This is a genomic window from Algoriphagus namhaensis, assembly GCF_042649705.1.
In the GTDB taxonomy this organism is placed as follows: Bacteria; Bacteroidota; Bacteroidia; order Cytophagales; family Cyclobacteriaceae; genus Algoriphagus; species Algoriphagus namhaensis.
On sequence record NZ_JBHRZS010000006.1, the window covers coordinates 403057 to 518399 of the forward strand.

Here is a 115343-nt window from a genome sequence, read left to right on the forward strand (position 1 = left end):
AGTCAGTTCTATTCCCATGATGGGAAAAAAATCCATGTCTTTCCAATTCATGCCCGAAGATTACAAAAAAAGCTACCAAGCCCTAAACCAAGAGACAAATTTTGAAAGCTTAGTGTCTTTCTATCCATACAAAAATCTGTACATTTCGGAATGGAAGAATCACATTTCCCTACCCTGAACGACATTCGATTTGCCGCCGTGCGAATCAAAACATTCACTCACCACACGCCAATTTTGACCTGCTCTGCGATTAATGAAATGGCAGGTTGCGAAATTTTCTTTAAGTGTGAAAATTTCCAGAAAGTAGGTGCTTTCAAAGCCCGTGGTGCTGCCAATGCAGTGATGAAATTGACAGACGAACAAAAGTCGAAGGGAGTGGCCACACATTCCAGTGGAAATCATGCTGCAGCTCTAGCTCGTGCCGCTACAGTGGCCGGAATCCCGTCGTACATCGTGATGCCCTCCAATGCCCCAGAAATCAAAAAGAAAGCCGTCAAGGGCTATGGAGGAGAGATCATCGAATGCGAGCCAAATCTCCAGGCGAGAGAAACTACCTTGGAAGCCGTGGTCAAAAGAACTGGCGCTACCTTTATTCCTCCTTATGATTTTATGGACGTGATCGAAGGTCAGGCCACCTGTGCCTTGGAATTTCATGAGGAGCAAGATGATTTGGAAATCATTATGGCTCCGGTGGGTGGAGGCGGATTATTAGGGGGAACGGCCTTGCTGACCCATTATTGGGATCCCGAGATAGAAGTGATTGGGGCTGAGCCTACAGGAGCGGATGATGCCTATCGTTCTTTTAAAGCAGGCCGACTTATTCCACAGACCAAACCCAATACCATCGCAGACGGACTATTAACTTCTCTTGGAGTTTTGAATTTTGAGATTATTCAAAAATACGTTTCTGACATCCTACTGGCTACAGACTCTCAGATCATTGATGCCATGCGTCTGATCTATGAACGGATGAAAATCATTATCGAGCCCTCTTGTGCTGTACCCTTAGCAGCCTTATTGGCAAAAAAAGAGCGGTTTAAAGGGAAGCGAGTTGGGATAATCCTATCTGGAGGAAATGTGGATTTGGGAAAATTGCCTTTCTAGAAAAACCCAAGCTTTTCGACTTGGATTTTTCAAAGTTCTCACTTTAGCTTTCAGACTTTAAAGCCTTATTTCTTGCTTTCCTCCACCGCACGATGCGCAGCTCGCGCTGCAAAGGCCATATAGGTCAAGGAGGGATTCTGGGTAGAGGTCGAAGTCATCGAAGCGCCATCAGTCACATATACATTAGGCACCGCATGCAGTTGATGATGCTTATTTAGCAGGGAGGTTCTCGGATCTTTGCCCATTCGCACGCCACCCATTTCATGGATATCCAAGCCGGGCGCCTGCTTGCTATCGCTGGAGCGGATATTGGTGAAACCAGCCTTTTCAAACATTTCAGACATCTGCTCGATGTAATCCTGTGTCATCTTCTCATCGTTTTCGTCATAATCCACAGAAACTTTGAGCTGAGGCATCCCAAATGGATCAGTAAGTTCCGGATCCAGAGCTACATAATTGCTTTCCTTGGGGATCGTCTCACCCATCATATGAGAGCCCACATACCACGGCCCATATTGATCGGGATTGAGTAGATTATTTTTCAGCTCCAGCCCTATTGCATCTGTATCGGGCCTTGCCCCTCTTCCCGAAGAAAATCCAGCTGCATAGCCACGAAGGAAGTCCGTCTCCTGCTTAAAGACATTTCTGAATCGAGGGAAATAGCCTGCTACAGGTCTCCCTCCTGCCGTAGTATATTCGGAAAGGCCTTCATATTCAGCATTCACTCGTGCGCGATAATTATGAAAGGCAATGTACTTGCCCAATAAGCCATTGTCATTACCCAACCCTTCCGGGAATCGAGAAGATTTGGAATTGAGCAAAATCAAGTTGGTATTCAATGCAGCCGCATTTAAGAAGATAACAGGAGCATAAAACTCCTCCATTTCTTTAGTCTCCGCATCGATGATCCGCACACCCGTGGCTTTTCCTTTTTCTTCATCATAAATCACCGAATGCACCACAGCATTTGGCCTCATGGTCAAGTTTCCAGTGCGCATGGCCCAAGGAATGGTTGAGGAATTACTGCTGAAATATCCCCCAAAAGGACATCCACGCTGGCAGAGGTTTCTGCTTTGGCAGAGCGCTCTTCCTTGATCGGTAAATTTCTCCGGACTGCCATTGATATGAGCCATCCTAGCAGCAATCATATGTCGATCATTACCGTAATTCTTTTTTAGACTTTCCTGAAAGTGCTTTTCCACCACATTCAGTCCGAAAGCTGGTAAAAACTCTCCATCAGGAAGATGTGGCAATCCGTCCTTGTTGCCGGATACCCCCGCAAATTTCTCTACATGGCTGTACCATGGCGCAATATCCTGATAGGAAATCGGCCACTCTACTGCGTATCCATCACGAGCCGGACCATCAAAGTCATACTGAGACCAGCGCTGAACATGTCGCGCCCAAAGCAGGGATTTGCCTCCGACCTGATATCCACGAATCCAATCAAAGGGCTTTTCTTGTACATAAGGGTGCTCTTTATCCTTCACAAAAAAGTGCATGGCATCCTCACGAAACGCGTAGCATTTACTGATCACTGGATTTTCTTTGACGATATCCTCGGTGAGCTGATTACGATGTGGGAACTCGTAAGGAAGCATATTGGTCGTGGGATAATCTTTGATATGCTCCACGTTTCTCCCTCGCTCGATCATCAGGGTTTTTACGCCCAAGTCACAAAGCTCTTTTGCCGCCCAGGCGCCGGAAATCCCAGATCCCACCACGATGGCTTCGTAGGTGCGTTCTTGTTTGTTCTTAATGTTCAGATTAGCCATTAATTCTTGGTTTTTGAATATCAGAAATCAATACTGCTCCATCATATGTTCCGGGAATCAGCGAGTATGGTATGACTTCTGTTTGAATGTATTCAGAGGCCATATAGCCCTGAATGGTCAGTCGCTTTGCTGTATTTAAAAAGAATTTGGTTGCGTCATTTTCTACTTCCTCTGCCTTCAGCCCTTCTTTTATAATTTCCTCACGTCCATTATCGCTGAGTTTTGAGAAGGCACTGCCAGTTTGAGTTTTTACGTACTGTGGAAAAGCTCTCAATCCAGTAAGAAATTTTTGCTGCTGCTCAGCGTTCATACAATCATTTACCATAACGAGGATAAAGTCCGGAACTTCAATGTCCAGAGCTCCTTTGATCTCCCCTGCGGGAATAATGGTGTTGGAGATACTTCCGAGTAAATCTTTCTCCGATACGGTGATTTGGAGCTTTTCGTAAGCCGAAATGATATCATTTGAGCTAAAATCGCAGGAAGGAATCAGGGCCATTCCTCCAGTGACCAGTGCCAAATGCTTAAGGGCGATTCGTCTATTCATGTGTTAAGGTTGTTTGGGTAATTTGGAGGAATAATGTAAGCAAAAGAGCCAGTAAATGCCACTTTATTTTGCCCTTCGGGCCAAAATTTCCGCCAACCAATCTGCATGAAGCCTTCGGAGCTCTTCCAAAATTTCAGGATGTTCATTTGCCAGATTTTTCGATTCAGTTTCGTCCATCTCCAAGTTCACGAGATACAAAGAGTCAGATTCTGAGAAACTTAGCTCCTTCGTGGGATCTCTGGGATTTCCCAAAAGTTTCCAATCACCCTTTCGTACCGCCCAAGAATTTGTGGTGACTTCCGGATTTCCAGTGGCCCAAAACATCGTCTCATGAGGAGAGGAAGAATTTTCGAAAATTACCTTTCGCAGACTAAATCCATCCAAATCACTCGCCTGAGCCAAATCCACCTGAGCCAAATCAGCCAGGGTAGGAAGCCAATCCACCGCACCTGCCCATTGCTCACGAACTTCGCCCTGAGGAATTCCTCCCTGAGGCCATGAAATGATCGCTGGCACACGGATTCCTCCCTCTAGCATGCTAAACTTTGCGCCAGCATAGGGCCCTGCATTTCCCCCACCGAAATAGGCTCGCTCTTCTGCGCTATGCCCATGATCGGATTGGAACACGATGATGGTATTGTCCAATTGTCCAGATTGCTCCAAATGATCCAGCACATTTCCTACCAACTCATCCATGGTGGAAATAAAGGCTGCATATTCTCTTCTTGGACTTTCCAATTCTGCATAATGTTCAAGCCAGCTCGCCCGACCTTGATAGGGATAGTGGGGCATATTGATTGCCCAATACACAAAAAACGGGTTTTCCCCAGCCTGGGTAAATTGCGTCAATTCCTCCACCATCAAATCTCCAAAAAACTCACCCTCTCGATAGATTTCCTGTTCATTCTGGTACAGATCGTGAAGATTGGGCCCATTCCAAAAAAAGAAGTGAGAGTAATTATCAATGCAACCTCTTTGATGCCCAAAGAAATAATCGAAACCCTGACCATTGGGGAGCTTCTCCGGAGTGTGGCCCAAATGCCATTTCCCAATCAATGCAGTCCGATAGCCTGCGGGTTTGAATAGCTCCGCCATGGTCACTTGCTCGGTTGGCATGCCTGATTTCCCTTCTGGATCATTGTTTGGAGTATCCACATTGCCATAGAGCCCCGCATTGTAATTGTACTTGCCAGTCAAAAGGCCCGCACGAGAGGGCGAGCAAACTGGGGCCACGGAATAAAACTGAGTAAAACGAACCCCGGCAGCGGCCAACCGATCCAGATTTGGCGTGGCCAGATCTGTACTCCCATAGCTATTCAGGTCCAAGGTTCCTTGATCATCCGTCAAAATGACCAAAATATTTGGAGGTACGGATTCTGGGGCTTTTTCGGAAGGTGCTTCGCAAGCGATTAATCCTGCCAGGAAACTGGCGATGAGATAGTTGACTTGTTTCATTGCTTTTCTTCAAGTGTGTAAAAATCTGGATTTTCTGCCCCAAGCTGTTGATGGCTTTCGACATGAGTGAGCAATTCCAGCACGATTTCGGGATGATCTTTGGCCAGATTGTATTTTTCCGAAGGATCCGTATCCAAGTCAAAAAGCAAAGGAAGGGGGTCCTCAAAGTGCTTGTTGCCTGTTTGGCTATGGGTTCGAATATGAAGCTTCCATTTGCCCTTTCTCACTGCAAAAACAGTATTGTCAAAGCCATAATAGAAAAAAGTACGTTCCGAGTCTTGGGTCATTTCTTCTGACGAAAACAAATCTATTCCATCCACCACTCGATCCACAGGAATCTCAGCTCCCACCAATTTGGCTACCGTGGTATAAACATCTTTGGTCGAGGCTATGGACATATTCACTCTGCCCGGATCTACCTCCCCAGGCCACCAGAGAAAGGATGGCTCCCGTTGACCACCTTCCCAAGTGCTTCCCTTTCCATCGCGAAATAATCCCGACGAACCGCCCAGTTCATCTTTTATAATCCAGGGGCCATTGTCTGAAGTAAACCAAACGAGCGTATTTTCCGCCATACCGTTTTCCCGAAGGTAATCCAAAATCTGTCCTACTGACCAGTCTATTTCCTCTATCACATCACCATATTGACCTCTCTTGGATTTGCCCTGGAAAGCCTCTCCCGGATACAGCGGCACATGAGGCATGGCATAGGGCAGGTAAATGAAAAATGGCTCATCCTCACACTTTCGGATAAAATCCAGTGCCTTTTCTGTGTAAAGTGCCGTCAATTTGGTCTGATCGGGATTCAGTTCCAGCGTGTCATTCCCGCTGAGCAAAGGAATATCCGGCCATTTGGGGGGAATCATATCATTGCTATAGGGCAAACCCAGATATTCATCGAAACCATTTTGCAAAGGCAAAAACTCCTGATTGGTCGTTCCCAGATGCCATTTGCCATACATGGCAGTACGATAACCTTGAGCTTTCAAGAGCTCAGCAAGGGTTTCTTCCTTGGGATGAATTCCTCGTGGAGAATCAGGATTCAGCACCCAGCCAAACCCTGATCGCTCAGGATATCTGCCCGTGAGCAAGCCATACCTGCTCGCGGTGCAGGCTGGTGAGGTGGAGTAAAAATTGGTCCAGCGCATGCCCTCCATCGCCATGCGATCCAGATGTGGAGTTCGGATGGTCGGGTGTCCATTGATTCCCACATCTCCATAGCCCATATCATCGGCGAAGAGGATGATGACGTTTGGTTTTTGTTGAGCTGGCGCAAAGCTCATACTCAAGAGCATAAGCAGTAAAGCCGAAAGAGTTTTTTTCATCATTCTTTTGTTAAAACACCTATTTCCGCCGCAGTGGATGCATTTCCATCCGTGGTTTGCTGGGAGATCAATCGGATATAGCGGGCAGGTTTGGCTTCAAATCTTACTTCCTGCAGGATGGGATTATTCGCAATATTTGAGAATTCACCTTTGGCCACAGCTTGCCAGTTTTCCCCATCTGCACTAACCTCGAATTCATATTTCTGTATAAATCCACTGGGATAGCGAGCCTGCATGGGAAGGTAGGTAAAGCCGCTGAGGGGATAAGATTCTCCTAAGTCGATCTGGAAAATATTGGGATCTGCCGTGGCATAGCTTCCCGGGTTTTCATCGATGGCTTGCTGCAGGTTTTCGCTACTCCAATTTTCTTTGGAAATATCTAGTTGCTCCCGAAGTTCCTCGCTCGATTTGCCAGTCTTTGGATTCTTGCTTAGGGCGCGAAGAGTAAGTGCAGAATTTACCGGAATTGGGTTTTCGTACAAAATACTAGGCTCCGAACCATCCAAAGAATAATACACCTGCAAATCCCGATCGGCGGGAACCAGTCGAACCAAACCCGACTTTTCCCGAGTGAATTTGGGAGGCAAAAGCATGGGTGTTGCGTGGTATAATCCCACTTCCGAAATTACCGGAATGTCCTTCCCATCCAGAAATCGAATCCTTACTTTCCTGGCCTTTTGATCCGAAAACTGAAGAATTCGCTTGTAGCCTATCGTAGTTCCCTCCGCAATTTTTTGCCAGCCCTCCTCGCTTTCTTTTTCTAGGACAAAGCTTTTCACTCGCTGCCCAAGTGGAGTAAACTCCTGCACGAGAAGGCGATTAAAGGTGGTCTCTATCCCAAAGTCAAAAGTCAAAGAGGCTTTGTGCTCCCCATCGGGTACGGTCCAATAGCTTTCGTACTCCTCATCGAGTACATTTTGGGCAGTGAAGCTTCGGCCTCTTTCGCCGGAGGCGCTCACCTCGGACTCTCCCAAGAGGTTAAACTCAAAATCTTGTTCTATTTTCTTTCCCAGAGCCAAAATAGCCTCCTCATCCTTTTCATGGATCAATCCTCGCCGGTCCACAGGAAAATTTATCAAAAGGGAGCTATTTCGACCAATACTCTTATAGTAGATTTCCACAAGCTGATCCAGCGTTTTGACCTTGTGATCTTCGTATGCATGGTAGTACCAGCCCGGGCGAATGCTCACATCAGACTCAGCGGGCACCCAGTGCGATCCATTTTCCTGACCGGTAGCCCACTTTTCAGAATACTCGGGCATGCCTGCATAGACAGAGTCGCGATACAGATTCGACCAGGTGGTTTCGTAGGCAAAGCCATGTTCATTTCCTACCCAGCGAACGTCGGGTCCTGCATCGCTGAACAGCATGGCGTTGGGCTGAAGATCTCTGACCAACTGATGTGTGGTGTGCCAGTCGTAGTAGCTAAACTTATCTACTTTTCGGGTTTCATTAGCTCCGCCATACCAGCCGTCGCCGCCATTCGCGCCATCGAACCAAACCTCAAAAATATCTCCGTAATTGGTGAGGAGCTCGCTGAGTTGATTTCGCATATAAGTGATGTATTCCGGCTTGCCATAATCCGGATGATTTCTATCCCAAGGGGAATAATAAATCCCCACTTTCAGCCCATACTCACGACAAGCCTCCACAAACTCTTGGATCAAATCGCCTTTTCCGTCGCGCCAAGGGCTATTATTTACAGAGTGCTCGGTGTAGGCCGAAGGCCAAAGTACAAATCCGTCGTGATGCTTTGCAGTGATGATCAATCCTTTCATTCCCGCTTCGGACGCGATTCTTGCCCACTGACGAGCATCTAAGTCAGTAGGATTAAACTGCTCGGGAGATTCGTCTCCAAAGCCCCACTCTCGATCTGAGAAGGTGTTCATATTGAAATGGACAAATCCATAATATTCTAGACGCTGCCATTCGATTTGCCTTTCGGAGGGGATTGGCAAAACAGGCTCGGGGGGACTTATATCCGGTTTGCATGCAAGGAGGACAAAAACAAGTAGCCAAAGGTGTCGATTCATAGCTTAGGAATTGAATAGGATATTAAGGATTTTGAAGGGGAATAGAAAGTTTAATTTTGATTCCTTATCCCTTTACTTGACCATTGGTATGGAAGGAAATTATGGATTCTAAAAAAGAAAGTAAATTCACGCATGAAGAAAATCTTTACGCTTGTTTTCCTTTGCTTAAGTTGGGCAGCCAATGCACAAATACAACTAGTTTTTGTTGATTCTCAAACACAAATCCCCCTGAGTGGTGTCTTGGTTGTAGGCCCAGATGGGAAAGAGCAAGTCTCAAACGAAAGTGGAGTGGCTAGCTTCCCAGATACTGAAGTACTCTTGTTCACTTTTAGCCTAGAAAATTACGCGAGCATATTACGGAAACTCGGACCTGGCAATCATCAAATTGCCTTAACCAGAGCAGCTACTAACCTCTCCGAGATCACCGTTACCGCTTTTGAAACCGAAAGAACACTTCTGGAGCAATCCGCGGCCATTGCTCTGGTAAGTGAGCAAGATTTTAATCGATTCAACGAGACCTCCATCGTCAATGCGTTCAATACCAAAGCAGGCGTTCGGATAGAAGAGCGTGCCCCTGCCAGTTATCGAGTTTCCATTCGCGGAAGCTCGCTGCGGGCTCCTTTTGGTGTACGAAATGTCAAGATTTACTGGAATGACGTGCCTTTCACAGCCCCAGATGGCACCACGCCCCTGAATCTCCTAGACCTCGCCAATATTCGTACAGCCTCTGTAATCAAAGGCCCGTCTGGAAGTATCTACGGAGCAGGAAATGGAGGAGTAATCAATCTAAACAGCCCTGCAGAAGTGGCAGGAGGCAGAGTTTCCTCCGAGTTTATGGCTGGTGATTTTGGATTGAGTAGATTCAGGTTGGGATTAGCCCAGCAAGTTGGCTCTGGGGGATTTGAGGCTTCATTTGTGAGCCAAAAATCAGACGGCTACCGAGATCACTCCGCCATGGATCGAAAGGTATTCCAACTTTCCGGAGTATTTAATCCCTCAGAAAAGCAGCAAATTCGCACTCAATTGCTGATTTCCGATCTGAATTATCAAATCCCGGGAGGTTTGAATGCAGACCAATTGGCAGAAGACCCCACTCAAGCCCGACCAGGCTCGGCTGCGCAAAATAGCTCAATAGATCAGCAAACGATTTTTGGTTCGCTCGGACAGGAGTACCAATTCACAGAAAATACGAGCAATACCACCACACTCTATCTTAGCACCACCGACTTTGAAAACCCATTTATCTTGGATTACAAAAAGGAACTAGGCTTCAGTTACGGTGGTCGAACCAAATTTGAGTTTAATGACCAGTTGCTAAAAAAGCCCATCCGCATAGTGCTGGGTGCAGAAGCACAGGGAGGAATCACCGACGCGCAAAATTTTGGCAATCGAGCAGGAGTGGCAGACACCATCCGATTCTCGGATAAGCTGCGAGCAAGTCAGTTTTTCCTTTTTGCGCAAGCGGAGTGGAACCTGACGGATGAGCTACTCTTCACTTTGGGCCTTAGCCAAAACTACTCCAGCTTTGAAATCGACCGACAAGTGGATGCTTCCGGCGGACCTTTGGGTGTGCAGAAAAGAACGTTTGATCCTATCCTCATTCCCCGTGTTGCTTTAAATTATAGACTGGGCGAATATTCATCCGTCTATGCCAGCCTGAGCAATGGCTTTTCTCCGCCGACCATCGATGAGGTCCGCACAAACGAGGGAAGTCTGAATCTGGATTTGGAGGCAGAAAAGGGCGTGAATTATGAAATTGGATTTCGCAGAGGCAAAGGGAATTTCAACGTTGATCTCACCGCTTATTATTTCAAATTGGAAGAGACCATCACCACCTTTACTAATGAGCAGGGTGTAGTTCTCTTCCAAAATGCCGGAGCTACCGATCAAAAAGGGATAGAAGCAGCGATCGACTATGGAATTATCAAAAGCAATTCGGGCTTTGTGCGTGATCTGACTATCGGGACGGCCTATACCGGGCAGTTTTTTGAGTTTGTGGATTATCAAAAGCGAGAAAACGACTTCTCGGGAAATGACCTGACAGGGGTACCTCAAACCACCTTGGTCACTCGATTAGATCTCCGCACGTCGATGGGAATTTATGCGAATATCACCCATCAGTACGTCTCTGAAATCCCGCTAAACGATGCGAACACGGTTTACCAGGATCCCTTCGATCTGGTCAATGTTCGCTTAGGCTGGGCCAAAAGGCTAGGGGCTCAATGGGATTTGGAGGCATTTGTGGGGGTGGATAATTTGCTTGATGAAGTCTATTCGCTCGGCAATGACCTCAACCCATTTGGAGGAAGATTTTATCAGCCCGCTCCTGCCGAAAATTGGTATGGAGGGATTAAATTGGCATTTAACTACTAAGCAAATTTTATGAAACGGAGACTTTTGATTTTTACGCTAGTCATTTATTCTTTCAGCTCTGCGATAGCTCAAGAAGAAAAACCCAAATGGGAACCTAGAGAACCAAAGACCTTTAAAACCTCTCATAGTGGAACGTTTGGAGGGAAATCGATGACCTACGATGCGGTAGTTTCAGAGACATTTATTAAGAACTCCGAAGGTGAAGTGACAGGGGCGATGTGGTCGACGGCCTATCTTCGCACTGGCACCAATGTCAATTCGGCCAATAGACCAGTAATGTTTATTTTCAATGGAGGCCCGGGATCAGCTTCCATTTGGCTGCATGTGGGCTTTTTTGGTCCAAAGGTGGTCAAAGTCGATAGCGAAGCCAAAGTGGACGATGGAGCTGCTCCTTTTGAGTTTGTGGAAAATACCCAAGCACTTTTGGACTTGACAGATTTGGTCTTTATCGATCCGATTGGAACAGGATTCAGTGAACTAGAGGGTACAGGCAAAGGAGAAGACTTTTGGGGATTGAATGCAGATGCAAGTTCAATCGCCCAGTTTATGCGAACTTGGGTGAGTAAGCATAAGCGCTGGCAGGCACCGAAGTTTTTGGCGGGAGAAAGCTTTGGTACTACCCGAGCAGCGAAAACCGCCGAAGTGCTTCAGGGCGGAGGTCAAACGATGGCACTCAATGGCATCATTCTTATTTCACAGGCCTTGGACTATGCAGGCTCGACTTCCGTTCCGGATAATTTGACTTCCTTCTTCACCTATTTACCCTCTCAGGCGGTGACAGCCTGGTATCATGGGAAAGCCGGTCAGGGGAAAACGATTGAGGAATTTGCCCAAGAGGCCAGAGACTTTGCTTATGGCGAATATTTGGAAAGCTTGTTTCTCTCCCAAAAGCAAAGCCCTGCACAAAAAGAGGTTATTGCTGAAAAGCTAGCCTACTTTACCGGGCTGGATAAAGGATATATTCTTCGGTCTGATAATCAGATTTTGATGGGAAGATTTAAGAAGGAACTGCTTCGAGAGGAGGGGAAAGTCATAGGGACACTGGACGGAAGATTTTTGGCGAAAGAAACCGATCCCGTAGCTGAAAGCCCCGTTTTGGGTGATCCAAGTAGTTATATGACAGATGCGGCCTATACGGCTGTTTTCAATGACTACCTGCAGCGAGACCTAAAAGTGGAAATGGACCGACCATACTACACTTCTGCGGTAAATATGAGCGGCTGGGACTGGAAGCCTACCTCCGGTGGCTATTGGGAGCCCTCTTACGTCAGCACCGCCCGCTCCTTGAGTGAGGCGATGCATCAGAATACCCAGATGCAGGTACTTGTGGCCAATGGATATTACGACCTGATTACCCCATTTTTTGACTCGGAGTATACCTTTGCTCGCCATGAATTTCCTCAGGAGAGAATCAAGATGACCTATTATGAAGCCGGTCATATGATGTACAATCGCCAAGAGGATTTTGATACTTTGGCTAGGGATATTCGGGAATTTTTAGAAAGTATTCTAAATTAATCGATCTGAGGAACCAATTCACGAACGTTTGATTTATCAAAAGAAAAAAGAATGCAAAGACCTGATTTTAATCCAGAAGAAGTAACCAAAATCATCCGTGGACGAAGATCCATGTTCGTGGCTCAATTCAAGGAAAATGACCCGATCGATGACTCCATCATCGAAGAAATGCTCGAAAATGCACGATGGGCACCTACACACAAGCTCACCCAACCCTGGAGATTTATTGTCTACACGGGTGAGGGCCTGAAGAAATTTGGGCAGTATCAGGCGGATATGTACAAGATGCGAGCAGAAAAGAACGGTACGCCTTTCATCGAGGCTACCTATGAAAAGTTCCTCAACAATCCGCAGAAAGCATCTCATGTGATCGCGATTTTGATGAAGCGGTCTGAAGGGATTCCCTTAATGGAAGAAATCGCTGCCACAGCTATGGCTGTACAGAATATGTATCTCACAGCATCAGCTCATGGTTTGGCTGGGTATTGGGGTACAGGCGGTCCCACTTTTTGGCCTGAGGCAAGAGAAGATTTTGGGCTTGAAGGAGAAGATATGTTAATGGGTTTTTTCTATGTGGCCAAGCCAGCGTCTGATCAGTGGCCGGCTGGAAAGAGAGACTCATTGGACGAAAAAGTAGCGTGGATTAGAGAGTAATATCTCCAATTAACTCATAAAAAAAGCGGTGGAACTTGAAGTTCCACCGCTTTTTTGATTTTCAACTCATTTTAGAATCCTACAAATGCAGGAGGAGTCACACCATTTGATCGAAGATAAGCGATAGCGGCTCCTCTATGATGAGTAGAATGATCATCCATCATGGCAATCACTTGACGTCTTGTAAGGTCATTTCCGAAGGCATTGATTACTTCGGCTCTATCTGCCTCACTGAGTCCAACCACAGCCGATTTGCCATACTCGTATGCTTTGGCAACATACTCTGCAAGCTCAGCTTTAGAAGCGGTGGCTACATCTATCTTTAGTGCTGAAGCATCACTTCCTTTCAATAGTCCTTGGCTTATTCCCACGATCGCAGAAGCAATGTGGTGGATTTGCTCCTTGAAAGACATGGCTTCTGGGTCTGTCTTGTAATCCATTCCCGAGTCGGGCATTGCATTCAAAACGTCAATGGTAAACTGTTTGCCATGATCCCATTTTGTCGCAAATTCAGCCATAGTGGTCTGAGCTTGAAGAGATCCGGAAAGCATAATTGCTGTAAGCAAAAGTGCTCCTGAAAAATATTTAAAAACCTGTTTCATAGTAATGTGGTGTTTGTTTATACGTTAAAGTTGTACTATTTCCACACTAAATCCAATCGAAAGAGTAATTTTAAGCCATGAGAAAATTAGGCCTTTTTCTTTCCTTATCACTCCTGCTAGTAGCATGTTCGGAGAGCTATTTGCCCAAACCTCCAGGATATAATCGCATCGATTTGCCTGAGCGCAGCTTCGAAAGACTTGAGGGTAGCCTGCCCTATTCATTGGATTTTTCGAGCCACAGCCGAGTGGAAAAGGACTCATTCAATCTAGCAGAAGAAAATTGGATTAATCTCCACTATGTTGATTTCGGGGCCAAAATTCATATGACGTACAAGGAAATCGACGGGAAAAACGTCGACTTTAAAACTCTTTCTTCAGATGCTTTCAAGCTAACTGCAAAGCATCAAATCAAAGCTTATGGCATCGAAGAGGCTGTCATGCTCACGCCTGAAGGATATACGGGGGTCGTTGCCGAATTGGAAGGTGAGGTTCCTACTCAATTTCAGTTTTTTGTGACAGATTCCACTAAGCACTTTTTGCGGGGAGCGCTCTACTTCAACACTGCCACTAAGAATGACTCCTTAGCACCTGTCATCGAATACATCAAGATGGACATGGCCCATCTGATGAATTCGGTCAAGTTTGAGAACTAATTAAGCTTTTTCCAGGATTTCAGGACTATTCCTCCACCGGTCAAAGCAATGATGGCACCAATAGTTCCGCCTAGCGTATTTCCATAGATGAAGAAACCAGTAGAGAAAAGAGCGGCATACACCATCACTGAGCCCACAACCATCAGTCCAATTTCCTTCGGAAGCTGACCTATTTCCTGCTTTTCATTGGGGTATCGGTCTAATACTTTCTTCCAACCAAAAGCCGCTGGAGTAACTTTTCGATAGAAACTTAGCAAAACCTCGTCTTTCTCTGGCTGAGTAAGGAAAGTCACCAAGAGCCATCCAATAGTAGTAATGGAAACACTATACACAAGTTTTAAATAAGCTTGGTTTTCAGGAATCATAATCCACTCTACTTTTGGATTGATCACTTCAAAAAAGATCGCGACCACAAATGAGATCGCCATTGCTGAAATCTCTGTGTATGCATTGATTCTCCACCAAAACCAACGAAGAATAAAAATCAAACCGGTACCAGCGCCAATTTGAAGTAGGATATTAAACGCATCCAAAGCACTTGAAAGAGCCAAGGCTAAAACTGCCGAAAGTGCCATCAGGCCAACGGTAGAAATCCGACCCACAGCTACTAATTGCTTATCGGTTGCCTCTGGCTTGACAAATCGAAGGTAAAAGTCATTCACGATGTACGAAGAACCCCAATTCAAGTGCGTTGACAGTGTAGACATTACTGCCGCAATCAAGGAAGCCAGAACAATCCCAATTAGACCCGTTGGGAGAAAAGTAAGCATGGCTGAATAAGCTAAGTCATCTCCCAATTTATCCTCAGGAATATTTGGGAAAGCGGCGGACAGGTCAGAAATGTTCGGGAACACAATGAGGGAACCCAAAGCAATCAAAATCCATGGCCACGGACGAAGCGCATAGTGTGCAATATTGAAAAACAAGGTTGCACCAATCGCATTCTTCTCATCCTTTGCAGAAAGCATACGCTGAGCAATATAACCTCCACCTCCAGGCTCTGCACCTGGGTACCAAGTGGCCCACCATTGAATCGCAATAGGCATCAAAAACAATGGAATGTAAGCGTTAGGATCAGAAAAATCTGGAAGGAAGTCCAGTTTCCCAGCTACATTTTCATGTGTCAAAAGATTGTCCAGAGTGCCAATTTGAGGTAAGTCAATGATGTAATAAGCCGCACCAAAGGCGCCTATCATTGCAATAAAAAACTGAAAGAAATCTGTCAACAAAACCCCTTTCAAACCACCCAAAGAGCTATAAATCACTGTGACAACAGAAGCAATTAGCAAAGTCTCTACGGGACTCAATCCTAGCATTACTCCACCAATTTTAATGGCAGCCAAGGATACGGTGGCCATGATGACAACATTAAAAAATACTCCTAAATATAAAGCTCGGAAAGCACGCAGAAATGCCGCTCCTTTGCCTGCATAGCGTAATTCATAAAATTCCAAATCGGTAGTGACTTCTGATCTACGCCATAATTTGGCGTAGACAAAGACGGTCAGCATACCCGTCAAGAGAAATGCCCACCAGGCCCAATTGCCTGCTACTCCATTCTTTCTTACCAAGTCAGTAACGAGGTTTGGTGTATCAGCTGAGAAGGTGGTTGCCACCATGGATACCCCAAGAAGCCACCAAGGCATATTTCTTCCAGAAAGGAAAAACTCTTTAGCCGAAGAGCCTGCCTTTTTGGAAGTGAAAACCCCAATGAGCAGAGAGACAACAAAAAAGGCAGCGATGATGCCCCAATCTATAGCAGTAACATTCATGGATGGTGGGTGGTTAGGTGATGGGATTATTATTTTTTTTATAAAAGACTAGAGACTTTTTTAATAATTTTCACTAATGTATCAAATTTTAGGGAATTGAAAAATCTTTGCTTTTTGATTTACTCTATTTCAATTGCTTAGCTAAAGTAAGTAACAGTAAAAATTGCAGAGGTCAAATACCGCAAGGGTATTTCAAATGGTTAATTTAGATTTGGATAATGGAAAAAAACAAACTCGTTTCATTGCTTTCCCACTACAATCTTCCTGATTCTCTTGTGAAGTGGAGTGTCTTTGGGAAAGGATTAATTCATCAAACCTACTTGATAGACCTTGGAGAAAAGAAATATATCCTTCAAGGCTTTAATCAAAACGTCTTCAAATTCCCAGAACGAATTGAGCAAAACCTAAATCTATTCGGAAAGGATCAAGGTTTAACTCAAGGACTTCCATTTCAATTGCCTCTACCCATCCCTACAAAAACGGGGAGCCTTACGACCTCATTTGATGGGAAGTTATTCAGACTTTTTGAGTTCGTTGATGGAGTCACCTTGCAGCAAATTCAAAATTCCCGGCAAGCCTTTCTAGCTGCGGAGGCCTATGCCTCTTTTTCTCGCTGGGCAGAGCAGTTTCCTATCGACTCCTTTGCTGAAACTATCCCTAATTTCCATAGACTAGACTTGAGATATTCGCGCCTTCGAGACGTGGCTAAAAACCAAGCCCCATCTAGTCCTGAAGAGAGTGAGGTTCTAGATTTTTATTTGGGACAAGAAAAACTAATCGCTGAATACTTACAAACCATAGGTCAGGTTCCCTCGAGACTCACACACAACGATACCAAAATCAATAATCTGATTTTTTCCAAAGATCTGAGCAAGGTGGAGGCAGTCATCGACCTAGATACCATCATGCCCGGATACCTTCTTTATGATCTTGGTGACTTGGTGAGGACGGTTGCCAATACAGAGGAGGAAACTAGCCTCAACTGGGCGAATCAGCGAATCATTCTCCCTATTTACGAACAACTGCTAGCTGGTTATCTGTCAGGAGCCTCCCATTGGATAAATGAAGCAGAAAAGAACTCTTTGCTCCTGGGTGGTGAAGTAATGACCTGCCTGATGGGCACCAGATTTCTCACCGATCACCTCGAAGGTAATGTGTATTATCACGTGGATTATCCCGAGCAAAATTTCCATCGTGCCAAAAACCAAATGCATTTACTTCAAAGTCTTCAGTCCTCCCGGCCCGAAGTGCAAAAGATCCTAGATTCGCTTACCCAAAACGACAAAAACTGACAATCCAATTGGCAATTGACTTTACAGCCCTTAATTTGGTTTTTCCTTTAATCGATCCAGATTTTGCCGGGTATTTTTGACACTAAAATTGAATTTCTGAAGGGCGTTGGGCCTCAACGCGCCGCGCTGATCAATAAGGAGCTGAATATCTTCACCTATGGTGAATTGATCCAACATTATCCCTTTCGATATGAGGACAGGAGTACATTTTTTAAAATCAACCAGCTGAAACCAGACCTAGAAAACGCCCAAGTAATCGCCAAAGTGCGCAGAGTGGAAATCATTGGAATGGGTGGAAAAAGAAGGCTAGTAGCGGAAGTTGCTGATGAAACTGGAGTCATGGAAATGACTTGGTTTAAAGGCATTCAATGGGTCCAAAAAAAATTACCCGTTGGAGCGGTTTATGTGTTTTTTGGAAAACCGGCACAGTTTGGACGGAAATGGAGTATTGCGCATCCTGAGATGGAGCCACTGAGCCAATCGAGGGAGCAACACAATAGTTTTCAGCCGGTATATTCTACTACGGAGAAGCTACGCGCTCGATTTTTGGATTCGCGAGGTATCTCTAAAATTCAGGAGCAACTCCTGCAGGTTTGCTATCCACACATCCGAGAGACCCTTTCTGCATCCATTCTCACTCGATTTAATTTGATCGGCAAAGCTGAGGCCCTTCGCCAAATCCATTTTCCTACCGATCCCAAACTTCTCAACGCGGCCCAAAAAAGGCTGAAATTTGAAGAATTCTTCTTTTTGCAGCTTCGCTTGCTCAAAATGAAAGTGAATCGAACAGCTAAATCCCCAGGACAGGTTTTGCCTAATACTGATTTATTGAATGACTTCTACGCAAATCATATTCCTTTCGAACTAACCAATGCCCAAAAGCGCGTGATCCGTGAAGCATACCGAGATATGAAGTCGGGAAAACAGATGAATCGTCTGATTCAAGGCGATGTGGGAAGTGGCAAAACTATGGTAGCATTTATCTGCATGCTCATAGCCATTAGTTCGGGAGCCCAAGCTTGCTTGATGGCGCCAACGGAAATCTTGGCAATCCAGCATTACGAGGGATTGAAGGAATATGCAGATTTGATGGGTTTGAAAATTGACCTGCTCACGGGATCTAGTAAAACCAAGGCACGGCGAGAGATTCATGAAACCTTGCTCTCGGGAGAATTAAAAATTCTTATCGGCACGCATGCACTTCTCGAAGATGTGGTCCAATTCAAAAACTTAGGCTTGGCTATAGTGGATGAGCAACACCGATTTGGAGTAGCCCAGAGGGCAAAGCTATGGGCAAAGAACAAGGAATATATTCCCCATGTACTAGTCATGACAGCCACACCGATTCCTCGAACTTTGGCCATGACTCTTTATGGAGATTTGGACGTGTCTGTGATCGATGAGCTTCCCGCGGGAAGAAAACCAATTCAAACGGTTCATCGATACGACAAGGATCGTCTTTTGGTCTTCAGTTTTATCAAAAAAGAAGTCCTCAAGGGGCGGCAAGTTTACATAGTCTATCCACTGATCGATGAATCCGAAACCTTGGATCTCAAAAACCTGATGGATGGATTTGAGAGTATTTCTCGAGCATTCCCAGAATTCCCTATTAGCATTGTTTATGGAAGCATGAAGCCCGAGGCAAAGGATTTTGAAATGCAGCGCTTTGTCAAGGGTGAAACCAAAATTATGGTCGCCACTACGGTGATAGAAGTTGGGGTAAATGTGCCCAATGCATCTGTCATGATCATAGAAAATGCCGAACGCTTTGGATTGTCCCAACTCCATCAATTGCGTGGGCGTGTAGGTCGAGGAGCCGAGCAAAGCTATTGTGTCCTGATGAGTAAGTACGAGCTTTCGAAAGATTCTCGAGTTCGCCTCGACACCATGGTACGCACCAACGATGGATTTGAAATCGCAGATGTAGATTTAAAGCTACGTGGTCCAGGAGATATGATGGGAACCCAGCAAAGTGGAATCACAGATTTGCTAATTGCAGATCTGAGTAAAGATGCTCCACTATTGACCTTGGCTAGAGATGCAGCCGAACTCACGTTAAGTGAAGATCCTGGGCTTGAAAAACCCGAAAACCAACCCATCTTGATTCAGATCAAGAATCAAAAAAAACATGCTGTCAATTGGAGTAGGATTTCTTAAGTGTCTTTCTTTTTGAATAGAGAGGCCATCCGTCGGAGGAAAGCTTTCTCTTTTTCCCAAAAAAAAGAAAACTGCCCAAAAATAAACCCATAGATCAGGAGGAAAACCTGATACAATGGCAAGACTAAAAGTAGATAAAGGAAGGTATTGAGAAAGCCTCCCTTTTCTACCCCAAAGAAATCTAAAATTGGATTTTTGATAAATAAAATGGTAAAGCCCGTGCAGGCGAACACAATCAAAACCATGACTACTTGCAGAAGACTATCCAGTTTCCACTTGGTTTGTAGCCTCTTCAGCCAGCCATCTTTATTTTCCTTTTCTGCCATTTTACCGGTTTAATTCCAGACGAAGACCCCTTCGTTCAGTTGACTTAATGCCTGCTTTTTCACTTTAGAGTCCACCAATACAGATACATTGTGTCTGCTACCTCCGTAGGACAACATGCGGACCGGAATCCCTTTTAGCGCATCCAATACAGACTTGAGAGTTCCTTCGTCTTCAGCGATTTTATTACCGACGATACAGATGATGGCTTGGTCTGAATCCACCTCGACCATTCCAAAGGCTTCGAGTTCTTTGATGATTTTGGAAAGGTTGCCTACCTCATCGATCGTCACCGAAACAGCCACCTCAGAGGTAGTGATCATATCGATTGGAGTCTTATACTTTTCAAAGATCTCAAACACCTTTCTCAAGAAACCATAGGCGAGAAGCATCCGGCTAGATTTGATTTTGATCGCTGTGATCCCATCCTTAGCTGCAATCGCTTTTACTCCTACACTCGGAACCTCAGCTTTGATCAAGGTACCGTGAGCCTGAGGCTCCATTGTGTTTAGCAGGCGAACTGGAATGTTGAACTGCTGAGCTGGCCAGATCGATGCAGGGTGCAAAATTTTCGCTCCAAAATAGGCAAGCTCTGCCGCTTCATCGAAGGATAGCTCGGCGATGGGACGAGTACGATCCACAATTCTTGGATCATTGTTGTGCATCCCGTCGATATCCGTCCAAATCTCACATACGCTTGCATTGATAGCCGCAGCAACGAGGGAAGCTGTATAATCCGATCCTCCTCGCTTAAGATTATCTACTTCGTTTCTGTGGTTTTTACAGATATATCCCTGAGTGACAAAAAGCGTCTGATCCGCATCATATTCAGCCAAAATCGCTTTTAAGCGTTCGCTAATTTTATCCAGCTCCGGCTCGCCATTAATGTCAATACTCATAAAGTCCAAGGCAGACAAAAAGTTGGCTTTGATGCCATGCTCCTCGAGTAAGGTGAAAAATAGCTTAGTAGAAAGCAATTCTCCTTGAGCAAGAATATCCAGATTTAAAGCTTCATTGAATGAAATTTTCAAGAGGATATTTAAAAACTCAAAATGCTCTTGAACGATTTCTTTAGCCTTTTGAATTCCTGCTTCGCTTGACAAAAGTTTTGGATAAAAATCCAAATAATGCGCATGAAGCTCATCAATTCGCTTTTTGGCGAGAGCCTTATCTCCTGAAGACAGCGCCTCACCAATACTAGTCAGCGCGTTTGTAGTACCGGAAAGTGCCGAAAGCACTACAATCGTAGGCTCTTCGCTACTGGTGACCAAGTCTTTGACTTGATGCATACGCTCGGGACGACCTACAGAAGTCCCTCCAAACTTCATGATTTTCATCAAAAATCGATTTAATAGGTTAATTTTTAGAGACTAGAATCCTAGCATCTTGATGGCTGTGATAGCTGCTTCGTCTCCTTTATTGCCATGCTTTCCTCCTGCCCGATCCAGAGCCTGCTGCTGCGTATTAGGTGTGAGAACACCAAAAATCACTGGCTTGTTATACTTCAAGCTTACATTTGTGATGCCGTGAGCCACCGCATCACAGATGAAATCAAAGTGCTTGGTTTCGCCCTGAATCACACATCCTAGACAAATCACCGCATCGATCCCCTCTTCTTGAGCCATCCACTGAGATGCTAAAGAGAGCTCGAATGAACCAGGTACATTTTTTCTAAAAATGTTCTCCTTCTTCACTCCGTGATCCAAAAGTGTCTGATATGCTCCGGAAAATAGAGATTCGGTCACCTCTTCATTCCATTCAGATACAATGATCCCAAAGGTTCGATCACTAACATTTCTGATATTTTTCGAAGAATGATCGCTTAAGCTTTTTAATGAAGTTGCCATGGTTTTTTAATTTCTGTAACAAAAAAAAAGTAAGACCTGCGTCTTACTTTTTATTAATGTGATTTTAAATATGCATTAATTAGAAGCAAGACCTTCCAGTCTAGCCTTATGTTTTCGGGCAGCAGCGAACTCGAAAGACTCAAAGTACTCATCTTCGATAGTTTGGTACGCTTCGATCGCTTCTTCGATCTGGCCTGCCTTTTCATACGCAATCGCCAACTTGGAAAGATACTTTGGAGTGAAGTACTTGTTTTCGTTGTAGTTAGCCGCTTTTCTATAGCTAGAGATTGCCTCAGCAGTATTACCAAGCTCAAGATTTGCATCTCCAATAAGCGAATAAGCTTTTGCCTGCACTAGAAAATCATCTGAAGAAAACTGCTCCAAATGAGTCAAAGCATCACTGAAATTACGCTCAGAAAGATAGATAGAACCAATGTAAAAATGAGCCAGATTGGCTGCATCCGTTCTTGGATAATCCTCTACAATAGATAGGAAACCTGGATTGATTCCATCCCCATTGAGTGCATAGTCTACGCTGTCCTGCTCATAAAAATACACGGCTTGGAACATCTCCTCCTGTGCATTTTCGTTTTGGTTTTGATTGTTGATTTGGAAGAAAAGAATTCCACCAATCAAGATAATTGCAGCGGCAAGAACGCCACCCAATATTTTGCTATTTTGTTTTAGAAAAGCTTCACCTCGTCCTAGTCTCTCAGCGATTTCTGCTGGATTTTCTAGAAGATCGTTTTCGTGTTGTGCTTGCTTTTTGCTTCTTTTAGTTGCCATGCTACTCAAATTTCAGCCGCAAATATACGGTTTTTATATTTCTCTCAAAGCCAAATAAAAAAGCCATGAACCTAATCCAAGATTCATGGCTTTTCGGGGATATTTTTTGATTTATTCCATTACAAAAGGATAGTCTTCCTGGACATATACATCTTTAAATGCATCCTGTCCATCAGGCCATGGAGACTCTTCTGCAAATTTCACTGCGTCAGCTACTTGTTTTTTCACTTTAGCAATGACTGCATTAATCTCATCCTCAGTCATGATTTTATTCTCTTTGATCGTGGACAAAACCTGCTCGATTGGATCGCGCTGCTTGTATTCCTCTACCTCCTCTTTTGTTCTATATTTCTGAGGATCAGACATGGAGTGTCCCTTATATCGGTAAGTTCTGAATTCCAACAAAGTTGGTCCATCTCCTCTTCTAGCTCGCTCAGCAGCTTCTGCCACAGCTTCATGAACCGCTTCCACATTCATTCCGTCTACCGCGAATGAAGGCATGTCATAGGACTCCCCGATTGTGGACAGGTCATCCACATTGGATGATCTGCTTACCGAAGTTCCCATGGCATAGCCATTATTCTCGATTACAAAAATCACTGGAGTCTTGTAAAGCATAGCCAAGTTGAATGCCTCGTGAACAGCACCTTGACGTACAGCTCCATCACCCATGTGACAGATGCAGAGATTTTTGGTTCCCTTATATTTCTCAGCGAAACCAATACCCAGACCCATAGGCACCTGAGCACCTACGATCCCATGGCCTCCCATGAAGTTTCTTTCTTTATCAAAAATGTGCATTGATCCACCCTTACCTTTGGTAGTTCCGGTGGCTTTGCCATAAAGCTCTGCCATGACGGCACCTGGATCAGTACCTAAGCCAAGCGGATGCGCATGGTCTCTATAAGCAGTAATCCACTTGTCATCCTTCGTCAAAGCAGTAATTGCGCCAGCAGCGCAGGCTTCCTGTCCTATGTACAAGTGACAAAATCCTCTGATTTTTTGCTGACCGTAAAGCTGTCCGGCTTTCTCCTCAAACCTCCTCATTAAGAGCATGCTTTCGTACCAGAATGCATAGGTCTCTTTCGAATATTTTGCTTTAGCCTTTGTTGCAGTGCTTCTTTTTGCCATATCTAACTGATCAAAATGTGCTATTTTAGGCCTCAAATATAAGCAACGCTCCCTAAAAATAAGGCTGCCGCCCAAATAATTACCCAATCTCATGTACCTCAAGTCGCTAGAACTTATTCAATTCAAAAATCATGAGAAAACAAAACTGGAATTCTGTCCTGAAATAAACTGCTTCGTGGGGCTCAATGGCAGCGGAAAAACCAATATCCTCGACGCCATCCACTATTTGTCACTCACCAAAAGCGCCGTACAGTCAAGCGATACCCTCAATGTACAGCATGAAAAACCCTTTTTCACCATAAAAGGGGCCTATGAACTCTCTGACCGAAGCCTCAATGTACGCTGCACCATGGAGCTGGGTAAAAAGAAAATGATCTATACCGACGAAAATCCTGTAGGAAAAAACAGTGAGCATGTGGGTGCCATTCCGCTTGTATTGATCGCTCCAGACGATACCGAACTCATCAAAGGAGGCAGTGAAGGTCGAAGAAAATTTTTTGATGGGATGATTTCTCAACTCGATCGTAACTATCTGAATTTATTGATCCGATACCATAATTTTCTAAAGCAGCGAAATGCCCTTTTGAAGCAATTTGCAGAATCAGGAAGAAGGGATTTGACCTTGCTTGAAAGCTACGATGAACAGCTGATTCATCTCAGTATCGCCTTGGCTAAGCGCCGAAATGAGCTTTTGGAGGAACTTGCCCCTTTGCTCCAGCGGGACTATGAGGAGATTTCCCAAGGACAAGAAAAAGTAACCATTACCTACGAAACCGAGGCCCTTCGGGAGGATTTTGGGGACTATTTTAGGTCGCTTCGCAAAAGAGATTTTATCCTTAAAAATTCTGGTGCTGGCATTCACAAGGATGACTTCAATTTCCAAATTGAAGGTCATCCCATTCGTAAAATTGGGAGCCAGGGTCAGCAAAAGTCATTTATTATCGCCTTGAAACTGGGACAATTTCAAATCTTTGAAAAAGCGAAGGGTGAGAAACCTCTGTTACTATTGGATGATATTTTTGATAAGCTAGATGATCAACGCATTGCGCAGATGATGCAGTTGATCTCCAGACATACGTTTGGGCAGATTTTTCTGACCGATGCTCGTCCTGAACGATCACAGAAAATCCTCAGTGAATTGGATTCGGAAGTTTACTTTTTCGGGGTAGAGCAAGGAAGGGTTAATGCCTTACCATAAAAAAAGAGGCAGAAGCCTCTTTCAATTTTTTACCACAATTTCTCCGGATATTCTCCAGATTCATGAAGGTTCTTGAGCGCATTAATCACCACCGGCTTATCTTCTGTATAGGTCACACCAAACCAGGTTTTGCCCCCTGGCAAAATCTCAAAAGTAGCTTTGTCTTCCTTAATCAAATTATTGGCTACTGTAGGGATGTAAAATTCAGATTTAAGATTGTGAAGATTGGCTGGAAGAAATTCCTCCCACATCCGTTGTATATCTGCAAAGACATCCGCGTGGAATCCCCAGAAATTCATACTCACCGGAGTGCCCTCTGCAATTTCCAAAACTTCATCTTCCCCCCTACTTAGGATCTTATCTCCTTCTCTGGCTATGGATGTTCGCTCGGTCATTCCAATGAGCTGGCCCTTCTCATTCGTCTCACAGACTCCGCGGCTTACGGTTCCATTTTCGGAAAGTACGTTTTGGATGGCGTACCCCACCATGGCGTGAAGATTTGATTTGACTTCGGTTGAAAGAAATTTTCCGAGAACTTCGAAGGCTTCTTTGCCATAAAAATCATCCGCATTGATCACAGCAAAAGGTTCTTGGATCGCATCCTTCGCACAAAGTACCGCATGAGCTGTTCCAAATGGCTTCACTCGATCTGCTTGTCTCAACTCAGCCGGCACAAAGCTATCGAGCGACTGAATCACCCAATCCACTTCGATTTTGCCTTCAAGCTTCGGCATAAACTTTTCTTTGGCGATTTGAAGAATCTCTTCCCGAACGATAAACACCACCTTGCCAAATCCAGCTCGGATCGCGTCAAAAATAGAATACTCTAAAATGGTCTCCCCATTGGGGCCAAAGCCATCAATTTGCTTATTCCCGCCATAGCGGCTCCCCATTCCTGCAGCTAATACTAAAAGTGTTGGTTTCTGATTCATTGCCTCTGTTGAATTTTTAAAGGCACAAAATTAAGTCAATATTTTAGCTGCCCAAGGTTTGGGCGAGTTTAAAAGTTGAAATAGAAGAGGATAAAAAAAATCCCCAATCCTAAGATTGGGGATGTGGCTTACATTGCAGGTTGAAAATACCGATTGAGAATCGCTCCATGGAGTTTCTCAAAGGTACTGTAGCACCAGTGTCTAAATTCTTCAGCTTCATGTGGACTAATGAGTCGTAAGCCCTTTCTAAGTTCTCTCTCAAATAAATACCTACTGAAGCTGACCTTTTGAAGAATGGTCTTTACATAATCGATCATACTTTAAAGAGTTTAGAAGTTATTAACTGATTTTAAGTAGTCTTACGAGGCCAAATCACGAGATGTTACGTTATTTTGCCAGACATTGTACAAGATTAATCCCTATTTTCGCAGACATGAGTAAAACGTATTTTCTTACAGCTTTCGTATTGCTGCTCTCGTTTTTTTCGGGAGTGGTTTTGGCTCAGGAAGTTACGATCGAACTTGGCCCAAAAGAGATTGGGCTTAATGAAACATTTACCATCAAAGTGACGATGGCGAATGAAAAAATAAAATCCTACGATCAGTTTCCGGATATCCCCGGTTTTGAAAAGCAGGGCATCTCCCAGTCCTCTTCCATGAACCTGATCAATGGACAGATGAGTAGTTCGAACAGTATCATACAATACTATAAGCCTACTCGAATAGGAACTAGCCAACTTCCAGCTTTCGATATTGTCATCAATGGAAATACCTTTTCGTCCGTAGGACAAAGCATCAAAGTCACCGAGGCTAAAGCCAATCAGGGCTTAAGAACCAATCCAAGTGATCCTTTCGCAGATTTTTTTGGTCGATCGGTGCCTTCAGAACCTGAATACGTTGAGCTTGACGACGATGCCTTTTTCTCCCTTTCTGTGGACAAGCCAGAGATCTATGCGGGGGAGGGTTTCACCTTAAATATGGCATTTTACATGTCTGAGGACAATCGAGCGCCTTTTCAATTCTATGAGCCAGGCCGACAGCTAGACAAAATTCTTAAGGAGGTCAAGCCCACCAATGCATGGGAGGAAAACTACAACATCACTAACATCGAACCCGAAAAAGTGATGATCAATGGAAAAGAATGGGTGAGATACAAAGTGTATGAGGCTACTTTTTTCCCTTTTGCCGAAGGCGAAATCAAAATCCCTACCATCGCATGGGAAATGATCAAGTATAGGGTGGCCAAGAACCCCACCTTCTTTGGAGCCAATAGGCAGGAAGACTTTAAGACTTTTTATTCCGCCGCCAAAACCATTAAGGTGAAGCCACTTCCTCCACATCCGCTCCGGAACGAAGTCAGCGTGGGCGAGTTTCAGCTTCGCGAAAACATTCAGGATGTGCAGGTAGAAACCGGTCAAGGCTTTGACTACAGTTTCGGAATTAGTGGAGTGGGCAATATCAATTCTGTTTCTAAGCCAGAATCTCTTTCTGTCCCGAATCTTACCACCTACGATCCAAACGTGAGACAACAAATCAACCGGGGCTATGGTCGGGTTTCAGGAATTAAGGAGTTTAACTATTACATCACGATCAATGAGGCCGGAGACTATAGGCTCGCGGATCAGTTTCAATGGATCTATTTTGACCCGAAAAGAGAAGTCTATGATACCTTGAGATCGAACGCGACCATCAAAGTGGTGGGAGAGAGCAAAGTCAACGAATCCATCTCCAATCTCCGACTGGGAGGTATTTACGACCGAATTGCGATCGAAGACAATCGGTTTTCAAACGAGGAATATAAGTACTATTTTGCCGCTGCGATCAATGGCCTGCTCCTATTGGTGCTGATTATCCTGGCCATTTTGATCATAAGAAGAAAATAATGGGAAATTCATTTGGTAAGCTTTTCAAGATTACGACTTTCGGCGAGTCGCATGGCAAGGCTTTAGGCGTCACCATCGAGGGTTGTCCTGCAGGGCTGCCTATAGATGAAGAGAAAATTCGACTTGAAATGCAGCGTAGGAAGCCCGGCCAATCCAAGATCACCACGCAGCGAAAAGAAGAAGACGAAATCGAGATTTTATCTGGAGTTTTTGAGGGAAAAAGCACAGGTACACCGATCGGAATCGTGATTCGAAACGCAGACCAAAAATCCAAGGACTACTCCCATATCTCAGACAAATTCCGACCATCTCATGCGGATTTCACCTATTTCGAAAAGTACGGAATCAGAGATTACAGAGGAGGTGGAAGAAGTAGCGCGAGAGAAACTGCCGCTCGAGTGGCTGCAGGAGCTATTGCCAAACAACTTCTAGAAACTAAAGGAATTTCTGTCCAAGCATTTGTTACTCAAGTCGGTAATCTGAAGCTGGAAAAAGCTTATCAGGAAATGGACCTCGCCGAAGCCGAAAATAATATTGTGCGCTGTCCAGATCCAGAAACTGCCGAAAAGATGATACAATTGATCGATTCGGTTCGGCTAGAAAGAGATACAATTGGTGGGGTCATCAGTTGCGTAATCAAAAACACACCCGTTGGACTTGGAGAGCCAGTTTTTGACCGTCTTCATGCAGAGCTGGGCAAGGCTATGCTTAGCATCAATGCCGTCAAAGGCTTTGAGTATGGAAGTGGTTTTGAAGGCGTAAAAATGAGAGGATCTCAGCATAACGATGCCTTCGTGAAAGAAGGAGATCATATTAAAACAACAACCAATCACTCCGGAGGAATTCAAGGAGGCATTTCCAACGGACAGGACATTTACTTCAATGTGGCTTTCAAACCCGTTGCTACGATCATGCAAGACCAAAGCTCCATTAATGAAGCCGGTGAATCTGTGACCGTGTCTGGAAAAGGTCGTCATGATCCCTGTGTGGTGCCTCGTGCTGTGCCGATCGTGGAAGCCATGGCGGCATTGGTCATAGCGGATTATCTTTTGTTATCAAAAAGCAATAAACTATAAGCCTGAAATATCTCCACATGCTGAAAAAGATACCCTTACACACAAAAATCATAATTGGTCTCGTCTTGGGATTGGTTTTTGGATTGGTTGTTATCAAAACTTCCATTCCTAATTCGTTTACCTTAGACTATATCAAACCTATCGGGACCATTTTCATCAATGCTCTGAAAATGATAGCAGTTCCATTGGTTCTGGCTTCCTTGGTAGTGGGGGTGTCAAATCTTGGAGATATTTCGAAGCTAAGTAGAATCGGAGGCAAGACTATCATCATCTATCTTTGTACGACCGTTTTAGCGATTTCTATTGGACTTGTTTTGGTAAATATATTTCAACCTGGTACAAGCCTTCCTGAGGATACTCGCGAAAATTTACTACAACTCTATGAGGGAGATGCTGGATCGAGGTTAGGACAAGCCGCACAATTAAAAGAACAGAGCCCACTTCAGCCCTTGGTGGATATCGTTCCGCAAAATTTCTTTCAAGCTACGACCGATAATAGCGCGATGCTGCAAGTAGTATTTTTTGCAATAATAGTTGGAATCTCTTTGCTTCAGATTCCAAAGAAAAAAGGTGAACCTGTCATTGCTTTTTTTGACGGGTTCAATGATGTGATCATACAGATTGTAAATTATATTATGCTGATCGCACCTTACGGAGTTTTTGCTCTGATGGCATCCCTCATTGTGGAAATTGCCGGAGACAATCCTGAATCAGCTGTTCAACTTCTCTTAGCCCTTTTGAAGTATAGTTTAATCGTGGTCGGAGGCTTACTTACGATGGTTTTTGTGGTTTATCCTTTGTTGCTTCGGTCATTTACCAAAGTGGGATACTTAGATTTTTTTAAGGCGATTCGACCCGCTCAACTTTTGGCCTTCTCAACAAGTTCCAGCTCAGCCACACTTCCTGTAACCATGAAACAAGTCGAGGAGGAAATTGGAATTTCTGAGGAGGTATCGAGTTTTGTACTTCCGCTAGGAGCTACTATTAATATGGATGGAACAAGTCTCTATCAGGGGGTCGCAGCGGTATTTATTGCTCAGGCCTTGGGGATGGACTTAAGTATTTCTCAACAATTAATGATCGTTTTGACGGCTACTTTGGCATCTATTGGATCTGCAGGAGTACCAGGAGCAGGATTGATTATGTTGATTATTGTGCTTGAATCTATTTCTGTGCCTGCAGCTGGCATTGCCCTAATTATTGCTCCAGATAGAATTCTCGACATGTTTAGAACCGTTGTGAATGTCACAGGAGATGCCACAGTCTGTACAATAGTGGCGAGTACCGAAGGCGAAATGCCAGAAGGTTTGCTTAGAAAGTCAAATCCATTCACTGCTAATGAAAGTGTACAAGAAGATTCTTGATCAAACTATTGGATCAAAAAAAAGGGAGCTTTGATGATCAAAGCTCCCTTTTTGTTTTGTAGGATTTATTTTAATCCACCAGTCATTTCTTCAGGTTTTACCCATTCGTCAAACTGTTCAGAAGTCAGCAAGTTTAGCGCAATCGCGGCCTCTCGGAGACTTGTGCCTTCCTTGTGTGCTTTTTTGGCGATAGCCGCAGCATTTTCATAACCAATGTGTGGATTCAATGCGGTCACAAGCATTAGAGAATTCTCCAAATGTCGCTTGATCATTGGTGCATTTGGCTCAATACCCACAGCACAATTATCATTAAAGGAAACACAGGCATCGCCAATCAATCGTGCAGACTGAAGGAAATTGGCTGCAATCATTGGTTTGAAGACGTTCAACTCAAAATGTCCGCTTGCTCCACCAACTGAAATTGCCACATCATTACCCATCACCTGGGCGGCCACCATGGTCATAGCCTCCACCTGAGTTGGGTTTACTTTTCCAGGCATGATTGAGGATCCTGGTTCATTTTCTGGAATCAAGATTTCTCCTATACCCGATCGTGGTCCAGATGAAAGCATCCGAATGTCATTCGCAATTTTCATCAATGAAACTGCCAATTGCTTCAAGGCTCCATGTGCCTCAACCATGGCATCATGGGCGGCTAGAGCCTCAAATTTATTGGGGGCCGTAACAAATGGCTGTCCTGAAAACTCAGCAATCTTTTCTGCCACTAATTCAGAGTAACCTTGAGGGGTATTAAGTCCAGTTCCAACAGCCGTACCTCCTAATGCCAACTCTGACAAATGATCCAAAGTATTTCTCAAAGCCTTTAAGCCATGGTTCAATTGAGCCACGTAACCAGAGAATTCCTGCCCTAAAGTGAGTGGCGTAGCATCCATAAAGTGCGTACGCCCGATTTTCACCACATCCTTGAAAGCATCTGCCTTGGTATGAAGCGTGTTTCTCAATTTTTCTACCCCAGGAATGGTTGTTTCCACTACCATTTTATATGCAGCGATGTGCATGGCTGTTGGGAAAGTGTCATTGGATGACTGTGATTTGTTGACATCATCATTTGGATGAATTTTTTTCTTTTCATCCTCCAAAGACCCACCGAGTAAAACATGACCACGATAGGCAATCACCTCATTTGAGTTCATATTGGATTGAGTCCCTGAACCAGTCTGCCATACCACCAGAGGAAATTGATCATCTAGCTTTCCATCCAAAATTTCATCACAAACTTGAGAAATGATATCGGCTTTCTCTTGGGCTAGCACACCCAGCTGGGCATTGGTTTGGGCCGCTGCCTTTTTCAAAATGGCAAAAGCACGGATGATTTCGATGGGCATTTGATTTTTCACACCCCCGATTTTAAAGTTATTAATAGACCGCTGGGTCTGTGCGCCCCAATACTTGTCTGCAGGCACTTCTACAGGCCCCATGGTATCTTTTTCTATTCGAATGCTCATATGATTGGTTTTTTTGGATCGCTAAATTAAGGTCTAAAGCAGTTTATGCCTAAACTTTGGAAGGATTAATCCTTCATTTGGAAACTGATCAAATTGATGAAAATCTTTCGAGAGAGCTTGACCTGCCTTTGGAAAAAGAAATTGGAAATGAAATAGTTTAGTATGGCCAAAGCCAGACAAATCCCGGAATAGACGTAATCCGCTTTTCCCCAAATGAAAAAAGCCGAAAAGCCTATTAATACCAAAGACCAAAAGGCCAAAAAGAAAATCGCTCCAGGAAAAAATTTATACTTCAAGAAAATAATGCTGCCCCTTGGAGTGTCCTCTATTTTGCCCAATATCAAGGGCAAAAATGTATCCCCTCGATCGATCACTTTTGAAATCCGAAATCCTGAGTCACCCACCAGGCCGTTGAATAAAACATTTTTCCGTGACCGGGTGCGCTGATCTAGATAGTTGACCTCGCTGGTTACTTTTTTCAAAGAGTTAATCACTTCTTTTTTTGAAAAAGAACTAACCAACGTCTCCGAATGAAAAGGTAACCAGTGAATCATAACTATTTTACGGCGATACAAGAAATCTCCACCCGTACATCTTTGGGGAGTCTACTTACCTCAACTGTTTCCCGGGCCGGAGGGTTTGATTTAAAATATTGACCGTAAGCCTCGTTGATGGTGCCGAACTCACCCATGTCCTTAATAAAGATGGTACACTTGACCACATCAGCGAAAGAATAGCCTGCAGCACGGAGAATCGCCTCCATATTTTTCATTACCGCATGGGTTTCTTCAGTGATATTTTCATTGATTAATTGTCCCGTATCTGGATCCAAAGCAATATTCCCAGATACGTACAAGGTATTTCCAGCAAGTACCGCTTGAGAATAAGGGCCGATTGGAGCAGGAGCTTCTTTTGTAAAGATGATTTGATTTGACATCGTGCTATTTATGGTTTTCTAATTTTCTATGGATTCTTAATCTATGCGGCTACTTTCCTTTGGCTTCGTTCCAATACACGTCCATTTCGTTCAGGGTCATATCGCCGAGGCTTTTCCCTTGTTCTCTGGCTGCATTTTCAAGGTATTGGAAGCGCTTGATAAATTTCAGGTTGGTTCTTTCCAAGGCTTCTTCGGGATTGATATCTATGAAGCGAGCATAATTAATTAGCGAAAAAAGCAAGTCCCCAAATTCAGCAGCGGCCTTTTCACGGTCAATTTCCTTCTCATCATCTGCATTAAACTCCTCCTTAAACTCCTGCATTTCCTCCTCTACTTTCTCCCAAACCTGACTTTTTTCCTCCCAGTCAAACCCAACTCCACGAGCTTTTTCTTGGATTCGCATAGCCTTGATCAACGCTGGCAAAGACTTCGGTACTCCGCCTAAAACGGATTTATTGCCTTTTTCTTGTAATTTGATCTTTTCCCAGTTTTGCTTTACTGCCTCTTCATCTTTGGCCTCCGTATCTCCATAAATGTGCGGATGCCGGCGGATCAGTTTTTCGCAGAGTGCATTGGTCAAGCTTGCCATATCAAAGTTCCCTTCCTCAGATCCAATTTTGGCATAAAACACCAAGTGCAACAGCAAATCCCCTAGCTCCTTTTTGATCTCTTCTGGGTTTCCTTCGAGTATGGCATCTGAAAGCTCAAAAGTTTCCTCGATCGTAAGGTGTCTTAAGCTTTCTGTGGTTTGCTTCATATCCCAAGGGCATTGCGCGCGAAGCTCATCCATTATGGTCAAAAGTCTGTCAAAAGCCGCCAATTGATCGGCCCGGGTACTCAAATTAGTCATGACTGAGGAAACTATGATGAAAGTGTGGTCGTTCTCAAAGTAAAGCTTTAAATTTGCGCAATATTATTCGTTATGGCAACAGTATATCTTACCCTCGGTTTTGTAGCACTTTTCTTCATTTTGATGTCTGTACGTCTACTTTTCATTAAAGGTGGAGAATTCAAAGGAACCTGTGCTTCGCAAAACCCTTATCTCAATAAAGACGGCGGTACCTGCAGCTATTGTGGGAAAACTGTCGATTCGGATAGCGCTTGTGGCAATCCGGACAATGAAGTGGACAAGGTACTGGCCAAATTCAAATAATCACCCTGCTTTTCAAAGGCAGTTTTTTTTCGAAAATCTTCACATAAATTATTTTAAGTGGCATTAATTAAGTCAATCTCTGGAATCAGAGGTACCATCGGGGGCAAAGTAGGCGAGGGCCTTTCTCCTGTGGATGTTGTCAAATTCGCTGCAGCGTATGGCTCTTGGGTCATTCAGACAACTCAAAACCCTAAAGTAGTCATTGGTCGGGATGCCCGTATTTCGGGAGAAATGGTCTCACAACTAGTTGCTGCCACTCTTCAAGGATTGGGAATAGAAGTGATAGATTTAGGCCTGAGCACCACTCCTACGGTCGAGTTGGCTGTTCCTTTGGAGAATGCTGGAGGAGGAATCATTCTCACTGCCAGTCACAATCCAATTCAGTGGAACGCATTAAAATTACTCAATACCAAAGGGGAATTTATTTCGGCAGAAGAGGGTCAAGGTATTTTAGCCCGAGCTGAAAATGAAGATTTCACCTTTGCAGAAGTTCGGAAACTGGGGGCTTATCAAAAGATAGATGACTACATGGATCGCCACATCCAGCATGTGCTCGATTTGGAGCTTGTAGACGTGGAAGCTATTAAAGCACGTGGATTCAAAATCGTGGTGGACGCTGTGAATTCAACTGGAGGAATAGCGGTACCAAAGCTTTTGAGAGCATTGGGAGTGGAGGTCATTGAAGAAATGTTCTGTACCCCAAACGGTGATTTTCCGCATAATCCAGAACCACTTCCTGAGCACCTTCGGGACATTTCTAAAAAGCTTTCCAAGGGCAATTTTGATTTGGGAATCGTCGTAGACCCTGATGTGGATCGCTTGGCCTTTGTAAATGAGGATGGCTCTCCTTTCGGAGAAGAATATACCTTGGTGGCTGTAGCTGACTATGTATTGTCAAAAACCCCAGGAAATACCGTGTCAAACCTAAGCTCAACTCGTGCCTTAAAGGATGTCACCCTAAAAAGGGGCGGTCAGTATACTGCCGCTGCAGTAGGCGAGGTGAATGTGGTCAATCAGATGAAAGCTGTAAATGCGGTGATCGGTGGTGAAGGAAATGGCGGGATCATTTACCCAACTTCCCATTACGGCAGAGACGCTTTAGTGGGCATTGGTTTGTTTTTAACGCACTTAGCAAACTTTGGTCATTCCATTTCAAGGTTGCGCGCGAGCTATCCGAGTTATTACATTTCTAAAAATAAGATTGAGTTAACCCCCGAAATCAACGTAGACAAGATTTTGGTGGAGATCAAAAAGAAATACAATAAGCAGGAGATCAACGATATAGACGGCGTCAAAATCGAATTTGATAAAGAATGGGTACATTTGCGGAAGTCAAATACGGAACCTATCATTCGGATTTACTCCGAATCCGAATCTGAGGCCACAGCTGAACATCTTGCGAAAAAAATAATTCAAGACATCAAAGAAGTGGTAAACGCTTCCATGACTTAAAAAATTATTAGACTCGAGCAATCTTTTAAAACCCAGCCTAATGAAAGTATACCTTGATAATGCCGCCACCACAGCTATGGACGACCGTGTCATTGAGGCCATGTTGCCATTTATGAAAAATCATTTTGGCAATCCATCCTCTGTGCATAGCCATGGAAGAGAAGTACGGAATGCGATCGAAAAGGCGAGAAAAAAGGTAGCTGAGTTGCTTAATACAAGCCCATCTGAAATTTTCTTTACTTCAGGAGGAACCGAAGCTGATAATACGGCCCTAATCTGTGGTATAGAATCTCATGGACTTACCCACGCCATTACATCTCCTCTAGAGCATCATGCCGTACTGCACACCCTTGAGGTTTGTGAAGCCAAAGGGCATATCAAATTGAGCATTTTAGATGTAAATGAAAAAGGAGAGATTGATTTCGGCCAACTGGAAGAGTTGTTGAAAGCTCATCCAAAAAGCATTGTCTCACTCATGCAAGCCAATAATGAAATCGGAAACCTCAACGATTTAACCAAAATCGGAAATCTCACTCAAGAATATGGAGCTTTCTTTCATTCCGACACAGTGCAAACTATGGGGCATTACGTGCATGATCTTGCCACCCTGCCTGTAGATTCGTTAGTAGCTGGAGGCCACAAATTTCATGGCCCAAAAGGTTCTGGCTTTTTGTACGTGAACAAAAAGAAAAAAATCCATCCATTCATACATGGAGGCGCTCAGGAACGGAATATGCGTGGAGGAACCGAGAACGTGATTGGGATCGTAGGAATAGCCAAAGCGCTCGAGATCGCTTATGAAGATATGGCTGGACACCAAAAGCACATTGAGGGCCTCAAGTCTTTATTTATTGAGGAGCTGAAAGCAGCAATTCCAGATGTACAATTTAATGGGCTTTCAGAAGACTTAGAAAAAAGTCTTTACACAGTCCTTAATGTAAGCATGCCGCCTTCAGAGGCCAATCGTGGGATGTTACTTTTTAATTTGGACCTGGATGGTATCTCTGCTTCAGGAGGCTCTGCCTGCAGCTCAGGGGCTACGGTGGGATCACATGTCCTTCGTGCTCTAAATCATTCGGCAGAGCGGGATGCTGTACGATTCTCCTTTAGTCGATTTAATTCGAAAGAGGACGTTTTCTACACCGTCCAAAAGCTGAGAGAGCTTTACGCAGTCGAGGCCTAATTTTAGGATTTAAATTTCTCCAAAAATCGCAGCTGGTATCAAGATCAAGGCATTGTATGTCCCATGGAAAAGCATTGCTGCTCTAATCCCATGATTGATCCGAACATAACTTAATACTAACCCCAGCACGAATTGGGCTCCCACGAGTAAGGGAACATAATAGAACTTACCCACCCAATCAAATCCGGTGTAATTTCCTAAATGAACTAAGCCAAAAAACCCTGCTGACATAAAAACAATCAGTTTCAGTTTAGGAGGTTGATCATCCTTTATTTTCATTAATAGGAAAAACAAATAGCCGAGAAAGGCCAGAGAAATAAACCAAAACTCTGAAATCACTAGGATTGATAATCCCATTCCCCAATAAATAGAAGACTTTTTATAGTCCAAGTGAAGTCTAAAAATAGGTTCCTCGATTAGCGGAGCCAACACAATCACTCCAGCCACAACAAACCATTTATAGTTTTCTAAGAGTTCCTCGAGGGCATTGTCAAATTGCCCAACATCCAGCTTTTCAAGTAAGAAGGCGTAGGGAATAATCACAACCAAAACCAAGCCTAGCAGAGTAAAAAAATCTTTGGCCGAAATGGGCTGATAGCTCTCTGGACGCTCAGGGTTTTTTATAAAATCTATAACTTTTTTAAGCATGTGAGATTATTTATCAGCAGGATTATAAGCAATGGAGTAAGGCGACCAAATTTCATAAATAGGGTCACCTTTGGAACTCAAGCCCGAGTGATGCCACTCGCCATCAATAACCTCAAAGTCGAAGCTCAATGAGGCACCTACACGAGTGTCATCTCGGGAGAAAAAGGTTATATTTTCTACGTATTTGCCGTTTTCGGCTGTGTAAGTTCCTCCTCCGGATCCCATAAATTCTTTAGTTTCCGAATTAAAGGCGATCCATTGAAATCTTCCACCACTCAGGATTTTAACGGTTCTTCTAGCTTCGGGAGTTGATCGACTGATTTCATCATTTCTTTTTCTACCAGTGATCACCCAGTTTCTGGTGAGTTGATCAGGATTCCCATCAATTCTTTCCCATATTTCTACCAACATCCCATTGTCGGTGTCTGCTGAGATCACCATTTTGCCATCCACCATATCGAGTTTAAATGAAGTGGATGTACCTACCTGAAGGGGATTCAGTGTAAAAAAGTCTAAGGTTTCCGTATACTTCCCATTACCAACTTCGACAGGACCACCTCCAGCAGCAACGAAATGATTGTTTTCAAGCATTTTAGCACCAAATGCGAAATATCCATCTTGGATAATCTTCACATATTCAGTATCCGTGACCATTTGACCATTTTGATGTGTCAATTTCCAGGCGCCTTCCACATCTTGAGCAGAAGCAATACCAATAATAAATAGAATGGGAAGTAGAAGAAGATTTTTCATGGTGAGTTCGATTAGCTTATTCATTTCCAAATAATTAAATAAAAAAGTGGATTTAAAAAACAATTCGCAAAATTTGGTCATTATCTCTTGCAGAAGGCAAAATGAAAAAGTTTACTCTGGGCAAATCCCGAGACCACCTGTTTGAACTTGTACCTGAGGGTCGGATCAAAAAAATGAAAATTGGAACAAAAACACTTGGGCTGGTCCGGCGTGGCTCGGAGTGCTTTGTATTTGACGCATTCTGCCCACATAGGGGAGCCCTGCTCACCGAAGGTCAGGTAAATGATAGAAACGAAATCTCATGTCCGCTCCACCAATATAGATTTGAGCTAAAAACCGGTAAGGTTAAGGTTGGCTACTGCGGTGATTTGGAAACTTATCCGGCTATCCTTACCGAAGCGGGCCTGGAAATTACAATGCCTTAACTCAATAAAGTCTAGCACCGTTTGGTACTTTGCGCTCCACTGTGCTGATCACCACTCCACCCTGCTCAGAATCAAAACCTGTAATCAATATTTCAGACATGAAATCCGCGATTTGTCTAGGCGCAAAATTGCAAACACAAACCACTTGTTTCCCCATCAAATCCTCAGGAGAATAGAGATTGGTCAATTGAGCAGAAGATTTTTTGATGCCTATTTCTTTACCTAAGTCTACCCAGATCTTATAGGATGGTTTGTGAGCTTTTTCAAAAACTTTTACATCGATGATTGTTCCCACCCGAAATTCAATCCTTTGAAAATCTTTATAATCAATCGTTTGCATAGACATATTTTTTACTAATTTTATGAACAATTTCTACATCGAAATCGTTATCAGGAAGCAAGTCAGAAATATTATGTTTACAAAAACGATTAATACTTCTTTAAATTCCAAATTCCTCACACTTTTTGTGATGTCGTTTGGCTTTTTTGCCATTGAGAGTTTTGCACAGTCCGAACAAGAACCAGTTCGTATGGAAATACCTGCTGAAACTCCTGCAGTGGATGATTTAGACTTGACGAGGGGAAATATCTCCAAGGAAATTCAGAAAAAACCCGCTTCTCAATCTTTTATCAAAGCGGTAAGCCCTCAAGCTAAAAATAATAAATCAGCGACCGAACCAATCGCTGAAAATAAGGACGCAAAGAAAGAGGAATCTGCCTCGACATTATCTTTCAACTTATTTCTCTACATCGTAGATAAGTTTAGAGCCGATTAAGGGTTCTCTCCCAGAAATTTTTCAATATCATTCAAGGAAATTTTTCCTTCAAAAAATGCGCGTCCAAAAAGTACGGATTGCACGCCTAACTCCCTGAGAATCTTAAAATCATCTACACCTCGGATTCCTCCACTCGCTCTAAGATTAATAGAAGGGAATTTAGTAAGTACATCTTGATACAAAGTAAGATTCGGGCCTTCCATTACACCATCACGGGAGGTGTCAGAAACTTTCACATATTTAAGTCCACGTTCGTGGAAAAACTCAATATGATCAAAAAGGTCGATCTTGGTCTTTTTTAACCATCCGCGGATTTTAATTTTATTGTCAACTGGGTTGGTATCTGCAGCAAGAATTATTTTCTCACGTCCGTAGGAAAGAATAAATTGAGCAAACCTTTCGGGATGATTAGCCGCAGCTGTAGAGATGGTCACTGTTTTTGCACCATTTTCAAAAGACTTGATGACATCCCCATCCGTCAAAACACCCCCTGTAAAATCCACCATTAGATTTGTGTAACCTGCAATGGCTTCAAGGATGTGATAATTTTTAGGCTCACCACGTCTAGCACCATCTAAATCCACCAAGTGGATTCTTTTGATACCTACTGATTCGAAATCTTGGGCAATACCAAGAGGATTGGTCGAAATCACTTCCTCGGTAGCAAAATCACCACGTTGAAGACGGACACATTTTCCATTGATTAGCCAGATAGATGGTATTATTTCGAATTTGCTCACAGTAAAATTTAAGTAGGTTCGGTCAATTGATTTAAAGATAATACGGGATATTAAAATCTTAATGATCCAGCGGAATAATTTATAATTTTTTAATCAAAATCAAACTTCCAATAAGAATTAGAAAAAACCTAAGGAATGATTACTGAAAGTTCAATTTGCCAATTCTACCTCCAGCACCTGAAGCCCACACCGATCGACCTTTTGAATCAGATTTCACTGCATGGAAGGATTCCCCCGAAAAAGATGTCCAAGTATCTCCTTGATCTAGAGAAATATCCCCCCCATTGGGGCCTACGGCAATCACCCATTTCTTTCCCTTCAAATAAGTGACTCCAGAACGGTACCCATTTGGACTAGCATCTGAGGTTTGCCAGCTTTTTTGTCCGAGCTGAAACATTCCTGAAGTCCCTCCCTTTTCCTCAGGTTTCAAATAATCACCTCCAACAGCTACGATTCGTTGATTCTCAACCAAACAAATTGCGAAGATGCCCTGGGAAGGCTTACCCTGAAGGAGAGGGCTGGTATAGCTCTCCCAAGTATTCCCTCGATCCAAGGATTGCCAAATCTTTGACTCTTTGCCACCACTTCCTATCCAAATAGAATTTTTAAGGGCAACCATCGACGAACCACTAGCGGCGAAGCCCGCTTCACCTTCAGTCACATTTGGAGCCTGATCTATCCTTTTCCAATTATCCCCACCGTCCTCTGTGACTAAAAACATCCACTTACCATCCACTGGGTCTCCAAATACATAGCCGCGCTTCTTATCCACAAAGTGAATTCCATCGAGAAAGGCTGGTGGTGACTGGGTAGATTTCAACTCCCAAGTTACTCCTCCATCCGTAGTCTTATAAATCACAGCCGGCTCTCCTGCAGAAACAGCTACAGCTACTTTCTCATTAAATGCATGAATGGAGCGAAAATCGACAGAGTCTAGCCCCGCGATAATTCCGTGGTTCCAGCTTTCACCTCCATCAATCGTCTGAAGCCAAGTCCCTCTGGATCCGCTGGCCCACACGACCTCATCTGAACAAACGGAAAGACCTCGAAGTGATGCTTTAACTGGCGTCTCTTTTAATTCCCACCTCGCATTAATTTGCTGGGCAACTAGTTCAGAAGTACCAAAAACCATCAAGAATATGACGCAAAGAGATATTTTCATCAAGCTTTTACGTCTACATTTCGGTAAGCCTCAATCAATTTCTCCTCACCTGATTTACCTGGCTCAGCATTTCCATGCTCCATCCCACAGATTCCTTCAAAGCCTTTTTCATGGATCCATTTGAAAACATTGGCGTAGTTAATTTCTCCTGTTCCAGGTTCTTTTCTGCCCGGGTTATCCCCGATTTGTATGTAGGCTATTTCATCCCAACATCTCTCCATACTAGCAATGAGATTTCCTTCATTTCGCTGCATGTGGTAGATATCATACAGGATTTTGCAGCTTGGACTTCCCACAGCTTTACAGATCATGTGCGTTTGATCCGAATGTCTTAAAAACAATTCTGGCGTATCACTAAGTGGCTCCATGACCATAGTGAGGCCATGTGGCTCAAAGATTTCAGCACCTCTCTTCATCGCCTCGATCACGTTTCCTGTCTGTATTCCTAAAGGCATATTTCGATCGTAAAACCCAGGCACTACAGTCATCCATTTGGCATTGACTCGCTTGGCTGCTTCTACCGAGTCCCTACAGGTTTTCAGGAAAACATCCATAAATTCCTGCTTTCCTGTCGTGAGCGAAGTTTGCCAATTTTGGCCTCCATCGACGACAAAGACTCCCATTCTCATCTCAAGTCTAGCTATTGTCTCTCCAATTTTGGACTGATCTGCTACACTACGTTGGAGGAGACCATTATCCTCCAAAGATCGGAACCCTTGATCAGCCATAAATTCAAGCTGCTCCACGAGACCATCGCCCGCAGAATTTTTAAACATGCCAAAATGAGGCGCAAAATCCAGTGTAAAAGTCGGTTCCGCAGCCTTGGCTACCAAGCTCTCAGCAAATGAAGCTCCTCCTATAAAACTAGAAAGTGTTGCTGTAGCGCTAAGATTTTTGATGAATTTCCGTCGTTCCATGATTACACAACTTTGGTTTTGCCTGGAATTGCATGTGGATAATATCCGTCTTCCTTAGGAAGAATTTTCGGCATCGCATCCCAAGACAATGTTTCTGGAAAGAGGTCAACCTGACCATTGATTGCCTCATCCCAGGTAATCACCTTACCCGAATAGGTTGCATACCTTCCCATGATGGAAGTCATGGTACTTTTAGCGGCATTTTCAGCATCGGCAAATTTATATTCTCCCTTCACCAAAGCATCCCAAAGCTCATTATGCTCTTGCTGGTAAGGGTTGACATTATTTTCTCGATCATGCTCATACAGTACATTTCCTTTCCAATCAGACAGTACTCCATAATTTCCTGCACTTAAATACGCCTTACCATTAGTTCCTTGAAATGACTCATCCACGCGATTGGCTGCTCCAGGAAAATGTCTGCACTCGCTATGGATTACTGCACCATCTTCGTAAGTAAAACTCACCACATGATGGTCGAAAATCTCACCATGATCCTTACCTGTCCGAACAAGTCGACCTCCAGTACCTTCTGCCTTGACAGGGTAGCCCTTTTTGACCCAGTTGGCCACATCGATATTATGGACATGCTGCTCGGTAATATGGTCTCCACAAAGCCAATTGAAATAATACCAGTTTCTCATCTGATATTCCATTTCAGTCTGCCCCGGCTGACGCTCACGCACCCAAACTCCACCATCGTTCCAATAAACCTGACCTCCAGTGATATCTCCGATTTCACCGTTATGAATTCGGGCGATGGTCTTTCTATAATTATCTTGGTAGTGGCGCTGCAGCCCGACTACCACATTGAGTTTTTTTGCTTTTGCTTCTTCAGCCGCTGCCAAAACTCTACGAATACCGGCAGCATCTGTAGCCACTGGCTTTTCCATAAAAATTTGCTTTCCTTGCTTCACCGCTTCTTCAAAATGCATAGGCCTAAATCCAGGAGGAGTAGCCAAAATCACCACATCAGCAAGTGCGATCGCTTCTTTATACCCATCAAACCCGACGAATTTTCGATCCTCAGGTACGTCGACTTTTTCTGCACCGTACTTAGCCATTATAGGCTCATAGCTCTTATCCAGCCGATCTCGAAATGCATCCGCCATGGCCACTAATTTGATTGGATGGCCTGTTTCAAAAGCTTGAAACACTGCCCCTGTTCCTCTTCCTCCGCATCCAATCACTGCAAGTTTCAAATGATTATCTGGGGCCGCATAGGCGCCCGAGAGCGTAAAAGGATTTACCATCAGTCCTCCCGAAACTAAAGCAGAGGTCTTGATAAAATCTCTTCTGGTTTTCATGTCTTTCATAGGTTTATTGTTTGGATTAATAATCAGGTATCGGTTCTCTTGAATAATATGCTTCGATTTCGTCCTCAGATGGAGGGCTCAAAGGTCTAACTACCCTTAGGCCAATAAATGGAGCTTCTGGAAACCACCATTGGCTTTTTGGTATTTGCGGATCTAGTTGCTTCCACTTTGGGGAGCTCACATATCTTCTTTTGGTTCCGATTTCTTCGCTTGGAGTAGCATAGCTCCCTCCTCTCACCACTCTGGGATAAAGCTTTAAAGCCGGATTCACAGGGTTTTTGTCGGGAGATTTTGAGTAAAACTCTAAATCATATTGATCAGAAGTCCACTCGAGTACATTCCCATAGATATCGTATAAACCCCATGGATTTGGCTTTTTAGATCCTACAAGCTGGGTGGTTCCTTTTGAGTTTTCTTTAGTCCATGCGTATTCTTGTAGCATTTTTGAGTCAGTCCCGAAGAAATAATCCTCCTCGCTTCCTGCTGCGGCCGCATACTCCCATTCAGCTTCAGTAGGTAAACGATAGAAAATACCAGTTTTCAAGTAAAGCCAGCGGCAATATTGAATGGCTCCATATTGAGTCATCCCCACGGCGGGCTTTCCCTCTTTCCCCATTCCAAAGGTCATATCTAAATAAGGCAAACTAGGTCGAGTCAAGCCATCGACTTGCTCACTCAGTGGAGTTTCGGAAATCGCTAATTCATAGTTTTTATCCAAAAAAAGCTCAAAGGCATCCCAGGTCACCTCATGTGTTCCCATCCAGAATGCATCCAGCTCAACCTCATGTTTGGGACTTTGATCAGATCGTTCCGGATCATCACTCCCCATCCAAAAAGATCCAGCGGGAATCGGAGTCATACCAAAATCAACTGGGGTACCCGGAATAGTTTGAATATATGATCGAAACTCCTCCTGCCTATTCGGGGAGGAGGAACCAACATGATCCAAAACCAAAAAATACAGTGTAAGAAAAAGCAAGGCTTTTGGGAAGAGCATATCCAAATTCAATAAGAAAACCCTTCAAAATAGCAGAATTAAAAAGAAAAAGAAAGAATAATCCTTGTCGGCCTTACATTCTTTTTACCACCTCGCTTTTAGGGATTTTCAGCGACCACATCCCCCGAAGATCACCGATACGATGACCCGTTGCCTTATCTTCAGGATATAAAGCGTTGATTTTTTCGAGGGTTTTCGGGCTGATTTCACTAGTGGGATCCCCATGGCAACTTAGACAAAACGCCCCCGGAATTACAATAGCTTTGGTGTAAAGATAGGTCTCGCCTCCCTCTATTTTCTGAATATTGGGATCCGAAGCAATGTTGTTTTCAGCATTATATTCATAGGCCTCAAGAATGGGCTTCTCTTGCTCCGTGGGCTTATCGGATGGCTTTCTAAATCGATTTGAAGCTCGGCGGATTTCAATTCCATTCGCTTCACCAACTTCCCCTAGAATAGGTAATGCCTTTACATTACAGAATTCAATAGCCCCTTCTGGACCACCATCTGCTATTGCTTTAGTAAGTGCTGATACAAGTTGCCCCTGCGCTTGAGTACTGATAGAATCTCCCCAAATCATGGCCTTTTGAAGGATTTCAGCTTCAGTCAGTCTTTTTACTTCCATGTTTTTATTCACTTCATCAAAGACTTCTTTGGAAACGCGCTCACCACTTCCACAGGAAAAAAGGATCATGCAAAAAACTACAACTAGGTATTTCATAATTCTATATTTATCTATTCCCTAAGTTAAGGATTTTCACTTTTTTACTTCAAATTCATCAGATTAACCCGTAGAAATTCGAGTTGATTGAAAATTAAATTAATTAATATTTAAAGAGTGTTATTTTTGATTGATGCGTAAATCCCTATTTCTGCTTTTTCTGATTTTTATTACCACTTTGGGTTCAAAAGCCCAGACTTGGACGAGAATGCAAAGCTGGGGATTGGACTTAGAAACCCTTTCCTGGATCAATGATTCGGTGGGCTATGCCGCTGGCGAAGATCTCCTCATCAGCTCTCAAGATCGTGGAGTTACATGGAAGGAAATCGATTTTCTTCCAAATGCGCGAGTTTTGGACCTTTCATTCTTAAATGAAACCATAGGCTTAGGGGTGGGAGAGAATGGAATGATCATCCGGACTTCGGATGGCGGTAATACCTGGTCTGAGATCAATAGCCCTACAGGAAATAGCTTGAAAACCATTGCCTTTTTTGATGAAGCCCTTGTTTTAGTACTTGGTGAAGGAAATCTTATTTTGGCTAGTCAAGATCTAGGTTTGACTTGGACCGAACAAAATTCTTTTCCTAGCATCGGAATCAATGATCTAACTTTTACAAGTAGCGATTCCATATTTATCGTCGGTGAGTCAGGCCAAATTCAACTTTCCGTTGATCAGGGGGAAACTTGGACCCCGAAAAGCACATCTACCTCTGAAGCTTTGAATAAGCTCACCTTCTCCAGTCAGGGAGTTGGATTTGCCGTGGGCCAAAACGGAACCATCATTCGATCATTGGATGGAGGAGAAAACTGGCTTTCACTTAACTCCACAGTAAGTATAAATCTAAAAGATGTGGACGTGAGTCCCACCAATGCCAATTTTATTATCGTGGTGGGTGAAGAAGCCACAGCATTGCGGTCTACCAATGGAGGAAATTCCTTTGGCAAAGCGAATCTTGGAGCAGGAAATATCCGAAACCTGAGCCAGATCAAATTTTCGCCTACTCAAAATACAGCCTTTGCACTTGGTAAGGATGGGTATTTAATTTCTTCCACGAATGGAGGAGGAAGCTGGACCACACGGCTCGCAGGTATAAGAAATGATTTTACAGATACCGATTTTAAAACTGATCGATTTGGTTTTTTTGCTGGGGCAAATGGTGCTTTTTATTTAACTGGTAATGGCGGATTATCCATCATTTCCCGCCCCCTTCCTGAGGATTTGGACATCATTAGTCTGGACTTTTGGAATACAGGATTTGGATATGTCTCCGGTGCAGATGGTCGCATGTTTAGGACGGGCAATGGTGGCACTTCATGGGTAAATGTGAGCGCCCCCACTTCAGAAAACATTAACGGTTTTTATCTTTTCGCCCCTTCTGTCTTATATATCGCCGGGAACTCAGGGTATATCGCTAGATCTTTTGAGTCGGGGGGAAATTGGAATGCCGAGGTCGAAGCCAATACCACAGAAAACCTGAAAGACATTACGTTCTTTGATTTCCAGGTAGGTTTTGCCATGGGTGAAAATGGACAAATCAGCTGGTCCAATGGGGGGAACGTGTGGGAAAACATACCCAAGCTCACGGATGAAAATCTGAATGCCTTGGCCAAAGTGGATAGTTCCACCGCCATCATTGTAGGACAAAATGGTGTGATCTTAAAATCCGAAGACAAAGCCAGAACTTGGAGAAGGATTAATGTACCATTTACTGAAAACATCAAGGATGTAGACTTTTGGGACGACAAACTAGGTCTAGCAGCGGGAGACAATGGCTTTACCATACAAACCAAAGATGGTGGTGAAACCTGGACTAGAATCCCGAGTGGCACCCGATCCAACCTTACTGCCGTGAGTATAGGGAATCCCTTGGTTGCCTTTGCCGTAGGCGAAGATGGCACCCTACTCAATTACACCTGTTTTCCTCCTGGGCCACTCAGCGAAATAACCGGCAACGCGACTAGTTGCCTAGGAAGGCAGACATACCGCATCGATGAACCTCAGGTCGAAGGAGCTTTCATCGAGTGGCGAGTAGACGGAGGCACAATTCTACGAGGACAAGGTACAAGTAGCATTGAAGTGGAATGGGAAATCCCAGGAAGAAATGCCGTTTTGGTAACCAATGAAAACTTCTGCGGAAATGGCGATACCTCAGCATTAGAGGTGACTGTTTCAGATATTCCACCAAGCAATCTTCAGATTCAAGGTACTGGAGCTGTATGTACAGAGCTACAAAACAAATACGCGGTGACTTCTTTACCTGGCGTGGACTATCAGTGGCAGGTAACAGGCGGAAATATTATTTCTGGTCAAGGAAATTCAGAAATCATCGTTGTTTGGGAGGAGAAAGGTCTCCAAGAGGTGCAGCTAATTTTGGAAAACACCTGCGGTAAATCCAATCAAATAATTCTACCAGTACAAGTAAGCTCTCCTCCAGAGCAGCCTTCAGAAATCGTAGGTGAAGCTCTCGTGGGCTTAGGGGAGGCCGTTTATGAAATTGAAGCTGTAAGCGGGGTGAATTATACATGGGAAATTCCCAATTCGGCTGGAAGAATCACTTCTGGCCAAGGAAGTCCTAGAGTCACCATTCAATGGGGAAATGAAGGCGAGTTTACCATTACAGTGACGCCTAGAAATGAGTGTGATGAGGGAGCCGCACAAAGTCTCTTGGTGGAGGTGAACATCATCACATCCCTAAAGCCAGAGATCGATCAAGATTTGAAAATCTATCCCAATCCGAGTCAAGGTAGGCTATGGATAGAAGCCCGTGATCTTAGCCAATGGTCAAATGCGGAAGTCATCTCTTCCAATGGCATGCTGATTCGCTCGATCGAGATCAACCCTGGAGCTCACAGAATAGAATTCGATCAGCTTCCCAGAGGATTGTTCCTAGTCCGACTAATTGGACAAAAAGATGTGATTGTACGTAAGGTGCTAGTGCAATAATTTATTCAGACTCACCGCGAACGGTGACGTACTGAAATATATCACCGATTCCGCCATTCTTGATGAATGCTTTTTTAAGGATCGCTTCGGGGATATATCCCGCTTTTTCGAGCACACTCATGGAAGGCCCATTGAAATCATAGACTTGAGCGAAAACACGTTGAATATCAAATTTTTCGAAAACGTATTTGGTAAAAAGTGTTACGGCCTCGGTTGCAATACCTTTCCCTGCAAAAGGCTCTCCAACCCAAAATCCTATTTCCATATTCGTACGGAGCTCTGCTTTTCCGAGTTCAGCCCCGATGGATCCTGCCAATCTGCCTTCAAATTCTATTGCGAAATTCTGTGGGGGATTAAATTTTTGATTGTGCTCAATCCAATGCCGAGCATCGTGAATTGTGTAGGGCTGGGGGAAGCTATCCTTGAGATTCATGGCAATCTTTGGATTATTTGCTAGAGGGTAAAGCTGATGGAAATGCGCTTCATTCCAAGTCACTAAGTTTATTCCTCTTTGTCCAGATATTACCATAAAATCGTCTGCTATCCCTAAAAATTTTTATTTATCAAATCTATCAATATTACCAAATAAATAACAATCGGTAATCATTCATCCATCCCTCCTGCTTTCATTTTCTCAAAATTTTCCGCCAAACGCAAAGCACTGATGAATTCTTCAATATTTCCATCCATTATTTCGGGCAGATTGTAAACTGTCTTATTGATACGATGATCAGTAACCCGGGATTGAGAGTAATTGTAAGTACGGATTTTATCAGCTCGGTCACCACTTCCCACCATAGACTTCCGCTGAGCACCCACTTCCTCATTGTGCTTAGCTAATTCTATCTCATAAAGCCTAGATCGGAGTACTTTAAGGGCTTTCTCAAAGTTCTTTATTTGAGATTTTTCATCTTGGCAAGTTACCACTAAGCCCGTGGGATTATGGGTCAAACGAACTGCAGAATAAGTGGTATTCACCGACTGACCTCCAGGGCCCGAGGAGCAATAGGTGTCCTTCCGAACATCATTCATATCAATATTTACCTCCACCTCGTCCATTTCAGGCAATACAGCCACGGAGGCAGCGGAAGTGTGAACACGGCCTTGAGATTCAGTGGCTGGGACTCGCTGCACGCGATGTACGCCAGATTCAAACTTCATCATGCCATAGACATCAGCTCCCGTCAACGTGGCGATGATTTCTTTATATCCACCTGCTGTACCAAAAGTCAAATCCAACACTGTCAATTTCCAGCCTTGCTTCTCGCAAAAGCGCTCATACATTCTAAACAAGTCTCCTGCGAAAATGGCCGCTTCATCTCCACCACTTCCTGCCCGAATTTCCAGAATAGCATCCTTAGAATCATTTGGATCTTTTGGAATCAATAATTGTTTTATTTCTTCCTCTAGGACTTCTCTTCTATCCTTCAATTCGTCGAGCTCGGCCTTTGCCATTTCTCGAAAATCTGGGTCTTTTTCCTTATCTAAAATTTCTTTGGTGCTATCAATATTTTGTAAAACCAAGGTGTATTCATCACCGACCCGAACAATTTTCTCTAAGTCCTTGTACTCCTTGGAAAGCTTGGTGTACTTTGCCATATCGGTCATGCTTTCCGGCAAAATAATCAGCTGGCCTACTTCCTCAAATCTGTCCTTTAGGGTTTGTAATTTATCTAGCATGCTTTTTTAATCAACAGGCAAAAGTAGTGAATTTTATTCGTGAGATGTAAAAACCAGAATTCAGAAAACATCGTTGAACCCCTCATATATATCCTAATCAATAATCCTAAATGCGAAAGACTCCCATTCTTTTATTCCTTGTCTTGGCTTTGGCCTCTTTCCAATGTGAAGACGACATCATCAACCCTGATTGCATCGATCCGGATCGGATCAGGACCAACGCTGTTTGCACCATGGATTGGAATCCCGTCTGTGGATGCGACGGTGTGACCTATTCAAACTCTTGTCATGCCAGCAATTCTGGGGTGTTGAGAACCACTCCGGGGGAGTGCGGTAGCTAAGGAAACTAATAAATAAACAGCCTCTAAAAATGAATTTAGAGGCTGTTTCTTTTAGTATGCAATAATGGATTATTCCACGGTTACTGATTTAGCTAGATTTCTAGGTTGATCCACATTACACCCTCTCATCACCGCAATGTGATAAGACAATAGCTGCAAAGGAACTACAGCCACCAGTGGGGTAAACGCTTCATGCGTGTAAGGAATCTCAATTACATGATCAGCCATTTCTCTAACGCTGGTATCGCCTTCGGTCACCACAGCAATCACCTTCCCCTTTCTGGCTTTCACCTCCTGAATATTACTAACTACTTTCTCATAAGAGCTGTCCTTAGTGGCAATGAAAATTACAGGCATCTCCTCATCGATAAGGGCAATAGGTCCATGCTTCATTTCCGCAGCTGGATAGCCTTCAGCATGAATATATGAGATCTCTTTAAGCTTCAAGGCACCCTCTAAAGCTACAGGGAAATTATATCCACGTCCTAGATACAAGGCATTCGACACATCTTTATATTCTTCAGATATGTACTTAATAGCATCATTGGCTTGCAAAGCTTTTTCAACTTTGCTCGGAATTGCTGCTAGCTCATGGAGCAATTCAATGTATTTCCCCTCAGGCAAAGTTCCTCGTTGATAACCCAGCTTGAGAGCCATCATCGCAAGAACGGAAATCTGAGCCGTAAAGGCTTTCGTTGAAGCCACCCCGATCTCAGGTCCCGCGTGGGTATAGCTTCCTGCATGCGTAGCTCTTGGAATGGACGATCCCACCACATTACACACTCCAAAGATTGTTGCTCCTTTTGATTTTGCCAGCTCAATCGCTGCAAGAGTATCAGCAGTTTCTCCAGATTGTGAAATTGCAATGATAAAGTCTTTTTCACTTACCACTGGGTTTCTGTATCTGAATTCTGAAGCATATTCTACCTCCACCGGGATTCTCGCAAACTCTTCAAAAAGATATTCCGCAACCAGACCAGCATGCCAAGAAGTACCACAAGCAGTGATAATAATTCGCTCAGCATTCTGGAATTTATTCATGTAGTCTCGAAGTCCGCCTAAAACCAGACGTCCGGATTTGGCATCTAACCTTCCTCTCAAGCAATCCTCAATAGATTTTGGCTGCTCATAAATCTCCTTCAGCATAAAGTGCTCATAACCACCCTTTTCAATAGCCTCCAATTCCATTTCAAGCTTATTGATATACGGATTGGTTTCTACGTTTTCAATGGTTTTTACCTGAAGTCTATTATCGCGAATTACCGCAATTTCATAATCGTCAAGATATACGACCTTATTCGTGTATTCTATGATAGGAGTAGCATCCGAAGCCAAAAAGTATTCATCCTCTCCCACACCAATAACCAGCGGAGAACCTTTACGGGCTGCGATTAGTGTGTTGGGCTCCTCTTTATTCATCAACACAATGGCATAAGCACCAACTACCTTGTGTAAAGCCAAGCGAAGGGCCTCCTCAAGACTGATGGGATTATTTACATAGATATCTTCAATGAATTTGACGAAGACCTCTGTATCCGTGTCAGATTCGAAAGTGTAACCTTTAGAAATAAGATCCTTTTTGAGTACCTCATAATTTTCAATGATACCATTATGAATAATAGCAAGCTTCTCCGTGGAAGAATAATGTGGGTGGGCATTGGTATCGTTCGGTTCTCCATGGGTAGCCCATCGAGTGTGGCCTATACCCACCTTAGAAAATACTTCACCGCGCTCCTTCAAATGCGCTTCTAGTTCGCTGACCTTCCCCTTCTTTTTATAGACACTTAAGCCATGCTGGTCCATCAATGCCACCCCGGCACTATCGTATCCTCGATACTCGAGTCGCTTAAGTCCTTTGATGATAATAGGTAGAGCTTCTTGCTGACCTACATACGCTACAATTCCACACATGATGAAAAAAAGATTAGGTAAAAATTTGGATGAACAAAGAAACAGCTTTCATGCCAAAAAAAATAATCCACTTCATTAAAAAAAAGAAGTGGATTAGGTATACTTTTTCGAAATCGATTGTTTAATTCCGCTTCGAGTAAATCACTCGAACTTTAATTTTATTATTATCCATCACAAACTGCCTTAAGGATCTTTTAAAGGCATCCCCTCCTAATGGAGAGTTGCCATACAGAAGCCAATCTTTTCGCATAATCTGGTCGCGGTAAATTGCGTTAGTATAGGAGGTTATTTGCACCTTATATTTCTCCTCATTCTCATCATATTCCAAAATAGCCGGAGCAATTGTAGACGGCTCTTCATTCCCATCTGGGTCAAGTGCAAGCTGCGGCTGGCCGTCTCTCTGAACGGTTAGAGGCTGACCATCGCGTGATCGAGTCAAAATATTATTTGTATCATCCGTAAAATTCATCACTAGGGAGGCAATGGGATTCTGACCTTCTGGCACTTCGTCTATTTCTCCCAACTCAAGGTTAATCTGATTGAAAGTTATTCCTCGTAGGGTATCCAAAAACTCATCAAATGGACTAGTATCTACCTTTATTACCATCCCTAAATTGGCCTTCATCCCTATTTTTGAGCCAGTTTTATAGGCAACTTGAGGGATTTGCACCACATCTGTAGGTGTTCCAGTTCGATCACTTCTTACACCATTGAAGCTTCTGGAAGAAGCTGAAGTAATTGAGTATTCAACAGAAACCGTATCGCCTGGAGCACTATAATAAACTTGAATTCCAGTCTGAAACCCCAGATTAATTCCGGCGGTGGTATTAGCACCTTCTTCGATCTCCACGGCTACGCCCGGAAGATAATCTCTAAATTGGAATAAATCCTCAAATTCGATCCCCCTTCTCATCTTGTCAAACAACTCATCCGCGAACTCCTCAGTGACTGGAAGTCTAAGCGTTGTGTCCTTGCTCTCCAAGAAAGTGACTTGATATGAGGCGATCGGAGTTTGTTCAAACATCAACTCGTCAAAATTGTAATAGAGCGTATCCAAAATTGGCTCTGAGAGACGATGTACAGAAAATAACTTAGGCTCATCTAGATCAGTACCGTTAACGCTTACCACGTCAAGGGTAAAGAACGCTGAATCTAGCTTAGAATCAACACCTGGCCTCGGCTCAAAAACATCCAGAAATAATCTAGTATAGCCAGTACCTCTTGTTTTCCCAAAATAGGGATCAACTTCGTCCCCCACCACCAAGATACTTTGGTTGGTGGTATTGAAAGAATCTAGTAGTACTACCTCTGCATCTAGTTCAAACTCCACAAAAAACACTCCAATCTGGTTGTTTTCAGGCGCGAGCTGCAAGCCCACCGTAGAGGGATCACTGCATGAACTGATGATAAGGAGGGACAAGATGAGCCCTAGAGCCGATTTAACCGGCGAGCTCGTTGTATTTTTCAAAAAGCTCGTCATGAGCCTGCGCTTCTTCTTCAATGCTGATTTCAAACTTCTTGTCTTTAGAGAAATCCTCTATTAGTTGGTTCAATTCTTTGGATACTTCATGGCCCTTCACTACCAAGTCTGCGTATTCCATACCCATCCTGATAAAGCCTTCAAAATCCTTGGTTTGCAAAGGTGCTAAAATTGCGTCATCAATATCGACCATCTTAACCTTGTTTAACAAATCGTCGCCAAAGGTATGAGAAAAGCCATTATTATAAATAGCAAAGACAGATTTTGTGTCCTTAAATAAAGGTTCGTTTTTGTATGTCGTTTTGAGATACATTGGAATCAAACTTGTCATCCAATCATTGCAATGAACAATATCTGGAGCCCAGCCGAGCTTCTTCACTGTCTCAATTACGCCTTTACAAAAGAAGATGGCACGCTCGTCGTTATCCTCATAAAACTTCTGCTGCTTATCATGAAATACATGCTTCCGCTGGAAGTAATCTTCATTATCTATGAAATAAACCTGAAGCTTTGCATTTGGGATAGAAGCAACTTTAATCACAAGCGGCTTTTCTTCTTCACCAACTGCGATATTAATCCCCGAAAGACGGACCACTTCATGCAATCTGTTTTTTCTTTCGTTGATAAGACCAAATCTTGGTACTAAGATCCTGATTTCCATACCCCTTTCCTGCATTGCTTGAGGAAGAGATCTGAGGAAGTTAGCTACTTCTGATGTTTGTAAGAATGGGTTGATTTCACTGGCAACGTAGAGAATACGTAGTTTCGACATGCTTATTGGATTTAAGTTGAAGGTGAAAAAATAACTGGGCAAAGATAAGAAAAAAAGGCCACATCGCCTTGTATTTCTAAATAATAATCTAGATTTGCCTCCATTTACCCTTCCCTAAATACGCGTTTTGAAAATCATCAAAATCCCTGAAGACTGGGATCAACTTTGGGCAAAAACCCTCCTCAATAATCAAAAAATAGGCTTTGTGCCTACTATGGGAGCCTTGCATGAAGGACACCTAGAGCTCGTCCGATATGCGATAAATGAGTGTGATTTTATTGTAGTCTCTATTTTTGTCAATCCCACCCAATTTAATAACCCATCTGATTTTGAAAGCTACCCCAAAACAATAGAGGCAGATTTAAGCCTACTTGAAAAAGAGGGAATCGATGCCGTTTTTATCCCAGAAACGCACACCATGTATCCGCGAGAGGTCGAATTGAGCCTGGATTTTGGGTCAATCGAAAAAGTTTTAGAAGGGAAATTTAGACCGGGTCACTTTAGCGGAGTGGGAATTGTGGTTAGCAAACTATTTAATCTAATACGCCCTCACAAGGCATTTTTTGGACAAAAAGACCTCCAGCAAGTGGCGGTAATTAAGCGGCTTGTAAATGACTTGTCCTTTCCGGTCAAGTTACGAATCATCCCCACCAAACGCGAAAAAGATGGGCTTGCGCTATCTTCTCGTAATGTAAGGCTGAGTCCTTCACAGCGGAAAGAAGCTTTAATCCTTATTCAAAGTCTGGCCAAAGCTCGGACTGAACTTTTAGCGGGACAATCATGGTTACAGGTGTCGCAGGAAATTCGAGAGGATTTCTCCAAGCAGCCTGAGCCTAGATTAGAATATTTTGAGTTGGTTCATCCCGACACGTTTGAGGTGTTTCAAACCTTTGACCCAAATCAAAAAAACTTCCTTTGCGTCGCAGCCTACCTTGGAGATGTCAGATTGATCGACAATCTGCAGGTTAATGACTAATTTCGCGGCAAATTTAGAGGAATGAACATTCAGATATTAAAATCTAAAATCCACAGAGTAAAAATCACCCAAGCAGAGCTTCATTATGTGGGCTCCATTACCATTGACGAGGACTTGATGGATGCGGCCAATCTCATCGAGAATGAGAAAGTTCATATCGTCAACATCAACAATGGCGAACGCCTAGAAACTTACGTGATCAAAGGTCGAAGAGGAACTGGTGAAATCTGTCTAAACGGTCCCGCAGCACGCAAAGCCCAAGTGGGTGATATCATCATTATTATTTCTTACGCCGGAATGGACTTTGAAGAAGCCAAAACCTTCAAACCAACCGTAATCTTTCCTGACGAACAAAATCGAGTAATTTGAAACTCCCCCCTAAACTCAAAAAAGCCTTACAGCTCATCTTATCTCTAGGTGTAGCCCTATGGATTTTTTGGTTTTTGTATAAGGATATAGAGCTCGATTCATTTCTGGCCCAAATTAAATCAAGCAAATGGCACTGGATTTTGGGTTCCTTGGCAGTATCTCTGATCGGATTTTGGATAAGAGGATGGAGATGGACCTTATTGATTTCAAAAGATGAGGGCAAGGCCGTGACTGCAAGTCGGGCCTACCATGCGGTGATGGTAGGGTATCTCGTGAATTTGCTCGTTCCACGTGCTGGAGAAGTAGCTCGATGTGGCGTACTTCAACGTACAAACAAAGTCCCAATGGGTCACTTGATTGGTACGGTCATCCTAGAGCGAACCATTGATTTTGTTTTCCTGTTAGCTACCATATTTCTAGCTTTTTCGGTAGAAAATCAGCTTTTCATTGAATTGGCTGGAGAATTCATTGACCTTGACAACCTCAGAGAAAAAGCCTTTTCCAACCTTCCGGTTGTCTTTGGTGGCTTTGTGGTTTTCGTCCTTACGCTCTATTGGATAGGAAGGAGATTTCGAGACCATGGACTAGTCCAAAAAATTCAACATTTCTTTCGAGAGGTATTGGGAGGGGTCAAACAAATCAAAAACCTGCAAAATCCACTCGGTTTTTGGTTAAGTTCTATAGTAATTTGGGTGATCTATTTCATGACCATGTACATGGTTTCCATGGCGATCCAAAGCACTGCCATTTTGTCCATGGGAGAAGTGTTGCTCGTCATGGTGATGGGTAGTATTGGCATGATTGCACCTGTACAAGGCGGGATAGGGACCTTTCATGCACTCGTGGCTCTGATTTTGATACAATTTGGAATAGCCGAAGCCGACGGAAAAATATTTGCAGCTATCATTCATGGCTCGCAAATGATCCTTATGGTTTTGGCTGGATTACTAAGTTGGTTTTGGATGCTCAGACTTCCTGTCGAAAGTCAACCAGAACAAGCTTAAATACGTTTAGCAAATTTGAAAATCGAAAAAATATGGGAATTCTTATCATAGTCGCTGTCTTCGCAATACTAGGTTTTGTGGTGAGCAGCAAGCTGAAAAGCAAATTTAAAAAGTACTCACAAACTGCATTGAAAGCGAACCTCTCTGGAGAGGAGATCGCGAAGCTCATGCTCGCAGATCATCAGATCCATGATGTGAAAGTACAATGCGTAGAAGGGCAACTTACCGACCACTATAACCCAATGAATCGTACGGTAAACCTAAGCCCTGAAGTATTCTATGGCAGAAATGCTGCAGCTACCGCAGTGGCCGCTCACGAGTGCGGACACGCAGTACAGCATGCAACACAGTACACTTGGTTAACCATGAGATCCAAACTAGTTCCAATTCAAAACATCTCTGGAAAAATCCTTAATGTAGTTTTAATTGCCTCCCTTTTTGGTGGATTTGCTCTCGGACTCCCAGTGCCATTTATCGGATACATTGTTGTTGGATCCTATGGAGTAATGACTCTTTTTACTCTAGTCACCCTCCCTGTAGAATTTGACGCTAGTAATCGAGCCTTAGCGTGGGTGAAAACACGTAATATTGTAACTCCAGAAGAATACTCAATGTCAAAGGACGCACTTACTTGGGCAGCGATGACCTATGTGGTAGCAGCTTTGGCTTCTTTGGCCACATTGGCTTATTACATCTTTATTTTCTTTGGAAATAGAGATTGATCCAGATCAAAAAAAAGAAGAGAAAGGGGGCTGAATTGTCCCCTTTCTTTTTTTTGATCTATTTTCATGCTTGGAAAATTTAAACCCAAAGAAATAATGAATTTTGAGTTATCTGAAGAGCATTTAGCTGTACGTGATGCAGCAAGAGAATTTGCTCAGACTGAGCTTTTACCAGGAGTAATTGAGCGAGATTCTGAAGCAAAATTCCCACACGAGCAAATCAAACAAATGGGCGAACTCGGCTTCATGGGAATGATGGTGAAAGAGGAGTACAACGGAGGTGGTATGGATACCCTGTCCTATGTACTAGCGATGGAAGAATTATCCAAAATCGATGCCTCAGCCTCAGTCTCCATGTCTGTAAACAATTCCTTGGTATGCTGGGGATTGGAGAAATACGGCACTGAAGCCCAAAAAGAAAAATATCTCAAAAAACTCGCGACTGGAGAAATTCTCGGCGCTTTCTGCCTTTCGGAACCAGAAGCGGGGTCGGATGCCACTTCTCAAAGAACGGAGGCTGTTCGAGACGGTGATCATTATATTTTAAATGGAACTAAAAACTGGATCACCAACGGCAATACAGCCAGTGTCTATCTGGTAATTGCCCAGACAGATGCCAGTAAGGGCCACAAGGGAATCTCAGTTTTCATCGTGGAAAAAGGATGGGACGGTTTTGTTGTTGGTAAAAAAGAAGACAAACTAGGCATAAGAGGATCCGACACACATTCCTTGATGTTTACGGATGTCAAAGTTCCAGCCGAAAACAGAATTGGTGAAGAGGGCTTTGGATTCACCTTTGCCATGGAAACACTTAATGGAGGTAGAATTGGAATTGCAGCTCAGGCCTTAGGTATTGCAGCTGGAGCTTATGAGTTCGCCTTGGCCTATTCGAAAGAAAGAAAAGCCTTCGGTAAGCCAATCAGTCAACATCAAGCAATTCAATTTAAGCTTGCTGACATGGCTACCACCATTGAAGCAGCAAGACTGCTCGTTTATAAAGCCGCTGTGCTGAAAGATCAAGGCCATGACTACGCACATGCCTCAGCAATGGCCAAGCTTTACGCCTCCCAAGTTGCCATGGACGTCACAGTGGAAGCGGTGCAAGTGCATGGAGGATATGGATACGTAAAGGAATATCACGTGGAGCGCCTAATGCGGGATGCCAAAATCACGCAGATTTACGAGGGAACATCAGAAATTCAAAAAATCGTAATTTCAAGAGGAATTCTTAAATAGAGCCAATTCAAAGGGTGCAAAATCAAAATTTGCACCCTTTTTTGCCTTTTTTTTATTTTTTTTTTCGCCAAATAGACTTTTACACTCCTGAAAGTGCTAATTTTAGGCTTCATCCTTCAAGTTTTTCATGGATTATTACAATAAAGTAATTGAATCTGTTAAGGTTCGATTTATTAAAGGCACGAATTATCGAGTGGAAAAGCCTCTTTCCATTCAGGACTTCTCAGACAAAGAAAACACCTTAATCCTTCTGCATCAGGGGACAATGAAATTTGGTGAAAACCAAGAATTGGTCAACGAAGGTGAAGTATTGTTTATCCCTGGAGGACATAAAACAAGCCTAACGCTCGGGGGTGGATCCAAAAGAAATCAGATCAAAATGGACAAATTCAGAGATGTCAAAAAGAAACATCTTCAGAGTTTGAGCTTTTTTGATATTCGAAACACTGAGGATGATTGCATCTCCATGATGAACTTTGAATCCAAGGTATTTGATGTAGTCAATTTCTTTAATTCCCTCTCTATTCCTGCATTTACGATTCGGTTCAATGATCGGATTGGTACCATCATCGAGGATTTGATGAAAGAGCAGGAGCAAAATAGCGTGGGTAAAGAGCGTTCGCTAAGCTGCCAATCTGAAGTATTGGTAATTGAAATTCTTCGTCACATTCTGAAAAATCAGCTTTTTGTCGAGGAGCTGTCCACAAACTCAACATACTTCAAGGATCCTAGGCTCATCGATCTTTTCAACTACATCAAAACTGAACTCGGCGGAGATCTTTCCAATAAGGTATTGGCACGTGTGGCTAATGTATCAGAAGATTATGTGGGGCAATATTTCAAAATGCTCACAGGAATCAATCCTCAAGACTACATCGAATACCAACGGATGGAAGCTGCCGTAGATTTACTCCGTACGACCAAAAAATCTATTCGAGACATAGGCAAAGAGGTGGGCTACAAAGACACAGCCTATTTTTGCCGAAGATTTAAAATGATGTATGGCGTGCCCGCCGGCAAAATGCGACGTCGCGAATCCTTAATTAACGTGTGAGGAAAAATTCCTCAACTCCTTATATTTCAAGACCTCAACCAAAAAGTTGGGGTCTTTTTCTATAGCATTACCGATCACTACAAGATCCGCCCCAGCTGCATAGGCAGATTTGAGTTTATCCAAACTGTCAATGCCTCCTCCAACGATGATCGGATTTTTGACTTTTTCTTTTATGGCTCCCACCACTCGTGCAGAAACAGTGGAATCCAGTCCACTCCCAGCATCGAGATACGTAAGCTTCATCCCCATAAATTTTCCCGCAAGGGCAGTATCCACACACTTTTGGATGTCTGAATTGGGTATAGGAAAAGTACCACTGGCATGATGAACGCTACCAATGTGGCCGTCATTCACCAAGATGTATGCGGTGGGAATCACCTCTAAGTCAAAACCATCCACCCTTCGCGCCGCCTGCACCTGCTCTTCCACCAAAAATCTAGGATTTCTCCCTGAGAGCAAACTCAGGAATAAAATAGCTTCCGCATCTTCGGAAAGTTGTGCATTAGAACCAGGGAAAATAATAAGCGGAATGTTTTGAGCTGCCTCTTTGATTAATCTCAAGGAATCTTGAAAAACGTCAGCATCCATCTGACTACCTCCCACCAGAATAAAATCTAGCGCAGATAAGCCATTATTTTTTGTTTTCAGGATGGAAAGAATGGAAGGATCAAACTTATCAGGATCGATTAGCCAGCCTAGCCCTTTTTGTCCCGTGGTACTCCAATCCAGAATTTGATCATAGATCGGCCCCTTGGTCCTCGCCATTTCCTGATGGATTAAGTAGTTCGGGGAGTATTTTTTCTTTTGCGAAAGCCAAACCAAGAATCAGAAGTCGTTGAGAGAGAGTTGGCCAAAAAGAAGATTTTGCAGGCTTGGTAAGTCGCTCTTCAATCTCCTCACTCAGCAGTCCCTCTTTCTCCAAAAGAGCCATAGCCTTTTCGATTTTTTGTTCCTTTTTTCTGCTTTTGCGATGAATAATCGCATAAGTGAGCAAGCCTCCTGCCAAGGCAATCCCGGCAAATTTCAAATAATCCTTCGAATCGTTTTGAAGTAAAGAAAGCTGCTGACTTAGAGTCTGCTCCAGCTCCTCACTTTTCTTTGCTAAATCATCCTTCTTGCTCATCATCAGAATCTTTTCTGTTTCTCAATATAAAGTTCCTTAGCGCCAGTTGAATTTTACTTTGTACCCTCTTGGAATATCTAGTATAAAATAGCCCAAAGAGAATCAACATGTAAAATAAGCTGACTAGGAGAAATCCCATAAATGGCTGACCAGTAACCGAACTCAAATAAAATGCAGTGGAAAGGCTAAGGAAAAGCAAAACCAAAAGAGTAATCGATCCAATCATCACCAACAAAATGAGTCGCGCCAAAACGCCGAGAAACTCATCTTGAATTTCGTATTTGACAAGGTCAATTCTAGTTTCCACTATTCCTTTGACCGTCTGAATGATTTCTCCGACTTTAAGCATAAAGATTTGAATCGTCTATTTTGGACTTTTTTTTATAGTCACAATATACTTTAATCCTATAGAGCAAAAAAATATCCTTTAATCTAGCACTTCTTGACTGGCGTAAAAAATCTCCCTCAATACACGATCCAATGCGATTCGGATCGCCTGATTTATCGGCATTTCAGTGGATAAATACGAATCGAGATCTGCGATTTTGGCATAGTAATCCGTAGCCAAAGGCAATTGTAATTCTCCTGAATTGATTCTCCGAGTGGCAGTTTGAAGCTGTTCTGCTCTTTCTTCTTTGAGCGGCTTGCAAATGATTATTTCCCGCGTTCCGGTTTTAGTTTTTCGAGCAGCTGTCCCAAAAACCCTACAAATCAAACCACGAGTAGAATAAGTACCGCAGAATCCTTTTGCATTATCCCCAGGCTTGGGCACAAAATTCATGCAGTGGTCGAGATCCGGATTTTCCTCCAAGAAGGCAAGCGCCTGTTCGGCCAGACCTTTGTCCACCAAATCATAGGCAAAGGGTAAAAACTCGATCGGGTAGGCCGATATTTTTGGTCGGCTGCAGCAAAAACCACATCCACTAAGGCAACCTAGACCCCCGTTTTCCCGATAATCTTGGGTGTCTTTATCTAGTTGCACAAACAAAGCCTTTACGGCTTCAGCTTTTTCCTTTAGATTCATAGAACAAAAACATTCTCAAATCAACTGTATAGAAAACTCCAACTATTCAACACCAGCGATCAGTAAGCAAAGCTGAGAAGAATTCGGGGATTAAAAAAAACCAAAATGGCAAACACTGAAAAAAAAAATGAAGAGGATAGAATCCGCAGGGCCTTCGCAGAAAAGAACTGGAACGAAATCAAAAGTTCCGACTCCTGGGCCATTTTTAAAATCATGTCCGAATTTGTAGAAGGGTTTGAAAAACTAGCGAAAATAGGCCCCTGTGTGTCGGTTTTTGGCTCAGCTCGAACTCCCCGAAATCACAAATACTATACCATGGCCGAAGAAATATCTGCCAAACTAGTGCGCCACGGATACGGTGTCATTACAGGAGGCGGTCCAGGTATTATGGAAGCCGCCAACAAGGGTGCTCATTCTGAAAATGGTAAATCGGTGGGGCTGAATATTGTCCTTCCCTTCGAGCAATTTGACAATATCTACATTGATCGGGATAAGCTTATGACTTTTGATTATTTCTTCGTGCGCAAGGTCATGTTTATCAAATATGCACAAGGCTTCGTGGTACTTCCAGGAGGTTTTGGCACTTTGGATGAGTTATTTGAATCTCTTACCTTGATCCAAACCAATAAAATCGGTCGGTTTCCGATAGTTTTGGTCGGTAAAGCATATTGGTCAGGCTTAATCGATTGGATCAAGGCCACGCTGCTGGAGGGACACAGCTACATTAATGAGGAAGATTTAGATTTATTTTCTCTGGTGGATGATGCCACAGAAGCCGTTAAGGTAATTGACGATTTCTATTCTCAATATTTACTTTGTCCAAATTTCTAATGAAAAAAAACCACGTCTACATTCTTTATTCCCTGCTCATCCTTTGCTGGATGTTGTTGATTTTTTTATTGATCAAACACAATTCTGCTCAGGATCAACCCACGCTAGCTATGAATTCTTCGGCAGCATCGGCCGGAACTAGCAGCGGACCAGCAGCACTTTTTGCACTACCGGACTCACTTACTTTTGCAGGAGAGCCTGTTCCGCTAGAAATCGCAGACGTGAGTGAAAGGCTAGACAGGGAGATTTATGTGAATGCCTATTGGCAATCGAATATGATCCTGCTGATGAAGCGCTCGAGGAAATTCTTACCAACGATCGAGCGAATTCTTGCTGAGAATGGAATCCCGGATGATTTCAAATATTTGGCAATGGCCGAATCTGCATTAATGAATGTAGCATCCCCGGCAGGAGCTCGTGGATTTTGGCAATTTATGAAAGATACGGGAAGAGAATTTGGACTAGAAATCACCAATGATGTGGATGAACGCTACCACTTAGAAAAATCAACCCTCAGCGCCACAAAGTACCTCAAGCAAGCTCATAAGAAATTTGGTGACTGGACCTCGGTGGCAGCAAGCTACAATATGGGACAGACCGGCTTTTCAAAAAGACAAGAAAGACAGCTTAGCCAAAATTATTACGACTTGTATCTCAACGAGGAAACCAGCCGATACATGTTCCGTATTTTGGCATTTAAGGTGATTTTTGAAAACCCAGCAAAGTACGGGTTCAATTTAAGCGAAGAAGATTTCTATCAGATGCCTCCCTTGCGCAGTATTCAAGTAAATGACGACATCAAAGACCTAGCCTTGTGGGCAAAGCAGCATAACTCAAATTACAAAAACGTCAAACTCTACAATCCTTGGCTCAGGGATGATAACCTCAAAGTGAGATCTGGAAAATCATACACTATCACAATACCCTAGCCTTTTACATGCGGTACAATTAAATTGCTTGTTCATTTATCGGTTGTCAGCAGCTCAAAGGAAGTTTTACCTTGCCCACATGAATCTCACACATGATCAGATGTACAAAGCCCTAGTCGAAAAAGATAGCCGATTTGAAGGGGTTTTTATTACTGGTGTAAAGACCACAGGAATTTTCTGTAAACCCACTTGTACCGCTAGGAAGCCAAAAAAAGAAAACGTAGAATTTTTCTCAAACACCAAAACCGCAATCTTAAAAGGCTATCGCGCTTGTAAAATTTGTAAACCACTGGAGGACACAAAGAAAACTCCAGATTATATCAAATCTCTGCTCGAGGAAGTTCGAGAAAACCCCGCTCAGAAACTCAAAGACTATGATCTTGTCCAGCGAGGAATCGAACCCGCAAAAATCCGTCGTTGGTTTCTAAAAAACCATGGGATCACTTTTCATGCCTATCAGCGAATGCATCGAATCAATACTGCATTTAAAAAGATATCCGAAGGCCAAAAAATCACCGAGGTTGCTTTTGATAGCGGCTTTGATTCCCTAAGTGGGTTCTCCGATTCTTTCAAATCCGTATTTGGAGTATCACCATCGAAGAGTAAATCGGCTGGAATAATCGATCTAAAACGGATCGAAACACCCTTAGGTACCATGATCGCCTGCGGGATTCAAGACGGGATTTGCCTACTGGAATTTTCCGATCGGAAAATGCTCGAGACCGAACTCAAGGACCTCGCAAAAAGGCTAAATTCAACGATCGTCTATGGTGAAAACCCACATTTCCCTCTCCTAGAAGAGGAACTGAAAAAATACTTTGATCGTGAACTTCAGGAGTTTAGTGTGACTCTGATTTCACCAGGAACAGATTTTCAAAATCAGGTATGGAAAGCCCTGAAAGAAATTCCTTTTGGTAAAACGCGATCTTACAAAGAGCAAGCTATGGCACTCGGAGATGAAAAAGCAGTCCGAGCCGTGGCAAGAGCCAATGGTATGAACCGAATAGCCATTTTGATCCCATGTCACCGAGTGATCGGAGCCGATGGCCAATTGACAGGCTATGCGGGTGGACTCTGGAGAAAACAACGTCTTCTGGAATTAGAATCAGGCCAGTTGAGTTTTTAAGGATTTATTCTCGGATTAATGCATGGCAGAGTTAGGGAGTTTTTTTTAACTTCCTGACTAACTGTAACATGAACTCATGCAAAAAACCCCGGCCATTCTTGCACTCTTGATCCTTAGCCTCGCTATTCTGGCAAGCTCTTGTGATTCACCATCGTCTGACAAAAGCCCTATTCCTCCTGTCATTGCACCTTTCGATGGCATAGATACCATTGCGACTAATGATTGGTGGAATCGCGCGCCCAACCCCATCATAGACGTCAAGGTCCCACGGGAGGAGGTCATCGCTTTTGGCATTTATACGCTTAGCGAGGACGTTTTGAAACTGTCCGCACAGCTCTTTCCCCTTTACCCAGATGAAACTAGAAGGGTACGATTGGAAATCAAAAAAGGTGAGGATTGGGAGGAAATTCAAATCCAAGAAGTGAATGATTTGGGTTGGTCTACAGTTTTCCGCGTAAGTAATTGGGATGGCACTCAGGATATTCCATATCGCTTACGACATGGAGAATCGGCCGTTTTTGAAGGATTGATCCGAAAGGATCCCAAGGGACAAAATGAGATCACAATCGCCGCACTTTCCTGCAATAGCAATAAAGATCGAGGAGATCGGGAAAACTACGTCCGGAACATCAATCACCAGAATCCGGACCTTATTTTCTTTGCAGGGGATCAGTCCTATGATCATCAAGAACATACAGCGGCTTGGCTGAAATTTGGAATGCAATTCCGAGAAACTTTCAGAAATCGCCCTGCGGTAACTATCCCAGATGACCACGATATTGGCCAGGGGAATCTCTGGGGAGAAAATGGCAAAAAAGCTCCGATCGTGGATGGAGCAGACGGAGGATATTTTTACCACCCTGAGTATGTGAAAATGGTGGAAAGAGCTCAAACAGCCCATTTACCTGACGCCTTTGATCCCACCCCTATCGAACAAGGCATCGGGGTCTATTATACAAACCTAGTGCTGGGTGGAGTGGACTTTGCAATCCTCGAAGATCGAAAATTCAAGTCAGGCCCTCGTCACAAAGTTCCTGAAAGAGGCCCTCGCCCAGATCACATCACTGATCCTGATTATGATCCAGCCTCCATCGATCTGCCAGAGCTAACTCTTTTGGGAGATCGCCAGTTGACATTTTTGGACACTTGGGGAAAAACCCACCCTGACAAAATGAAAGCCGTACTGTCACAAACAGGATTTTGCGGAGGGGCACATTTGCATGGAAGCCAAGAAAACAGACTTCATGGGGACCTAGACAGCAATGGTTGGCCACAAACCGGAAGAAATAAAGCTCTTGAAAAAATCCGGGAGGCAGGGGCTGTTCACATAGCAGGCGATCAGCATCTAGCCACAGTCATCAAACATGGAATAGATGAATTCGATGATGGGCCTTGGGCTTTTGTAGTCCCAGCGATTGTAAATAACTACTACAGCCGATGGTGGTGGCCTGAAGATGAAAAACCGGGAAAAAATTCCAATGATCTTCTTCCCTGGACAGGTCAATATTACGACGGTTTTAAAAATAAGATCACCATGCACGCTTACGCTAATCCAGACTCAGAATCCAATGGTGCAGGCTATGGGTTAATTCGTTTTCAACTGGATCAAAATACCGTGACCTTCGAATGCTGGCCTCGATATGTGGATGTGACTCAAGCAGAGGCCACTCAGTTTACTGGATGGCCCGTGACTGTAGCTTTGGATTGAAATTTTCAAACTTATTTCGTTTTCTTTTGGCAAAACTTATTGCCAAAGAAGTCGGTTACTCTCTTTGAATTCCAATCGGCCTTCCCTTTTAAATTTTGTAACTTCGCCGATTAATAATGCGCAGAATCCCTATGTCCCAAGCCTCTTCGACTCAGGAAGAATTTATTGAAATTTTTGGTGCTCGAGAGCACAATTTGAAAAATCTCGATCTACGAATCCCAAGAAATAAACTGGTTGTAGTGACCGGACTTAGCGGAAGTGGTAAGAGTTCTTTGGCCTTTGATACAATCTATGCAGAAGGACAAAGGAGGTATATGGAATCTTTCTCGGCCTACGCCCGCTCCTTTCTCGGAGGATTAGAAAGACCTGAAGTGGATAAGATCAACGGACTTTCTCCCGTAATCGCGATTGAACAAAAAACCACCTCAAAAAATCCTCGATCCACAGTGGGCACGGTTACCGAAATCTACGACTTCATGCGACTGCTTTTTGCCAGAGCGGGGGTTGCCTATTCGTACAAGACCGGTAAAAAAATGATCCGGCAAACGGAAGATCAGATTATAGAATTGCTCTTCACGAATTTTGCTGGAAAAAAACTCTATGTTTTGGCACCTGTGGTGAAGGGTAGAAAGGGACATTACCGGGAGCTTTTCGAGCAAGTGCGGAAAATGGGCTTTTCTAAGGTTCGAATAGATGGGGTGGTCATGGATCTGGTTCCAAAAATGCAAGTGGACCGATACAAGATTCACGACATTGAGATAGTGATTGATCGAATTGTAGCTGACGAATCGGATCGATTCCGGATTAGCCAATCGCTCAAATCGGCCCTTCAACATGGCAAAGGTGTAATGATGATCCGTGAAGAATCCGGTGAGATTCATCATTTTTCCAAATACTTGATGGATCCGGAAACTGGACTTTCCTACGACGAGCCAGCTCCTAATTCATTTTCCTTCAACAGTCCATACGGTGCTTGTCCAAAGTGCAATGGTCTCGGCGTGATCGAAGAAATCAGACGCGAAAACATCATACCTAATCCAAAGCTGAGTATCTCACGAGGTGGAATTGCTCCACTCGGAGAATACAGAGACATTTGGATTTTCAAGAAAATCGATGCCATTCTGAAGCATCACAAATGCTCCATTTCAACTCCAATCGAAAAACTTCCCGAGAATGTTATTGATATTTTGCTCAATGGCGACAAAGTAGAAGTGGCCGTGGAGTCCACCAAATACCCAGGAACGAAATGGCATACCACTTTTGAAGGAATTCTAAATTTCCTTCAGAAATATCAAGAAGGTAGCTCAGACAAGATTCGGGATTGGGTTCAGGAATTCACATCCAAAGAAACTTGTCCAGAATGCGAGGGCTACCGATTGAAAAAAGAGTCCCTGTTTATCAAAATAGATGAGACTCACATTGGGCAGTTGGCTCAGATGGATATCCGGACCTTAAATGAATGGTTTGATGGGCTTGAAGATCGCCTAGACGAAAAACAGCAAATCATCGGAGCCGAAGTCTTGAAAGAAATCAGAAAGCGAATCGGCTTTTTGCTTGACATAGGACTCGATTATTTGACGTTGAATCGCCCTTTGAAGACTCTTTCCGGTGGTGAGGCCCAAAGGATACGACTCGCAACTCAGATCGGAACACAGCTGGTGGGAGTGCTATACATTCTGGATGAGCCTTCGATTGGACTTCATCAACGAGACAATGAAAAATTGATTCTTGCTCTCCAAAGACTGCGAGATTTAGGTAACTCAGTTTTGGTTGTCGAGCACGATAAAGACATGATGCTAGCTTCTGATTATGTGCTGGACATGGGACCAGGAGCTGGAAGGCATGGCGGCCATATCGTGGCATCTGGAACTCCAACTGAAATTTTGGAACAAGGAGGAATTACAGCAGACTACCTCAAGGGAAAGCTTGGAATGGTGGTGCCTGAAGTTCGGAGAAAAGGCAAAGGAAAATCCATAAAACTCACAGGTGCCAGCGGTAACAATCTCAAAAATGTGACCCTAGAAATTCCGCTAGGAACCTTGGTTTGTGTGACGGGAGTATCAGGAAGTGGAAAAAGTACACTCATTCATGAGACTTTATATCCAATCCTGAATCAGCAATTTTATCGCTCCAAAAAAGAGCCGATGCCCTACGAGAAAATCACGGGACTGGAAGATCTGGATAAGGTGATAGAAGTAGATCAATCCCCCATCGGACGAACGCCAAGATCAAATCCGGCCACTTACACAGGAGTATTTTCAGATATAAGAACACTCTTTACCGAACTTCCAGAAGCAAAAATCAGAGGGTACAAACCGGGGAGATTTTCCTTTAATGTAAAGGGAGGGAGATGTGAAGACTGTGAAGGAGGAGGAATGAAACTCATCGAGATGGACTTCTTACCCGATGTACATATTCCTTGCGAAACCTGTAAAGGAAAACGCTACAATCGAGAAACCTTGGAAGTACGATTTAAAGGCAAATCGATCTCTGATGTATTGGATATGACTGTAGAACAAGCGGTGGAGTTTTTTGACAAGCAGCCAAAAATCCTACGTAAAATCAAGACGCTCAACGATGTGGGTCTGGGATACATCACCCTTGGACAGCATGCCACCACGCTTTCTGGTGGGGAAGCACAACGTGTTAAACTTGCCACTGAACTTTCCAAAAAGGACACTGGCAAGACCTTTTATATCCTAGACGAGCCAACCACAGGTCTGCACTTCCAGGACATCGAATTACTCATGCTTGTGGTGAAGCGATTGGTCGATAAAGGAAATACGGTTTTGATTATTGAACACAACCTCGACATCATCAAAATGGCAGATCATGTCGTGGACTTAGGCCTTGAAGGTGGAAATAAAGGAGGCAATATCGTGGTGCAAGGTACTCCAGAAAAGGTAGCTGGCTATGCCAAAAGTCACACGGGTAGATTTCTGAAAATGGAGCTTCAGGGCAGCTGAGCAGCCAATCCATGCTGAATTCCACTTATCAAATTATCAGTACGTGATGAGGTCAGTTTTTTATCTTTGTTACGAATGAATAGGGTTAAGCTGTATTGGATTCTGCAAATTTTCGGTTGGGGAGCTTTTGCGTTCATCAACATCTTTTTTGCATACCTCTCGGAAGGAACGGCTCCGGTCCAACCATGGGCCTTTGTGGTCTGGGCAGCATTCTATTTGATTTCCACTCATTTTTTGAGATTTATAGTAAAGTACTATGAGTGGTTTAAGCTTCCTCTTCCCAAACTAGTCGCACTCGCTATTCTCGCTACTTTAGGAATGAGTTTCGTGAATATGGTCGCCCAGATTCTTATCAATGTGGCTTTCAACACGCTCAATCCCGAGGAAGACTTTAAAATTTTGGTTATCCTAGCCAACCTATTTGTCAGTTTTATTTTCTACGCACTTTGGGTACTAGTCTACTTCCTTTTCCAATTTTTGGATAATTACAACACCTCTCTGAAATACGAGGCAAGAATCAATGAAATCCGACTCAATCACCTCAAGAGTCAACTGAACCCACATTTTATTTTCAATGCTCTCAATAGCGTCAGAGCCCTGGTAGACGAAGATCCTGCGAAAGCCAAAACAGCGATCACTCGAATCTCAAACATGCTTCGGTTTTCGCTTATGATGGACAAAAACCAAACGATCAATTTTGAAGATGAACTCAATACGGTTAAGGATTATTTATCTTTAGAATCTATCCGGTTTGAGGAGCGACTCAAGGTAGTCTATCAAATAGAAGATGAAGCTTACACCTATCAAGTCCCTCCAATGATGCTCCAAACCATTGTGGAAAATGGAGTTAAACATGGCATTTCCAATCTTGTAAAGGGTGGAATTATTGAAATCAAGTGTAAAGAAGGACTCAATGAGGAACTTTACATGCAAGTGAAAAACACCGGGCGGCTTTACGAAGCGCCTAATCTGAAAGTAAAAGGGGAACAAGGCCATGGACTCAGTAATACTGTGGAAAGGCTGAAACTTATTTATGGGGAAAATGCTACCTTTCGTATATTCAACTCAGGTACGGAGCATGTTGTAACCGAAATTAAAATCCCGAAACGAATTAACTCATCCAAAAAAAATAATACTTAATGAGAGCTATAGTAATCGACGATGAAAGATTGGCCAGAAAAGAATTGATCACCCTTCTAAATCAACTAGAAGCTGTAGAAATAGTGGGAGAAGCGGTCAACGCTGAAGATGCCAAGGAAAAAATCAAGGAGTTAAATCCAGATGTCATTTTTCTAGATATCCAAATGCCTGAAAAAACAGGTTTTGAGCTTTTGGAAGAACTGGATACGGTACCTCATGTGATCTTCACCACAGCATATGATGAGTATGCACTTAAGGCTTTTCAAGTCAATGCTTTGGACTATCTTCTCAAGCCTATTGAGCCAAAAAGACTCGAAGAAGCCATCAACAAGCTCATTAAGAAAGTTGAGACCAATAAAACAGTAGAGCAGGCGGCTGATACTAGTGGGCAGAAAAAACTCACATTAGAAGATCAAGTCTTTGTAAAAGATGGCGATCGATGCTGGTTTGTTGCTCTGTCAAATGTTCGTCTTTTTGAATCAGACGGCAATTACATCAAAGTTTACTTTGACAATGTCAAGCCCATGATTCACAAGTCTTTGAATGCCTTGGACGAGAGATTAGACGAAAAATCCTTTTTCCGTGCCAGCCGAAAGCACATTATTAATCTGGGCTGGGTGGAAGGAATCGAACCTTGGTTTAATGGCGGTTTAGTGGTCACTCTCAAAGGAGGAGACCGTATCGAAGTGAGCCGTCGTCAAGCCGCGAGGTTCAAAGAAATGATGAGTCTTTGATTTCATATGCAAAAAAAAGCATTTGGTTTATCCTAATAATTGCTTTACTTAGGAATATAATTCTTTAGGCTATGGCTTAATGGAGTTTTTCACCCTAAAAACTATACACTTTTGCAGTAATGAAAGAAGAGCGGATTTTAATCGTCGAAGACGAAATTAGTATTGCAGAAAACATTCAGGAGATCCTTGAGCTCCTTGGTTATGTAAATATTGACATAGCAAACTCAGCAAATCAGTGCATTAAGGTCATTAAGAAGTATCGCCCGGATTTGATATTTATGGATATCAAATTGAAGGGTGATAAAGATGGAATTGAGCTAGGAGAAATCGTGAAGCAAATGGTAGACGCACCGCTGGTTTACGTTACTTCTTATTCAGACCCCACGATCATCGAGCGAGCCAAGCGAATCAATCCAGCAGGCTTTATCGTGAAGCCATTCAATACCAATGATATTCACGCGATTGTGGAGATTGTGCTTTACAACAAGCGTACGAAGCCTAGCACGGAAGCACCAAGCGTCGCTGTAGTCTCAGATTCACCCTTTTTGGTCAATGATGCTGTCTTCATCAAAGCGGATAATGCATTTGAAAAAGTACCCTATGAAGACATCTACTATGTGGAAGCTAACGGCAATATGGTAGGTATTTTTACTCGAAATAGGGAGTATAGCATTAGAAAATCAATGAAGGAAATTGAGGACATCTTGCCTTCCAATCTTTTCTTGAGAGTTCAAAAGTCTTATATCGTGAATCTAGGCCAAATTGAAAGCTTCAATACCAAGGAAATCACGATGAGCCAAGGAGCCGTAGTCCAAGTCGGTCGGCAGTACTACAATAGCTTCCTTGCCAAACTGAATACTATCACGGAAAGTTAAGCAAACAAAAAGGCGGGAAAAATCCCGCCTATTTAGTTATCCAAACAATCAACCAAATTAACCCTTACGAGTAATCTTATGCAGGGAGAATTCTGTTCTCTCTGCAATTTCTTCATAGTGCACGATAGTGCTGATTTGCTCCGATTCAATTGAAATAGTTGGTTTAGTATTTTCAAATCGGGCAGTCGCTTCTTCAGATTTCATTTCCTTCATCTCCATATTTGCCTTCCAAACGATGGTGAAAGCCATCATCAATCCAAGGAAGGCGCAGATGCTTTTTTGTGTTAAGAATATCGTTTTCATTGTAGTGTTGGTTTAGTCCCTTTCGGTATTTCTACTTATGCCAAAAAGAAGCCGTAAATTTCAACTAACTGAAAATCAGTATTTTGATTTAATGTGGAATAGAAAATGTGTTCACTTACGTACAGGTTCACCTCGCTTCTGGACATTTTCAGGCCCAAAGCGGACAAAATCCTAGGTTTCAAATCCTTAGTCGCAAAAAGTATGTGACGCTAAATAATTTGAGACAACAAAAAAGCCACTCCAAATGGAGTGGCTTCGCTTATTTTAACAAATCTTAATCAAAGAAGCTCATTCGCCAGATTAGCAAGTTCAGAACGCTCTCCTTTTTCAAGCTTTATGTGCGCATATAATGGATGGTCTTTGATTCGATCGATCAGGTAGGACATACCATTACTTTGACTGTCTAAGTATGGTGTATCTATCTGAAAGACGTCACCAGTGAATACGATCTTTGTGTTTTCGCCAGCTCGAGAAATAATCGTTTTGATCTCATGTGGAGTCAGGTTTTGTGCCTCATCCACGATAAAGAAAATATTGGAAAGGGATCTTCCTCGGATATAGGCCAAAGGTTGAATCACCAGTTTTTCCTGATTGACAAGATCCGTGATCCGCTGATATTCCTTATCTGTTTCCTTGTATTGATTTTGGATGAACTTCAAATTATCCCAAAGCGGCTCCATGTATGGATTAAGCTTGGACTTGATGTCCCCTGGAAGATATCCAATATCCTTATTGCTCAGGGGTACTATAGGGCGTGCCAAGAAGATCTGCTTATAACTCCGCCTCTGCTCCAATGCACCTGCGAGAGCCAATAAGGTCTTGCCCGTACCTGCTACACCTTGAATGGTCACCAATTTGATATTGGGATCCATGATAGCATGAAGGGCAAAGGTCTGCTCAGCATTTTTAGGCTTGATATTATACGCCAGTCGCTTATCTACTCGCTCGAGAATATTCTGATCCGGATTGTAATAGCTCAATACCGAGTTTTTATTGCTTTTCAGAATGTAATACGCATTGGCCTTTCGTTTTCTGGTACCCAAAATGGCCTTTGCCTCAATAAATCCAGTATCATAGAGCGTATTAATATGCTCGGGATTCACATCGTCCATGTAATACTTCCCGGTATTTTCCAGCTCATTGATATTCTTGATTTTGCCGGTCTCGTAGTCTTCAGCAAGAATGCTGAGGGACTTAGCCTTGAGTCGAAGGTTGATATCCTTAGAGACCAAAATCACTTTCCGATTTTTCTCGTGCTCCTTGAGATAAAGTGCAGCGTTTAGAATCTTGTGGTCATTTTTTTCCTCCCCAAAAATCTCATTCGCATTCATCCGATTATCTGGATTCATCAGCACTCGGAAGTTCCCTTTGGTTTTTCCATTGAGTGGAGTCCAATTGTGAATCATCTGATCCTGGCTCAACCGGTCCAAAAGTCGGATAAACTCTCGGGCTTCAAAGTTTTTGGTATCGTTGCCTTTCTTAAACTGGTCTAGTTCCTCCAAAACGGTGATCGGAATGACCACGTCGTGTTCGGCAAAATTCATAATGGAGTTGTGTGCGTAAAGAATAACTGAAGTATCCAGCACAAAGATTTTCCGATCTTTATCGGACTTGGCTCTTGGCATGTGGCGCGGGCTTGAGAATTAGTAATCGATATAATTTAAAAAATAATCCGCGCCAAAATCCAGCATTGACAAGATTTTAAGGTTAATTAATTGTAACCTCTCCTTATTTGATTGACTATCAAGACAATAAAATTTAATCTGAATCAAGAAAAATTTCTATCTCTTTTATTCGAGTAGCGCGGCGATATCTGCTTGATCCAAAGTCTTCATGAAACTCTCCTCTGAGCCAATTAATTCACCTGCCAGAGCCAGTTTCCTGCTTTGCAAAGCCATAATTTTCTCTTCTACAGACCCTTTGGTGATAAACTTGTAGATGATCACTTTATTCTGTTGACCGATTCGGTGGGCCCGATCGATAGCCTGAGCTTCCACGGCAGGATTCCACCAAGGGTCAAGTAAGAAAACATACTCCGCCTTGGTCAAATTAAGACCTACTCCACCAGCCTTTAGCGAAATCAAAAAGACCTTTATTTCATCTTGCTCTTGGAATCGCTCCACTTGTCTCTGACGATCCTTGGTTGTTCCATCGAGATAGGAATAAGGAATTCCCTCCGACTCGAGATATTCACGTACGATGGACAAATGCCTTACGAATTGGCTAAAGACCAAAACCTTGTGCCCCTCTGAAATGGTGGACTGCAGCATGTAGGTGACATCTTCCAATTTTCCTGAGTCCCCCTTAAAATCATCTCTAACCAACTTAGGATGATTGGCTATTTGTCGGAGCTGAGTCAATCCACGGAGCAAGGTGAATTGCTGAGTGCTACGACCAGTTTCTTGAATCTCACTTACTATCTTTTCTCGGTAGTAGTTCTTCACTTCCTCATAGACCTCCTCTTGCTCGGCGGTCATATCGGAGTACTTCACATTCGTAATTTTCTCTGGGAGATCCGTAGCCACTTGTGATTTGAGGCGACGAAGAATGAAGGGCTTAATCAATGCGGCCAATTTCCCTGCCTTATCTTTATCCTTTTGCTTTTCTATCGCAAAAAGGAAGTTCTTTTTAAAACTAGACTGCGAGCCAAGCAAGCCTGGATTCACAAAATTCATTTGGGACCACAGATCCATAGTGCCATTTTCTACTGGTGTGCCAGTGAGAATCAGCCTCTGCTTGCATTTCAGCTTATTTACCGCATTTGCGATATTACTCGTTGGATTTTTAATGGCCTGTGACTCATCGAGGATGATATAATTGAAGAAAAACTCTTTCAAAACATCTACATCCAGACGAGTGATTCCGTAGCTAGTCAAGACTAAATCATATTCTCCAAACTGCCATGGATCTTTTATACGGTGAGTCCCTGTATATACCAGTATTTTCAGATCGGGAGTAAATTTTCTTGCCTCAAGCTCCCAGTTGTAAATCAAGGAGGTTGGCATTACCAGCAATGAGGTAAAACTTGGATTTTGCTCCTTTTCATAAGCCAAAAGCGCCAAGGTCTGTACAGTCTTACCCAGACCCATATCATCAGCCAAGCAGCCTCCAAACTTAAACTCATTCAAAAATCTCAGCCAATTGTAGCCTTCTTTCTGATATGGTCGAAGCACCCCTTGAAAAGAAGTAGGAATGTCAAATTGCTCAATTGACTCGAAATTCCGTAGATTTTCTAGCTTCCTGCTCAAGGTCAACTGCACCAAATCTCCCTTTTCCAATTCCTTGGCCAAAGCCAAATGATGCTTACGCATCACCATGGTATTTTCCTGACCCCGGTCTTCCATAAAGCTGAAAAGCTCTGAGTAATTTACATACCATGAAGCAGGGATCACAGCGATTTCCCCATTAGGAAGTTCAAATTCAGTCTTACCAGCCATCATCAGCTTCCTCAGCTTGGCAAAGCTTACTAAGTACAAGCCAAACTTGATTTTAGCATGCACATCGAACCAGTCAATGTTTTCATTTACTTCAATAGAAATCTGTGCTTTGCCAATGTGGTAAATCTTACCATTCTGTTCACCCACTTGCACGATCCGTATTCCATTTTCTTCTAAGATATCCTCATTTTGGCTGATCCAGTCAAAAGCTTCCGCCTTGGCCATTCCCACTCGCCCTTTTCGAACAGGCAAGCCCAAGTCGTGTAGCAATTTACCGTAAGACTTCTCCTTCTGAACACTTCGAACAACCTTATAAAAGGTGTATGTACCGTTTTTCTCTTCAAGCCTTACACTATTCTCAGAGAGTTGATCTGCCCGGTAATCGATATCACCATATTGAAATCGCAACTCAAAAGCAATCTGACTTTCTCCGGTATTATTGTCTCTGTTTTCAAAAAGATCTGCTGTGCCATTACTTGGCAGGTCACTGATCCCTACTTTCACTTGTGGAGAACCCCGCTCAATCTTAATCTCAAAACCATGCCCAATGACATCAAACTGAGTCAATAAATTAGCAATGAACTTTCTGTAATAGGTGGGCTCGAATTTCTTTTCGATGACCACAAACTTCTTTCGAAGAAAAGGGAGAAGTTTTTTTCCATCCAGCCCCTTATCGAAGTAATACAGTTCATGATTCATTAGAAGCCACGCAGGCTCATTACATAGCAAATAGCCGCCTTTTTGATCTATTTCTAGAATCTCCCCTTCATGCTTAAATGTGGGACGGTAATGTGTATTATCGGGATTTTTATAAAAATGAAAATGAACGGTTACCGGCTTGGGATGTACTCGAATTTCTTTCCAAATTGGGTTCTTGTCATTGGCCATTTCAAAAAGTCGCTTACCAATGAGCAAGGGCAAAATCTTAGCGCGAATCGCCTCTAAATCGGCTTCTATCTGCTCTTGAACTTTAAGATCCTCGGTCTTGGGATCATAGATTTTTCTAAGAAAATCTTTGGGCCGAATATTTCTTTTGATGTATGGCTTCACCACCACCTCTTGGGCCATTCCATCCATCAGCTTGATCAACTTATAATCCGCCTCATTTAGTTTTGAATCGAATTCTGAGGCATTTTGATAGCTGATATTTTGATTGGCCAAAGACAACCTTCCCTGTTCGTCTAGCTGAACCGCATAGGATTCAAATAGCAAACCGAGATACTCGTGACTATATAATGAATAGATAATTTCAAAAGGCTGATCGGGATTAACAATCATCGGGGAATTATAATTGGTGAGGTAAAACGCACAAAAGCGAGCAATCTTTCTTGAATGAGTTTTACTAAAAAGTAAATCCTTCAATGCAATCTGAAAAGTACTAAAAAAAGCGCAATTTCAGTGCATAAATGCCCTGTTTTCACAAAATCCAGTCAAAAGAAACTTATGAGAACTCGAAAAATTGGAGCTCCTCGCTGAATTCTTTAGAATTTTACTGTCCGCTTGAAATTACTTAAAGCGAGTCTTCAGACTTTTCTATTTCCTCCGAAAGCTCTATCTCTTCGCCAGCAGAAGGTTCTTTTTCTTCAGATTTTTCTGGAAAGAACTTACTCTGAAATAGCAAAATAATCGCTACACCAACGAAAATTGAAGCGTCTGCTATATTGAAAATGGGCCAAAGTGCTGTGTAATCCCCACCCCAAAGAGGTACCCACTCAGGAATATATCCTTCCCAAATATCGAAATAAAACATATCGACCACCTGCCCATGAAACCAAGGAGTCGGAGCGTTATAGGGTGCATTATTGAGCCATACGCCATAAAAGACAGAGTCCACCAAATTGCCTATGGCCCCTCCGAGAATCATGGCAATACAAAATATATAGGTTGGGTGTTGCTTGCTATTGATTATGTAATACAGATAATAACTGATCCCAAACATGGCTACCAACCTAAAAGAAGTCAAGATCATTTTGCCATACTCGGAGCCGAGCTGCATCCCAAAGGCCATTCCAGGATTTGTGGTGTAATGAAGTTTAAACCAATCTCCAAAAATCGGAATCTGCCCAGGAGTACCGAAGTCCATTTCAAAATGAACCCACATTTTTACTGCCTGATCAATTAAAATTACCAGAAGCGTAATCCCAAAATACTTGATATACTTATTCATTCATCTTTAGATTTTAGGCTTTGGCCACTTTTACCTTCACCTCAAAATCATCGAGATCCAGTACTGTCCCATTTTCAATTTCAGCCATTTTCTCCAGCTCTAGCGCTTGAGTTTCAGTTTTGATATACTCACCGAAGTGATCCACAGTCGCTTCGACCAGTTCATTCCCCGCTTCGATGCCGATGGTGATTTTATCCTGCACCTCTAGCCCCATGTCCTTCCGGAGATTTTGAACTCTATTGACCAAATCTCTCGCAAGCCCCTCCTCTTTCAAGGCGTCAGTCAGAGTTACATCTAGAGCTACGGTCACCCCCTGATCGGATGCCACAGACCAGCCTGGGATGTCTTGTGAACTGATCAATACTTCTTCCAAAAGCAAGGTGATGGCCTCTCCGTCTGCATCCACAGAAATAGTTCCATTTCTCTCGATCTCAGCAATCTCGGCCTGTCCCCAGTTTTTGATGGCGGCTACCACGAATCTCATCTTTGGTCCTAACTTCTTACCTAAAACCGGCAGATTAGGTTTCACATCTTTAACCAAAATTCCTGAAGCATCATCAATATATTCCACACGCTTGATATTCACCTCAGACATGATCAAATCCTCCACATGCATGATTTGCGTTTTTGTTTCTTCGGAAAGGACAGGAATCAAAATCCGTTCAAGCGGCTGACGCACTTTCATTTTCTCCTTTTTTCGCAAGGAATGCACCAAAGACGAAATCGTCTGGGCCAAGGTCATACTCTTTTCCAGCGTGGTATTGATTAAGGAATTATCTGCAACTTCCCAATCCGTCAAATGAACAGACTCAGCCTTTTCTGAACTGGACGCTGTAAGGTTTTGATACAACCAATCCGCATAGAATGGCGCAAATGAGGACATTAATTTGCTCAAAGAAAGCAAGCATTCATACAAGGTCTCGTAAGCAGCCTGCTTATCCTCATTCATGTCACCTCTCCAAAATCTCTTTCGAGCCAATCTCACGTACCAATTGCTGAGCTGGTCTACCGTGAAATTCATAATCGCTCGAGTTGCTCGGGTGGCGTCATATTGGTCCATAGCATCCTCCACCTCAAGAATTAAAGACTGAAGCTTGGATATGATCCACTGATCTAGCTCAGCTCTGCGGGCAACTGGCACCATCTTGGATTTATCGTAGACGAACTCGTCCAGATTAGCATACAGCGCAAAGAAATTATAAGTGTTTTGTAGGGTTCCAAAAAATCGGCGCTGAACCTCAGCCACTCCGTCAAGGCTAAATTTCAGGTTATCCCAAGGATTGGCATTGCTCAGCATGTACCAGCGCAAAGCATCAGGGCCGTATTCCTTTAGGGTCTTGAATGGATCCACGGCATTGCCCAATCGCTTAGACATTTTGTTTCCGTTTTTATCCAAAACCAACCCATTTGCAATCACGTTTTTGAAGGCCACACTATCGAAAAGCATCACCGCTATCGCATGGAGCGTAAAGAACCAACCTCGAGTCTGATCCACTCCCTCAGCGATATAATCTGCCGGATAATTGGCTTTAAAAATATCTTCGTTTTCAAAAGGATAATGCCACTGGGCATAAGGCATAGCCCCAGAATCAAACCACACATCAATAAGGTCAGGCTCCCGGTACATTTCCTGTCCAGAATCGGATACCAAGATCACGTCATCGACATACGGCCTGTGAAGGTCTAGCTCTTTGCCTTCATAGGGAGATTTTTCCATAAAGCCCTTTGAGATGGATTTTTCTATCTCGGCCTGGAGTTCAGCGATAGAGCCTATGCATTTTTCTTCAGACCCATCCTTTGTTCTCCAAATAGGCAATGGAGTCCCCCAAAATCTGGAGCGGGAAAGATTCCAGTCCACTAGATTTTCCAGCCAATTGCCAAATCGACCCGTTCCAGTCGCCTCTGGCTTCCAGTTGATGGTTTTGTTCAGCTCAACCAATCGGTCTTTGTAAGCAGTGGTTTTGATAAACCAGCTTTCCAGTGGATAGTAAAGTACCGGCTTATCTGTTCTCCAACAGTGTGGATAGCTGTGCTCGTACTTTTCTACCTTAAAGGCTTTATTTTCATTCTTTAGAATGATCGAAATGATGATATCTGTGTTCTTATAATCCGACTGCGACTCATCATCCTCAGTATAGTTTTTCACATAGAAATCCTTCACACCATACTCCTTGTGCGCTGTGATTACATGTTCTTTCATTTTCGCAGCGAGGTATTCTCCCACCACAGGAAGGAATCTTCCTTGCTTATCTACGACGGGAATGTCATTGCCCTTTTCATCCTGAACAAAGACTCCTGGGACATCATTCTGAACCAAAGTTCTAAAGTCATCCGCACCGAATGCCTTAGCCAAATGCACGATTCCTGTACCATCCTCGGTGGTCACATAATCACCAGAAATCACCGTAAAGGCCGGATGCGGAAGGGCTAATCCCTCGATGGGAAACAGCTGCTCATATTCCCAACCCAACATCTCTTTTCCTTTAAACTCCTCCACCACTTCAAAGGGGATTAATTTATCACCCCCTTGGTAGTCCTCGATTTTGAGTTCGGCCGCCTTGGGATTGAAGTAGGCATTCATTCTAGCCTTTGCCAAAATCACAAAACAGGGGTCAAAGGTATAGGGATTGAAAGTCCGAACTTTCACATAGTCCAGATTTTCCCCGATGGCCAAAGCCGAATTAGAAGGCAAAGTCCAAGGCGTGGTCGTCCAAGCAAGGATGTAGGTATTATCCTGTCCCTGGAGTTTAAACTGGGCAGTGATTGACGTATCCTTCACATCCTTGTAGGTTCCCGGCTGGTTCAATTCATGGGAAGAAAGCCCCGTACCCGCAGCAGGTGAGTAGGGTTGAATCGTGTAGCCTTTGTACAAAAGACCCTTATCGTACAGTTTCTGGAGGAGACTCCAGAGTGTCTCAATATACTTCGAATCGAAAGTGATGTAAGGGTCATCTAGGTCAACCCAGTAACCGATTTTTTCAGTCAGGTCATCCCATTCGTCCTTGAATCGCATCACCGTCTCACGGCATTTGCGATTATAGTCCTCCACAGAGATTTTCGTTCCTATATCTTCTTTGGTGATACCAAGTTCTTTTTCCACCTGAAGCTCCACGGGAAGTCCATGGGTATCCCAGCCACCTTTTCGCTTCACTTGGAAGCCTTTAAGGGTCTTATATCTACAGAAAATATCCTTGAGAGCTCTCGCCATCACGTGGTGAATCCCGGGCGTACCATTGGCAGATGGAGGTCCCTCGAAAAAAGTGAAAGTTTCAGCTCCTTCTCGATTGGCAATGGATTTTTCAAAAATCTGATGGTCTTTCCAATAGCTCAGGACACTTTCTCCTATGCCCGGATAGTCAACTTGTTTGTACTCTTGATATTTTTTCACTGTAGCCTTTCTGGTAAGCAAGTAGATTATTTTCTTTTTTGGGCGTGCCCCCGTCTGAAAAAGCCGGGGTCGGGCTATCCGATGTATCCCTAAATCCCGATTAACATCGGGCTTCAGGGATGCCGCTTCTATCCCTCACGCATGAGCAGGAATATCCTCCTCAAAAGCAGGCACAAAGATAGTAGAAAAACCCTTTTGGGGAGGCGGAATAGGAAAAAATGGCCGCTTCTAACATGCAAAACGAAAAGCCCTCAATTTGACATGGTGATAAATCTGGGCAATTGGAGGGATTAAGCTCAAAATCCACCACAATCATGGCATCAGTAGTTTGGGTTTGGTCAGAAGAAATTACCTTTAATCTTCACGCGCAAACCACTTGACTCGAAATGATCAACCTAAATTCATCCATTACCTTACCCTGCGGAGCGGTCCTCACCAACCGCTTAGCGAAAGCTCCTATGACAGAGCGCATGAGCAATGCAGCATACGAACCTATTCCTGCACATGAGCATCTCTACCGGATCTGGTCGGAAACGGGTTCGGGTCTACTGATCACAGGAAATGTGATGATAGATAAGGATCACATGGAGTCTGCCGGAAATGTGTTCTTCGGTGACGAAGCCATGATCCCCAAATTAAAGGCATGGACGGCAGCCGGAACCGTGAATGGAAATCACCTTTGGGCCCAGATTTCACACTCAGGAAGGCAAACCAACCGCTTTGTGAATCCCAATCCTAAAGCACCATCGCAAGTCCAACTGAATAAACTTTTACTCTTTGGCAAACCAGTGGCCATGACCCATCACGATATCGAAAAGGTGATTGTGGGTTTTCGGCGTGCCGCCAAAATCGCAAAGGCGTCTGGATTTACAGGAATTCAAATCCATGCTGCTCATGGCTATTTGCTCAGTCAGTTTCTCTCTCCCCTAACCAATCGCCGAACAGACGAATGGGGCGGAAGCTTGGAAAATAGAAGTCGACTGCTCTTGGAAATCGTCAAGGAATGTCGAGAAGAAGTTGGAAATACTTTCCCCATTTCTGTCAAGTTAAACTCTTCGGATTTTCAGCGAGGAGGATTCACTGAATCAGATTCTCTGGAAGTGGTAAAAAAACTCAGTGATGCAGGAATTGATCTTCTCGAAGTTTCGGGAGGAACCTATGAAAAAGTAGCTTTTTTCCTGGGAAAAGACGAAAAAACCCAAAAAGAAAGCACGAAGAAGAGAGAGGCCTATTTTTTGGATTTTGCTAAGCAGGTAAGAGAGATCAGCACAGTTCCCCTGATGATCACGGGAGGGTTTCGATCTTATGACTTTTGCAATGAGGTGCTCGCTAGTGGAGAGTGTGACCTGATAGGAATGGGAAGACCTTTTATCGGCAATTGTGATCGCATAGCGGATTTCATGAATGGAAAGGTTTCCTATCTGGAGAATCCTCCGATACGAACAGGCTTCAAAGCTTTTGAGGATGCTGCAGAAGCAGGTTACTACGCTCGGCAGCTCATCAATATTGCTGAAGGAAGAGGCTTAAAAGCAAATCTCAACCCCATAGCCTGTTCCATGTTTATCGTCACGCACGAGTTTAAAAAAGCTCGAGAAAAGAAAAACCGCTGAGTGAATTCAGCGGCTTTCTTTAAAAATTAAATACGAAAAGCCTCTTGAAATAATTCATCTCAATAAAGAGACTCGAATTTTTAGAATTTAACCTTCGCCTCAGTTTTCGATCCATCCCGCTGATAGACTAGCGTAGCTTCATCGCCTTTGGCGAAAGCACTCAAAGCTCGCATATAGCTCATCATATCCACGATCGTAGAGTCTCCCAATTGGACGATAATGTCTCCTTTTTGAAGACCAGCCGCTTGAGCAGGTTTGTCCTCCGAGACTCCATCGATCCGCATCCCCTGACCATCAAATAAATAATCTGGCACAACACCGAGCGAAACAGTAAATCTTGGAGAGTCCCCTGAAGAGTCCTTGGTCTTGGTAAAAGCCAATTTTGGCTCCTGATCCAGTTGGTCAATCAATCGATCGATGTATTTTACCACCAGCATTAGCCCATCATAATTGATGAGATCGGAGTCATCAGAAGGTTTGTGATAATCTTCATGCTGCCCCGTGAAAAGGTGTAGTACTGGCAGATCTTGCAAATAAAACGACGTATGATCTGATGGCCCAACCCCAGACTCAGAGGTCACCAATTTTAGGCTATCTGCATTTACCATGTCCAAAGCAGGAACGAAGGAAGGACTCGTCCCCACTCCATTAATAGCAAGCGTTTTTTCTTCATTTAGTCGTCCTACCATATCCATGTTAATCATGTAATTGACTGTTTCCAGATCGATGGTAGGGTTTTTTACAAAGTAATTCGATCCCCAAAGACCGTTTTCTTCACCGGAAAAGGCAATAAACAGGAAATTCGAGTTGTGCTTTTCAAACTTCAGAATTTTGGCCAAAGCCAACAAAGCTGCCGTTCCTGAGGCATTATCATCGGCTCCATTATGAATCGCCGAATCGCCTCGATGTAGCGATCCTTGTCCGCCCATACCCAAGTGATCGAAATGCGCTCCTATCACAATCGTGTTTTCTGACTTATTATCAATAAAGCCCACCACATTTCTTCCAGTCACTCCTTCGCCATCTGTTCCAATTACTGCTTCCTCGTGGGGATTGGTTGGTTTCGATACGGTAAAAGGTTGGAAATATCCTTCAGTTCCCTTGGGATCAAGACCCGCTTTTTTGAATTCAGTGGCTAGATATTCAGCAGCTTTTTCTTCTCCGGCTGTTCCAATAGCTCGGCCTGCAAGTTCATCAGCAGCCAAATAGGTCACATCTGTTTTCAAACCTTCGAGCAACTCTGCATCCGTAGGAGCTTGGTTACAGCTAAAAGTAAAAAACAATGCACTCGCAAGTATATAGTAGTAGTTCTTCTGGTTTTTCATTGTCTTAGAATATTTAGCGCAAAGATAATAATTGGTATCTTCGCCCAGCAATTTAAAACCATTCTAATTAGAATAATGAGATCATTAATTATTATCGCTCTTTTAGCAGCATTTGCTTGCAGCCCGAAGTCAGAAACCACCAATGAAATCAATACTGAAGCACACTCTGCTTCAGATTCTCTTTTGCTACAGCCAGAGGAGATGAAATACCTGAAGAACATTAAGCAGTTGACCTTTGGTGGCAATAATGCCGAGGCCTACTGGTCATTTGATGACCAAATGCTCGTCTTCCAGTCAGACTATGCCGGCTGGGGCAACGAATGCGATCAGATTTTCTACACCAATTGGAAGACCGACGATCTAAAAAATAACAAGCCACAGCTACTGAGTACTGGTTTGGGAAGAACCACTTGCTCTTATTTCCTACCAGACAACACCATCGTCTATGCTTCTACACATCTAGGTGGAGAAAATTGTCCACCTACTCCAGAAGCTAGAACTGATGGTAAATACGTTTGGCCTATCTATGATTCCTTCGACATTTTCACGGCTGATTTAGAGGGAAACCAGCTTGCTCAGCTCACATTCGAACCAGGATATGATGCTGAAGCTACTGTTTCGCCAAAAGGAGATCGAATGGTATTTACCTCCATGAGAACTGGTGATTTGGAGCTTTTCACAATGAATCTGGATGGAACAGATGTACGACAAGTCACTTCAGAGCTAGGATATGATGGTGGAGCATTCTTCTCACCAGACGGAAGCAAACTAATCTGGAGAGCGTCTAGACCGCAGACAGATGAGGAAATCAAGGAATACAAAGATCTTTTGGCCGAAGGGCTAGTCATGCCGACCAGCATGGAACTCTATGTAGCAAATGCTGATGGGACTGATGTAAGAAAATTGACTGACTTGGGTAAGGCCAACTGGGCGCCTTTCTTTCATCCATCCGGTGAAAAAATCATCTTCGCTTCTAATCACCAGACAGAGCGTGGATTTCCATTCAATCTATTTATGATCAATCTGGATGGCACTGGATTGACCAAAATCACTAATGACGGCACGTTCGACGCCTTCCCTGTTTTCTCAAATGACGGTAAATACCTAGTTTTTGCTTCGAATAGAAACAATGGCGGCACAAGAGACACGAATCTCTTTGTAGCAGAGTGGATTGGAAATTAATCCAAGTGAGTGAGCCATGTGGACCTGTCCTATTTGTGAGCGAGATCTGAAGCGAGAAAATCAATGGCATATGTGCATCAAGGCGGACTTGGATTCGCTTTTTGCAGGAAAGCCAAAGGAACTAGAGTTTATCTTTGACAAGATCCTTGCAGAGGTGATCGACTGGGATAACGTGATCGTAAGCAATACCAAAAAAGCGATTATGTTTGTTCACAATCAAACCTTTCTTGTAATCAGACCCATGAGCAAGTTCTTGGATCTTCAGTTTTATTCTAAGGAGGTGCAGTCATGCCCTCCTTTTTTTAAATCTAGGCAGGTCTCAAAGAAATTTGAAAACCATCTGAGAATTTTCACTTTGGAAGAACTTTCCCCAAAGCTGATTTCATGGATTCGAGATTCATACGAAATGCTTTAGCTTGAAAATCAATTACTCATAGTTTGATTTTTTTTTACTTTCACTTTAAAAATCTAACTTCGTAACAAACATCAACCCTACATAATGAAAATTTTAAAATCAATTTTAAGCCTGACCCTAGTGATGCTTTTCGTGAGTTCACTAGCCTTTACCTCATGTGGAGGAAAGAAAGAAGGAACCAACAATGCTGACCAAACTGAACAATCAGAAGGTGGTGAGCATCCTGAGGGAGGTGAACATCCTGAAGGCGGTGAGCATCCCGAGGGTGAACATCCAGCAGAGGGAGACAGCACCGAAACAACGGATAGCTAATCATGAAAACAGTAAAAGGAGGCTTAAGCCTCCTTTTTTTTATGATTCTGACTCACCTCTTCGGAATGAGAATTTGGAATTAACCTTTACTTCCTTTCCATCGATTTCCAAATAAGGATAGGCAAGAAAATTAATCGCTCCTGCTTCTGGCCCAGGGTTGAGTACCAGGTCTCGACCTCTACTTAGCTCAATTCGATTCGCTGGATGTCTGCCAAAATAATAGGTTGCAAGGGCTGTGTACTTATTCCCCTCGCTGATATCCACAGGCCACCATTTTCCATCTGCGTAGAATTCTGCCCAGCAATGATAGCCATCAATTCCTCCCTCATTTCGATCTGAGGGAATACTTGCCCCGATCGCAAAGCGTGCAGGAATCCCCACTGATCTAGCCAAGGAAATAAAGAAAGAGTGAAACTCAGTACAATTACCGGTTTTTGAATCACAAGCATAATTAGAATCTCCTTTGCCGTAATCTCCAACTTTGGCATATTTCATATTGTCAATGATGTAATCGTAGAGCACCCGAGCTTGGACCAGATGCGAATCGTTTATTTTATCGCCGATTTCCTCCTTTGCAATTTCTTCAAATCGACCGCCGGTAGGCATCAGTTTGGTTGAGGCCAAATACAGTTTGGGGTCTGGCATTGCTGCCTCATAAGGACCTTTTTCCTTTCTCTTTACGCGATAGGTTAGGGAGATTTCTTCCCCAGAATTTTCTGGGCCTAGCTCAAAAAACAACAAAGTGTTTCCGTAATTCCCGTCTTTGATTTCCTTGGTCCCGGTCGGTACTTCTTTGCTAACTAGCACTATTTCCTGAAAAGGATCCGACTCAGCAATAGGAATCCACATTTTCGCAGGGCCCTCGAGTTGCGGCAACTGGGCGGTATAGTAAAATTCAAATTCATCTCTACCTTCAACCACCCCAAGGAGGCTATTATTGGATTCCTCTAAGGGAAGTCTATACCAAGTTTTGTCTTCCTTATTTTGCTTCCATGAGTAAAATGGCTTCCCGTTCAATTTGTGAACCGTGGTGGACGTCACTCCCATGGATCCCGGCTCTCCCTCCATAAAGAAATCCACATCATATACATCTCCGCTTTCATCCACCAAATCCACGCAGGCAAAATGACTAGTAGGCCCTAGATTGGAAAGGTACTCAGTATGAACCCTCACCAGCTTCATTTTCAGATCGTGATTTTCGTCCTTCACAGGAAAAAACCCTTCATTTTCAGCCTGCTTTTCAGCAATAAAAGCCTTGATCCCTTGCTCAATTTCGTCAATGCTGACTTTTTGATAGGATTGAGTTGGTTTCGAAGACTCATTAGTTTCTTCCTTTTTTTCACATGAAAAAGAAAGAAAAGCCAAGAAACAGCTGAAGAAAACGATAGAAAGGTGATTTTTTGTCATTGAGCTAAGTTAATGGCTACTTGGGACTTTTTCGAATTTAGATCTTTCAATCAGTGGAAAAAACAAAGTGAGAAGAATAATCCTTCTTTACTCTCTCGATTTTTTTATCTTCAGGAAAGTCAAATCCTATGGAACGTAAAGTCACTATCTCCCCCTTTTGCCTCGCTGGGATATCCATTCGTACCTCCAATGCTAAAAACCAAGCAGCTGAGGATTTAGGAAAATTGTGGCAAGATTTTTACCAAAAGTCCATCCCTAGCTTGATAGAAAATCCGCTCTCCGAAGAGGTGATCGCAGTGTACACAGCATATGAGTCAGATTATCGTGGAGCTTATACGGGGTTCATAGGGCTAAAAGTGGACACAAATGAAAAGATCCCTAATGGTCTTGAGAAGCTTGAAATTTCTGGAGGATCATATTTAGCTATTTCTGTAAAGGGTGAGCCTAGTCAAAGTATTCCCAAAGCTTGGGTAGATATCTGGGCGAGAGAGGACTCTCTAAAAAGAAAATACACGGCTGACTTTGAGGTCTATGGGGAGGAAAGCAATAAAGGCCCCGACTCGAATGTGACTATTTACTTGGCAATAGACCAAACTTAAAGGAGCTCAGGATTTTTTTAGAATCCTTATATTAAGAAGGAGAAAACCAAAACAGCCCTCGAGTTTTTAAGAAAACTGCTCTTTTTAAGACTTAGAATTATGAATAAATATTTACGCCTAGTTCTCCCCCTCACCGTCACTTTGGCGCTTATTTGCCTGAAAATTTATTTGGGTGATCAGTCTAAGGATTGGCAGGGTGTCTTCAGTTATCTTCCTCATTTGAATACGGTTTTGATTATCATAGGTCTCACTTGGTCGGCCTTTGTTCTGATCAGAATTCTAAAGGGTATTTTTCTGAAACAATATGATATCAATCGAGAGGATAATCTCAGAGCCAGAAAGGTGTACACCCAAATAAACATCCTCCACAAAGTGGCCAATTTTGTGGTCATCTTGATCGGCGTAGGTTTGATTTTGGTCTCCTTCGAACCCATCCGGCAATTCGGAGTTGGGCTTTTTGCCTCTGCCGGAGTGGCAGGAATTATCATTGGTTTCTCTGCTCAAAAGGCCATTGGAACGCTCATCGCAGGTATCCAAATCGCCATTACTCAGCCCTTTAGATTGGATGACGCTGTGGTAGTAGAGGGAGAGTGGGGCTGGATTGAGGAGATTAACCTAAATTATGTAGTTGTGAGAATTTGGGACCAACGACGACTGGTTCTTCCTTCCACTTATTTCTTGGAAAAACCCTTTCAAAACTGGACTCGAAGCTCAGCAGATATCACAGGCACGGTTTTTTTGTACACCGATTACACTATTTCCTTTGATGCCATGCGCGAGGAGTTGGATAAAATTTTGAAGAGAACAGACTTATGGGATAAAAAAGTGAAGGTTCTTCAAGTAACGGAAGCCAAAGAACATAATGTGGAAACCCGAATTCTAGTCTCTGCCAAAAACTCTCCAACTGCCTGGGATCTGCGAGTATTTGTTCGGGAAGAAATGATCAAATTCATCCAAAAAAATTATCCAGAATCCCTACCCAAAACAAGGGTCCTACTCCAGCCCGAACCTAAAACTCCTGAGTCATGAAAAGATTTTGGCTGCTAATTTTTCTTATGGCAAGCATGATCCTAGTTTTTTTTGGACTGGCCATGGCTCTGGATCTTCCTTATTTAGGAGATGACGATAGTATCCAAGATTTATCCAGACCTCTTGCTCTTAGTTTAGGAGTGATTTTACTTGCTGCAGATGTACTGCTTCCAGTACCATCCAGCCTGATCATGATCACCAATGGCGCTCTCTTCGGCGTAATTTTAGGAGCAGCACTTTCTCTTTTAGGAGCAACTCTTTCCATATTAATCGGATGGCTTCTTGGTAAAGCAAGCGATCGATGGACAAGAAAGTTGTTGGGAGAAGAAGGCTTGCAGCAGGGTCAGCATTTTCTAAAAAAATGGGGAAATCTGGCCATAATTGTAAGTAGACCTATCCCCGTATTAGCCGAGACTATGACAATAGTATGCGGAAGTTTGGGTTACCCTATGTGGAAAACCCTCACATACGGAGTTTTAGGTCTGATTCCCACTTGTTTGTTTTATGCCTATACTGGCGATTTGGCCCTTAGCTTTGAAAGTAATTGGCAGAGTTTTGCCCTGGTATTGACTGTTGCCGCATTCGTTTGGCTTATTGGTCTTCTTGTGAAGAAAAAATCTTTACCTCCTGAGCTAGGCCCCTCCAAAAATCCATCATGAAATCACAACGCACCATCTCCCAGAATTCAATTTTAATTATGATGATCTTTTATGGGTTATCCAATTATGCAAGCGCACAGAGCAAGGATTCTGTTCGGATAGAAATTTCTGGATTTGTGGACCTTTATTATGGGCAAAACTTTGAGAACTCCGAGTCAGGTAGCAGGTTTCCATTCCTATACAATCACAATCGGCAAAACCAATTTGCCGTCAATCTAGCCCTGGTCCGCGCTTCCCTAGTTGCCGGACGCTTCCGGGCCAATCTTGGCTTGCAACAAGGAACCTATGCTCAGGATAATTATAGTGCAGAGCCTAAAGCCCTTCGCTGGATTCACGAAGCCAACCTAGGCTATGCCTTAAATGCAGAAAAAACTGTGTGGCTAGATGCAGGCGTTTTACCCTCGCATATGGGTTTTGAAAGTGCTGTTTCCATCGAAAACCTCACACTCTCCCGTTCCATTATCGCTGAAAACAGCCCCTATTTTGAGACTGGCGTGAAGCTCGGCTGGCAAAAAAGTGAACGTTGGTATTTTTCATTTATGTACCTCAATGGATGGCAAAGAATCCAGGCCATTCCAGGAAGAAACAATCCTTCTTTTGGCACACAGGCCACTTTCAGTCCCAGTAATAATCTAACCTTAAACTGGAGTACCTTCGTGGGAACCGATCAAAATAGAGAAGCAGGAACCTCACTCTATTTCAGTAATTTTTACCTGGATTGGACTCCTGGGGAAGGATGGAGATTAATTGCTGGCTTGGATGCCGGAAAGCGTACTATAGAGCTAGAAGCTGACCGAAACTGGTGGGGTACTTCTGTTATTTTGCAACGTAAATTCTCCCAGCGATTTGCCTCGGCCATAAGATATGAATACTATCATGATCCATTACAGGCCATCGCTCCTAGCAATGTTAATGAAGGTATCCAAACGAGTGGATTGTCGGTAAACACTGATTGGAAAATAGGGCAGCTCATCACTTTTCGACTGGAAGGCAGATGGCTCCAAGCTCCAAGCGAATTTAATCTTGGGTTAGATTCCGGTGAGAGTAGTAATTTCTTCCTCCTTGGCTCAGTGGCTTTATCCATAAATTGATTAGCGTAAAAGAAAAAATATGAGCTACGAAACCCTCATGTATTTCCATCTGTTGACGGTGGTTCCCTGTGTTTTCCTTGGAGGGTACCTTCTCGCAGCACAAAAAGGAGGGCAACTTCATCGCAGGATTGGAATAGTTTATATGGTATTGATGTCTTTGACTGCGCTGATTGCGCTTTTCATCCCAGCTGGTGTCGGTCCAAGATTCCTAAATCATTTCGGTTATTTACACATCCTCAGTTTTATCGTGATTTGGACAGTACCCACAGCTTTTTTGGCAGTGAAAAATGGGGATATCAAATCTCATCAACGCAAAATGATAATTCTTTACGTGAGCGCAATTCTGATAGCAGGAGGCTTTACTTTCTTCCCAGGAAGATTTTTACACGAGGTATTTTTTGGGTGAAAGAGCAAGAAATAATGCTCTAAAAATCATCATCCTCTTCTTCCTCGTCCAACCAAGGTCTATGCCTCTTGTAGAAATTTAAACTAAGCTCACCTAATTCATCAAAGTGCACAGAAACGTCTATTTCATTATAGACCTCTTGAAACTCCCAGTATCTACCCTCCCAAGTTTTGTCTGCTATTTTTCCTTTTTCAAAATCATGTAGAAAGAGCCAACCCTTTCCATCAGATCCATAAATTTCTACCAGGCCATTTACCAAAAATTCCAAAGATCCCATTTCATTCATGGTAAAGTTCGGGGCAATTAAAGAGGTAAGCTTAAGAAGTTCGCTTTTCGTTACAATAACCCGAGAGAAAAAATTAAGTATTGGAGGATTCAATTCTTTCTCATAGATCAACGTAGGTTCAACATGCTTGAGGTTAAACTCCAGATCTGTTGGCAGACTATCTTCATTTGGAAAATCCTCCAATGAAAAGTCTAAAAAGCTTTCAACTTTTGAAATGTAATCCATCATAATATTTGAATTAGTAGAAAAATTTAGTTTAAAATATAATAAATCATGATTTCACAGCAAGTGTAGAGTCTACCTTTTGTAAAGATTTATAGGAATTTTTGATCGGAAGCTACTTTAGGTTGAAATACTTTTTTGACTTGGGAATCAGAAGATTAAAATTTAATTTGATCCTCCTGTGATTTTTTGAAGGAGTCTGCGAATCATTAGGAAAAGCCTCCAAAATGCCTTTGACCAAATCCACTCTATCCAGCCAATTTATTTCTCTTCTCGAAACGAACAAGGGTATACTCTACAAGGTGGCCCGCTCCTATGCCAGAGAGGAAGAAGAAATTAAAGACTTGATCCAAGAGATAAGCATTCAGGCTTGGAAGTCTTTTCCAAAGTATAAGTCGGAGTTCAAATTTTCCACCTGGCTCTACCGCATAGCTTTGAACGTGGCTATTTCCAACTTGCGAAAGGAATCTAAGCGTAAAGAAATCCACCAAGATTTTGATGAAAAAATCGTTTTTAAAATTCCATTGGAAGAAAGTGCCTCGCAGCAATCACTTAAAATTCTGTATCAAGTAATCGGCACATTAAACTCAATAGATCGAGCCTTAATTCTCCTCTATTTTGAAGAGAAATCCTATCGTGAAATCTCAGAAATCATTGGGATATCGGAAACAAATGTAGCGACCAAACTGAATCGATTGAAGAAAATAATTAAAGAAGAATTCTTAAAACTAAACCAACTATAACATGAACGACCAGGATATTTTCACCCTCTGGAAATCCCAAGACCAAAAAATTGAAGCCATCATGGCCATTAATGCCAAACTTCTAAAAGACCAAATCAGTCAAAAGGCCAAGAAAGCCTTGGGTGGGCTCAAGGCTGAGAAAATTACCGGAATTGTCTTCGGAAGTGTGTATCTAGTGATCCTCGGTGCTTTGGTCAGCTTAGGAGTAATGAGTGGAAACTTTTCCGGAAATTATTTCCTCTGGTCAGTTACGGCAATTTTCCTAATCAATTTGAAAATATTTTCGGATTATATCCGGCACTTGGTCATGAGCTTGAAGATTGACTTTTCAGGGCCAGTGGCTGAAATTCAACCTCAACTCATCGAGTTGCGGCTCTCACTCATTCGAAGCGTTGGCTATGTTGGACTCCAGCTGCCGTTCTACAGCACCTTACATTTGCATAGCTCTTGGTTTCCTGACCAAGCAAATTTGGCGGGAATCATTATTCAATCCGTAATCACGCTAAGCTTCACTGCAGTAGCCATTTGGATATTTGTGAAATTCAGACCAGAAAACTCTAATCAAAAAACTGTCAAGTGGTTGATGTCCTTGGCGGGGATCAAAGAAGTGGATCGATCTCTGGCGCAATTGGAAGAGCTTAATCAGCTTGAGCTATCAAACTGATCAACCATTTTACGGCTTAGCCACTTTAGAGATTAAATGTTAGATTGCTTGTGAGTCAAAGCTTTAGCACAGCAAAACTCAATCTGATTTAAAGAAGATATTAATGATTAAATTCTTTCGAAAAATTCGTTTTGAAATGATGGATCAAAGCAAAATCGGCAAATACTTTAAATATGCTTTTGGAGAGATTATTCTGGTGGTCATCGGCATCTTGATCGCCATCCAAATCAATAATTCCAATCAAAAGCGCCTAGACCGAGAAGCGCTGGAGGGCTATTTAAACAGTATCGCTCAGAACATTGAAAGTGATCTGAAAAAAGCAGAAAAGATCAATGAAACCCGTCTGGAGCTATTTCCTAGAATTTCGCTTGTGCCCAGAATAATTGCTCCCGAGTATTCCCAAACCCTCCAAGAAGTATATGGACAGGATATTACACCAGACTTTCCTTATAGTGTGGACAACCTAGACTTTATGTCGCAAACTATAAATGATGCTTGGAAAAAGTACTATCTGACTCCCAACCTGAGTGGCTTCGAATCTTTGAAAAGCTCAGGTTACTTGGGTCAACTTCAAGGCACCGATTTGGAGAAGTTACTTTTTGATTACTATAACTTATTAGATGAGCTAACCACCCTAGAGAATAATTACAACGAGAGTCTTCAGAGTTCTTTTGACGACTTCGTCAATGCGAGTTTAGCTGGTTCCGTCCCATTTTTTTCCACAGGAACTCGAGACTGGAACGCAGAGCTGGATGGAAAGTTCTATCCAATGGTGGATGAGATTATTAATCACCCCACCCTAATTCCGGTCTTTTTTTGGCCCTATGAGTTGATTGAAAAATACGAAAACCTCTTGCGAAGGGGGCAAGCTCTGCAAAAAATGATTCTTTCAGGCGAAAAAGATTTTACTGAAGAGATTAATCAAACACTTGCTCTGGTATTTGACGAATACAGCGAAGAACCGTATCCGAAGGTGATAAGGCATGGATTTGATACTGGCTACTATGGATTTGCAACAGCCAGTGCATACAATGATCAGGGCGTGAATATGCAATACTTGGGCACCCATACCATTGTGCAATTTATCGAACAGCCTTGGGCGGTAGCGTATTGGTATGTAGGAAATGGTGTAGTGGACCCTAATCGTGTGAAAGATTATTCAAAATTCAAGACACTTCGTCTGAAACTAAAAGGTGTCCTTGGTGGGGAAAAAATAGCCATTAGCATAAAAGACAAATCAAATCCTACAGATGGAAGTGAGACCAAAGTTCCGCTCACCTTAACCAACCAATGGAATATCTATGACATTCCGCTGTCTAGCTTTGCTCCAACCCAAATAGAAGAACTATTTCTTGTCACGTCAATAATCGTCGAAAATCAGGCATGTACCATAGAAGTCGAGAGTATTGAGTTTTTATAGAGATGAAAATCACCTAATCAGGACAGGTCAGGATTATAGACTCTTCGTATCTAAGGGAAACAAAATTAGCTATAGGTGCAGTCGAATAATTTCGACAACATCAAATTTCTAATCGAAGAAACTTAGATTACTAAATCGGATTTATTTAGACATCAGAATTCCACTGACTATTTCCCCCACAATCAAAATCTTGTTTGATTTTTGTCCAAAAAGCTAAACAACATTATAATTAAGCTTTCGTTATTTTTTTAAACATTAAGACTTATGAAAAACCTTATATATGCCTTTGTCCTGACCTTTTTACTGTTTTCATGCGATGATGAAGACAAGGATCCCATATTGAATGCTAGTGAAGAAGAATTAGTAAACACGGTTGAAAATTCTGTATGGCGGATTTCTCTCTTTATTGAAGATGGAAAAGATGAAACATCAGACTACAGCGGAATCACTTTTAACTTCCTGCCGGCGGGAAAAATTGAAGCATTCAATGGCGGTCAATTGATGGAAGAAGGAACTTGGAAAACGCTCCGAGATGATGGAAAGCTAGAATTCTGGATCACCTTTACCCAAAATGAAATTCTGGAAGAAATCAGCGATGATTGGTATGTGTTATCGATGACCGCAACCAAGATTGAAATGGAAGATGATAATGATCAATTCATTGATAAACTGACCTTGCAGAAAAAGTAATTCAAAGGGTTTAAATTATATCTCTACTAAATAAACAAAAGCCTTATTTCCCTTATTCAAGCTGCCCTAATTCCAAAATAGAGCAAGTATTTTGGCTTAAAGCTTCTCAATTTCTTTTAAATACTTCTCCGCTTGCTCTAGAATCTCTTCCTTACTTTTCATTTTATCCAAGGTTCTGTAAGCCATCCCAATTCGTGGATTTTTCTCGAGTTTATCCCGATTTCGATCGTAAAAATGCCAGTACAAACTGTTGAAAGGGCAGGCTCCTTCACCTGTTTTTTTCCCCGGATCATAGGCGCAGTGACTGCAGTAATTACCCTGCTTTTTGATGTAGTTCGCGGAGGAGACATAAGGCTTGGTTCCCACTATTCCACCATCCGCAAACTGGCTCATGCCTCGGGTATTGGTGATTTCCACCCATTCGATAGCATCGATGTAAATGCCCAGATACCACTGATCGATTTCATCTGGGTCTATCCCTGCCAGTAACATAAAATTTCCCGTCACCATCAGCCGCTGGATGTGATGAGCATAGGCTTGCTCAAGAGACTGAGTGATGGAATGACTCAGGCATTTCATCTTAGTCTTCCCCGTCCAAAACCATTCTGGTAACTTTCGGTCGTGGCCAAAGAAATTCATCTCGGCAAAATCCGGCATTTTAGCCCAATAAATCCCACGCATATATTCCCTCCAGCCGATGATCTGCCGTATGAACCCTTCCACTTGGGAAATACTAATTTCAGATTGATTTTCTTTCCAGTAAGCCTCCACTTTCTTCACTACCTCCAGAGGAGAAAGCATCTTTGAATTCATCGCAAAGCTAAGTCTGGAATGAAAAAGAAAAGGGTCCCAAGTCGTCAGAGCATCCTGATAATCTCCAAAGTGGACCAATAAGTTTTCACAGAAATGGTCCAAAACTTCGAGAGATTCGGCTCTGCTTGTAGGCCAGTGAAAGGACTCCGAATCGATTGTTCCAATCGTTTTCACTCCTGCCTTCTCGATCATTTCCAACAACTCTTTTACGGATTTCGGATGGAGTTTTGGCTTGCGCAAAAGACGCTTATCCTTCAAGGCTGAGCGATTTTCAGCATCAAAATTCCATTTGCCCTCCACAGGTTCACTGCCTTCCATCAGGATGTCGAAATCCTTCCTCATTTGTCGGTAAAAGGTCTCCATGAGATAAGTTTTCTTTCCCGAGAAAAAGTCCTTCAGAAATCCCCGTTCGGTCAAAAAATGCTCAGTATCCACGGATCTGCTCGGAACACTAAGCTTAGCACAAATATCTTTCAGTTGTTGATCTAGCCTATATTCATCCGGGAGCTGATATTCAAACTGATCATAACCCCTCTCAGATACCAGCTTTACAATCATCTTTTCGAGATCTTGCTCATTTTCTGGATCATCGAGGGAAAAATAGCAGACTTGATGCCCGTCTGATTCCAATTGCGAGGCGAAATTTCGCATGGCTAGAAAAAACCCAATTACTTTCTGTATATGATGGGCCACATATTCCGTCTCTTGCCTCATCTCAAGCAATAGATAGGTGACATCTAAATTTGATTCATCAAACCAAGAGTGTTTACTGTTCAGTTGATCCCCTAGGATCAAGCGTAAGGTTTTGGGCATAAAAAATGGGGCTTTATCTACATAAAGCCCCATTAGGGGTGAAAGTTTAAAAAAATCAATATTTAAAGCAGGGCATGGAAGATTTTCTCCCTCTACCCTTTGCAGAACTTGCTAGGAAACTATAGCGCAGACTAATTTCATGTGCTCCTCCAGTATTTGCATTTCCTAAGCTTGAAAGAGTAAAATCATGACTATAACCCACATCTATTCCACCTCCTAGTGAAATTCCTACCAAGGCTACAATGGATTCATGGTTGGGCTGTCCTTCTTTGGCCACTGGAATACCTCGATACCAAACTCCCAAAACCAAAGGCTGGATATTCACTTGGGTACCCAAATCGAGCTGAGAAAAAGAACCTTGATTTTTGTAATTGAAAGCCAAAGTCATTTCACGGGTTCCTTGTCGATTGTTGAGAAAATTCGTCTCTGCCCCCCCAGAAAGGTCGAATCTTACCCCGCCATGCGCAGAAAGTTTCATTGGCAACTGACTAAACTCCCCATCTATAAATGAAATATTGGGCTGAGTCAAATGGTGTCCTGAAACCCCAAACCAAACATTTTCATTGTGAAACATCATTCCGAAGCTATAATCCATAAACTGATGACGCATATCTTCACCAAGATTTTCCCCACTGAAATCACCAATAGCTCCTGTCTGGTCATCAATCTGACTTCCGAAGATCATGTCTCCGAAATAGGCATCGCGATCCATATAGCTCACTTGTGCTCCCACTCGAAGGAAAGATCTAAATCCGAGTCGTAATCTATATGCGTAGGTTGCCCCGATTTCAGATGTGCTCAGGTTAGCCATGCTTTGATCTGACTTGTTGAAAATCAAACCAATTCCGGAGTTTGCTCCGAAAATGTAATGATCCACGTAGGCAGAGTAGGAAGTAAATGACTGGTCTAATCCTGGCCATTGGTTTCGATAATTGACTCCTATTCGGGTCATTTCACTGGCACCAGTCATAGCTGGATTCAGGTACAAGGGAGCAGCGTAGAATTGAGAGTACTGCACGTCTTGTGCTTTGGCCAAAAGGCCAAAGAATAAAAGCAGGGTGACAAGGGTAAAGAATTTTTTCATCTTTATCTGATTAAGGTGACTCCACCGGTTCGATGGATAATTTCCCCCTCTGGGGTGCTGTAAGTAATATTGTATAGATAATTTCCGGCTGGAAGAAGTTGACCATTATAGATCCCGTCCCAGCCTTTGTCTTCTTTTTGAGTGGTGGTGAACATACGCTCTCCCCAAGTATTGAATATCTGCATGCTAAAGTCAGTCACAGACTTGAGCTTTGGCATGAAGGTATCGTTCAAGCCATCTCCATTCGGGGTAAAGGCATTTGGAATCACCACCATTTCTTGCGGAATATTCACTTGAACAGTGTTGATTTCCACACTAGAGCAACCATAAATATCATATCCGGTCAGGGTCACTTCGTATATACCAGCCTTCTCAAATATGTGAATAGGGTCCTTGTCTACTGACTGGTTGCCATCCCCAAATGACCATTCCCAAGCGATGAACTCTTCTGAAATTTCACTTTCAAAAATGATCTCCTCATCAACCTGTACCTCCGGCTCACTTGTGATGGCCAACTTTCGAAAGTTGAAATCTAATCTTCCTCCCGAGGTCGTATTAGAAGGAAAGTCCACCTTAGATTCTGCTGAGACAACACAGCCTTTGGCGTCCGTGATCGTCACTTGAAGTGTGGTAGTTTGGGAGAAATTTATTTCACGATTTGATGCGCCACTTTGTCCCCAAGCAATAGTGTAAGGCTCCGTGCCTCCTTGGATGCTTACCCAAGCAACTCCCTGAATGGATCCCACAGCGCAGTCAACATCTAATGCGGATTCTATTCTAGCTGTCAATTCATTTGGCGATTCGACGGTCAGACTTTGTGTCATTTCGCACCCAGAATGGTTGGTAGCAGTTACAGTGTATGTACCAGGAGCCAAGTCTGTACGTTTCAAAACATCCTCTACCCCATCAGACCAAAGAATATTCAATCCCTTCTTATCTCCTTCGATTTCTATACTAGCAGTTCCATCATTCCCGCCAAAACATGAGACAGGCTGGATTTCTTGAATCCGAAGGTCTATTCCAGAAGACTGGTTTAAGGAAACTGTTTGCTGTACAGTACAGCCTTGCGCATCTGTGATACTGGCTTGGTAGGTACCTGCTCCCAAATTTGACAGAGAAGATCCACTTTGTCCTGTAGACCAAGAAACTGTATACGGAGCCTGACCTCCTTGAATGTCTAGGCTAATGCTTCCATCGTTTTGATCGCCACAAGTTGGGTCATCAACTGATGCAGAAACTTCGATAGCCGATGGTGCCTGGAGGCTATAATTTGCTTGAATAGAGCAACCTGTTTTATCCGTAATCATTACCGAGTAATCTCCAGGTGCCAAGCCAGATACATTAGCTGTACTTGGACCATGACTCCAGCTGTATAGATAAGGAGCACTTCCACCGGTTACATTTAAGTTGATTTCTCCAGACCCAGCAGATGAGCAATCCGGTTGCTTAATACTTTCCGAAAGGCTCATTCCTTCCGTTTCGGACTCAATTTCAAATGAAATAGAGACATCACAATTGAACATATCAGTCACAGTGACTGTATAGCTTCCTGGCTTTAGATTTGATGCTTCCCACTGATCTTCCAAACCATGGCTCCAGCTAATCCGATAGGGCTCACCACGCCCCACTTTCACCCCAATTTTCGCATAGCCATCCGCACCTGAACCACAAGAAGCATCACGCTTCTCCAGAGGGTTTAGAATAAGTGGATAGGGAGGTTGAACAACAATCCGCTCTACGTGAACTACTCCATCGGCGTCAGTAATATTTACTGTATAAGTGCCGGCAAAAAGATTGGAACGGTTTTGAGTGGTTTCGTTGGTATTCCACTTGAATGTGTACGGAGCTTTACCCCCTGTCACATCTAAAATAATGGAGCCCTTCTCGCTATGCGAGCAAAGGGCTAATTTTCCTGATACTGCTACGGAAATGGGTGATACTGTCTCTCCACCGAAAAGTCTAGCGGCAGCTGAATCTTGGGCAATAGACTGCTGACCTATCCAAGATGACAGCAGAATTAGTACCCAAATTCTCTTTAACAGTAAAGATTTTTCCATATAATCTTGTTACTGGTTTATAGTGCGTTTTTAGAACACCTATTTTGCAGTTAAAATCTTATAAAGTGTATTTCGTTATTTAGAATATTATTTTTTGTAAGTCACATACAACAAAATGATATTCTTAGAATCACTAGTATTTTGAAAATAAATAGATAAAAATTCTCTTTTGCAAGGTTTTCGATTGCTACTGTCAGCCAACTCAAAATATTAGAAAAGTGTAATTTTTCTTAGATTAGTTCAATAATCAAAAAATAGTTTTGAATCAGCTTTTTTTTAGTGATGAAATGAAAAAAGGGCCAAAAATTGGCCCTTAAAGTTTTTTTAATAAAAAGTAAAATTTTTTTGGTCAGCTCACGTTATTAGGCTCAAAATCAATATCTAAAGCAGGGAATGGTTCTTGATCGTTGATTTCGAGATTTAGGATCTCCCCACAAAAAAGTGTATCTCAAAGAGATTTCATGGGCTCCTCCACTGTTTTTCAAGCCAAGCTTAGAGGCTGTTACATCATAAGAGTATCCAATATCTAAACCACTTTCTAAAGCCACCCCTACAAGACCTATAATTGCCTCGTTGTTTGGGAGTCCATTCTTTGTAGGAAGACCTCTATACCATAATCCCAAAACGAGAGGTTCGAGAAACAACTGCGCTCCAATATCCAGTTGACTAAATGGATCCTGTTGCTTGTAATTAAATGCAAAAGAAATCGACCGCTCAGAGTACATGTGGGTAAAATAATTTCTGGTACCTCCCACCAAATCAAACTTAATACCTCCTTGAAGTGAAAGTTTCATCGGAAGCTTACTGGTCTGATCGTCTACGAAAGAAATGTTGGGTTCGGTCACATGATGCGCAGAGGCACCAAGCCAGATTTTTTCGGAATAGTACATTCCTCCAAAACTGTAATCCATGAAACTATAACGGGAATCAATCGGAATACCGTTAAGCTCATCCGTAATTCCGCCCACGGTACCATTTACTATATCAATCTGCGAACCAAAGACCAAATCAGAGAAAAAAGCATCCCGCTGCATATAACTCGCTTGAGCACCCAGTCTGAAATAACTATCCTCACCTAATCTCAATCGATACGCATACGAAAGGCCAATTTCATTGGTAGAAAGATTCGCCATACTTTCCTGACTTCCATTAAAAATGAGTCCAATCCCAGAATTATAATCAAAAATATAGTGATCGATGTAAGCTGAGTAGGAATTGAAGTTTTGATCGAGTCCTGGCCATTGGTTTCGGTAATTAACCCCAATACGAGTGAGCTCACTTGCACCCGTAAGAGCTGGATTTAAATAAATTGGCGCTGCATAAAACTGAGAGTATTGCACATCTTGGGCTTTGGCGAAGCCCAAAATCGAAATACTAAACAGAAAAGTTATGAATAGCCTTTTTATCATCTAATCAATACAAATACTCCTGATTTCTCTACGCGCTCTCCTGAGCGAGTCATAAATATTGCTCGGTAAACATAGTTGCCATTCATAGCTGGCTTCCCATTCAGTGAACCATCCCATCCCAAATCCTCTAGGGTAGTAGCTTCATAAATCAGCTCTCCCCAAGTGTTGAAGACGTAAAACTCCATAGAAGCTACCCCGCGGAATTGTGGCTTAAAATATTGATTTTTGACACCATTAGGAGTAAATGCATTGGGGACCATGATCATATAATCATCAAACACCTCTACCACTCGCTGGTATTCAGCCACACATCCAAACTCATCTATTGTCGTCAACGTCACCGTATAAGTTCCTTTTCTATCATATTCATGGGTTGGGTTCTGAGCTGAGCTACTTCCTCCATCCCCAAAATCCCAATTCCATATAATGACCTTCCCTTGGGAGATATCTTCAAATAGGACAGGCTCAAGAATCTGTATTTCTCCATTCACAATAATATTGCCACCTCCTAAATCAATTTCATAATTAAACTCAGGAATGAGCTGTGCATCGGAAATAATCACTTGAATCCGCTGCACCGGAGACCAACATCCTGCGTCTTTCAAGCTACTTTGAACACGATAATCACCGGTCTGGTCCACATCTTGGATTTCATCTAATCTGAGAATCGTTCCAGCAGGACTTTCAATGAGGTAGTCATAAACATTTGGATTATACCCCTCAATAAACTCGGTCAAATCAACTGTGCCCGCAGGGTCACATACAATTGATGGGTTGGAAACTCTTAAATTTGGAATCCCTGCAACAGTGATTCTAGCTGGGACCAGTGGCGGTGGACATACACCTGCTCCACCAACCCCGACGTAATATGTATAAGGAGAGGCGTCATCTAAAAGTCCATCTACAGTAAGACTTCCATCTGTCCCCACCTGATAGGTAACGCCATTCTGGGCACCATTTGGAACAGGCTGAGTACCCGCCGCATCAAAATACCAAGTGAAGGTCGGTGTGATACCCGTCTGACTAGTACTTGCGGTAATGGTCGCAGTCTCACCCTCACAGATCTCATCATCAGTCGTCGTCAACGGAGTCAACTCCTCCACCAAAACTACCGGACTAGCAACTTGGAAAATACAGCCTCCACTATCTCTGATTTCAAAAGAATAATCTCCTGGGCCTAGATCTATGAGTTCTATAGTTCCATTACTTGGTTGAACCGTTGTGAAGCTTTGTCCATTCCTGAAAACAAGAACGTCAAATCCGCCATATCCTCCGGATACATCGAAAGAAATCGAGCCGCTATCGGTGTTACAAACTGGGTTGGAGGAATTTATTGAAGTGACATTGATTGGTGCCCCTGGCCCATCTACCACAATTCCATCTACAAATGATGCACAACCACCACTACTCACCCAAGCGGAATAAGTACCGGGTATGACATCAAATACATTACTTGACTGGAAATTCACCCCATCTAACGAATATTCATAGGTACCACTTCCCCCTGCTCCCGTTAAAGTGATTCTTCCTTGCTCTCCGAAGCATTGTTCGTCTTCTGCTACGAAGGTTAAGGTCGGTTCATCAAAAACACCTATGGAAGGATTTGCCACAAATCCTGGACAAACATCCGTACCAACAGCGATTACATAATAACTTACTGGAGAATCATTTGCGTCAAGGCCATCTATGGTCAGCACTCCATTATTAGCAATAGTTATGATGTGGCCATTTACATCCGGGCTTGGACTTGAAACAAGTGGGTTAACAAGTCCCGCATCGTAATACCACTCATATGCCACTCCACTAGCAGCAGGGTTTACTTGTGGAGTTAAAACGGCGCTTTCACCCTCACATATTTCTATGTCATCGACTAATACCTGAGATGGCCCATATACTAAGGTGACTGTATCCGAATCAATAGAACAACCCTCAGCATCAATTACCTCTAGGTAATAATCTCCTGGCGCCAAATTTTCGACACGGATACTATTTGTAGTGCTTACAAAAGATTGGACTTGAGATCCATCTCGGTACACATTGATTTGATAAGGTGCCCAGCCTCCAGTTACCGTGGTAGTAATAACGCCTATATCCGCACCACAACCTGGATCGATAGATTGTAAAGGATTTATAGCCAGTGCTTGAGCAGGCCCATCTACCATCACTTCAAAAGTATCCAAACATCCTGTTGTGCTATTGGTCACCTCTATTTGATAAGTGCCTGGGGCAAAATCAAATGCTGCTAAAGAAGATTCATCAAAAGTATTTACCCCAACGACCTCATACAGATAATCAGAGTTACCTCCACTCTGAACACGGATTTTTCCATCAGCTGCTCCAAAGCAAATCTCAGGGTCCGTTTCAAATACTACCGAAGGTATAGGATTCACTCTGACCTCTACTGGAATTAATGACTGGTCGCAGGTATTTGGCCCTGTTACTCCCAAATAATATGTATATGCTGTACCAGAAGTTGGCAAGCCACTTATACTTATTTCTCCAGTTGAGCTAACTGAATATGAAACACCGGAAAGGTTTGGGTCTGAGTCACCATCCGAAATGGAATTATTTCCTTGAGCATCCAGATACCAAGTAAACTGTGGAATAGAAATTGGAACTCCCAATTCTATAATTTCTGGAGTCAAGATCGCTACTTCACCCTCACAGATTTCAGCGCCTTGCACAGTAAACTCAGGAGATACCTGATTGATTAGAGAATAATCAGTGGTTACTTGACAACCATTTGCGTCCGTAGCAGTAAGCGTGTAATCACCACCAGTAAGCCCAGTAATTGTAAACCCATTTCCGGAGGAAACTACGGTTACTCCTGTCACTACAGTCCCATTCTCCTCCAAAGTGTAAGAATAAGGCGTGGTCCCCCCTTCTATTTCCCAATAAATGGATCCATTATTTGGTTCGCAAATTGGAGATTCGAACTGAGTATTTGAAATAGCCAAAACATCTGGCTCGGTAATCGTAAAGGATTGAGAAGCTTCGCAATTAGTGTTCGTGTTCACAATTTGCATCTCATAGGTTCCTGCGGCCAGCGACAAAAACTCACCGGAAGTATTGGTTTCACCTGTTTCTAAAATTGTGAATGAATAGTTTGTGCTACCATATTCTCCCAAACTGCTAGGATCCAAAACAATAGTACCATTCGACTCGCCGAAGCAAAGTGCGTCGGTTACTTCAAATACCGGAGTGGGTAAAGGATTAACTTGAGCTATTCCCTCAACAATTTGATCTCCACAAACGACATTTAAGTAGTAAGTATAAGGAGTCACTGACCCAGGAAGACCAGAAATGGTCAATTCACCTGATCCGGAAATCGAGTAACTAATTGCAGGATCAGCAGGATCTACACCCGCCTGAATTGGCATAGTCAGTGCAGCATCTTTATACCAGAAAATATCCGTTGGTGAGCTACCGGAAACAGTATTGACAGGAGTCAGTACGACATCATTTCCTTCGCAAGTTTCAAATTGTGTCACCTCAAAATTTGGTAGTGGCTGCTCTTCCACTAGGAAGTCAAAAACAGCCTCGCAGCCTTCCGAATCAGTAATAATTGCGAAATAGGTATCTGGGAGCAAATTCAAAGCTCCAGTCAAATCTCCGGTAACGATTGTTCCGGTACTAGACCCTCGACGCCACTCAATCGAATATCCACCCCAGCCTCCGGTTATAGTGAGGTTTTCTATGCTTCCATTCGCTTCAGAGCAAGAACTTCTTAATACATCTGCTGTTGCGGCAATTGCGGCTGAAGGCCCCTCGATGGTTTGGACAAACGAGAAGCTACAACCATTTCCACTTCTTACATCTATCGTATAGTCACCTGGCGCCAATCCAGTAAATTGATTACTGCTGACAAAAGCTCCTCCATCTAGACTATATTCATAATTTCCATCAGCTCCAGTAGCATTAATGGTTAAAGTACCATCCGCGGCTTGGAAGCAGATTTCGTTTGTTGTGGTAGCGCTTGCATCCAAAGCATCAAAAACTGTTACAGTCCCTTCAAAAGGAGGGTTTGGGCAATATCCCGGACCTTCGGCAACCAAATAATACGTGAAATTACCTGAGGGTAAGCCTTCCAAAGTAAGCTCCAAAGTAGTCGGATCAATCGTGTAAATGATCCCATCTGAATCTGGAGTGGGACTAGAAACTATAGCATCTGTGGCCGCAGCGTCTTTGTGCCAAGTCAAATTAGGATTTCCGGTTGTGCTGATTATAGGGGTTAGGCTTGTAATTTGGCCCTCGCAAATTTCACTGGTCATTGGGTCGACTGTAATAGCAATGCCAGCATCATCAATCAAGGTTTCAGTAATCGATATTACACAAGAATTGGCATCCGTTATTCGGATTTCGTAATCTCCAGGAGCCAAATCTTGGATGGTGATTGGAGCCGTTGCATCTGTATCGCTGAAGGCAGGAGTAGAACTACCATCCACAAACATTTCCAAGGTATAAATTGGTGTGCCACCTCCGAAATCTATTTCTAATAGACCGTTGTCCACACCGCAGGCAGGTTGGATCACTTGAATGAATGATAAAGTCAATTCACTCGGCTCATTTACATCTACATTATCCAAAGTAGAAATACATCCTGTCACCGTATTGCGAATCGTAAAATTATATGTACCCGCAGTCAAGCCTCCAAAACTAGCTGAGGATTGATACGTCGCTCCACCGTCTATGCTGTACTCATATTCGGCGGCCGCCACTGCATCCACTGGAACCAAGGTGATCTGGCCATCATTTCCAGAAAAACAAGAAACATCAATCAAGTCTGCTCGATCTATCGCTGGACTAGGGCGAATGGCAACTTCTGAGACTATGGGATCATTCGAACATAGATTATCTCCAGAAATATACAGACTGAATTCATAAGGATTCACTCGCTCTGGTAAGCCAGTCACAGTGAGTTGACCAGTTGAGGAATCAATGAGATACGTGACTCCATTTGTGGTGCCATTCGAAATTGCATTTCCATTCTCATCTTCCCATGCATAACTCAAATTGGCAGCATTTCCCAATTCGACGACTTGAGGAATAAGTTCAGCCGATTCCCCCGGACAAACTAAATCATCGTTGACGTCAAAAGCAGGAATCGGAATCGCGGCAAATGGAATATCCGCAATAGATACTAAACAACTATTTTGATCTCGAATGTCAATGGTATATGTGGCGGCCGGCGGAACATCGCTCACAGTATAAGTATTTCCTGAAGTCGTAAAATTGAAACTTGATAGAGGTTGACCATTTAGCTGAATAGAATAAGCGGGAGTTCCTCCAAGAACTTCAAAGACAATTTCCCCATTATCCAATCCACAAGAGGGAACGGTTGAACTAATGAAATTTGTACTCAAAGCAGAACTTGGTCCATCGATAGTTTCTGTGATGGTTCCAACGCAATTTGTACCAGCTGATACATCTATCGTGTAGGTACCTGGCAGCAAGCCAGCAAACACGTTTCCACTTTGAAACGGCCCTCCATCCAAACTGTACTCATATGTTCCAAACCCACCAGAAGCATTGACGGTAATTGAGCCGGTTGACTCCCTACAAAGATCATCCACCACAGTAGCAGATAATCCTAATGGCGGGACAATCAGAGCTTGCACTTCTTTGAGATTTCCAGGCGGAGTAGCACATAGGTTCTGTGAAGGATCAGCAGCGACTTCTACATAATATTGGAAGGGCGCTGCATTTTGTGGTAAACCGGTAATGGTCAAAACCCCATTACCATCTACAGAATAACTCACTGCTCCTTCTACTAGCCCATTGGTAATCGGTTGAGTTTTACCATTATCCTTATACCAAAGGAAAGTCGCGGAAATTCCATAAATCGGATCAATTCTGGGCACAAAGGAAACGGTTGATCCTTCGCATACCTGCTGGTCATCTACGTCGACAATGACTGGAGTCCCTCTCTCATCTGTAACATCAAAAGAGAATGAGTCTTCGCAGATATTATTGGTAACAGGATTGGAAATGATTAAGGTATACTGTCCGAGATTCACTCCCGAAACACCCACAGTCGCCTGAATGTAAGCTCCAACAGTAGTTTCACTTACCGTGTAATTGCTAGCTGGTAAAACGTTACCAAATTGATCTTCCCATCTGAATACATAGCCGGGAACCAAGTCATTCAAAACGACATCTGTAATAGAACCGTCATTTTGTCCATTACATGTAGGGCCTATAATTGCACCAGAACTATCGATCGAAGGGAAAGGGTTCACTGTTACAGTTACAGTACGTGGCATTGAAGTCAACCCATAATTATCAATAACTGTGTAAAAAATAGTGTGAGTCCCTCTAAAACTTGGATCTGGCGTAAAAAGAATCTCCGCTTCATCCCTTTCCTGATTGAAATTTTGGTCGTTCAATTCCCCTAAAATGGATTCAAAGGTTCCTACTCCTGCCACGGTGATGGTTTGGTTGTTTGGATCGCATTTATCGGCACACACTCCTGAAAGAGCACAATTACCTACGGCAGCATCCCCGGCTGGATTGGGTGAATTATCCGGAGGCCCTGGATTAGTCTCGTAGAGTTGAAGACATCGTATAAATTGGTTTGCAGCTGGAAGGCTTACGGAAAAATCAAAAGTTAAATCCTCAGCAAAACAGACAGTCTCATCCAAATCTGGTGGGGCTGGGGCCAAGATCGGATCAATACTTGACACCTCTACGGTTACGTTCCGAATTTCATGAATACTTCTCTTAGCCGCTCCGGTGGCCGCAGCAAAGCCTACCTTTAAGTTTTGAGGTGAAGTGTAAGGGTAATTCACATTGTTAAAAATAGGGACTACTTGCTGGCCTGTGGGAGTGGTCACCAAGACTTCCATATTGATGGTGTAGGTCCCCGAACCGGTCGGTCTCAAGTCAATAAAGACCTTTCTATACCCATCCACACTACAATCGATAACCCGATTTGGCGCACCAATGGTAAAGCGTTGGGAAGCGGGTAGAAAAAATGATGAGTTTAATACATCAAATGGATATGGATCTGATGGATCATTGAAAACAATTTTGCCATCAATAAACGGATAACTCAAATAAGTTGGTGGATCTGGAAAACTAGCGGGAAAACCAGCTCCAGCTCCAGTCATTCCATTGTCCCGGGTGACATCTGCTGCTACCACAGGCCCTCTAATGGCTATTGAGTTTGGATATCTAGGAAAAAAAGCCGGAGACAATCCAGATCCATAAGAGAAAGGAGCTTCAAAACCACCCAGTTTCCCCTCATATTGATTCCCCCAATTTCCTCTTTCATCCAAACCTATACCCATATAGGCCCCTTTCAATCCATAACCACCTGCAAAACTTCCCCCACTGTATCGAAGAGGGGAATACCCCAAAGAGCCTCCCAAGCCACCAATCTCAAACTCATTGGGATTAGAAGGGGGAGTATTGTCATTAGGCCCAATAGTTCCGTCGAATAAAAAGAAACTAAATCCATCTCCGGGTCCTTCTAAAGGGTCCGCAGGGTCATAGGCGAAATACTCAAAGGAGGTCTTTATACCGTAGGCCGAAGAAAATGGCAAATCCACAAATACATAACCCGTTTGGTCAGGATCATTGTTGGTCAGCCTCAGAACTCCACTACCAGCCCCATCAATTGTTCCTGAGGTAAGAAGTGCCGAACCACCGAATTCTGTATTAATTCGGGTGGTACTACCTGTAAAAGGCTCGCAATAGGGAAAGCCGTCCCTAGGTATTACCACTTGAGCATGGGAAGACATCGTAGCTATGCCCAAAAGCAAAAAAACGAATAAAAATAGATGTCTGCCTGTATACTTTCTAACCATGACCAAGGTCACTAATTCCCCCAAAACAAAGGTACAAAAAACCAACTGCCTTGAGGCGTTTAAATGTGGAATGATAGGTTCTGAAACTACTAGGGCTTAGGATCGGGCAATCGATCAATTCGGGTTCCAAAACGAATGACTGAAATGAATCAGGCGTTCTGCCTCCAATGATCAATAACTATACCAAAAGGAACCTCGAATAGACCTAAAAATCAAGAACCACTTGATTTCTAAGCAAATCTTCAAAAACCTCTCGCTTACGGACCAAGGCTGCCTCACCATTCCAAATCAAAACTTCTGCAGGTTTAACTCTTGAATTATAGTTTGAAGCCATGCTAAATGAATACGCCCCCGCGTTCTTTATTGCCAAAATATCTCCTGAATTAACCTCAGGAAGCATACGATCTGCCGCCAAAGTATCCGTTTCACAGATGTACCCTACGATATTATACTTTTTTAAGGCGGAGGAAGGTCGAGCGCTGATGTTTTCCACCTGATGATACGCATCATATAGCATAGGACGTATCAAATGATTTAGTCCGGAGTTTACTCCTACAAAAGTAATTTCCGGCGTCTCTTTGACAACATTCGCTTCCACCAGAAGATAGCCTGCCTCACTAACCAGATACTTACCCGGCTCCAGCCAGAGCTCCAATTGCCTCCCATATTTCTCACAGAAAGCGTTGAACGCTTCCGAAACTTCTTCGCCAACTTTGAAAATATCCGTTTGCACGTCATCTGGCTTATAAGCAACCTTAAATCCACCTCCAAAATCCAAAAATTTCAGATTTGGGAAATTCATCGCCATATCAAAAAGCACCTGTGCTCCACGAAGGAAAACTGCAGCATCCAAGATATCCGACCCAGTATGAACATGAAGTCCATTGACCTGAATGGAAAATTCATTGACCACTTCCATTATTTCCTCCTGCTGGTGAATCGAAATCCCAAACTTACTATGGATATGTCCTACCGAAATTTTAGAATTCCCTCCGGCCATGATGTGTGGATTGATTCGAATGGCCACGGGAATTTTATCTCCATAGGTTTTACCAAATTCTCGAAGCATCACCAAATTGTCCAAATTGATCATGGCTCCAAGTTCGACTGCCTCTTGAATTTCTGAAAACCCTACACAATTTGGAGTGTACATGATTTCATTTGCTGGGTAGCCCGCCATCATACAAAGCTTCACCTCCTCTATGGAAACTGCGTCGACCCCCACTCCTTGGCTTCGCATAAGTTTGAGGATGGATACATTTGTCAAGGCCTTAGTCGCATACTTGATCTTTAAAGGAGCTTTAGCAAAGCCCTTTTTCAGATTTTGAATCTGAGTAGAGATTTTTTCGCCGTCATAAACATAAAGCGGCGTTCCATATTCTTGGGCAATCTCGGTCAACTCTAAGCCTTGTACCTTCATGGTAAGTAGATCAAATAGGTTTTTTAATAGCTTGCAAAGATAGAGATTAATGTTTTTTAAGGATAAGGAAAAGCCCCTCATTTTGGACTAAAAATGACGATTTTCACCCATTTTGACCTTAGTCTCCCGATGAAAAGGAATTTGTTGAGGGTTAAATATTGTTAAGCAAATAAGTCGGCTATTCAAAGCCTATAAATTTGTAACATGTCCAAGGCAAACATTACCCTTATTGTCGTACTGATGACCCTCGCTAGTTTTGGCTTGATGGGCTTCCAGTACTATTGGGTGAAAAATGCGATTAGTATCAATCAAGAACGTTTTGATCAAAACGTGTACACGGCATTGAGCAGAACCATAGAAACCTTAGAAAAAGGCGAAGCAAGTGGAATGATTCTCAACACCTTGATGGAAGATACTGCGCTTCAGGACTCCCTTTTCGAACCTATCGATCCCATTGAGTTAAGTTTCAGACAGCGTCAAGTAATCTCTAACCGTGCTTCGGTAATGGATTCCCTCGAGCTTAGCCTTGCTCCGCAAGTGAGCCCTACTTTTAGAAGACTTTTGCAGTCTCGGGGAGTAGACCTGAGAGTATTGGACGAGCTTCAGGACTTTTTTACCTACATGACTCCTGAAGTAGCTTCTGGAATTTTTACTCCAGATGAAATGGCCATCCTTCTACAGGAAAAAGAAAAGCAACTGAACTACCTTTCTGATTTGGAAAAGCGTGCAAGAGAAAACCCACAAGCTCTTCCAAGCCAGCCCGAATTGATTTCGGAAATCAATATTTCTTCTGATGCCTTTGATAAAATCCGAAAGGCAAATATGAAAATCAATTTCCTCAATGTCGCATACGAAGAGATGACCGCTGGGCAAAAAAATATCATGGAGCGAATCGACCCTGAGGAAGTAGCCCAGGTTTTTTACAAAGAACTAAGCGAGCGTGGAATTCAGGAGGAATTTGAACTTGGAGTGATCAATAACGAAGGAAAAGTCTTTGCGCTTAGTACGGTCACCGATACTGCTAGTCTTATCAATAATGGAGTACAGGCAAAACTCTTCCCAAGCGATATTATCGGCAGAGACAATTTTCTATCCGTTTATTTCCCAGAAAAGGACTACCACGTACTTCAGCAAGTATGGCTTCCTATTGGTTCTTCTGTACTTTTTATCGGAGTCATCATTTTCTGTTTTGTTTATGCCATACGCGTGATTTTGCATCAAAAAGCACTCTCACAGATCAAAAATGATTTCATCAATAACATGACTCATGAGTTCAAAACTCCTCTTGCGACAGTTAGCTTAGCGGTGGAGGCCTTACAGGACCCAGAATTATCGAGCAAAAGTAAATTTCGAGATCGATATCTAGGGGTCATCAAAGATGAAAACAAGCGATTGGTAGCTCAAGTCGAGAATGTTCTTCAAGCAGCTGCTTTGGACAAAAAAGACTTTAAGCTAAAAATCGAGGTGGTAAACATTCCAGATCTTATTGAGGAAAGTTTGCAGCATGTGAGCTTACAGATTGAGCAGAAACATGGGACATCCGTTTTTCACAACAAGTTAAGTGAACCCTGGATAGAAGCAGACCTTTATCATCTTACTCATATTTTCAATAATATGCTGGATAATGCTATCAAGTATTCACCAGAAAAACTGGATATTCAGATTACCGCAAAGGACGATGGCAATATCATTACGCTAATCTTCTCAGACCAAGGAATCGGTATGAGTAAGGATGCCCAACGGAAAATTTTCGATAAATTCTATCGCGTACATACTGGTAATGTCCACGATGTCAAAGGTTTTGGATTGGGCCTTTCATATGTAAAAACCATGGTTGAAGCCCATCACGGAACCATTTCAGTACAAAGTGACGTAGGTAAAGGAAGTACTTTCACCATTAACTTACCCAAAAAACAATGAGCAAAGCAAGGCTATTAGTCGTAGAAGATGACCCAAACCTCGGAGACATCCTTGAGGAATATCTTGAAATGAAAGGGTATGAACCCACCCTTTGCCGTGATGGTGAAGAAGGCTGGAACAAGTTTAAAAAGGACAAGTATGATCTCTGCTTGATGGATGTGATGATGCCCAAAAAAGATGGGTTCACATTAGCCAAAGAGATCAAAAAAGTACAAGAGGATCTTCCAATTCTCTTCCTCACTGCCAAAAATCAAAAGGACGATGTGATCGAAGGCCTTAAAATCGGCGCAGATGACTATATCACCAAGCCTTTCAGCATGGAGGAACTTCTCCTTCGGGTGAATGCAATCCTAAAACGGACCAAGAAGAGTGATGAAGTGGCTACACTGAAGAATTACTCATTTGGAGATTTCGTGTTGCATTACGATGAGCAGTATTTGGTAGGGCCAAAAGGAAAGCACAAACTCACATCAAAAGAGAATGAACTCCTTCGGATCCTAGCCGCTGAACTCAATAAGCTAGTCAATCGAAGTCATGCCTTGAAGCAAATTTGGGGAGATGATTCCTACTTCAACGCACGAAGTATGGACGTATATCTTAGTAAAATTCGGAAGCTCCTGAAGGACGATCCAAAAGTCCAAATCATCACCGTACATGGTGAGGGTTTCAAACTGATCGTCACAGAAGATTAAGTAAAAAAGACAGCCAAGGCTGTCTTTTTTTAACTTCAGCCTTATTTCAGCCTTGCGCCAATTCCGTTCCCTTCAGGAAAAAGTATTTCCTTCGGGCTGATTTTCACGCCCTCGGCCGGATCATGCGACAAAAGCATCGCTCCATCCATATCCACATAATCCAAAAGTGGAGCAATATGGGCAATCGCAGTAATGCCAACAGAGGATTCTGTCATACAGCCCACCATAGTTTTCATCCCAAGACTTTTTGCCTCACGGATCATTCGCAGTGCAGGAGTAATCCCACCCGCTTTGACCAGCTTGACATTAATCGCATGGAAAAGTCCATGGCATTTTTTCACGTCACTTTCTACGATACAACTTTCGTCAGCCATTACGGGTAAAGCGCTTTCTACAAAGACCTTTTTCATTCCTTCCAAATCGTCCTTTGCCAGAGGCTGCTCCATAAATTCTACGCCGAATTTCTTGAGTTCGAAAGAATACCGAATGGCCTGCTCGGCAGTCCAGGCACAATTGGCATCAATTCGAAAGACTGAATCCGTGTGCTTTCTCAACTCTCGTATAATTTGCAAATCGTCCGCCGTACCCAATTTTATTTTATAAATCGGCCAATCCACCTCCTTCATCTTGGCAACCATTTTTTCAACACTATCGATGCCAATAGTGAAGTTGGTTAGCGGGATATCCTTTGGATCAAGCTTCAGATATTCGTAGAGTTTTTGGCCTTTTTGCTTCGCAAAGAGATCCCAAGCAGCCATATCCAGAGCACATTGAGCAAAGGGGGTTTTTCGAAAATGATCTTTACCAAGACTCCAAAGCTCTTCTGGAGTCTCCCATTCTCCCGATTCCACAACAGGCCGAAAGCTCTCCAAAACTGCCGTCATATTGTCTATGGTCATGCCATAAAATGGATTGGTAGTGGATTCGCCTAAACCGTAAAAACTGGCATCTTCGAGTTTTACAATTAGAGTGTCCTGTATATCGCGACTTTGATGTGCGATGGTGAAGGTATGCTTCAACGGTAGGTCTTTGACAAAAAAAGAAAGCTTTAAGGGCATTTTGAGAGGTATTTGGTCAACAAATAAACTGATTTTTGATTTAACTTCTCTAGCTTTATGGCTTCAGTCGCCAAAACAAAAATTTTCATGAAAGTTACATTGAAAAATTCAAATAGCCTGTTTTTGCTGTTTTTGTTTTTATCCTTTGGGTGTAAACCAGCAACCGAAAACACCTTTGAACCCCTCTCTGTGGATCAGCTGGCCCAAGCTCAGGAAACCTTTAAAGAACCTGGAATAAAAAACCGCAGATTTAAGCATGCTGATTTGCAACCCCTGATCGAAAAACATAAAGATGCCTTTGAAGTAAATGTGCTCGGGGAATCGGTGGAAGGAAGAACAATCAGTAGCCTTGACTGGGGAAGCGGTCAAACCAAAGTGATGCTTTGGTCTCAAATGCATGGCAATGAAAGTACAGCTACCATGTCTCTTTTTGACCTGTTCAACTTCCTAAAGGCTAGTGGCGATGAATACGATGATTTGCGCGAATTACTAAAGACCTCGCTTTCGATCAAATTCATCCCCCTCATCAATCCTGATGGTGCGGAGCAGTTCAAGCGCAGAAACGCACTTGACATTGATCTAAATCGTGACGCTATCTCTCAGATTTCGCCAGAAGCCGTAATTCTAAAAAATGCAAGAGACACTTTCGAACCGGAATTTGGATTCAATCTTCACGACCAACAGATTTACTACAATGTCGGAAACACGCCCAAACAGGCAACCATTTCCGTTTTGGCGCCTGCCTATAATGAAGCCAGAGAAATCAATGAGGTGAGAAGAAGAGCTATGCAAACCATCGTGGGCATGAATGAAGTTCTACAGCAAGTAATCCCTGGACAAGTAGGGCAATATGACGATTCTTTCGAGCCGAGAGCATTCGGAGATAATATACAGAAATGGGGAACCAGCACCATTTTGATCGAGTCAGGAGGTTATCTAGGTGATCCGGACAAGCAATACATCCGACAGCTCAATTTTATGATCATCCTGAACGCACTGCACCAAATCGCAACCCAAGGCTACACAAACTACACTGAGGAGCAATATTTCGCGATACCTGATAATAGCATTCAACTTGTAGATTTAATCATACATGAGCTTCAGGTTCCAGTCGGCGATAAATATTACCCTGTTGACCTAGCCATTCGAAGAAGAGATTCTTCGGCAGGAGAATCCTACTACGAGCGTGGAACGGTAGACGATTTAGGAGATATGCAGGTTTACTTTGGGATGGAAGAAGTTGACGCAACTGGTCATAAACTGAAAATTGGCGAAATCTTCCCTCAGGAATTTGAAAATGTAAGTGCCATCAATGAAGCCGAAGCTTTAGAGCTGTTAAAGCAAGGCTATTTGGCGGTGAAAGTCAAAAGTTTTGAAGCAGGTGAATTGCATCAGCTTCCTATTTTAGTTCTAGGTGAAAAAGACGACTTCGATTCAGGATGGCAGACGGGCTCCAACCCCAACTTTTTTTTGGAGAAAGATGGTAGAAATGCCTTTGCCGTGGTCAATGGCTATTTGATTAA

At 43.0% G+C, this 115343-nt stretch carries 100 protein-coding genes (2 of these 100 only partly in view); 48 read left to right on the top strand and 52 right to left on the bottom strand.

What is annotated here, in order from left to right:
* Positions 1-51: the start of a peptidoglycan DD-metalloendopeptidase family protein gene (locus tag ACFOSV_RS05520; protein WP_377904215.1), read on the bottom strand. 621 nt of this gene lie to the left of the window's left edge; only the first 51 of its 672 coding nucleotides appear in the window; it begins with the start codon at positions 49-51; its stop codon lies beyond the left edge, outside the window.
* 99 nt (positions 52-150) lie between these two features.
* On the opposite strand from ACFOSV_RS05520, the gene ACFOSV_RS05525 reads away from it, so the two are divergent.
* Positions 151-1104, top strand: a complete 954-nt coding sequence (locus ACFOSV_RS05525; protein ID WP_377904217.1) for a pyridoxal-phosphate dependent enzyme — start codon at positions 151-153, stop codon at positions 1102-1104.
* A gap of 65 nt (positions 1105-1169) precedes the next feature.
* Here the strand turns inward: ACFOSV_RS05525 and ACFOSV_RS05530 are convergent, their stop codons facing one another.
* The 5 genes from ACFOSV_RS05530 to ACFOSV_RS05550 all read right to left on the bottom strand — a co-directional run bounded on the left by ACFOSV_RS05530 (position 1170) and on the right by ACFOSV_RS05550 (position 8239).
* Complete coding sequence (locus tag ACFOSV_RS05530; RefSeq protein WP_377904219.1) at positions 1170-2879, bottom strand: GMC oxidoreductase; 1710 nt, start codon at positions 2877-2879, stop codon at positions 1170-1172.
* Positions 2872-3426 (bottom strand): gluconate 2-dehydrogenase subunit 3 family protein, encoded by a 555-nt coding sequence (locus ACFOSV_RS05535; protein ID WP_377904221.1) that lies wholly within the window; start codon positions 3424-3426, stop codon positions 2872-2874. The genes ACFOSV_RS05530 and ACFOSV_RS05535 overlap by 8 nt, the downstream gene beginning before the upstream one ends.
* A 63-nt stretch (positions 3427-3489) precedes the next feature.
* Positions 3490-4881, bottom strand: a complete 1392-nt coding sequence (locus ACFOSV_RS05540; protein WP_377904223.1) for a sulfatase family protein — start codon at positions 4879-4881, stop codon at positions 3490-3492.
* Positions 4878-6209: a sulfatase family protein gene (locus ACFOSV_RS05545; protein WP_377904225.1), complete on the bottom strand. Its 1332-nt coding sequence runs from the start codon at positions 6207-6209 to the stop codon at positions 4878-4880. The genes ACFOSV_RS05540 and ACFOSV_RS05545 overlap by 4 nt, the downstream gene beginning before the upstream one ends.
* Complete coding sequence (locus ACFOSV_RS05550) at positions 6206-8239, bottom strand: alpha-L-fucosidase (protein WP_377904227.1); 2034 nt, start codon at positions 8237-8239, stop codon at positions 6206-6208. The genes ACFOSV_RS05545 and ACFOSV_RS05550 overlap by 4 nt, the downstream gene beginning before the upstream one ends.
* A 132-nt stretch (positions 8240-8371) precedes the next feature.
* On the opposite strand from ACFOSV_RS05550, the gene ACFOSV_RS05555 reads away from it, so the two are divergent.
* The 3 genes from ACFOSV_RS05555 to ACFOSV_RS05565 are packed head-to-tail and all read left to right on the top strand — an operon-like array spanning position 8372 to position 12784.
* Positions 8372-10612, top strand: a complete 2241-nt coding sequence (locus ACFOSV_RS05555; RefSeq protein ID WP_377904229.1) for a TonB-dependent receptor family protein — start codon at positions 8372-8374, stop codon at positions 10610-10612.
* A 9-nt stretch (positions 10613-10621) separates the two neighbouring features.
* Positions 10622-12130: a S10 family peptidase gene (locus ACFOSV_RS05560; protein WP_377904231.1), complete on the top strand. Its 1509-nt coding sequence runs from the start codon at positions 10622-10624 to the stop codon at positions 12128-12130.
* 51 nt (positions 12131-12181) lie between these two features.
* Positions 12182-12784 (top strand): nitroreductase family protein, encoded by a 603-nt coding sequence (locus tag ACFOSV_RS05565; RefSeq protein ID WP_377904233.1) that lies wholly within the window; start codon positions 12182-12184, stop codon positions 12782-12784.
* 71 nt (positions 12785-12855) lie between these two features.
* On the opposite strand, the gene ACFOSV_RS05570 is transcribed toward ACFOSV_RS05565, so the two are convergent.
* Positions 12856-13386 (bottom strand): DinB family protein, encoded by a 531-nt coding sequence (locus ACFOSV_RS05570; RefSeq protein ID WP_377904235.1) that lies wholly within the window; start codon positions 13384-13386, stop codon positions 12856-12858.
* 77 nt (positions 13387-13463) lie between these two features.
* Between ACFOSV_RS05570 and gldD the strand changes: the two genes are divergently transcribed.
* On the top strand, positions 13464-14039 hold the full coding sequence (gene gldD, locus ACFOSV_RS05575) for a gliding motility lipoprotein GldD (RefSeq protein ID WP_377904237.1): 576 nt from the start codon (positions 13464-13466) through the stop codon (positions 14037-14039).
* On the opposite strand, the gene ACFOSV_RS05580 is transcribed toward gldD, so the two are convergent.
* Entirely contained in the window at positions 14036-15811 is a 1776-nt protein-coding gene (locus tag ACFOSV_RS05580) for a sodium:solute symporter family protein (RefSeq protein WP_377904239.1), read from the bottom strand. The two genes, gldD and ACFOSV_RS05580, sit on opposite strands and share 4 nt — an antisense overlap.
* 218 nt (positions 15812-16029) lie before the next feature.
* Between ACFOSV_RS05580 and ACFOSV_RS05585 the strand changes: the two genes are divergently transcribed.
* Together ACFOSV_RS05585 and recG are read left to right on the top strand one after the other, a co-directional pair.
* Positions 16030-17103 (top strand): phosphotransferase enzyme family protein, encoded by a 1074-nt coding sequence (locus tag ACFOSV_RS05585; protein ID WP_377904241.1) that lies wholly within the window; start codon positions 16030-16032, stop codon positions 17101-17103.
* Positions 17104-17166: 63 nt separating this feature from the next.
* Positions 17167-19260 carry an ATP-dependent DNA helicase RecG gene (recG, locus tag ACFOSV_RS05590; RefSeq protein ID WP_377904243.1) on the top strand — a complete coding sequence of 698 codons (2094 nt, stop codon included), beginning with the start codon at positions 17167-17169 and terminating at the stop codon, positions 19258-19260.
* Here the strand turns inward: recG and ACFOSV_RS05595 are convergent.
* The 5 genes from ACFOSV_RS05595 to pdhA form a co-directional block, all read right to left on the bottom strand.
* Positions 19257-19586: a DUF6787 family protein gene (locus tag ACFOSV_RS05595; protein ID WP_377904245.1), complete on the bottom strand. Its 330-nt coding sequence runs from the start codon at positions 19584-19586 to the stop codon at positions 19257-19259. The genes recG and ACFOSV_RS05595 overlap by 4 nt on opposite strands.
* Before the next feature lie 9 nt (positions 19587-19595).
* Positions 19596-20921: an aspartate kinase gene (locus tag ACFOSV_RS05600; RefSeq protein WP_377904247.1), complete on the bottom strand. Its 1326-nt coding sequence runs from the start codon at positions 20919-20921 to the stop codon at positions 19596-19598.
* Between the two features lie 33 nt (positions 20922-20954).
* A complete protein-coding gene (ribH, locus tag ACFOSV_RS05605) occupies positions 20955-21431 on the bottom strand; it encodes a 6,7-dimethyl-8-ribityllumazine synthase (protein WP_377904249.1) in 477 nt (158 codons plus the stop codon).
* Positions 21432-21506: 75 nt separating this feature from the next.
* On the bottom strand, positions 21507-22217 hold the full coding sequence (locus ACFOSV_RS05610) for a tetratricopeptide repeat protein (protein ID WP_377904251.1): 711 nt from the start codon (positions 22215-22217) through the stop codon (positions 21507-21509).
* A 111-nt stretch (positions 22218-22328) separates the two neighbouring features.
* Complete coding sequence (gene pdhA / locus ACFOSV_RS05615) at positions 22329-23348, bottom strand: pyruvate dehydrogenase (acetyl-transferring) E1 component subunit alpha (protein ID WP_377904253.1); 1020 nt, start codon at positions 23346-23348, stop codon at positions 22329-22331.
* Between the two features lie 91 nt (positions 23349-23439).
* Between pdhA and recF the strand changes: the two genes are divergently transcribed.
* Positions 23440-24546, top strand: coding sequence for a DNA replication/repair protein RecF (gene recF / locus ACFOSV_RS05620; protein WP_377904255.1), 1107 nt, complete (start codon positions 23440-23442; stop codon positions 24544-24546).
* Positions 24547-24575: 29 nt separating this feature from the next.
* Here recF and ACFOSV_RS05625 read toward each other — a convergent pair whose 3' ends face one another.
* Entirely contained in the window at positions 24576-25478 is a 903-nt protein-coding gene (locus tag ACFOSV_RS05625) for a nucleotidyltransferase family protein (protein ID WP_377904256.1), read from the bottom strand.
* 128 nt (positions 25479-25606) lie between these two features.
* Positions 25607-25795: a hypothetical protein gene (locus tag ACFOSV_RS05630; protein WP_377904257.1), complete on the bottom strand. Its 189-nt coding sequence runs from the start codon at positions 25793-25795 to the stop codon at positions 25607-25609.
* Positions 25796-25857: 62 nt separating this feature from the next.
* Here ACFOSV_RS05630 and ACFOSV_RS05635 point away from each other — a divergent pair, with 62 nt between their 5' ends.
* The 3 genes from ACFOSV_RS05635 to ACFOSV_RS05645 are packed head-to-tail and all read left to right on the top strand — an operon-like array spanning position 25858 to position 29800.
* Positions 25858-27360 carry a BatD family protein gene (locus tag ACFOSV_RS05635; RefSeq protein ID WP_377904258.1) on the top strand — a complete coding sequence of 501 codons (1503 nt, stop codon included), beginning with the start codon at positions 25858-25860 and terminating at the stop codon, positions 27358-27360.
* Positions 27360-28436: a chorismate synthase gene (gene aroC, locus ACFOSV_RS05640; RefSeq protein ID WP_377904260.1), complete on the top strand. Its 1077-nt coding sequence runs from the start codon at positions 27360-27362 to the stop codon at positions 28434-28436. The genes ACFOSV_RS05635 and aroC overlap by 1 nt, the downstream gene beginning before the upstream one ends.
* 17 nt (positions 28437-28453) lie before the next feature.
* Positions 28454-29800: a dicarboxylate/amino acid:cation symporter gene (locus ACFOSV_RS05645; protein ID WP_377904262.1), complete on the top strand. Its 1347-nt coding sequence runs from the start codon at positions 28454-28456 to the stop codon at positions 29798-29800.
* A gap of 65 nt (positions 29801-29865) precedes the next feature.
* On the opposite strand, the gene fumC is transcribed toward ACFOSV_RS05645, so the two are convergent.
* The 4 genes from fumC to mazG form a co-directional block, all read right to left on the bottom strand.
* Positions 29866-31266 (bottom strand): class II fumarate hydratase, encoded by a 1401-nt coding sequence (fumC, locus tag ACFOSV_RS05650; RefSeq protein WP_377904264.1) that lies wholly within the window; start codon positions 31264-31266, stop codon positions 29866-29868.
* 65 nt (positions 31267-31331) lie between these two features.
* A complete protein-coding gene (locus tag ACFOSV_RS05655) occupies positions 31332-31748 on the bottom strand; it encodes a hypothetical protein (protein WP_377904266.1) in 417 nt (138 codons plus the stop codon).
* 74 nt (positions 31749-31822) lie between these two features.
* Positions 31823-32203: a RidA family protein gene (locus ACFOSV_RS05660; RefSeq protein ID WP_377904268.1), complete on the bottom strand. Its 381-nt coding sequence runs from the start codon at positions 32201-32203 to the stop codon at positions 31823-31825.
* Between the two features lie 49 nt (positions 32204-32252).
* Positions 32253-33053 carry a nucleoside triphosphate pyrophosphohydrolase gene (gene mazG, locus ACFOSV_RS05665; protein WP_377904270.1) on the bottom strand — a complete coding sequence of 267 codons (801 nt, stop codon included), beginning with the start codon at positions 33051-33053 and terminating at the stop codon, positions 32253-32255.
* Between the two features lie 72 nt (positions 33054-33125).
* On the opposite strand from mazG, the gene ACFOSV_RS05670 reads away from it, so the two are divergent.
* Genes ACFOSV_RS05670 through ACFOSV_RS05680 form a run of 3 tightly spaced genes read left to right on the top strand, consistent with a single transcriptional unit; the run spans position 33126 to position 35991 of the window.
* Positions 33126-33356 carry a hypothetical protein gene (locus ACFOSV_RS05670; RefSeq protein ID WP_377904272.1) on the top strand — a complete coding sequence of 77 codons (231 nt, stop codon included), beginning with the start codon at positions 33126-33128 and terminating at the stop codon, positions 33354-33356.
* 57 nt (positions 33357-33413) lie between these two features.
* On the top strand, positions 33414-34808 hold the full coding sequence (gene glmM, locus ACFOSV_RS05675) for a phosphoglucosamine mutase (protein ID WP_377904274.1): 1395 nt from the start codon (positions 33414-33416) through the stop codon (positions 34806-34808).
* 40 nt (positions 34809-34848) lie between these two features.
* Positions 34849-35991: a cysteine desulfurase family protein gene (locus tag ACFOSV_RS05680; RefSeq protein ID WP_377904276.1), complete on the top strand. Its 1143-nt coding sequence runs from the start codon at positions 34849-34851 to the stop codon at positions 35989-35991.
* 9 nt (positions 35992-36000) lie between these two features.
* Here the strand turns inward: ACFOSV_RS05680 and ACFOSV_RS05685 are convergent, their stop codons facing one another.
* Positions 36001-36639: a CPBP family glutamic-type intramembrane protease gene (locus tag ACFOSV_RS05685; protein WP_377904278.1), complete on the bottom strand. Its 639-nt coding sequence runs from the start codon at positions 36637-36639 to the stop codon at positions 36001-36003.
* Between the two features lie 6 nt (positions 36640-36645).
* On the bottom strand, positions 36646-37392 hold the full coding sequence (locus ACFOSV_RS05690) for a hypothetical protein (protein WP_377905302.1): 747 nt from the start codon (positions 37390-37392) through the stop codon (positions 36646-36648).
* 101 nt (positions 37393-37493) lie between these two features.
* Between ACFOSV_RS05690 and ACFOSV_RS05695 the strand changes: the two genes are divergently transcribed.
* Entirely contained in the window at positions 37494-37817 is a 324-nt protein-coding gene (locus ACFOSV_RS05695; protein WP_377904280.1) for a Rieske (2Fe-2S) protein, read from the top strand.
* A 1-nt stretch (position 37818) separates the two neighbouring features.
* Here the strand turns inward: ACFOSV_RS05695 and ACFOSV_RS05700 are convergent, their stop codons facing one another.
* The gene (locus tag ACFOSV_RS05700; RefSeq protein ID WP_377904282.1) at positions 37819-38157 is read right to left on the bottom strand and encodes a tRNA-binding protein; all 339 of its coding nucleotides are present in this window, start codon (positions 38155-38157) and stop codon (positions 37819-37821) included.
* A gap of 22 nt (positions 38158-38179) precedes the next feature.
* On the opposite strand from ACFOSV_RS05700, the gene ACFOSV_RS05705 reads away from it, so the two are divergent.
* Positions 38180-38593 carry a hypothetical protein gene (locus ACFOSV_RS05705; protein WP_377904284.1) on the top strand — a complete coding sequence of 138 codons (414 nt, stop codon included), beginning with the start codon at positions 38180-38182 and terminating at the stop codon, positions 38591-38593.
* On the opposite strand, the gene ACFOSV_RS05710 is transcribed toward ACFOSV_RS05705, so the two are convergent.
* The 6 genes from ACFOSV_RS05710 to ACFOSV_RS05735 all read right to left on the bottom strand — a co-directional run bounded on the left by ACFOSV_RS05710 (position 38590) and on the right by ACFOSV_RS05735 (position 44446).
* Positions 38590-39333, bottom strand: a complete 744-nt coding sequence (locus ACFOSV_RS05710) for a 1-(5-phosphoribosyl)-5-[(5-phosphoribosylamino)methylideneamino]imidazole-4-carboxamide isomerase (RefSeq protein WP_377904286.1) — start codon at positions 39331-39333, stop codon at positions 38590-38592. The genes ACFOSV_RS05705 and ACFOSV_RS05710 overlap by 4 nt on opposite strands.
* A gap of 139 nt (positions 39334-39472) precedes the next feature.
* Complete coding sequence (locus ACFOSV_RS05715) at positions 39473-40495, bottom strand: WD40/YVTN/BNR-like repeat-containing protein (RefSeq protein WP_377904288.1); 1023 nt, start codon at positions 40493-40495, stop codon at positions 39473-39475.
* Complete coding sequence (locus ACFOSV_RS05720) at positions 40495-41412, bottom strand: hydroxypyruvate isomerase family protein (protein WP_377904290.1); 918 nt, start codon at positions 41410-41412, stop codon at positions 40495-40497. Before ACFOSV_RS05720 ends, ACFOSV_RS05715 begins: the two co-directional genes overlap by 1 nt.
* A gap of 2 nt (positions 41413-41414) precedes the next feature.
* Complete coding sequence (locus ACFOSV_RS05725; RefSeq protein WP_377904292.1) at positions 41415-42719, bottom strand: Gfo/Idh/MocA family protein; 1305 nt, start codon at positions 42717-42719, stop codon at positions 41415-41417.
* A 25-nt stretch (positions 42720-42744) separates the two neighbouring features.
* On the bottom strand, positions 42745-43725 hold the full coding sequence (locus ACFOSV_RS05730) for a formylglycine-generating enzyme family protein (RefSeq protein WP_377904294.1): 981 nt from the start codon (positions 43723-43725) through the stop codon (positions 42745-42747).
* Positions 43726-43798: 73 nt separating this feature from the next.
* Complete coding sequence (locus ACFOSV_RS05735; protein WP_377904296.1) at positions 43799-44446, bottom strand: Tll0287-like domain-containing protein; 648 nt, start codon at positions 44444-44446, stop codon at positions 43799-43801.
* Positions 44447-44579: 133 nt separating this feature from the next.
* Here ACFOSV_RS05735 and ACFOSV_RS05740 point away from each other — a divergent pair, with 133 nt between their 5' ends.
* Positions 44580-47390 (top strand): YCF48-related protein, encoded by a 2811-nt coding sequence (locus ACFOSV_RS05740; RefSeq protein WP_377904298.1) that lies wholly within the window; start codon positions 44580-44582, stop codon positions 47388-47390.
* 1 nt (position 47391) lies between these two features.
* On the opposite strand, the gene ACFOSV_RS05745 is transcribed toward ACFOSV_RS05740, so the two are convergent.
* On the bottom strand, positions 47392-47919 hold the full coding sequence (locus tag ACFOSV_RS05745; protein WP_377904300.1) for a GNAT family N-acetyltransferase: 528 nt from the start codon (positions 47917-47919) through the stop codon (positions 47392-47394).
* A 74-nt stretch (positions 47920-47993) separates the two neighbouring features.
* Positions 47994-49070 carry a peptide chain release factor 1 gene (prfA, locus tag ACFOSV_RS05750; protein WP_377904302.1) on the bottom strand — a complete coding sequence of 359 codons (1077 nt, stop codon included), beginning with the start codon at positions 49068-49070 and terminating at the stop codon, positions 47994-47996.
* Between the two features lie 110 nt (positions 49071-49180).
* On the opposite strand from prfA, the gene ACFOSV_RS05755 reads away from it, so the two are divergent.
* Positions 49181-49411 (top strand): Kazal-type serine protease inhibitor domain-containing protein, encoded by a 231-nt coding sequence (locus ACFOSV_RS05755; RefSeq protein WP_377904304.1) that lies wholly within the window; start codon positions 49181-49183, stop codon positions 49409-49411.
* Positions 49412-49480: 69 nt separating this feature from the next.
* Here the strand turns inward: ACFOSV_RS05755 and glmS are convergent, their stop codons facing one another.
* The 3 genes from glmS to ACFOSV_RS05770 form a co-directional block, all read right to left on the bottom strand.
* A complete protein-coding gene (glmS, locus tag ACFOSV_RS05760) occupies positions 49481-51322 on the bottom strand; it encodes a glutamine--fructose-6-phosphate transaminase (isomerizing) (protein WP_377904306.1) in 1842 nt (613 codons plus the stop codon).
* Positions 51323-51443: 121 nt separating this feature from the next.
* Positions 51444-52742, bottom strand: a complete 1299-nt coding sequence (locus tag ACFOSV_RS05765; protein ID WP_377904308.1) for a DUF4270 family protein — start codon at positions 52740-52742, stop codon at positions 51444-51446.
* 19 nt (positions 52743-52761) lie between these two features.
* Complete coding sequence (locus ACFOSV_RS05770; protein ID WP_377904310.1) at positions 52762-53574, bottom strand: glycogen/starch synthase; 813 nt, start codon at positions 53572-53574, stop codon at positions 52762-52764.
* 127 nt (positions 53575-53701) lie between these two features.
* Between ACFOSV_RS05770 and panC the strand changes: the two genes are divergently transcribed.
* From panC to ACFOSV_RS05800, 6 genes are all read left to right on the top strand, one after another.
* Entirely contained in the window at positions 53702-54550 is an 849-nt protein-coding gene (gene panC, locus ACFOSV_RS05775; protein ID WP_377904313.1) for a pantoate--beta-alanine ligase, read from the top strand.
* Positions 54551-54571: 21 nt separating this feature from the next.
* Entirely contained in the window at positions 54572-54919 is a 348-nt protein-coding gene (gene panD / locus ACFOSV_RS05780; protein ID WP_377904315.1) for an aspartate 1-decarboxylase, read from the top strand.
* On the top strand, positions 54916-55923 hold the full coding sequence (locus ACFOSV_RS05785) for a lysylphosphatidylglycerol synthase transmembrane domain-containing protein (RefSeq protein ID WP_377904317.1): 1008 nt from the start codon (positions 54916-54918) through the stop codon (positions 55921-55923). Before panD ends, ACFOSV_RS05785 begins: the two co-directional genes overlap by 4 nt.
* Before the next feature lie 32 nt (positions 55924-55955).
* Positions 55956-56645: a zinc metallopeptidase gene (locus ACFOSV_RS05790; protein ID WP_377904319.1), complete on the top strand. Its 690-nt coding sequence runs from the start codon at positions 55956-55958 to the stop codon at positions 56643-56645.
* A 96-nt stretch (positions 56646-56741) separates the two neighbouring features.
* The gene (locus ACFOSV_RS05795; protein WP_377904321.1) at positions 56742-57881 is read left to right on the top strand and encodes an acyl-CoA dehydrogenase; all 1140 of its coding nucleotides are present in this window, start codon (positions 56742-56744) and stop codon (positions 57879-57881) included.
* A 127-nt stretch (positions 57882-58008) separates the two neighbouring features.
* Positions 58009-58935 (top strand): helix-turn-helix domain-containing protein, encoded by a 927-nt coding sequence (locus tag ACFOSV_RS05800; protein WP_377904323.1) that lies wholly within the window; start codon positions 58009-58011, stop codon positions 58933-58935.
* On the opposite strand, the gene ACFOSV_RS05805 is transcribed toward ACFOSV_RS05800, so the two are convergent.
* The 4 genes from ACFOSV_RS05805 to ACFOSV_RS05820 form a co-directional block, all read right to left on the bottom strand.
* Positions 58921-59700: a geranylgeranylglyceryl/heptaprenylglyceryl phosphate synthase gene (locus tag ACFOSV_RS05805; protein ID WP_377904325.1), complete on the bottom strand. Its 780-nt coding sequence runs from the start codon at positions 59698-59700 to the stop codon at positions 58921-58923. The genes ACFOSV_RS05800 and ACFOSV_RS05805 overlap by 15 nt on opposite strands.
* Complete coding sequence (locus ACFOSV_RS05810; protein WP_377904327.1) at positions 59672-60061, bottom strand: hypothetical protein; 390 nt, start codon at positions 60059-60061, stop codon at positions 59672-59674. The genes ACFOSV_RS05805 and ACFOSV_RS05810 overlap by 29 nt, the downstream gene beginning before the upstream one ends.
* Positions 60042-60407: a phage holin family protein gene (locus ACFOSV_RS05815; protein WP_377904329.1), complete on the bottom strand. Its 366-nt coding sequence runs from the start codon at positions 60405-60407 to the stop codon at positions 60042-60044. The genes ACFOSV_RS05810 and ACFOSV_RS05815 overlap by 20 nt, the downstream gene beginning before the upstream one ends.
* Positions 60408-60485: 78 nt before the next feature.
* Positions 60486-61082: a YkgJ family cysteine cluster protein gene (locus tag ACFOSV_RS05820; RefSeq protein ID WP_377904331.1), complete on the bottom strand. Its 597-nt coding sequence runs from the start codon at positions 61080-61082 to the stop codon at positions 60486-60488.
* A gap of 105 nt (positions 61083-61187) precedes the next feature.
* Here ACFOSV_RS05820 and ACFOSV_RS05825 point away from each other — a divergent pair, with 105 nt between their 5' ends.
* The 8 genes from ACFOSV_RS05825 (at position 61188) to ACFOSV_RS05860 (ending at position 71391) form a co-directional block, all read left to right on the top strand.
* Positions 61188-61913: an LOG family protein gene (locus tag ACFOSV_RS05825; RefSeq protein ID WP_377904333.1), complete on the top strand. Its 726-nt coding sequence runs from the start codon at positions 61188-61190 to the stop codon at positions 61911-61913.
* A complete protein-coding gene (locus ACFOSV_RS05830; RefSeq protein WP_377904335.1) occupies positions 61913-62842 on the top strand; it encodes a lytic transglycosylase domain-containing protein in 930 nt (309 codons plus the stop codon). Before ACFOSV_RS05825 ends, ACFOSV_RS05830 begins: the two co-directional genes overlap by 1 nt.
* A 79-nt stretch (positions 62843-62921) precedes the next feature.
* The gene (locus ACFOSV_RS05835; protein WP_377904337.1) at positions 62922-63968 is read left to right on the top strand and encodes a bifunctional transcriptional activator/DNA repair enzyme AdaA; all 1047 of its coding nucleotides are present in this window, start codon (positions 62922-62924) and stop codon (positions 63966-63968) included.
* Between the two features lie 76 nt (positions 63969-64044).
* Positions 64045-65676: an alkaline phosphatase D family protein gene (locus ACFOSV_RS05840; RefSeq protein WP_377904339.1), complete on the top strand. Its 1632-nt coding sequence runs from the start codon at positions 64045-64047 to the stop codon at positions 65674-65676.
* Between the two features lie 116 nt (positions 65677-65792).
* Positions 65793-68642 carry an excinuclease ABC subunit UvrA gene (gene uvrA / locus ACFOSV_RS05845; RefSeq protein ID WP_377904341.1) on the top strand — a complete coding sequence of 950 codons (2850 nt, stop codon included), beginning with the start codon at positions 65793-65795 and terminating at the stop codon, positions 68640-68642.
* Between the two features lie 75 nt (positions 68643-68717).
* Positions 68718-69782: a sensor histidine kinase gene (locus tag ACFOSV_RS05850; protein WP_377904343.1), complete on the top strand. Its 1065-nt coding sequence runs from the start codon at positions 68718-68720 to the stop codon at positions 69780-69782.
* Positions 69782-70516: a LytR/AlgR family response regulator transcription factor gene (locus ACFOSV_RS05855; protein ID WP_377904345.1), complete on the top strand. Its 735-nt coding sequence runs from the start codon at positions 69782-69784 to the stop codon at positions 70514-70516. The genes ACFOSV_RS05850 and ACFOSV_RS05855 overlap by 1 nt, the downstream gene beginning before the upstream one ends.
* Positions 70517-70635: 119 nt before the next feature.
* On the top strand, positions 70636-71391 hold the full coding sequence (locus tag ACFOSV_RS05860) for a LytR/AlgR family response regulator transcription factor (protein ID WP_377904347.1): 756 nt from the start codon (positions 70636-70638) through the stop codon (positions 71389-71391).
* Positions 71392-71448: 57 nt separating this feature from the next.
* Here ACFOSV_RS05860 and ACFOSV_RS05865 read toward each other — a convergent pair whose 3' ends face one another.
* From ACFOSV_RS05865 to ileS, 5 genes are all read right to left on the bottom strand, one after another.
* A complete protein-coding gene (locus tag ACFOSV_RS05865; RefSeq protein WP_377904349.1) occupies positions 71449-71694 on the bottom strand; it encodes a hypothetical protein in 246 nt (81 codons plus the stop codon).
* A gap of 278 nt (positions 71695-71972) precedes the next feature.
* A complete protein-coding gene (locus tag ACFOSV_RS05870; protein WP_377904351.1) occupies positions 71973-73319 on the bottom strand; it encodes a PhoH family protein in 1347 nt (448 codons plus the stop codon).
* 165 nt (positions 73320-73484) lie between these two features.
* Entirely contained in the window at positions 73485-76409 is a 2925-nt protein-coding gene (locus ACFOSV_RS05875) for a DEAD/DEAH box helicase (protein ID WP_377904353.1), read from the bottom strand.
* A gap of 232 nt (positions 76410-76641) precedes the next feature.
* Positions 76642-77298, bottom strand: a complete 657-nt coding sequence (locus tag ACFOSV_RS05880) for a lipoprotein signal peptidase (RefSeq protein ID WP_377904355.1) — start codon at positions 77296-77298, stop codon at positions 76642-76644.
* Between the two features lie 13 nt (positions 77299-77311).
* Entirely contained in the window at positions 77312-80686 is a 3375-nt protein-coding gene (gene ileS / locus ACFOSV_RS05885) for an isoleucine--tRNA ligase (protein WP_377904357.1), read from the bottom strand.
* Between the two features lie 386 nt (positions 80687-81072).
* Between ileS and ACFOSV_RS05890 the strand changes: the two genes are divergently transcribed.
* Entirely contained in the window at positions 81073-82296 is a 1224-nt protein-coding gene (locus ACFOSV_RS05890) for an NADH:flavin oxidoreductase/NADH oxidase family protein (RefSeq protein ID WP_377904359.1), read from the top strand.
* 80 nt (positions 82297-82376) lie between these two features.
* Here the strand turns inward: ACFOSV_RS05890 and ACFOSV_RS05895 are convergent, their stop codons facing one another.
* On the bottom strand, positions 82377-83621 hold the full coding sequence (locus ACFOSV_RS05895) for a M28 family peptidase (protein WP_377904361.1): 1245 nt from the start codon (positions 83619-83621) through the stop codon (positions 82377-82379).
* Between the two features lie 75 nt (positions 83622-83696).
* On the opposite strand from ACFOSV_RS05895, the gene ACFOSV_RS05900 reads away from it, so the two are divergent.
* The 3 genes from ACFOSV_RS05900 (at position 83697) to ACFOSV_RS05910 (ending at position 85530) form a co-directional block, all read left to right on the top strand.
* Entirely contained in the window at positions 83697-84803 is a 1107-nt protein-coding gene (locus tag ACFOSV_RS05900; protein ID WP_377904363.1) for a TolB family protein, read from the top strand.
* A 16-nt stretch (positions 84804-84819) separates the two neighbouring features.
* Positions 84820-85218 carry a DUF5655 domain-containing protein gene (locus ACFOSV_RS05905; protein ID WP_377904365.1) on the top strand — a complete coding sequence of 133 codons (399 nt, stop codon included), beginning with the start codon at positions 84820-84822 and terminating at the stop codon, positions 85216-85218.
* Between the two features lie 84 nt (positions 85219-85302).
* Positions 85303-85530, top strand: coding sequence for a hypothetical protein (locus ACFOSV_RS05910; protein WP_377904367.1), 228 nt, complete (start codon positions 85303-85305; stop codon positions 85528-85530).
* 39 nt (positions 85531-85569) lie between these two features.
* Here ACFOSV_RS05910 and ACFOSV_RS05915 read toward each other — a convergent pair whose 3' ends face one another.
* Positions 85570-86937 carry a transglutaminase-like domain-containing protein gene (locus ACFOSV_RS05915; RefSeq protein WP_377904369.1) on the bottom strand — a complete coding sequence of 456 codons (1368 nt, stop codon included), beginning with the start codon at positions 86935-86937 and terminating at the stop codon, positions 85570-85572.
* Positions 86938-87065: 128 nt separating this feature from the next.
* Between ACFOSV_RS05915 and ACFOSV_RS05920 the strand changes: the two genes are divergently transcribed.
* The 5 genes from ACFOSV_RS05920 to ACFOSV_RS05940 all read left to right on the top strand — a co-directional run bounded on the left by ACFOSV_RS05920 (position 87066) and on the right by ACFOSV_RS05940 (position 90721).
* Positions 87066-87536 (top strand): GyrI-like domain-containing protein, encoded by a 471-nt coding sequence (locus ACFOSV_RS05920; RefSeq protein ID WP_377904371.1) that lies wholly within the window; start codon positions 87066-87068, stop codon positions 87534-87536.
* A gap of 99 nt (positions 87537-87635) precedes the next feature.
* Entirely contained in the window at positions 87636-88565 is a 930-nt protein-coding gene (locus ACFOSV_RS05925; RefSeq protein ID WP_377904373.1) for a mechanosensitive ion channel family protein, read from the top strand.
* Positions 88562-89224 (top strand): TVP38/TMEM64 family protein, encoded by a 663-nt coding sequence (locus tag ACFOSV_RS05930; protein ID WP_377904375.1) that lies wholly within the window; start codon positions 88562-88564, stop codon positions 89222-89224. The genes ACFOSV_RS05925 and ACFOSV_RS05930 overlap by 4 nt, the downstream gene beginning before the upstream one ends.
* Positions 89221-90315, top strand: coding sequence for a porin (locus tag ACFOSV_RS05935; protein ID WP_377904377.1), 1095 nt, complete (start codon positions 89221-89223; stop codon positions 90313-90315). Before ACFOSV_RS05930 ends, ACFOSV_RS05935 begins: the two co-directional genes overlap by 4 nt.
* A gap of 19 nt (positions 90316-90334) precedes the next feature.
* Complete coding sequence (locus ACFOSV_RS05940; RefSeq protein WP_377904378.1) at positions 90335-90721, top strand: DUF2306 domain-containing protein; 387 nt, start codon at positions 90335-90337, stop codon at positions 90719-90721.
* 19 nt (positions 90722-90740) lie between these two features.
* Here ACFOSV_RS05940 and ACFOSV_RS05945 read toward each other — a convergent pair whose 3' ends face one another.
* Entirely contained in the window at positions 90741-91235 is a 495-nt protein-coding gene (locus ACFOSV_RS05945) for a hypothetical protein (RefSeq protein WP_377904379.1), read from the bottom strand.
* A gap of 221 nt (positions 91236-91456) precedes the next feature.
* Between ACFOSV_RS05945 and ACFOSV_RS05950 the strand changes: the two genes are divergently transcribed.
* From ACFOSV_RS05950 to ACFOSV_RS05965, 4 genes are all read left to right on the top strand, one after another.
* Entirely contained in the window at positions 91457-91972 is a 516-nt protein-coding gene (locus ACFOSV_RS05950) for an RNA polymerase sigma factor (RefSeq protein WP_377904381.1), read from the top strand.
* A 1-nt stretch (position 91973) separates the two neighbouring features.
* Complete coding sequence (locus ACFOSV_RS05955; RefSeq protein ID WP_377904383.1) at positions 91974-92636, top strand: hypothetical protein; 663 nt, start codon at positions 91974-91976, stop codon at positions 92634-92636.
* A 103-nt stretch (positions 92637-92739) separates the two neighbouring features.
* On the top strand, positions 92740-94056 hold the full coding sequence (locus ACFOSV_RS05960) for a hypothetical protein (RefSeq protein ID WP_377904385.1): 1317 nt from the start codon (positions 92740-92742) through the stop codon (positions 94054-94056).
* 264 nt (positions 94057-94320) lie between these two features.
* The gene (locus ACFOSV_RS05965; protein ID WP_377904387.1) at positions 94321-94746 is read left to right on the top strand and encodes a hypothetical protein; all 426 of its coding nucleotides are present in this window, start codon (positions 94321-94323) and stop codon (positions 94744-94746) included.
* A 96-nt stretch (positions 94747-94842) separates the two neighbouring features.
* Here ACFOSV_RS05965 and ACFOSV_RS05970 read toward each other — a convergent pair whose 3' ends face one another.
* The 6 genes from ACFOSV_RS05970 to lysA form a co-directional block, all read right to left on the bottom strand.
* Entirely contained in the window at positions 94843-96372 is a 1530-nt protein-coding gene (locus tag ACFOSV_RS05970; RefSeq protein WP_377904389.1) for a cryptochrome/photolyase family protein, read from the bottom strand.
* A 55-nt stretch (positions 96373-96427) separates the two neighbouring features.
* Entirely contained in the window at positions 96428-97456 is a 1029-nt protein-coding gene (locus ACFOSV_RS05975; RefSeq protein ID WP_377904391.1) for a PorP/SprF family type IX secretion system membrane protein, read from the bottom strand.
* A gap of 2 nt (positions 97457-97458) precedes the next feature.
* Positions 97459-99513 (bottom strand): T9SS type B sorting domain-containing protein, encoded by a 2055-nt coding sequence (locus ACFOSV_RS05980; RefSeq protein WP_377904393.1) that lies wholly within the window; start codon positions 99511-99513, stop codon positions 97459-97461.
* A gap of 374 nt (positions 99514-99887) precedes the next feature.
* Entirely contained in the window at positions 99888-100922 is a 1035-nt protein-coding gene (locus tag ACFOSV_RS05985) for a PorP/SprF family type IX secretion system membrane protein (protein ID WP_377904395.1), read from the bottom strand.
* Positions 100919-108730 (bottom strand): PKD domain-containing protein, encoded by a 7812-nt coding sequence (locus ACFOSV_RS05990; protein WP_377904397.1) that lies wholly within the window; start codon positions 108728-108730, stop codon positions 100919-100921. Before ACFOSV_RS05990 ends, ACFOSV_RS05985 begins: the two co-directional genes overlap by 4 nt.
* 205 nt (positions 108731-108935) lie before the next feature.
* Positions 108936-110150, bottom strand: a complete 1215-nt coding sequence (lysA, locus tag ACFOSV_RS05995) for a diaminopimelate decarboxylase (RefSeq protein WP_377904399.1) — start codon at positions 110148-110150, stop codon at positions 108936-108938.
* 204 nt (positions 110151-110354) lie between these two features.
* On the opposite strand from lysA, the gene ACFOSV_RS06000 reads away from it, so the two are divergent.
* Together ACFOSV_RS06000 and ACFOSV_RS06005 are read left to right on the top strand one after the other, a co-directional pair.
* Complete coding sequence (locus tag ACFOSV_RS06000) at positions 110355-112070, top strand: sensor histidine kinase (RefSeq protein ID WP_377904401.1); 1716 nt, start codon at positions 110355-110357, stop codon at positions 112068-112070.
* The gene (locus ACFOSV_RS06005; protein WP_377904403.1) at positions 112067-112762 is read left to right on the top strand and encodes a response regulator transcription factor; all 696 of its coding nucleotides are present in this window, start codon (positions 112067-112069) and stop codon (positions 112760-112762) included. Before ACFOSV_RS06000 ends, ACFOSV_RS06005 begins: the two co-directional genes overlap by 4 nt.
* Before the next feature lie 41 nt (positions 112763-112803).
* On the opposite strand, the gene ACFOSV_RS06010 is transcribed toward ACFOSV_RS06005, so the two are convergent.
* Positions 112804-113820, bottom strand: coding sequence for a dipeptide epimerase (locus ACFOSV_RS06010; RefSeq protein WP_377904405.1), 1017 nt, complete (start codon positions 113818-113820; stop codon positions 112804-112806).
* A gap of 87 nt (positions 113821-113907) precedes the next feature.
* On the opposite strand from ACFOSV_RS06010, the gene ACFOSV_RS06015 reads away from it, so the two are divergent.
* Positions 113908-115343 carry the 5' portion of a M14 family zinc carboxypeptidase gene (locus tag ACFOSV_RS06015; RefSeq protein WP_377904407.1) on the top strand. The gene runs 46 nt beyond the window's last position, so the window shows 1436 of its 1482 coding nt (coding positions 1-1436); the start codon lies at positions 113908-113910; its stop codon lies off the right edge, out of view.

Coding starts and splice junctions, on each gene's coding strand:
- ACFOSV_RS05595 (WP_377904245.1), bottom strand. CDS start 19,586: ATGGCAGAAAAGGAAAATAAAGATGGCTGGCTGAAGAGGCTACAAACC.
- ACFOSV_RS05830 (WP_377904335.1), top strand. CDS start 61,913: ATGAAAAAAAACCACGTCTACATTCTTTATTCCCTGCTCATCCTTTGC.
- ACFOSV_RS05720 (WP_377904290.1), bottom strand. CDS start 41,412: ATGGAACGACGGAAATTCATCAAAAATCTTAGCGCTACAGCAACACTT.
- ACFOSV_RS05645 (WP_377904262.1), top strand. CDS start 28,454: ATGCTGAAAAAGATACCCTTACACACAAAAATCATAATTGGTCTCGTC.
- ACFOSV_RS05555 (WP_377904229.1), top strand. CDS start 8,372: ATGAAGAAAATCTTTACGCTTGTTTTCCTTTGCTTAAGTTGGGCAGCC.
- ACFOSV_RS05930 (WP_377904375.1), top strand. CDS start 88,562: ATGAAAAGATTTTGGCTGCTAATTTTTCTTATGGCAAGCATGATCCTA.
- ACFOSV_RS05815 (WP_377904329.1), bottom strand. CDS start 60,407: ATGCTTAAAGTCGGAGAAATCATTCAGACGGTCAAAGGAATAGTGGAA.
- lysA (WP_377904399.1), bottom strand. CDS start 110,150: ATGAAGGTACAAGGCTTAGAGTTGACCGAGATTGCCCAAGAATATGGA.
- ACFOSV_RS05965 (WP_377904387.1), top strand. CDS start 94,321: ATGAAAAACCTTATATATGCCTTTGTCCTGACCTTTTTACTGTTTTCA.
- ACFOSV_RS05770 (WP_377904310.1), bottom strand. CDS start 53,574: ATGTCGAAACTACGTATTCTCTACGTTGCCAGTGAAATCAACCCATTC.
- ACFOSV_RS05875 (WP_377904353.1), bottom strand. CDS start 76,409: ATGATTGTTAATCCCGATCAGCCTTTTGAAATTATCTATTCATTATAT.
- panD (WP_377904315.1), top strand. CDS start 54,572: ATGAACATTCAGATATTAAAATCTAAAATCCACAGAGTAAAAATCACC.
- ACFOSV_RS05870 (WP_377904351.1), bottom strand. CDS start 73,319: ATGCCAAGAGCCAAGTCCGATAAAGATCGGAAAATCTTTGTGCTGGAT.
- ACFOSV_RS05550 (WP_377904227.1), bottom strand. CDS start 8,239: ATGAATCGACACCTTTGGCTACTTGTTTTTGTCCTCCTTGCATGCAAA.
- ACFOSV_RS05895 (WP_377904361.1), bottom strand. CDS start 83,621: ATGAAAAACCAGAAGAACTACTACTATATACTTGCGAGTGCATTGTTT.
- ACFOSV_RS05850 (WP_377904343.1), top strand. CDS start 68,718: ATGAATAGGGTTAAGCTGTATTGGATTCTGCAAATTTTCGGTTGGGGA.
- ACFOSV_RS05540 (WP_377904223.1), bottom strand. CDS start 4,881: ATGAAACAAGTCAACTATCTCATCGCCAGTTTCCTGGCAGGATTAATC.
- ACFOSV_RS06005 (WP_377904403.1), top strand. CDS start 112,067: ATGAGCAAAGCAAGGCTATTAGTCGTAGAAGATGACCCAAACCTCGGA.
- glmS (WP_377904306.1), bottom strand. CDS start 51,322: ATGTGTGGAATTGTAGCGTATGTAGGTCAGCAAGAAGCTCTACCTATT.
- ACFOSV_RS05990 (WP_377904397.1), bottom strand. CDS start 108,730: ATGGTTAGAAAGTATACAGGCAGACATCTATTTTTATTCGTTTTTTTG.
- ACFOSV_RS05970 (WP_377904389.1), bottom strand. CDS start 96,372: ATGCCCAAAACCTTACGCTTGATCCTAGGGGATCAACTGAACAGTAAA.
- ACFOSV_RS05915 (WP_377904369.1), bottom strand. CDS start 86,937: ATGACAAAAAATCACCTTTCTATCGTTTTCTTCAGCTGTTTCTTGGCT.
- ACFOSV_RS05630 (WP_377904257.1), bottom strand. CDS start 25,795: ATGATCGATTATGTAAAGACCATTCTTCAAAAGGTCAGCTTCAGTAGG.
- ACFOSV_RS05625 (WP_377904256.1), bottom strand. CDS start 25,478: ATGAATCAGAAACCAACACTTTTAGTATTAGCTGCAGGAATGGGGAGC.
- ACFOSV_RS05795 (WP_377904321.1), top strand. CDS start 56,742: ATGAATTTTGAGTTATCTGAAGAGCATTTAGCTGTACGTGATGCAGCA.
- pdhA (WP_377904253.1), bottom strand. CDS start 23,348: ATGGCAAAAAGAAGCACTGCAACAAAGGCTAAAGCAAAATATTCGAAA.
- ACFOSV_RS05940 (WP_377904378.1), top strand. CDS start 90,335: ATGAGCTACGAAACCCTCATGTATTTCCATCTGTTGACGGTGGTTCCC.
- ACFOSV_RS05565 (WP_377904233.1), top strand. CDS start 12,182: ATGCAAAGACCTGATTTTAATCCAGAAGAAGTAACCAAAATCATCCGT.
- ACFOSV_RS05800 (WP_377904323.1), top strand. CDS start 58,009: ATGGATTATTACAATAAAGTAATTGAATCTGTTAAGGTTCGATTTATT.
- mazG (WP_377904270.1), bottom strand. CDS start 33,053: ATGACTAATTTGAGTACCCGGGCCGATCAATTGGCGGCTTTTGACAGA.
- ACFOSV_RS05725 (WP_377904292.1), bottom strand. CDS start 42,719: ATGAAAACCAGAAGAGATTTTATCAAGACCTCTGCTTTAGTTTCGGGA.
- ACFOSV_RS05865 (WP_377904349.1), bottom strand. CDS start 71,694: ATGAAAACGATATTCTTAACACAAAAAAGCATCTGCGCCTTCCTTGGA.
- ACFOSV_RS05910 (WP_377904367.1), top strand. CDS start 85,303: ATGAAAATTTTAAAATCAATTTTAAGCCTGACCCTAGTGATGCTTTTC.
- ACFOSV_RS05935 (WP_377904377.1), top strand. CDS start 89,221: ATGAAATCACAACGCACCATCTCCCAGAATTCAATTTTAATTATGATG.
- ACFOSV_RS05985 (WP_377904395.1), bottom strand. CDS start 100,922: ATGATAAAAAGGCTATTCATAACTTTTCTGTTTAGTATTTCGATTTTG.
- ACFOSV_RS05950 (WP_377904381.1), top strand. CDS start 91,457: ATGCCTTTGACCAAATCCACTCTATCCAGCCAATTTATTTCTCTTCTC.
- prfA (WP_377904302.1), bottom strand. CDS start 49,070: ATGCTAGATAAATTACAAACCCTAAAGGACAGATTTGAGGAAGTAGGC.
- ACFOSV_RS05685 (WP_377904278.1), bottom strand. CDS start 36,639: ATGCTTAAAAAAGTTATAGATTTTATAAAAAACCCTGAGCGTCCAGAG.
- ACFOSV_RS05600 (WP_377904247.1), bottom strand. CDS start 20,921: ATGAAAATCATGAAGTTTGGAGGGACTTCTGTAGGTCGTCCCGAGCGT.
- ACFOSV_RS05525 (WP_377904217.1), top strand. CDS start 151: ATGGAAGAATCACATTTCCCTACCCTGAACGACATTCGATTTGCCGCC.
- ACFOSV_RS05535 (WP_377904221.1), bottom strand. CDS start 3,426: ATGAATAGACGAATCGCCCTTAAGCATTTGGCACTGGTCACTGGAGGA.
- ACFOSV_RS05730 (WP_377904294.1), bottom strand. CDS start 43,725: ATGCTCTTCCCAAAAGCCTTGCTTTTTCTTACACTGTATTTTTTGGTT.
- ACFOSV_RS05585 (WP_377904241.1), top strand. CDS start 16,030: ATGGAAAAAAACAAACTCGTTTCATTGCTTTCCCACTACAATCTTCCT.
- ACFOSV_RS05680 (WP_377904276.1), top strand. CDS start 34,849: ATGAAAGTATACCTTGATAATGCCGCCACCACAGCTATGGACGACCGT.
- ACFOSV_RS05980 (WP_377904393.1), bottom strand. CDS start 99,513: ATGGAAAAATCTTTACTGTTAAAGAGAATTTGGGTACTAATTCTGCTG.
- ACFOSV_RS05975 (WP_377904391.1), bottom strand. CDS start 97,456: ATGAAAAAATTCTTTACCCTTGTCACCCTGCTTTTATTCTTTGGCCTT.
- ACFOSV_RS05755 (WP_377904304.1), top strand. CDS start 49,181: ATGCGAAAGACTCCCATTCTTTTATTCCTTGTCTTGGCTTTGGCCTCT.
- ACFOSV_RS05690 (WP_377905302.1), bottom strand. CDS start 37,392: ATGAAAAATCTTCTTCTACTTCCCATTCTATTTATTATTGGTATTGCT.
- ACFOSV_RS05825 (WP_377904333.1), top strand. CDS start 61,188: ATGGCAAACACTGAAAAAAAAAATGAAGAGGATAGAATCCGCAGGGCC.
- ACFOSV_RS05860 (WP_377904347.1), top strand. CDS start 70,636: ATGAAAGAAGAGCGGATTTTAATCGTCGAAGACGAAATTAGTATTGCA.
- ACFOSV_RS05635 (WP_377904258.1), top strand. CDS start 25,858: ATGTTACGTTATTTTGCCAGACATTGTACAAGATTAATCCCTATTTTC.
- ACFOSV_RS05580 (WP_377904239.1), bottom strand. CDS start 15,811: ATGAATGTTACTGCTATAGATTGGGGCATCATCGCTGCCTTTTTTGTT.
- ACFOSV_RS05880 (WP_377904355.1), bottom strand. CDS start 77,298: ATGAATAAGTATATCAAGTATTTTGGGATTACGCTTCTGGTAATTTTA.
- ACFOSV_RS05890 (WP_377904359.1), top strand. CDS start 81,073: ATGATCAACCTAAATTCATCCATTACCTTACCCTGCGGAGCGGTCCTC.
- ACFOSV_RS05925 (WP_377904373.1), top strand. CDS start 87,636: ATGAATAAATATTTACGCCTAGTTCTCCCCCTCACCGTCACTTTGGCG.
- ACFOSV_RS05905 (WP_377904365.1), top strand. CDS start 84,820: ATGTGGACCTGTCCTATTTGTGAGCGAGATCTGAAGCGAGAAAATCAA.
- ACFOSV_RS05840 (WP_377904339.1), top strand. CDS start 64,045: ATGCAAAAAACCCCGGCCATTCTTGCACTCTTGATCCTTAGCCTCGCT.
- ACFOSV_RS05920 (WP_377904371.1), top strand. CDS start 87,066: ATGGAACGTAAAGTCACTATCTCCCCCTTTTGCCTCGCTGGGATATCC.
- ACFOSV_RS05700 (WP_377904282.1), bottom strand. CDS start 38,157: ATGCAAACGATTGATTATAAAGATTTTCAAAGGATTGAATTTCGGGTG.
- ACFOSV_RS06000 (WP_377904401.1), top strand. CDS start 110,355: ATGTCCAAGGCAAACATTACCCTTATTGTCGTACTGATGACCCTCGCT.
- ACFOSV_RS05735 (WP_377904296.1), bottom strand. CDS start 44,446: ATGAAATACCTAGTTGTAGTTTTTTGCATGATCCTTTTTTCCTGTGGA.
- ACFOSV_RS05660 (WP_377904268.1), bottom strand. CDS start 32,203: ATGTCAAATCAAATCATCTTTACAAAAGAAGCTCCTGCTCCAATCGGC.
- uvrA (WP_377904341.1), top strand. CDS start 65,793: ATGCGCAGAATCCCTATGTCCCAAGCCTCTTCGACTCAGGAAGAATTT.
- ACFOSV_RS05835 (WP_377904337.1), top strand. CDS start 62,922: ATGAATCTCACACATGATCAGATGTACAAAGCCCTAGTCGAAAAAGAT.
- ACFOSV_RS05955 (WP_377904383.1), top strand. CDS start 91,974: ATGAACGACCAGGATATTTTCACCCTCTGGAAATCCCAAGACCAAAAA.
- ACFOSV_RS05820 (WP_377904331.1), bottom strand. CDS start 61,082: ATGAATCTAAAGGAAAAAGCTGAAGCCGTAAAGGCTTTGTTTGTGCAA.
- gldD (WP_377904237.1), top strand. CDS start 13,464: ATGAGAAAATTAGGCCTTTTTCTTTCCTTATCACTCCTGCTAGTAGCA.
- ACFOSV_RS05610 (WP_377904251.1), bottom strand. CDS start 22,217: ATGGCAACTAAAAGAAGCAAAAAGCAAGCACAACACGAAAACGATCTT.
- recF (WP_377904255.1), top strand. CDS start 23,440: ATGTACCTCAAGTCGCTAGAACTTATTCAATTCAAAAATCATGAGAAA.
- ACFOSV_RS05695 (WP_377904280.1), top strand. CDS start 37,494: ATGAAAAAGTTTACTCTGGGCAAATCCCGAGACCACCTGTTTGAACTT.
- ACFOSV_RS05705 (WP_377904284.1), top strand. CDS start 38,180: ATGAACAATTTCTACATCGAAATCGTTATCAGGAAGCAAGTCAGAAAT.
- ACFOSV_RS05745 (WP_377904300.1), bottom strand. CDS start 47,919: ATGGTAATATCTGGACAAAGAGGAATAAACTTAGTGACTTGGAATGAA.
- aroC (WP_377904260.1), top strand. CDS start 27,360: ATGGGAAATTCATTTGGTAAGCTTTTCAAGATTACGACTTTCGGCGAG.
- ACFOSV_RS05530 (WP_377904219.1), bottom strand. CDS start 2,879: ATGGCTAATCTGAACATTAAGAACAAACAAGAACGCACCTACGAAGCC.
- ACFOSV_RS05740 (WP_377904298.1), top strand. CDS start 44,580: ATGCGTAAATCCCTATTTCTGCTTTTTCTGATTTTTATTACCACTTTG.
- ACFOSV_RS05810 (WP_377904327.1), bottom strand. CDS start 60,061: ATGATGAGCAAGAAGGATGATTTAGCAAAGAAAAGTGAGGAGCTGGAG.
- ACFOSV_RS05900 (WP_377904363.1), top strand. CDS start 83,697: ATGAGATCATTAATTATTATCGCTCTTTTAGCAGCATTTGCTTGCAGC.
- ribH (WP_377904249.1), bottom strand. CDS start 21,431: ATGGCAACTTCATTAAAAAGCTTAAGCGATCATTCTTCGAAAAATATC.
- ACFOSV_RS05545 (WP_377904225.1), bottom strand. CDS start 6,209: ATGATGAAAAAAACTCTTTCGGCTTTACTGCTTATGCTCTTGAGTATG.
- ACFOSV_RS05855 (WP_377904345.1), top strand. CDS start 69,782: ATGAGAGCTATAGTAATCGACGATGAAAGATTGGCCAGAAAAGAATTG.
- ACFOSV_RS05715 (WP_377904288.1), bottom strand. CDS start 40,495: ATGAAAATATCTCTTTGCGTCATATTCTTGATGGTTTTTGGTACTTCT.
- ACFOSV_RS05560 (WP_377904231.1), top strand. CDS start 10,622: ATGAAACGGAGACTTTTGATTTTTACGCTAGTCATTTATTCTTTCAGC.
- ACFOSV_RS05670 (WP_377904272.1), top strand. CDS start 33,126: ATGGCAACAGTATATCTTACCCTCGGTTTTGTAGCACTTTTCTTCATT.
- fumC (WP_377904264.1), bottom strand. CDS start 31,266: ATGAGCATTCGAATAGAAAAAGATACCATGGGGCCTGTAGAAGTGCCT.
- ACFOSV_RS06010 (WP_377904405.1), bottom strand. CDS start 113,820: ATGCCCTTAAAGCTTTCTTTTTTTGTCAAAGACCTACCGTTGAAGCAT.
- ACFOSV_RS05805 (WP_377904325.1), bottom strand. CDS start 59,700: ATGGCGAGGACCAAGGGGCCGATCTATGATCAAATTCTGGATTGGAGT.
- ACFOSV_RS05570 (WP_377904235.1), bottom strand. CDS start 13,386: ATGAAACAGGTTTTTAAATATTTTTCAGGAGCACTTTTGCTTACAGCA.
- ACFOSV_RS05790 (WP_377904319.1), top strand. CDS start 55,956: ATGGGAATTCTTATCATAGTCGCTGTCTTCGCAATACTAGGTTTTGTG.
- ACFOSV_RS05945 (WP_377904379.1), bottom strand. CDS start 91,235: ATGATGGATTACATTTCAAAAGTTGAAAGCTTTTTAGACTTTTCATTG.
- ACFOSV_RS05960 (WP_377904385.1), top strand. CDS start 92,740: ATGATTAAATTCTTTCGAAAAATTCGTTTTGAAATGATGGATCAAAGC.